The sequence below is a fragment of the Xylanimonas oleitrophica genome (assembly GCF_003244315.1).
Lineage (GTDB): Bacteria > Actinomycetota > Actinomycetes > Actinomycetales > Cellulomonadaceae > Xylanimonas_A > Xylanimonas_A oleitrophica.
The window spans coordinates 1-115,343 of record NZ_QKWH01000006.1 but is presented as its reverse complement, the minus strand read 5'-3'; the positions used below and the strand labels follow the sequence as shown (position 1 = coordinate 115,343).

Below are 115,343 nucleotides of genomic sequence, written 5' to 3'. Positions count from 1 at the left end.
CGCACCGATCGCGATGAGCGTCAGCTTGGACTCCTCGCCGATCCTGAGCCACAGGATCAGCAGCGGCACCCACGCCAGGGACGGCACCGCGCGGATCGCCGCGAGGGTGGGGCCCAGCAGCACGTCCCCCAGGCGGGAGAGCCCGACGACGGCACCCACCGCCAGGCCCGCGAGCGCACCGATGGCGAAGCCGATCAGCACGCGCTGGGTCGAGATGGCCACGTGGGTGCCGAGCTGGCCGCGCTGCACGAGGTCGACGGCGGCGTCCCACACCGCCAGCGGCCCGGGAAGCTGGTAAGGCGGCACCAGCCCGGAGGCCGTGACCGCCTGCCAGGCGGCGAGCAGCACCACCGGCACCACCAGCCCGAGGGTGACCACCGCGCCGCGGCGGGAGAGCAGGCCGGGGCGGGCGCCGGCCGCCGTCGGGCCGGCCGCGACGTCGGCGGCACTCACCTGGCCGCCACGGCCGGGACCGACGTGCGTGACCTCGCGCGGCGGGTCGACCAGGTCGCTGCGGACGTCGGGGACGGGCGCCGACATCAGGACACCGCCTCCTGCGCGAACCGGGTCTCGAACAGGGACCCGAGGGCGGCGTCCACGGCCTCCTGCGAGGCGACGTCGCCGTTCTCCACGAAGATCGGGCCCACCACCTCGAGCACCTGGCGCTGGGCGTCGCCCGGCACGGGGTCGATGTCCAGGTGGGTGCGCTCCTCGATCACGGTGGTGGCGACCTCCGGCGCGATGCCCGCGACCTCGGCCAGCAGGGCGGACACCTGCTCCGGGTTCTCGATCGCCCAGGCGCGCGCCTCCTCGTAGGCGTCGACCACGACCTGCGCGACGTCGGGGTGGTTCTCCACGAAGTCCTCCGTCGCGTTGAGGAAGCCGTAGGTGTTGAAGTCGACGTTGCGGTAGAGCAGCTCGGCGCCGGACTCGTGCTCAGCGGCGGCCAGGATCGGGTCCAGCCCGGACCAGGCATCCACGGAGCCGTTGTCGAGCGCGGCCCGGCCGTCGGCGTGCTGGAGGTTCTGCACCTCGACGGAGGCGGGGTCCACGCCGGCCTCCTCGAGCGCCTGGAGGAGGAAGAAGTACGGGTCGGTGCCCTTGGTGGCGGCCACGGACCGGCCGGCCAGGTCGGCGACCGACGTGATGCCCGAGTCGGGGCTCACGGCGATGGCGGCCCACTCGGGCTGGCTGTACACGTCGATCGTCTTGATGGGCGAGCCGTTGGCGCGGGCGAGCAGCGCGGCCGACCCGGCGGTGGAGCCGACGTCGAGCGCCCCGGAGCGCAGCGCCTCGTTGGCCTTGTTGGAGCCGGCGGACTGCAGCCAGGTGACCTCGACGGAGTCGCCGAGCCGCTCCTCGATGAGCCCCTGGTCCCGCACCACGAGGCTGAGCGGGTTGTAGGTGGCGAAGTCGATGGTGAGCTCGGTGGTGCTCCACTCGGAGCCCTCGGCGGCACCGGCCGCTGCCGGCCCGCTCTCCCCCGCGACGCAGCCGGCCGACGCCAGCATGGTCGCGGCGGCGAGGCCGACGGCGGTGGCGAGGCGTGCGGTGCGGTTGCGCATGGGGGTTCCTTCGGTGCGTGCGGGGTACGGGTGCGTGCGGGGTACGGGTGCGTGCGGGGTACGGGGCCGTGGGCCGGTGGGGCCGGTCAGCCGTGGTGGGTGTCGACGCCGAGCCCTTCGAGGAGCTCGGCCCGCAGCTCGGCGAGCTGGCGGTCGGCGCGGTCGCGGGGGCGGGCGCCGGGCACGTCGACGACGCGGGCGAGGCTCCCGGCGTCAGAGCCTGCGGGGCCGGGCGCTGGTCCTGGTACGGCGGAGGGGGTGGCGAGCGAGCGCAGCAGCAGCACGCGGTCCGCGAGGTACAGCGCCTCCTCGACGTCGTGCGTCACCAGCAGCACGGTGGTGGGCTGCGCGGCGTGGATCTCCAGCAGGAGGTCCTGCATCCGCAGGCGGGTCAGGGCGTCGAGGGCACCGAACGGCTCGTCGAGCAGCAGCACGCCGGGGTTGCGGGCCAGGGCTCGGGCGAGCGACGCGCGCTGGGCCATGCCGCCGGAGACCTGGCGGGGCCGCAGGTCGGCGGACGCCTCCAGGCCCACCAGGCGCAGCAGCTCGGCCACGCGCTCGTCGCGCTCCTGGCGGGCCTGGCGGCGGGTGCCCACGCCTGCCCCTGCGCGGGGCAGCCCGAGGGCGACGTTCTGGGCGAGCGTGCGCCACGGCAGCAGCCGGGGCTCCTGGAAGGCGACGGCGGTGCGCGGGTCGGTGGCGACGACGGGCGTCCCGTCCAGCAGGATGCGGCCCGACGTCGGGGTGTCGAGGCCGCTGACCTGGCGCAGGAGCGTGGACTTGCCGCAGCCGGAGGGGCCCACGATCGCGACGATCTCCCCGGCGCGCAGGGTGATGTCGAGGCCACGCAGCACCTGCCGCGGACCGGTGGGGGTGGCGAAGGTCCGCTCGACGGCCTCGACGGTGACGGCGTGGGCGGTGCCGGGGGCGGACCGGGCGGCGGTGCCAGGAGCCTCGGTGGAGAGCGGGCTGAGCGTGCTGGTCATGGTGACGTCCTGGGGTCTCGGTCGTGCACGACCACCGGGGGTTCCGGGCGGCCGCGGGGGCGGCGGCGCCGGAGGTCGCGGCCCACGCGGGGCCGTCGCGTCACCTGCCGGCGCGGGGCTGCATTCGACAGCAGGGCAGGGCACGGCCGACGGCGGGGCGCGGGGCGGGCTGGGTGCTGCGCACGGCGTTCCTCCTCGGTCGTCGACACCTGGGCATCTCATTATTTGAGAACGTCCCAACCTTCGGACTGCACGCTAGGCAGCGCGGCCAGAGACCCACAACCGGCGTCTCACGATGCGGTCCCACCATGTGACCGAATCGTGGACGAAGGTTCTTCACCCGCCCACCACCTGGGCGCACACCACGTCCGCCACCCCCCGCGCGCCACACTGTGCCGACCGAAGGAGAGACCGTGTCCGACCCGTACCGCCCCACCCCGTCGCAGCCCGACCGCCCCGAGCCGTACAGCACCGGGCCGCACAGCACCGGGCCGTACAGCCCTGCGACCCCGCCGCAGGGCGCCACCGACCCGTCCGGCAGCACCCAGCAGGCTCCCGGCGCCTCACCGCACGCCACCTCCCCCGGCGCCGCGACCCCCTACGCCGCGTCGCAGACGAGCCCCTACGACTCCCCGCCCGGCGGCTTCTACGGCACCCTGCAGAGCCAGGGCACCGACGGCGTCTCGATCGCCGCGCTCGTCACCGGCGTCCTCGGCCTCGGCGTGGTCCCCGTGGTGCTCGGCATCGTGGGCCTCAACCGGGTCAGGAACACCGGCCGCCAGGGCAAGGGCCTGGCGGTCGCCGGCATCGTGCTCGGCGGGATCAGCATCGTGGTGGGCGCGTTCCTCGTCGTCCTCATGCTCCTGGGCCTGGGGGCCGCAGGTGGGTGGGCGCTGCTGGAGGACGACGGGTTCGAGCAGGGCCAGACGTACGGCGACAACGCGACGCTCGACGCCCTGTGGGACGGCTGCGCCGCCGGGGACATGGCGGCCTGCGACGACCTCTACGAGTCGTCCGAGATCGGCAGCGAGTACGAGCAGTTCGGCGAGACGTGCGGCGGCCGGCAGGAGCCCGCGTGGAGCTGCAGCTGACGACGCCCTGAGCCAGCCGGCCGGGCCGGGCGCGCGGCAGGATCCGCCGGGCAGCAGCATCAGGCCGACGATCCGACGTCTGCGCTGGTCAGGGCCTGCCGCGTCCGTCACACTGGGCGCACGCACCGTCCGAGGAGGCACCGTGACCGACCCCCGCACGCCCAGCCCGCAGCCGGCCACGGTGGAGGCGCCCGCCCCGCACGCGGCGAGCCCCCACACCCCCGGCGCCGCCCTGCCGCCCGCGCAGGGCACCGACGGGTTCTCGATCGCCGCGCTCGTCACCGGCGTCGTCGGGCTCGGCGTGGTGCCGATCGTCCTGGGCGTCGTGGGCCTCAACCGCACACGGAAGACCGGCCGCGCGGGCAAGGGCCTGGCGATCGCCGGCATCGCGCTCGGGGCTGTCGCCGTCCTGGTGTGGGGTCTGCTGATCGGCGTCGCCGTCCGCACGCTGTCGGACGTGCAGGACGGGCAGGCGTACGGCGACAACGCCGTGCTCGACGTCCTGTGGGACGGCTGCGCCGGCGGCGACGACGGCAGCTGCGAGGACCTCTTCGCGAAGTCGCTCCCCGGCACGGAGTACCAGGAGTTCGGCGCCACCTGCGGCGGCCGTTCGGAGTCCATGACCTGCGCCGGGTGACCGGCGCGCGGCGCCCGTAGCGCTCAGCGCAGCACCAGGGCGGGGTGCCGCCGGTCGTCCATCCGGACGACGACGTCGGCCCGCCGCTCCGGCGCCACCTCACGCCGGTACCGGTCGTAGGCAGCGAGCTGCCACGCGTCGTCCAAGGGGGTTCCCCGCGTCTCGGCGGGCGGCCGCAGCGCCAGGTGCACCGCGAGGTCCACGTCCAGGCCCCGCCCCATCGCCAGCGTGCCGTCCAGCACGACGGCGGTGCCGGGCGGGGCCTCGACGTAGGGCGCCCGCGTGGAGCGGTCCGTCACCGGGTCGCGCAGCGTCGGCAGGTAGCGGCCCCGCTCCACCACGGACGTCAGCACCTCGCGGTTCAGCCCGCCGACGTCGATCCACCCGTCCAGGAGCGAGTCCGCGTCCCGGCGCCCGTGCTCCAGCCGGAGCGAGGCCGGGCGCAGGAAGTCGCGCACCCGCACCCGTGCGACGGGACGGCCGGCGGCGCGCAGCGGCTCGACCAGCGCGTCGGCAAGCACCTCGGGCTGCGCGGCGGGGTGCCCGTCCACCAGGACGCGCACCGCCGTCGTGCGCTCGCGGGCCGCGACCAGGCCGACGACGTGCTCCACCACGGCCTCGAACGTCACCGGCTGCACGCGCACCCGGTCATGCTGTCACGCGCGCCAGGCTCCGGCCCCCGACGGCGCCCCCAGGCAGCGAGCGCGGCCGCTCCGTGCCAACGTCTGGGGCCATGACCAGCAGCTCCACCGAACCCGGCGCGGCACCCACGGGTGACGAGACCCGGCTCTCCCGGTCCGTCAGCGGCCGGCTCCTGTACCTGTTCATCCTGGGTGACGTGCTCGGCGCCGGCGTCTACGCCCTCGTCGGCGCCATGGCGGGCGAGGTGGGCGGCGCCGTCTGGCTCCCCCTGCTGGTGGCGCTCGGCCTGGCGCTGCTCACCGCCGGGTCGTACGCCGAGCTCGTCACCAAGTACCCCCGCGCCGGCGGTGCCGCCGTGTTCGCCCAGCGAGCCTTCCGGCAGCCGGCGCTCTCGTTCCTGGTGGGCTTCTCGATGCTGGCGGCCGGTGTCACCAGCGCGGCAGGCCTGTCCCTGGCGTTCGCGGGCGACTACTTCGGCGCGTTCGTCGACGCCCCGCAGCGGCTCGTGGCGCTGCTGTTCCTGGTGGCGGTCGCCGCCCTCAACGCGCGCGGCATCCGCGAGTCGCTCGGGGCCAACGTCGTCATGACGATCGTGGAGGTAAGCGGCCTGGTGCTCGTCGTCGTGCTGGCGGCGGTGGTGCTCGGCCGCGGCCAGGGCGACGTCGGCCGGGTCACGCAGTTCACGGAAGGAACCACCCCGGCCCTCGCCGTGCTGGGTGCCGCCGTGCTCGCGTACTACTCGTTCGTCGGGTTCGAGACGTCCGCCAACGTGGCCGAGGAGGTCCGCGACGTGCGGCGCGTCTACCCGCGCGCGCTGTTCGGGGCCCTGATCACCGCCGGCGTCGTCTACGTGCTGGTCAGCGTGGCCGCCGTCGCCGTCGTCGACCCGCAGACCCTGGCGGGCTCGAGCGGCCCGCTGCTGGAGGTCGTGGCCGCGGCAGGCATCGTGCCCGAACGGCTCTTCTCGCTCGTGGCACTCGTCGCGGTGGCCAACGGCGCCCTCCTGACGATGATCATGGCCAGCCGGCTCGCCTACGGCATGGCCGAGCAGCACCTCCTGCCCCGCGTGCTGGGCCGGGTGCTGCCGGGCCGCCGCACCCCGTGGGTGGCGATCGTGACCACCACGCTCGTCGCCATGGCGCTCGTCTTCACCGGCGATCTCGCCGCCCTGGCCGAGACGGTGGTGCTGCTCCTGCTGCTGGTGTTCCTCAGCACCAACGTGGCCGTGCTGGTGCTGCGCCGGGAGACCGTGGAGCGACCCCACTTCCGGGTGGCGACCGTGGTGCCCGTGCTGGGTGTGGCCAGCTGCGTGCTGCTCCTGACCCAGCAGGACGGCGCCACGTGGCTGCGCGCCGGGGCGCTGCTCGCCCTGGGGGCGGTGCTGTACGCGGTGATGCGGCTGACGCGCCGGGGCCGAGCCACGGCCTGACGCCGTCAGCGCGCCGCCGCGTGCTCCACGCAGCGCGTGGCGCCGGGCCGCACCTCGAGCCGCGCCTCGGGGATCGCCCGCCCGCACACCTCGCACCGCCCGTAGGTGCCGTCCGCGACGCGGGCGAGCGCGGCGAGCAGCACGTCGCGCTCGGCGGCGGCCCCGGCGGCGAGCGCGGAGGCCTGCTGCCGCTCCCAGGCGAGGGTGGACCCCTCGGGGTCGTGCTCGTCGTCGGTGTTGGCGTCCTTGCCGGAGTCGGCGATCTCGGCGGCGAGCGCACGCTGGGCGGCCACGAGCTGCTCGACCTCGGTGAGGCGGGCACGCAGGCGTTCCTCGGCGCGGTGCAGGTCGACGTCGCGCATCCGCTCATCCTGCCTCGAAGGGCCTGTGGCCGCCGACCGCAGGGGTTGGCCGCGGGATGGTGCCCGTCCCCTGGTGCTCGGGTGTGACGTGCGCCGCGGCATCGGCCTGATCGATGAGATTCAATTGCGGAGTCGATGAGTCGTAGGTCAGAGTTCTGCCCCTGGCGCTCGTCGCACCCGCGAGGCGCCCCGGCAACCGCCGGCCCGGTGCCCGCACCGACCCCGTCACGACCCGCAGGAGAACCACCATGCGCCGCAGCCGCGCCCTCGCCGCCCTCGCCACCACCGCCCTCGCCGCGACGCTGGCCGCGTGCGGCTCCGGCTCCGGCTCCGGCAGCGACGCCTCCGCCGACGGCGACGACCTGGGGCTCGTGAACGCCGGCACCCTCACCGTCGCCACCGAGGGCACCTACCGCCCCTTCAGCTACCACGAGGGCGGCGCCGGCGACCTCGTCGGCTACGACGTCGACGTGGCGCGCGCCGTCGCCGAGAAGCTGGACCTGGAGATCCGCTTCCAGGAGACGCAGTGGGACGCCATCTTCGCGGGCCTCGACGCCGGTCGGTTCGACACCATCGCCAACCAGGTGTCGATCACGCCCGAGCGTGAGGAGAAGTACGTCTTCTCCACCCCGTACACCGTCTCGCGCGGCGTCGTCGTGGTGAACGAGGGCGACACGTCGATCTCCAGCTTCGACGACCTCGCCGGCAAGACGACCGCGCAGTCCCTCACCAGCAACTGGTACCAGCTCGCCACGGACTCGGGCGCCAACGTGGAGCCCGTCGAGGGCTGGGCGCAGGCCGTGTCGCTGCTGCAGCAGGGCCGCGTGGACGCCACCATCAACGACTCGCTGACGTACCTCGACTACGTCAAGGAGAACGGCGAGTCGGGTCTGGCGGTGGCCGCGGAGACCGAGGACACCTCGCGCTCGGCGTTCGTGTTCACGCAGCAGCGCGAGGCGCTGGCCGAGGCCATCGACGGCGCTCTCGCCGAGCTGGCCGCCGACGGCACGCTGGCCGAGCTGTCGGAGAAGTACTTCGGCCAGGACGTCTCGCAGTGACGCCGGGCGGGGCGGGCGCGGCCCAGGCCGCGCCCGCCTCCCCCACGCCGTGCCGCGCGACCGACGTCGGGGCGTGGTGAGGTGGCGGACGTGAACTGGGAGCTGTTCGCCTCGTCGTTCTGGCCGATCGTGCTGGGCGGCCTCAAGGGCACCATCCCGCTCGCGCTCGTGTCGTTCGCGATCGGCCTGGTGCTGGCGCTGGGCGTCGCGCTGCTGCGCCTGTCGAAGAACCCGCTGCTGGCGTGGCTGGGCCGCGCGTACGTGTCCGTCATCCGCGGCACCCCGCTGCTGGTGCAGCTGTTCGTCATCTTCTACGGCCTGCCCTCGCTGGGCGTGACCATCGACCCGTGGCCGAGCGCCGTGGTGGCGTTCTCCCTCAACGTGGGCGGCTATGCGGCCGAGGTGATCCGGGCGGCGATCCTGTCGGTGCCGCAGGGGCAGTGGGAGGCCGCGTACACCGTGGGCATGTCCCGTACCCGGGCGCTGCGCCGCATCGTGCTGCCGCAGGCCGCGCGGGTCTCCGTGCCGCCGTTGTCGAACACGTTCATCTCGCTGGTCAAGGACACGTCGCTCGCGTCGCTCATCCTCGTGGCAGAGGCGTTCCGGCAGGCGCAGGTCATCGCGTCGGCCACGTTCGACTACATGCTGCTGTACCTCGAGGCCGCACTCGTCTACTGGCTGTTCTGCACGGTGCTGTCCTTCGCCCAGACCCGCCTCGAGAGGAGGCTGGAGCGGTATGTCTGACACGCTCCTCACCGCCCGCGGCATCCGCAAGGCGTTCGGTGACCACGAGGTGCTGCGCGGCGTCGACCTCGACGTGCGACGCGGGCAGGTGGTCGCGCTCATCGGGCCGTCCGGCTCGGGCAAGACGACGATGCTGCGCTCGCTCAACGGCCTGGAGACGCCGTCGGCCGGCACGCTGGAGGTGTCCGGCGGCCCCGCCCTCGACTTCTCCCGCCCGGTGACGCAGCGCGAGCGCCACGCGCTGCGCGACCGCTCGGCGATGGTGTTCCAGCAGCACAACCTGTTCCCGCACATGACGGTGCTGCAGAACGTCATGGAGGGGCCCGTGCAGGTGCGGCGGGTGCCGCGCGCGCAGGCCCAGCAACGGGCGCTCGAGCTCCTCGACCGCGTCGGGCTGGCCGACAAGCGCGACGCCTACCCGCGCCAGCTCTCCGGCGGCCAGCAGCAGCGCGTCGGCATCGTGCGGGCCCTGGCCCTGAGCCCTGACCTGCTGCTGTTCGACGAGCCGACCTCCGCCCTCGACCCGGAGCTGGTGGGCGAGGTGCTCACCGTGATGAAGGAGCTGGCCGAGGAGGGCTGGACCATGGTGGTGGTCACCCACGAGCTGTCCTTCGCCCGCGCGGTGGCCGACGAGGTGCTGTTCCTCGACGGCGGGGTGGTGCTGGAGCGCGGTGCGCCCGCGCAGATCTTCTCCGCCCCCCGCGAGGAGCGCACCCGGCAGTTCCTGCACCGGCTGCTCAACCCCCTGGACTGATCCGGAGGCGCCGCTGTCGCGTGCGGCGCCCCGCGCCGGCCCGGCCGCGCAGGCGGCCCACCAGCGGCTCGACCGGCCCATCGCGTCGTCGCCGCCGACACGTCTCACCTTGCGGGCGGTGTGACCCCGGTTACTGTCGGTGCCCAGCCGTTGCTCACCGCCGAGGCCGGGGTTGACATGACTGCAGACCCGACAGCAGCACAGCCGCACGAGCTCTCCCGCCGTTCCCTGCTCAAGACGTTGCCGATCGTGGGCGGCGCGGCAGCGCTGGCGGCATGCACCCCCACGGACACGGGCAGGCGAGCCCCGCAGGACGTCTCGGCGCCCGAGCGCTCCCCCGGCCTGCCCCACGAGACCCCCGCCCCGGGCCGGTACCGCTTCCTCACCGAGGAGGAGGCCCGCACCCTGGAGGCGGCGGTGGCCCGTATCGCGCCGGGCGACGAGGCCGACCCGGGCGCCGTGCAGATGGGCGTGGCCACCTACATCGACGGCAAGCTCGCGGACCACGAGGCGTTCGCCGAGCCCACCTACCACCGGGGTCCGTTCGCCGAGGGCTACGACACCGACCCCGGCGAGGTGCCGGCGGACGCCGTGCCCGTCGCCACCGACCAGCTCTACCGGTACGGCCACCAGGACCGCCTGACCCCGCAGGAGACGTACCGCCGCGGCCTGGCCGCCCTGGACCGCTACGCCCAGACCCGCTTCGGCACCCTGTTCGCCGACCTTCCCACCGACCGGCAGGACGAGATCCTCGTGGTGCTGGACGACCACCTGTCGCGCAGCGAGCAGGCGGAGGAGACCTCCGTCGGCGCGTCCGGGGACTCGGGCGGCGCGGTCGAGGAGGCCGGCGGCCAGCAGATCGTCACTCCCCCGGACGTGCTGGACCAGGCGGAGGACGTGTTCGGCGACGTCCACCCCGGCAACTTCTTCGCGACGCTGCGCACCGACACCATCGAGGGCATGTTCGCCGACCCGCTGTACGGCGGGAACGTCGGCATGGCCGGGTGGGCGCTGGTGGGCTGGCCGGCGGCGCAGCGCTCGTACTCCCCGGCGGAGATGCTGCACGGCACCCGCAAGACGCCGCAGCCGATGCACGACCTGCCGGCCATGAACCCCGACCGGCCGGGCGGCGGGCGCCCCGCGATCGAGCAGCACCAGCACGGGGTGACGAGACCGTGAGCGCGCGCCGGCACGAGCCCGTCGAGATCGTCACCATCGGGGGCGGCATGACCGCCTCCGTGCTGGCCTCGCAGATCCTGCCCGACACCTCGGTGCGGATGGTCTCGCTGGAGCAGGGGCCGGCGCAGTGGACCTACCCCGACTTCGCGCACAACCACGACTCGCTGCGGTACAACAACCGGTTCGCGATGATGCAGGACCTCTCGCGCACGTCGTGGACGTGGCGCCCGAACGCGGACGCCCCCACCCTGCCGTTCCGGCAGTACGGCTCGTTCCACCCGGGGCAGGGGCTGGGCGGGTCGATGGTGCACTGGACGGCCCTGACGTGGCGATTCCTGCCGGACCACTTCCGGTTCCGCAGCGTCAACGTGGAGCGGTACGGCGCCGACCGCATCCCGGAGGAGATGGACGCCCGGGACTGGCCGGTGACGTACGAGGAGCTGGAGCCGTACTACGACAAGGTCGAGTACGACATCGGCGTCTCGGGCCTGGCGGGCAACCTGGGCGGGCGGATCGTCGAGGGCGGCAACCCGTTCGAGGGCCCGCGCCGGAGGCCGTACCCGAACCCGCCGCTGGCCCCGATGGCGTTCGGGGAGCTGTTCACCGAGGCGTCCCGCGACCTGGGACTGCACCCGTTCCCCACCCCGGCGGGCATCCTGTCGCGCGGGTGGACCGACCCCTACGGCAACACCCGTGCGGGCTGCCTGTACTGCGGGTTCTGCACCCGGTACGGCTGCGAGGTGGGCGCCAAGGCGAGCCCGCTGACCACGTGGCTGCCCCCGGCGCTGGCCACCGGCCGCTACGAGGTGCGCACACGGTGCCGGGCGCTGGAGATCGAGACGGCCGACGACGGGCGGGCCACCGGCGTGCGGTACGTGGACGCCCGCGGCACCGAGCACTTCCAGCCGGCGGAGATCGTGGTGTGCGCGGCGTTCACCCTGGAGAACGTGCGGATGCTGCTGCTCTCGCGCGGCGGCGCCCACCCGGACGGCATCGGCAACGACCGCGGCATGGTGGGCCGCAACTACACCTACCAGCTCGACCAGGCGCCGGCGAAGGGCCTGTGGGAGGGGCGGAAGTTCAACTTCTACATGGGCAACGGGTGCACCAACGCCCAGGTGTGGGACTTCAACGCCGACAACTTCGACCACTCCGACGTCGACTTCGTCGGCGGCGCGCGGATCCAGTGCGAGGGCGGGCAGCGCGAGCCGATCAGCTCCTCGGACCAGCTGCTCGACGGCCTCCTGAACGACGGTGCCCGCCAGTGGGGCGCGGCGTGGAAGGCCGAGCTCGGCAGGTCGTGGGACAGCGTGGGGCACCTGGAGATCGAGGGCGAGAGCCCCGCGTACCACGGCAACTTCATGGACCTGGACCCCACGTACAAGGACGAGTGGGGCCTGCCGATGCTGCGCATCACGTTCGACTGGCGGGAGAACGAGCGCAACCTCTACCGGTACGTGGCGGCCCGGTGCGGGGAGATCGTCCAGGCGATGGGCGCGGACCGGACGGACGTGACCGAGGAGCTGGCCCCGTACCGGATCGACGAGTACCAGAGCACCCACCCCAACGGCGGAGCGATCATGGGCTTCTCGCCGGGCGACAGCGTGACGAACAGCTACGGCCAGGTGTGGGACACCCCGAACGTGTTCGTGACGGGCGCCGCGCTGTTCCCGCAGAACCCCGGGGCGAACCCGACGGGCACCGTGGGGGCGCTGGCGATGCGCACGGCCGAGGCGATCCGCGACCGCTACCTCGCCGCCCCCGGGGAGCTGCTGTGAGCCGGCGGGCCGGTGCGGCCGCCGTCGTGCTGGCCGCCTCGGCCCTGACGGGCGCCTGCGCTGACCCGGACGCTCCGCCTCCGGTCCAGGTGGAGATCACGTCGAACGGGTTCGACCCGGTGGCCCTGGACGTGCCGCCGGGCACGGAGGTGCGGTTCGTCAACAAGGACCTTCTGCCGCAGACGGTCACCACGGCGCAGGACGCCGACGGCGAGCCGGTGCTGCCGCCGGGGGCGGAGCCGTTCGACTCCGGCCGCCTCTCCGAGGGCGTCACGTACGCGGTGCGCCTGGAGGTGCCGGGCGAGTACCTCTACGAGTCGCTGACGCAGGGGCACGGCACGCAGATGATCGGCAGCCTGCGCGTGTCCGAGGACGCCGCCCCGGGAGGCACCGCGCCGGCAGGGGTGCCGGGCGGCCCGACGCCGGGCGGCCCGGCCCCGGGCGACTCGACGCCCGGTGGCACGACGCCGGGCGGTGCGACGCCCGGGGCCACCCCCGGGGAGGAGGAGCCGTGAGCGGGGCGCGCGCCGCGGCGAGGACGGCGGTGGGGGCGGCGGTGGGGGCGCTGACGGTGACCTCCCTGGCGGCCTGCTCCGGCGCGGACCGGCCGATGTCGATGTTCTCGCCGTCGGGCGCGGACGCCAGCCGGGTGGACAGCCACTGGCAGATGCTCCTGCTGCTCGGCTCTGTGGTGTGGCTGGTGGTCATGGGCTTCACGCTGGGCGCGGTGCTCCGCCGCCGCCGGGCGCACCGGGAGGACGAGCCGCGGGGGCGCGGGCACGTGGTGGTCGCCGTGGGCGGAGCGCTGGTCCCGGCGCTGATCATCACGTGGGTCATGGCCGACTCGGTGCTCGTCATGCGCGACACGGGCGGGCAGGGCGAGGACGCCGGCACGGTCGTGGAGGTGGCGGGCCACCAGTTCTGGTGGGAGGTGCGCTACCCGGAGGACGGGGTGGTCACGGCCAACGAGATCCACGTGCCCGTGGGCGAGGTGGTGCGCCTGGAGATGACGGCGTCCGACGTCATCCACAGCCTGTGGGTGCCGCAGCTCAGCGGCAAGGTCGACCTCAACCCCGGCCGCACCACCGTCATGACGATCAACGCCCAGGAGCCGGGCACCTACTGGGGGCAGTGCGCCGAGTACTGCGGCCTCCAGCACGCGTGGATGCGGTTCGTCGTCGTCGCGCACGAGCCGGAGGAGTTCGACGGCTGGCTCGAGGCACAGTCCCTGCCGGCGGAGGACCCGGGCGCGGGCGGGGAGCCCGGCGACCCGGCCGACCCTGACGCGGGCGACCAGGACCCGCAGGTGGTGCGGGGCCGCGAGGTGTTCATGTCGTCGTCCTGCGTGTACTGCCACGCGGTGGCCGGGACGGAGGCGACCGGAACCATGGGCCCCGACCTCACCCACTTCGCCAGCCGCCAGACCATCGGGGCCGGCGTCCTCCCCAACGACCGCGAGAGCCTCGCCCGCTGGATCGTGGACCCGCAAGCGGTCAAGCCCGGCAACGCGATGCCGGGCACCGACGTCGCCGGCGAGGAGCTCGAGGCGATGCTCGACTACCTGGAGAGCCTGGAGTGAGGGGCGGCTGGGCCTGATGACGACGACGGAGCAGCACCCGCCCCAGCCCCGCGCGGAGGCGCAGTTCGAGGAGACGTGGCACAACCCGCGCGGGCTGCGGGGGTTCTTCACCTCGGTGCAGCACAAGTCCGTGGGTGCGCGCTACATGGTCACGGCGTTCGTGTTCTTCTTCGTCGGGGGCCTGGAGGCTCTTTTTCTGCGGGTGCAGCTCGCCCAGCCGGAGCAGTCGGTGCTGTCTCCCCAGGCGTACAACGAGCTGTTCACCATGCACGGCACCACGATGATGTTCCTGTTCGCGGTGCCGTTCCTGGAGGGCCTGGCCGCCTACCTGCTGCCCCTGCAGATCGGGGCGCGGGACATGCCGTTCGCGCGGTACAACGTCTTCAACTACTGGTGCTACCTGCTGGCCGGGATCATCCTGTACTCCAGCTTCCTGGTGGACCTGGTGCCCGATGCCGGGTGGTTCGCGTACGTGCCGCTCTCGGGGGCCGAGTTCTCCGACAAGGGCATGGACATCTGGCTGTTCGGCCTGGCGCTGGCCGAGCTCGCAGCGATCGGCGCGGCCCTGGAGATCATCGTCGCGGTGCTGAAGATGCGGGCGCCGGGGATGTCGCTCGACCGGATGCCGATCTTCGCGTGGACGATGCTGTGCGTCGCCCTGCTCATCATCGTGGCGTTCGTGCCGCTCCTGGTGGGTTCCCTGCTGCTGGAGCTGGACCGGAACGTGGGTACGGCCTTCTTCGAGCCTGCCCGGGGCGGCGACCCCCTGCTGTGGCAGCACCTGTTCTGGATCTTCGGCCACCCCGAGGTCTACGTGATGTTCCTGCCCGGGGCGGCGATCATCAGCCAGGTCGTGCCGGTGCACTCCCGCCGCCGCCTGGTGGCCTACCCGTTCGTGGTCGCGGCCGTCGTGGTGACGGCGATCATGAGCCTGGGCCTGTGGGTGCACCACATGTACACCACGGGCCTGCCGCCGGTGACGCTGTCGTTCTTCACGGCGGCGAGCATGTCGATCGCGGTGGCCAGCGGCGTCCAGGTGGTGGCGTGGCTGGTGACGATGTGGGAGGGCCGCCCTCGCCTGACGGTGCCCATGCTGTTCTCGCTGGGCTTCCTGTTCACGTTCGTGGCCGGCGGCATCACGGGCGTCATGGTGGCCTCGGCCCCGTTCGACGCCCAGGTGCACGACTCCTACTTCGTGGTGGCCCACTTCCACTACGTGATCATCGGCGGGATGCTCTTCCCGGTGCTGGCGGGGCTGTTCCACTGGTGGCCCAAGATGACGGGCCGCATGCCCTCCCACCGCCTGGGCGTCATCAGCTTCTGGCTCGCGTTCGCCGGGTTCCACCTCACGTTCTTCCCCATGCACCTGACGGGCATGTGGGGCATGCCGCGCCGCGTGTTCACCTACGACGAGTCGATGGGCATCGGGTTCGTGAACCTGCTGTCCACCGTGGGGGCGTTCGTGTTCGCCGCCGGCATGGTGCTGGCAGCCGCCACCCTGGTGCGGGCCGCCCGCCGGGGCGAGAGGGCACCCGCCGACCCGTGGCAGGCCGACACCCTGGAGTGGGCCACCGCCTCCCCTCCGGGGAGCTCGAACTTCCCGCGGATCCCCGTGGTCTCCAGCCGCACGCCCCTGTGGAACCCGGCTGTCCCGGCGGACGACCCCGAGGCGCACCGCATGGCGGCCGCGTTCGACCACGCCCCGACCGGGGTACGGGCCACACCGTTCACCACGGTGCTGGGCGCCCGCCCGGACACCGCCGCCGTGCAGGCCAGCCCCACCGTGCTGCCGCTGGTCCCCGCGCTCGGGCTCGCGGTCATCGCCGCCGGCATCCTCGTCGAGGTGACGGCCGTGGTGGTCGTGGGGGCGGTGCTGGTGGTCGGGGGCCTCGTGGCGTGGGGCGTGGTCAACGAGCGCGAGCTGGGGCAGGCCGAGGCCCGCGAGCCCATCGGCGGCACCTACCTGGTGGAGGCTCCCGGCCCCCGTTCCCCGGGCTGGTGGGGTGCGGTCGGCGCCGGCACGGTGCTGCTCGTCGGGGCCACCACGCTGGCGTTCTGCATGCTGTACCTGCAGGTGCACGCCCCCGTGTGGCCGCCGGGGCGCACCCTCGACCAGCCGTGGCTCACGGCAGCCACCGGCGTCGCGCTGGCCGCTGCCGTCGCGGCCGCCTGGTGGGGGTCCCGCCAGGGCCGGCACGCCCACGACGCCCCGCCCGTGGCACGGGCGGCTCACCTGGCGTCGGCGGGACTCACCCTGCTGGCCGGGGTCGCGGCCCTGGTGCTCCTCGGCGTGACCTGGGCGGTGGGCGACGTCGACCCCACCGGCCACGCGTACGGCTCCGGCGTGCTCACCATGCTCGCCTCCCTCGCCCTGGCGGTGCTCATGGGGCTGGGGCTCACGGTGGCCGCCGTCATGGCCCGGCTGCGCCACGAGCGCGACGTGCGCGTGCGCCTGATGCTGCAGAACTCCGCGCTCCTGTGGGGCTGCGTGGTGCTGGTGTGGGCCATCACCTGGGTCACCACCGACCTGCTCCCGGCGGTGATCAGCTGATGGACGAGACCCACGGCACCACGCCCGCCGAGCTCGCGACCGGCGGGCGGGTCTCCGCCGAGCACACGGGCCGCAGCACGCCGCGCGGCACCCGCGCGGCCGTCACCGCCGTGATCGTGCCGCCCGTCGCCTGGGTCGCGGCGCTCGGCCTCTCCTACGTGGTGCAGGACTTCACCTGCACGGCCTACGCCAGCAACGGCGCCCCCGCCCCCTCCGCCGGGGTGGGCGCCGTCATCCTCGCCACCGACGCGGTGCTGCTGCTCCTGACCGTGGCGGCCGGCCTGGTCGCCCTGCGCACCGTGCGCCACGCCCGCGCCGACGGCGGCCGGCCGCTGCAGGCGTTCTGCGGCCTGCTCGGCGTCATGCTCGCCGTCGCGTTCGGCGCGGGCATCGTGCTCATCGCCGTGAACCCGCTCGTGCTGGAGGTGTGCCCGTGACCCCGGACCCCCACCGCCCCGCCGGGGCCTCAGGCTCCGCTCCGGTCGGACCGCCGGCCGCCAGCACCCGCTCACACCGGCGGCGCGCGGTGCGCGCCCTCGGCGTCCTCGCCGGGTCGACCGCCGCCGTCGCGCTGGCGCTCGCCCTGACCGCACCGCCCGACGCCGTCCAGGGCCAGGCACAGCGCTGGATGTACCTGCACGTGCCCGCCGCCTGGACGGCCTACCTGTGCTTCGCCGTCGTGCTCGCCACCAGCCTCCCCACGGTCCTCGCCGACGTGCGCCGCCCCCTGCTGGTGGCTCGCGCCGCAGCCGAGACGGGCGTCGTCCTCACCGCCCTCACCCTGCTCACCGGCAGCGTCTGGGGTGCTCTCACCTGGGGCACGTGGTGGGTGTGGGACGCCCGCGTCACCTCCACCGTGGCCATGGGGCTCGTGTACGTCGCCTTCCTCGCCGCGCTCGCCGCCGCCACCGGCCGCCGTGGGCGGCGGACCGCGAGCGCCGTCGGCGTCGGCGGGTTCGCCGTCGTGCCCGTGGTGCACCTGTCCGTGGTGTGGTGGCGCACCCTGCACCAGCCGCCCACCGTGCTGGCGCCGGGCGCCGGGGCGCCCCTCGACCCCGCCATGGCCGCCGCTCTCGTGGTGTCCGTGGCCGCCGCCACCCTGGCGGCGACGCTCGCCGTGACGGTGCGGGTGCGGCGCCTGCGGGGGGCGGGCGGGGTGCCCGACGGCGGGCCGGGCCGCGCCGCGGGCGGTGCGCCCGCCGAGGCACGGGCCGCCACCGCTGCCGCCACGACCGGCAGGGACGCCGGTTCGGCCCTGGGGCGGCCGTGAGCACGGCGCGGCGCCGCACCGTCGCGTGGGGCGTGCTGGCGGCGGCCGTGGCCGGCGTCGTCGCGATCGTGGCGTCCGCGTCGCGCGACGGCCTCACCTACTACGGCACGCCCAGCGAGCTCGTCGACCACAGCGCGGTGCAGCGCGACGTGCGGCTGGGCGGCATGGTGGTGCCCGGCACCGTCGAGCAGGCGGACCGTGCCGCCTCGTTCGTGCTCACCGACGGCGCCACCGACGTCACCGTCCGCTACACCGGCTCCCTGCCGAGCACCGTGCGCGAGGGCGAGGGGGCCGTGGTCGAGGGGACGCTCGCGGGCCGTGAGCTCGAGGCCCGCACCGTGCTGCTGCGCCACTCCAACGAGTACCGGGCCCCGGAGGCCGCACCGTGACCGCAGGCATGGTGGCCGGCACGGTGCTGCTCGCCCTCGCCCTCGGCGCCGCGCTGGTGGCCGCCGCGGCCTGGGCCCTGGCGGCACGCGCCGCCGGCCGCGGTGGCACCGGGCAGGAGACCGGGACCGGGACCCACCCGCCTCCCGGCCGGCGTCGCGGCGCAGGTGCGGGCGCCGCGCGGGCCGGGACCGTGGCGCTGGTGGCCTGCGGCGCGCTCGTGGCCGCCGCCGTGACGCTCCTGCAGGTCGCGCTCGTGCGGCAGGACGTCGCGTGGCCGTACGTCGAGCGGGTGGCCGGGTCCGACATGCCGCTCTACTACCGCGTCACCGCCATGTGGTCGGCGCTGGAAGGGTCGCTGCTGCTGTGGCTGCTCGCGCTCACCGGGGTGGCCCTGCTCGTGCTCGCCCGCTCGCAGGTGCCCGGACGGGGCACGGACGCGGCGGCGCTCGGCGTGCTCGGCGCCCTGGTCGCGGTCTTCGCCGTCGTGACCCTGGTGGGGTCCCCGTTCACGGCCGGCTCCGGTGGCGGGCGGCCCAGCCCCCTGCTGCGCGACCACGTCGCCATGGGGCTGCACCCGCCGCTCCTGTACGCGGGGTTCGCGGCCCTCGCCGTGCCGTACGCGCTCTCGGTGGCGGCGCTCGTGGGCCGGCGCACGAACCGGCCCCCCGCCGCGTCACCACCGGCGCCCGGTCCTCCACGAGCGGGTTCTGGCACGGCGCTGTACGCACAGGTGCGCGCCTGGACGCTCGGCGCATGGTGCGCCCTCACGGCCGGCATCGGGCTCGGCGCGTGGTGGTCGTACGCCGTGCTCGGCTGGGGCGGCTACTGGGCGTGGGACCCCGTGGAGAACGCCTCCCTGCTCCCCTGGCTCGCGGCGACGGCGCTGCTGCACGCCGTCGGGCCCCGCACCCGTGCCGGGCGGTGGCAGGCGTGGACCGTGGCGCTCGCGGGCACCGGGTTCGTGCTGGTGGTGCTGGCACAGCTCGTCACACGCTCCGGCACGGTCGAGTCCGTCCACGCGTTCACCGCCTCGACGCTCGGCCCGCTGCTGGCCGGCGTGCTCGCCGCCGTGCTGCTGCCCTGGCTGGTGCTGCTCCTGCGCCGGCGGCCGACGGCGAGCGCGACCCGGTCCCCTGGCCCGTCCCGCTGGGCCGGCCTGCGCGCCGGCGCCCTGGAAGCGCAGCGTGCGCTGCTCGTCGTCGTGCTCGCGATCGTCGCCGTCGGCACGCTGCTGCCCACCGCGCTGCTCCTGCTCACCGGGGAGCGCGTCTCGGTGGGGCCGCCCTGGTACCAGCGCACCCTGGCACCGTTCGCGCTGCTGCTCCTGGTGCTCATGACGGCGGCACCCTGGCTCGCCCGACGGCGCACCGCTCCCCCCGTGCTCCCCGCCGCGCTCGCCGCGGCGGCCGTGTGCTGCGCCGTCGGGCTGCTGGTGCGTGACCCGTGGCTGGCCGTCGTCGCCGGGCTCGCCGCCGCGGTGGCCGTGGGCGGGCTCCCCGCCGGCCGCGGCCGGAACGACCTGCGCACCTGCGGGTCGTGGCTGGCCCACGTGGGCGTCGCGCTCGCCGCGGTGGCCGTGCTCGCCGGCAGCCACGGGGCCGTGCGCGAGGCCGTGCTCCCGCCCGGCGGCACGGTGGCCGCCCAGGGCACCACCGTGACCCTCGTCGAGATCACCCGGCGCCAGGCGCACGGTCACGAGGTGGCCGAGGCAGAGCTGCTGCTCGGGCGGGACGGCGAGCTGGCGGGCACCGTGCGCCCCCAGCTGCGCTGGTACCCCGACGACGCCGCCATGCTCGCCGGCCCCGCGATCCGCACCGGGCCTGTGGACGACGTCTACGTGACCCTCCTCGACGCCGACCCCGAGGCCGGCACCGCCACCGTGCGCCTCGCCGTCACCCCGCTCACCGGGTGGCTGTGGACGGGCGGGGTGCTCGCCGTCGTCGGGGGCCTGCTCGCCGTGGTGCCGCTGCGCAGGCTCCCCCCGGGGCGACGCCGTCGACGGCCTGCCGAGCAGCGCGGCCGGGAGGGGCGGCCGAGCACCCCCGCCCACCCCGCCAGCGTCACCGCGGGCGCCGGGCGGACGGCGTCGCACGCCCCGTCGCCCTCCCCCGCACACCCCGGACGGCGCCCCCGGACGCCCGCACCCCGGGCCCTCGGCCCCCTGCTCGCCACCACCCTCGCCGGCACGGCGCTCGCCGGGTGCGCAGCCCCGCAGGACGAACCGCGCCCCGCCCCTCCCCTCGCCGGCACCGACCTCGACGGCACGCCCCGGGACGTCGCCGACCTGCGCGGCTCCGTCGTGCTCGTCTCCGCCTGGGCCTCCTGGTGCGCACCCTGCCGCGACGAGATGCCCGTCATCGCGCAGGCCCGCGACGACCTCGGCCCCCACGGCCTGGAGGTGCTCGGCATCAACGTGCGCGACCTGCCCGGCTCCGCCCGCGACTTCGCCGCCGAGACCGGCATGGACTGGCCCAGCGTGGTGGACCTCGAAGGCACGAAGGCGGTGGGCTGGGGCATGCGCGGCCTGCCCGTCACCTACCTCGTCGACCGCGACGGCCGGGTCGTGGACCAGCACCCCGGGCCCGTCACCGAGGAGTGGGTCGAGGCCGTCGTCGAGCCGGAGGTGCACCGGTGAGCGCACCCCGTCTCCCCACGCCGCCTCCCGGGCCTGAAGGTCCCGCGCCCACCAGCACCCCCGGACGGCGGCGCACCGTGCTCGTCGGCCGCCGGCGCACCGTGCTCGCAGCGCTCGTGGTGGCGATGCTGGCCGCGGTCGGCGTGGTGGGCGCGCTGGTGCTGCCCAGCCCCGGTGACGCGCACGCCGACCAGGTGCGCGCCGTGGCGGGGAGCCTGCGCTGCCCGTCCTGCATGGGCGAGGACGTGGCCGACTCGGCGTCGCCGCTCGCGGAGTCGATGCGGCTCGTGGTGGCCGAGCAGCTGGCCGCCGGCCGCACCCCGGGGGAGGTGCGCGAGTGGTTCGCCCGGGCGTACGGCGACGAGGTGCTGCTCGACCCACCACGGCGGGGGCTCGGCTGGCTGCTGTGGGCGGCGCCGCTGGCGGTGGTCGCCCTGGCGGTCCCCCTGCTCTGGCGGCGGCCGGGGCGGCGGGCGGCACCGGCCGCCGCGCTGGCAGGGGTGGCCGTGCTCGCCGGCTGGTGGCTCGTCACGGACGTGCGCGGCTCCGTCGGCCCTGCGGGCGGCACCGCGGCGGCAGCCTCGGCCGAGGCGGGCAGCGGCGCCGCGGCCGCGTCGGACGGTGCGGGGCCCGGCGAGCTCGGAGCACTCACCGTGCTCCAGGCCGCCGTCCAGGAGCAGCCGGGCCGCACCGAGCTGCGCGAGGCGCTGGCCTCTCGCCTGGAGGAGGCCGGACGCACGGCCGAGGCGGCCGAGCAGCGCGCCGCCGTCGTCCGCCTGCGCCCCCTCGACGCCGACGCCCGCTACCGCTACGCCGCCGCCCTGGTGCGCGACGGCTCCGCGGACCAGGCGACCGAGGTGCTCGAGCAGACCCTCGAGGTCCGCACCCGGCACGCCCCCACCCTCGCCCTGCTCGGCACCCTGCTGCGCGACACCGACCCAGGGCGGTCCGCCGAGCTCATGGGGCAGTACGCGCAGGTGCGGGAGGAGGGCTCGTGAACCGCCGCCGCACCGCCGTCGCCCTGCTCGTGCTCGCCCTCACGGCCGGCGCCGGCTGCGCCCCGTCACCGCAGACGACGCCGCACCCCGCCTCCGGCGCGGCGCACGCCGACGGGCCGCACCCCCACGGATCGCACCGCGGGTCGACCGGCACCCCTGCCGGTGAGCCCGCCAGCGCCCTCCGCGTCGGGCTCACGGAGTGGAGCATCGAGACCGGTGGTGCCGTCGCGGCAGCAGGCGACGTCACCGTCGTCGTCACCAACACGGGCGCCACCGGCCACGACGTCGTGGTGCGCGGCCGGCTCGGCGACTGGGGCACCCCCGTGCTCGCCCCCGGCGAGGAGCACGAGCTGCGCATCCAGACCGAGGCGGGCGAGACGCTCGAGCTCGTCTGCACGGTGACCGGGCACCACGCCGCCGGCATGACGGCCGAGCTCCGGGTGGCGCCCTCGTGAGCGCCGCCGACGCGCCCACCCGCTCCACGCCGGGGACAGGGCCGACGCCGGAGGGGGCCGGTGCTGCGCCTCCCGGCGGAGGCGAGCCACGGCCGGCGGACGGCACCGGGCACACCCTCGCGGACGGCGTCGGACCGGGCCGGGCAGACGGAGACGCGCCCGACCGCGCGAGCAGCGCCGCGCCTGGCCCTGCGGAGGAGGGCCGGCCCGGCCCGGCGGACAGCGCGCCCGGCAGGGCTCGCCGCCACGCCGTCGCCCTCGCCGCGGCGGTGCTGGCCGCGGTCGCCGCCCTGGCGCTGGCCGTCGCCACCGCCACGGGCGGCGCCCCGGGCCCGACCGCCCTCGACGCGGGCCCGCTCGTGCGTCACGGCCTGCCGGCGGCGGAGCTGCTCTCGCGCCTCGCCGCCACCGTCACGATCGGCGCTCTCGCTCTCACGGTCGCGGTGCTGCCCCCGGCCTTCGTCGCCCCCGCGCGGCGCACCGCCACCTGGTCGGCATGGGCCTGGGCCGCCGCCCAGACGGCCTGCCTGCCCCTGACAGCCCTCGACGTGCTGGGCGCGACGGCCGGGGCCGGGCGGCTCGACGGCGTGCTCGCCTTCACGGGCACCGCACCCGGCAGCGCCCTGGTGTGGTCGGTCGTGCTCACCTGCGTCACTGCGGCGGTGGTCACCGGGCCGTGGCGCGGCCGGGCGGTGGCCGGGCTCGTGCTCGCGCTCCTCGCGCTCGTCCCGCTGGCCTCCGGCGGGCACGCCGGCGCCCACACCGGCGGGCACACGGCAGCGTCCGCGCTGTGGCTGCACCTGGGCGCCGTCACGGTGTGGGCCGGCGGCGTGCTGGTGCTCGCCGGTCTCGGGCTGTCCGGGGGCACGCTGCCCGGGAGAGCCCCGTCCCGGGCCCGCGCCGGGCACAGCACGGCCTCGGCCCGCGGGGCCGCACGTCCCGGCGCCGCGTGGACCCGCGACGCCGTCGACACCGCCGTGCGGCGGTTCTCCCCCCTCGCGCTGTGGTGCTTCGTCGTCGTGGCCGGATCCGGCGTGGTGGTCACGCTGGCGTCCGTGGACGACCCGGCAGACCTGCCCGGCACCGGCTGGGGCCGCCTGCTGCTGGCCAAGACGGCCCTGTTCCTGCTGCTCGGCGTGGCAGGCTGGGCGCACCGCCGCCGTCTGGCCGCCCGGGCGGGCCGCGCCGTCTTCCTCCGTCTGGCGCTCGGCGAGGCCGCCGTCATGGCCGCGACGCTGGGCGTCGCCGTCGCGCTGGCCGACTCTCCCCCACCCCCCGCACCGCAGGGCACGCCCCTGCCGCCGCTCACGCCCGAGACGGCCTTCACCGCCTGGTCGGTGCAGCCGGTGGCCGCGCTCGCCGCGCTGGGCGGCGCCGTCCTCTACGTGCGCTGGGCGTGGCGGCTGCGCCGCCGGGGAGACTCCTGGCCGGTGGCGCGCACCGCCGTCTGGCTGACCGCGATGGCCCTGCTGCTCTGGGTCACCAACGGCGGGCCGGCCGCCTACGGGCACACGCTGCTGAGCGTCCACATGATGCAGCACATGATGCTGGCGACGGTGCTGCCCGTGCTGTACGTGCTGGCCTCCCCCGTGACCCTCGCGCTGCGTGCCCTGCCAGCCCGCGCCGACAGCTCCGCGGGGCCGCGCGAACGGCTGCAGGCGCTGCTGGGCAGCCGGTGGGCGCGCGTGCTGCTGCACCCGGCGGTGGCCACCGCCAACGTGGTGGTGAGCATGGCCCTCTTCTACGCCACCCCCCTGTTCAGGCTCAGCCTCACCAGCGAGGTGGTGCACCTGGCGGCCGCGCTGCACTTCTCCGTGGCCGGGTACCTGTTCGTGGTGATCCTCGTCGATACCGACCCCGTGCCGCACCGACCCTCGTACCCGCTGCGGCTGGCCATGCTGGCGCCCGGGATGGTGTTCCACACCGCGCTGGGGCTCACGCTCGTCACCAGCTCGCGCGTGCTGCTCGCGCCGTCGGTGCTGGCCGCCGTCGAACCTGCCTGGCTGGCGGACCGGCTCACCGACCAGCAGGCCGCCGGCGCGCTCGTGTGGGCGCTGGGCGAGGTGCCGGCCCTGGCGCTGGCCCTCGTGATCGCCTCCCGCTGGGCGGCGGCCGACGAGCGCGACGAGCGCCGGGCCGAGCGCCGCGCGGCCCGCGCGGCCGAGGCGCTCGGCCCGCCCGAGCCGGCAGGGGCCGCGCGGACGGCGGGGACGACGACGCCGGACGGCCCCCGCAGGGACCGCCCGGCGTCGTCGTGAGCGCGCTGCCGCGTCGGGTCAGCGCTTGCGGCTGCGCACCGTGTCCTCCATGTCCTCCAGCTCCTTGCCCTTGGTCTCCTCGACCTTGGTGAGCACGAAGAAGAACGACAGCGCCGCGAAGATCGCGTACATCAGGTACGGCACCGACGCGCCGAACGCGTTGAGCAGCGGCGGGAACGTCAGGGTGATCGTGAAGTTCGCGATCCACTGCATCGCGGCGGCCACACCCAGCGCGGCGGCACGGATGCGGTTGGGGAACATCTCGCCCAGCAGCACCCACACCAGCGGGCCCCACGTGGCACCGAAGAACACCACGAACAGGTTGGCCGCCACCAGGGCGACGACGCCCCAGGCACCCGGCAGGGAGACGTTCTCGCCGGTGCCGGTGGACTGCGTGAAGGCCAGCGCCATGAGGCCCAGCGTCACCGCCATGCCGGCCGAGCCCGCGAGCAGCATCGGGCGGCGGCCCACCTTGTCGACGAGCGCGATGGCGATGAACGTCACGGCCACGTTGGTGACGGCGGTGATGGTCGAGACGGTGAACGCCTGCGACTCCTCGAACCCGACGGCCTGCCACAGCGTCGTCGAGTAGTAGAAGATCACGTTGATGCCGACGAACTGCTGGAAGACGGACAGCAGGATGCCGACCCACACGATGCGGCGCAGGCCCAGCACGGGGCCACGGAGGCTGGCGCGCTGCGCGTTCTCCTCGTCCTCGCGGATGGAGCGGTGGATCTGGGCGAGGCGGTCGTCGACGTCCTCGTCCGGGCCGAGCACGGACGCCAGCACGCGGCGGGCCTCGTCGTCACGGCCCAGCGACGCGAGGTAGCGCGGCGACTCGGGCATGCGCAGGGCGAGGAACCCGTAGACGGCCGCGGGGATCACCGCCACGAGGAACATCCACCGCCACGCCTCCCAGCCGAACCAGAGCTGCTCGGCGGCACCCCCGGCGCTCGTGGCCAGCACCTGGTCGGAGAGCAGGGCGGCGAAGATGCCCACGGTGATGGCGAGCTGCTGCAGCGAGCCGAGACGCCCGCGCATGGCGGCGGGCGCGATCTCCGCGATGTACGCGGGCGCGATGACGGACGCGATACCGATGCCGAGGCCGGCCATGAAGCGCCACAGCGCCAGGTCCCAGGCGGCGAACGCGATCGCCGAGAGCACGGACGAGACGAAGAAGAGGACGGCGCCGAGCACCATGACCTTGGTGCGTCCCCACCGGTCTGCGAGCCGGCCGCCGGCCCATGCGCCGAGGGCACAGCCCAGCAGCGCGATGGCGACGACGAAGCCCGTGACCGTCGAGCTGAGCTCGAACTGGCCCTGGACCGCGTCGACGGCGCCGTTGATCACGGACGAGTCGAAGCCGAAAAGGAAACCGCCGACTGCGGCGGCGATGGCGAGAGTGACCGCCTTGCGGTGGGCACTGGATGCCGACGCCACAGGTGTTCCGGGCGCGTGGGACATGGGGTTGGTCCTCCGTCAGATGCGTGGTGCCCCGATCCGGGGCTGCAACCATCGTGAGCCCGGACGGCGCCCTCCGCTCGTTCACCCGGTGTGATCTGGCCGTCTCCGCTCGCCGGCGTGGCGCGTCCGCGCACGTCGGGGGGGGTCAGAGGGCGCGGTGCGTGAACCTGCCTGCCACGAGGGTGGCGCCGACGACGGTGGAGCGCAGCGCGGTGGCGACCTCGCGCGGGTCCGCCGCGCCGCCCCGGCCGCCGTCACCGTCCCGGCCACCTTCGCCGTGCCCGACGGCGAGGGGGTCGGTGTCGAGCACGGCGAGGTCGGCGGGCATGCCGGGGGCCAGGGCGAGCGGCAGCCCGTCCACGGACGCCTCGAGCGCGGCCACGAGGTCGATGCGCTGCTCGGGGTGCCACGGCTCGCGGCCGTCGCGCGAACGGGTGGTGGCCGACGCGACCGCCTGCCACGGGTCGAGCGGGGCGACGGGGGCGTCCGAGCCGAGCTGCAGCGTGACGCCCGCGCGCAGCAGGGAGGCCAGAGGGAAGGTGCGCTCGTCGCGGCCCGGCCACAGGTGCGGGGTCAGGTCGCGGTCGTCCATGGCGTGCTCGGGCTGCACGCTGGCGACGACGCCGAGGGCGGCGAACCGTTCGACGTCCTCCCACCGCAGGAGCTGGGCGTGCTCGACCGACCCGCGGGCCCCGGAGGCGGCGAACGCGTCCAGGGCCAGGGCGTTGGCGTGGTCGCCGATGGCGTGGATGGCGCAGCGCAGACCGCCCTGGTGGGCGCGCGTCATGAGGGGCACCAGGTGGTCGGGCGCCACGTTGAGCACCCCGTGGGCGTCCTGCCCCGTGACTCCCGGGTACGGGTCGAAGCAGAACGCCGTCAGGGTGTTGAGGGATCCGTCGCTGATGACCTTGAGCGGTCCCTGCGCGAGCAGGGCGTCGGAACCGGCGCGCGGCACACCGTGCGCCGCTCCTGGCACGAGGGGGTCGCCGGTGCGCAGCCCCTCGGTCAGCACGGCGTCCAGGTACTGTTCCCACACCCCGGCCCGCACGCGCAGCCCTTCCCAGCCGGCGGTCGCACGGCGGCGCCAGACGGCGAGGTTGTCGGCCACCTCCAGGTCGACGACGCCGACCACGCCGCGCGCAGCGGCTGCGGCCGCGGCGTCGACCACCAGGGCGTCGGTGACGTCGTCGGGCAGCGCGACCAGCCGCGGGCTGGCCGGCATCCACTCCTCCTCCCGCAGCAGCCCCGTGGGGTGCTCGACGCCGAGGTACCGCATGCCGGCCGTGCTCGCCCACGCCGTGTGCAGGTCGCCCGAGAGCAGCACCACCGGCACCTCGCCCGCGACGGCGTCGAGCACCGCCGCCGTCGGCTCCTGCGGCCAGGCCGCCCAGCGGAAGCCGAAGCCCACGAGCGGCAGGCCCGGCGCAGGCGCGTACGCCGGGTCGTCCAGGCCCGCCCGCACCAGGCGGGCGGCGTGCTCGGCCGACGTCGCCGCCGACACGTCCAGACGACGCCGCACCATCGCCCACTGGGTCATGTGGGTGTGCATGTCCCACAGCCCCGGGATCACGCGCCGGCCCGCGACGTCGACCCGCTCGGCGACGCGCGTGCGCACCCCCGTGGCGACCTCGACGTCGCTGCCCGCCGGGACGACGGCGGCCACCCGGCCGGCGTCGAGCAGCACGTCGTACAGGCCTTCGCGGCCGGTCAGCAGGGCGTTCGCGAGCAGGAGCGGAGCGGTCACGGGGTCACGCTAGTGCCGCGCACGGGACAGGGACACGCGGCCGCGACGACACACGGCCCCGGGGCGCACGCACCCGGTGACGTGCGCGGCCTGCGGACGTCACTCGCAGCCGACGCCGTCGCCGTCGCGGTCCAGACCGGCCCGGTAGCCCGGGTCGCCCACGCGGACGGGAGCCGCGCCTGCGGCACGCGCCTCGGTGCAGCTCGCGTAGTACACGTCGGCCGGAGCCGGAGCCCCGGCGGCGGCCTCGGGCGCTGCCGGTGCCGGGGCGGGCGCCTCGGCAGGGGCGGCCGGGGCTGCGGGCGCCGCTGCGACGGCCCCCTCGGCGCTCTCGGTGGCCGGGTCCGGTGCGGGCACCGGGTCCTCGGTGAGCAGTGGCTCGTCCGGGCAGCCCGAGAGCACCTCGGTCATCGCGTCGCGCTCCGCGGCCGTGACCCACAGCGCGTAGGACACCTTCACCGACACCTGCCGTGCCACGTACGCGCAACGGAACGCGCGGTTCGGCGGCAGCCACGTGGCCGTGTCGCCGTCGCCCTTCTGCTGGTTCAGCGACCCCTTCGACGCCAGCAGGTTGAGCGGGTCGTTGGCGAACTCGCGGCGCTTGCCGGCGTCCCACTGCTGGGCGCCCTTCTGCCAGGCGTCCGAGAGCGCCACCACGTGGTCGATCTGCACCAGCGCGCTCGTGTCCTGCCCGCGCTGGAACGCGATCGTCTCGCCCGAGTAGGGGTCGTGGAACGTGCCGGTGAGCACCACGCAGCCCTTGGAGCCGGGCCGGGTGGTGAAGTCCGCCAGGTCGCGGCGCAGCACGTCGTTGCGCTGGTCGCAGCCGTTGCGGTCGGTGTCGGCCCAGGCGGGCCCGAAGTGGTCGCGGCTGTAACCCGTCTTGGGGGCCCGCCCCTTGACCTCCAGGAGCGGGACCGCAGCCAGGGCGGTGCCCTGCGCGGAGGTGGTGCCGGCCGCGGGGGCAGCCGCCGAACCGGGGGCGGCCTCCGCCCCCTGAGCGGGGGCCGACGCCTGGCTCGGCGCGGCAGCGGCCCCCGCGGGCGCTCCCCCGGGCAGCGTCGTCGCGGGAGCCGCGCAGGCGCCCAGGGTCAGGGCCGCGGTCAGGACGAGGGCGGCGATGCCCCCTGGTCGGGCAGGGCGGCGGCGTGCTGCGGGGTGGGACGGCACGGTGGAGGTTCTCCTCAGGCATGAGTGGGTGCGGGCCGGGCAGGGTCAGTGTGCCCGGCGGGAAGACAAACTGGGCAAAGGCCGCGCCGGGAGCCGGGCACCAGAGCCCAGGGCGGAGCGTGGCCCGGCCCTCACGTCGGGGCCGGGCCACGCCGTGCCGCGGCGGTCAGCCGCCGTTCGCCGCCAGGAACCGGTCCAGGCCGGCCAGGTCGTCGGTGTTGATGTGGTCGACGCCCGCGGCGAGCAGCTCCCGCCACACGGCCTCGCGCGCGGCACCCGCCGAGTCCGGCGTGTTCCAGAACCGCACCCGGTAGCCGCTCGCGTGCGCCTGGGCCACGTAGTCGCGCAGGCGGGTGCGCTGCGCCGCCGGCATCGAGCCCGACCCGCGCCAGCTGAACATCGTCGTCCAGCTCTCGCTGACCAGCGGCATCAGCGTGGTCGGGCGCCCCGAGCGGACGTCGCCCGAGCGGCCGTCGTAGAACCCGTACCGCTCCCGTGCCGCCGTCATGGTGGCCAGCGGCCGGTTGCCGCTGATGACCGCCTGGACCGGCCCGCCGTGCACCTGCCCGTCGGCGTACCGCACGAACACCTCCGGGTAGGCGGCCAGGGCGCGCTCCACCGCGGCGTAGGTGCGCTCGCCGTCGGACTTGATGTCCACCAGGAGCTGGAAGGTGCCGTCCCAGCCGGGGTACACCCGCCCGCCGCCCGCCCGCACGACGTCGCGCAGCGGCGCCAGGTAGAGGCTCTCGAGAGTGCGGCCCGGGCGGGTCTGGCGCGACTCGTGCGCCACGCGCAGCTCGCCGTCGATGAGCCACACGTCGGCCTCGACGCTGGTGAAGCCGTGCTGCAGCGCGTCCAGCAGGGGGCGCTGGTGCTCGTAGTCGTTGTGGGCGTGCGCCCGAGCGTGCGGCGTGCCGAGCACGACATCGGCCGACGACGCCGTCGCGGCGGTGGCGGGGACGAGCGCGGCCGTGGCCGCGAGCGCCGCGGCGACGACGCCGCGGACGAGCCTGGTGGTACCGGTGGTGCGCATTCCTGACTCCTCACGCAAAGGGGGGACTGCGGACGTCCTGATCCCAGCGGGGTGAGGTGTCGGGCGGGCGAACGAGGGGCGAGCGGTGGGCGTCGGCCGCCCGAACGGTGTCGGGCCCGGTCGGTGTCAGGCCCGGTCGGTGTCAGGCCCGGTCGCGCCAGCCGGGCAGCAGGCGCTCGAGGGCGTCGGCCAGGTCGATGGAGTCGCCGTCCTTGCCGCCCGCACCGAGGGTCAGGGGCGGGCGCGCCGGGGCGGGTCGCACGCCGCGGAGCCTGTCGAGGAGGCCGAGCGGGGCGGTGAGCACGTAGAAGTGGCCGTCGACGCACAGGCCGGCGGTGCGGTCGTGGCGCAGGTACCAGCCGCGCAGCGCGGTGCGTGCGGTGCCGCGGCCGCCGTAGCCGCGCACCTGCAGCGGCTCGGGAGCCGGGCCGTGGCGCAGCGCCACGGGGACGAAGGCGCGCAGCAGCGCCTCGGCGCGCTCGTGCTCGGCGTCCTGCCGCGCCTGGAGGAGCCGCGCCTGCACGCGGGCGGCCTCGGTGCGCTGTGCGGCCCAGTCGTCCATGCGTGGAGCCTAGGCCGTGTCGATCACGAGGGTTCGAGGCCTTCTCGGCGGGCGTTGAACGGTGACACGTCGCGAGGTGCTGTGAGTATGGGCGGATGATCCTGCCCGAACCGATCGACCTCGAGACGTGGACGCGCCGCGAGACGTTCGAGTACTACCGCGATCAGGTGCCGTGCACCTACGCCATCACCGTCGAGATCGACGTGACCCCGCTCCTCGCAGCGCTGCGACGCACGGGGCGCAAGACGTACCTCGCGCAGATCTGGGCGATCGCGAACGCCGTCAATCGTCGCCGTGAGTTCCGGATGGCGCTCACCGAAGCTGGCGCGCCCGCGACGTGGCCCGTCGTGCATCCAGCGTTCACCGTGTTCAACGCGGCGCGCGAGACGTTCGCCGCAGTCTGGTCGCAGTACGACACGGACTTCGCCACCTTCCATGAGCGCACTGCCGAGGTGCTCGCGGATGCGGCGTCCGCGACCACGATGTTCCCGCAGGGCGAGCTACCGCCCGACGTGTTCGACGTCTCGAGCGTGCCGTGGACGCACTTCACCGGGTTCTCGCTCCAGATCGACGACGGCACCCGGCACCTGCTGCCCATCTTCACGATCGGCCGGCACGTCGAACGGGATGGGCGCACGTTCATGCCGCTGGCCGTCCAGGTGCACCATGCCTCCGCCGACGGGTTCCATACGGCGCGACTCGTCGACGACATCCGGGAGCTGACGGCGGCGCCGGGATGGGTGGGATGAGCGCTCAGCCCGACCGTTCAAGACTCACCCACCAGCGGGGAACCACGTGATCCACATGCCCTAGGGCCGGTGGGCGCGGGGCCGGTGCGGTGCGAGCTCGGCTCCCCGCGCGGACGGCGGATCCGGCCGCCCGGCGCGGGCCGCCGTGAGGCGAGGTCCCGCGCCGGGTGGTGTGCGGCGCGGCTCAGGCGCGGCGCTCGACGTGGACGCGCAGGGCGTCGCGCACGAGGCGTGCGCCGTCAGTGCCGCCGTAGGCGGCGGCGAACCGCTCGTCGGCCACGTACATCTCTCCGAGGCCGAGCAGGTACTCGTCCGGAGCGCGCCCCTGCTCGTGCCCGGGGGTGCCGGGCACGGTGGCGAGCCACCGGGCGTGGCGGGCGGCGAGCGCCTGCGCCTCGTCGGAGGCGGGGTCGACGCCGGCGCGGGCGGCGGCGGCCCAGTCCTCGCCGAGCTGCTGGGCGTCCTGCTTCCACCGTTCCCGGTCCTCGTCGCCGAGGCCCCGCCACCAGGCGTCGGAGCGGGCGTAGGCGTCCCGTCCCCAGCGGCGCTCCACCTCCTCGCGGTGCTGGGTGTGGTCGAACCCGTCGAGCATGTCGGCAGCCATGAGCCGTTCTCCTCCCTCCAGCGCGGCGAGCGTGCGCTCCACCGACGCGACCTGCCGGTCCAGCCGTGCGCGTTCGGTGCGCAGGGCGTCCAGGTGGTCGCGCAGCGCGCGGGCCTCGTCGGTCTGCTCGGCGAGCACGCGGCCGACGGCCTCGAGGCCGAGCCCGAGCTCGCGCAGCAGCAGGATGCGCTGAAGGCGTGCCACGGCAGCCCGGTCGTAGCGGCGCACTCCCCCGGCCGCGACGCGGGACGGGTGGAGCAGGCCGACGGCGTCGTAGTGCCGCAGGGTGCGGCTGCTGACGCCGGCGAGGCGGGCGATCTCCTGGATGGACCAGTCCATGCCGACGACGCTAGAGGTTGACGCAGCGTCAACCGCAAGCGCGGCGGCCGGCGCGCCGGCTCTCAGCCCTTGAAGGCACGCAGGGCCTCGACCACCAGGGCGTGGTCGTCGCCCTGCGCCAGCCCGGAGACGGTGACCACACCGACGATGCCGACGCCCTCGACCCGCACCGGGAACGCCCCGCCGTGGGCGGCGTACTCCTGCAGCGGCAGCTGGTGCTTGGCGTTGAAGTCGTCGCCCTTCGCCGCGGCACGCCGGCCCACGAGGTACGACGACGCCCCGAACCGGTAGACGACACGCACCTTGCGCTCCACCCACGTGTCGTTGTCCGGCGTCGTGCCCTCGCGCGCGGCGTGGAACACCTGCTGGGTCCCCTTGCGCACGTCGATGGTGACGGCCAGGTCGCGCTCGGTGGCGAGCTCGACGAGCAGGCACCCCAGGCGCCATGCGTCGTCGTGGGTGAAGGCGGGGAGCACGAGCTCGCGCTCCTCGGCCTCGATGCGGGCGATCAGGGCGGTGAGGTCGCCGTCGTCGTGCGGGCTCACGGGGGCACCGGTGCTGCTCATGGCACCAGGCTCCCACCTGCGGCCGGGCCCGGCACCGCCGGCACCCGGGTCAGTGCTCGGCCTCGTAGAGCTCGGGCTCGGGCAGCCCGTTCTCGGCGCGCACGCGGCGCGAGATGCCCTCCACGGCCACGAGGGCCTGCACCACCATGTCCGGCGTCACGGGGAACGGCATGTTGTGGATGGTCTCGCCCTCGACGGTGGCCAGCTCGGCCACGGCGCGCAGCTCGTCGGTGTGCTCCGGGGACAGGCCCACCTCGGTGAGGGAGTTCGGCAGCCCCACCTCGGTGGTGAACACGACGAAGTCCTCGATCTCCTGCGCCGGCGCGCCCTCGAGCACGAGCTGGGCGACGGACCCGATGTTCACCTTCTGCCCGTGCGAGAGGCCGTGGGTCTGCGGGGCGGCGGTCAGGCCGTTGTGGATGGCGTGCGCGGCGGCCAGACCCCCGGACTCGAACCCCAGCCCGGACAGCAGCGTGTTGGCCTCCACGACCGCCTCCAGCGCCGGGGTGACCACCTTGGCGCGCACGGCGTCGAGCGCCAGCAGGGCGTTCTCGTGCAGCAGCCGCCACGACAGCTCGGCCAGCGCCGCACCCGCGTGGGTCGGGCGGCCGCCCGCCATGGTGGAGCCCTGCCCGCGCACGGTGGCCCGCGCCTCGATCCACGTGGCCAGCGCGTCACCGATGCCCGCGACGAGGAACTGCACCGGGGCGTTGGCCACGAGCCGCGTGTCGATGAGCACCAGGTCCGGGTTGCGGGGGAAGAACCGGTACTCCTCGAACTCCCCCTCCTCCGTGTAGATCACGCTGAGCGCGCTGGTGGGGGCGTCGCTCGATGCGGCCGTGGGCACGCTGGCCCACCGGATGCCGGCCAGGTGCCCGGCAGCCTTGGCGGCGTCGATCGCGGAACCGCCGCCGAGGCCCACGACGACGTCGTGCCCCGCCTCCTGGATGGTGGCCACGAGCTCGTCGACGGCCTTGGCGGTGGCGTACTGCTGGAACCCGACGCGGACCACCGGCAGGCCCGCGTCGTCGAAGCTCGCCGAGAGCCCTTCCTCGACGATGCCCCACACCACGTCGTCGGAGACGAGGAGGGGCGAGCTGCCGAGCTTGCCGACGTGCTCACCGAGCTCGGCGAGCACACCGGAGCCCTGGACGTAGCGGGACGGGGACGCGAGGACGTACGAGCTGGCCATCGTGGTCACTCCAGGGTCGGCGGGAGGGGCGCGCTCGGGTCTGCGCGACCCACTTCCACCGTAGGCACGGCCGCCGCGCGCTCGCCCGGGGGCGCGGGCACCGGTGGCTCGCTAGCGTGGCGGCATGGCGATCCTCCACAAGGCCACGCTGACGCCCACCAAGCTGGAGCTGCTGGAGTCGTGGCTGCCGAGCCAGCCGTGGTTCCCCGGCTCGTCGGCGGCGGGGTTGGAGCGGGTGGCCGCCTACCGGTTCGACGACCCGGACGGCCAGGTGGGGATCGAGACGTTCCTGGTCCGCACGCCCGGCGGCCCCGTGGTGCAGGTGCCGCTCACCTATCGCGGCGCCCCGCTGGAAGGGGCCGAGGCGTCCCTGGTGGGCACCCTGGAGCACTCGGTGCTGGGCCGGCGCTGGGTGTACGACGCCGAGAGCGACCCCGTGTACGTCACCGAGCTGACGCGCGTGATCCGCGAGGGCGGCACCGAGGTGGCCCAGTACTACGAGACGCCCGAGGGGCCGCAGCGCAAGGAGGACGCCACGCATGTGCGCGGCAGCGGGCTGCCCGGGGCCGCCGCGGCGAGCGAGGTCGACGACGCCGGCCCCGTCGTCGTGCGCGTGCTCGACGGCGGGGCGACCCCGCCGCCTTCGGCCCTCACGCTCACCGGCACGTGGGAGGGCCAGCCCGGACCGGTGCTCCTGGCGCACCTGGGCTGAGCCGGCCGCGCCGCCGTCGTCGGGACGTGCGCGAGCCCTCCGGCACGGGATCCCGTGCCGGAGGGCTCGCGTGGCGTGGCGGCACGAGCCGCCACGTCCCGGCTACAGCGCCCCGAGATCCTGCCAGGGGCCGAACTGGCCGCCGGTGCCCGGGGCCTGGTCACGGGTCCACCACTTGGCCTTCCACAGGTGGCCGCCGTGGGCGGCCACCTCGCCGCCGGTGTACACCCAGGACCGGGTCCACGTCAGCGCCACCCCGCCGGGCGCGGCGGCGTTCGACGTCGCCACCTCGGTGCCGACCTCGGCCCACGCCCCGTACGACGACGAGCCCGGCCTCTCGTTCTGGGTCCACCACTGCGCCTGGAAGACGCGGCCGTCGTGCGAGACGAGCTCGCCGCCGGTGTAGATCGCCTTGGCCGCCCAGGCGGGCGCCCCGCCGTCGTTCCCCTCGGGGAGCGCGACACCGGCCGCTGCGGCGAGGAGCCGCACCGCCGTGCCGGGCTGCCCGCTCAGGAGAGCGTGCTCGGCGTCGGAGGTGAGCTTCGCGTGGTCGGCCGCACCCCTGCCGGCGGCGACGGCGGCCTGGGCCACGTCCCGGGCCACGCTCACGACGGCGTCCGCCGCGGCGAGGCGTGCGGTGGCCGCCTCGTCGGCGGTGCCGGCCTCGAAGCGCAGCGTGGCCGCGGCGGTCTGGAGCAGCGGCAGGGCGGCCTTGGCGTCCTTCACCGTGCCGTCCTCGGCCCAGACCTTGGCGTCGAGCACCCGGCGCACGGCCAGCTCGGCGGCCGACCGGTCGGTGAGCCCGTCGAGCAGCCCGGTCAGGCGGTCGCGGGGGCTGTCGGTGCGCAGGCCCCAGCCGTACGCGAACTGCGGGTCGTAGTCGGCGTCGCCCACGTTGGTCGTGGTGCGGTCGTCGACGCGCGGCCAGCTCACGGGCAGACGACCGGTGAACGGCGTCTCCCCGAACAGCACGTCGGCCACGCCGGTGCCCTCGGTGCCCGGCAGCCACGACGCCACGAGCGCGTCGATGTCACCGAGCTGGTCGGCCACGAGCTGCGGGCGGCCGCTGACCACCAGCACCACGCAGGTGAGCTCGCCGCACACCTTGTCGATCGTGGAGCGGTCGGCGGCCGAGAGCGACAGCGAGAACTGCGAGCCCGCCCCGTACCGGACGTCACCGATGCCCTCGGCGTACGGGCGCTCGCCCACCACGACGACGCCGACGTCGGCCCCGTCCATCGGCGCGGACGCGTCCGGGCTGATGGTGACGTCACCGGTCGAGGCGGCCTGGATGGCCTCCCCGATGGTGGTGCCCTCGGTGGTGCGGCCCGACGAGCCCTGCCACGAGATGGACCAGCCGCCGAGCTGGCGGCCCAGGTCGTCCGCCGTCGAGCCCGCCACGTACACGCTGGCGTCCCCGGCGAGCGGCAGCACCGGCTCTTCGTCGCCGTTCTTCAGCAGCACCTGCGACTTCGCGGCGGCCTGGCGGGCCACCTCGCGGTGCTCCGCGGACCCGACGCCGTCGAGGCCCGAGCGGTCCGCGAACGGCTGCTCGAACAGCCCCACCGCGAACTTCTGGGTCAGGATGCGCGCCACGGCGTCGTCGACGCGCTCCTGGCTGACCGTGCCCGCCTCGACGGCGGCGGTGATCGCCGCGATGAAGTCGCCGTAGTTGTACGGCGCCATCGCCATGTCCACGCCCGCGTTGACCGCACGGACCGCCTTCTGGGCGTAGGTGCCGCCGGGCAGCTTGTCGATGCCCTCCCAGTCGCTGACCACGAACCCGTCGAAGCCCAGCTCGCCCTTGAGGACGTCGTTGTTGAGCTCGGCGTGCTCGTGCATGCGGATCTCGGGGCCGTCACCGACCTGCACCGCCGAGTAGGACGGCATCACCGAGCCGGCGCCGGCGTCGATGGCCGGCACGTACGGGTCGATGTGCAGGCGGCGCAGCTCGTCGTCGTCGGCCACGCGCGTGACGCCCTGGTCGATCGGGTACCCCGAGCCGGTGACGGACTCGTCGTAGACCGTGCCGCCGTCACCCGTCCAGTGCTTGATGGTGGACAGCACCTCGTCGCTGCCGGTGATCTCGCCCGGGTCCGCACCCTGGAAGCCGCGCACCACCGGGGCGGCGAACGCCGACACCAGCGCCGGGTCCTCGCCGAACGCCTCGTAGGAGCGACCCCAGCGCTCGTCACGCGTGACGCACAGGCACGGCGAGAACGTCCACGGGATGCCCGTGGCCCGCGTCTCCGCCGCGGTCACCCGGGCGGCCTCGCGCGCCAGGTCCGGGTCACGCGTGGCACCCAGGCCGATGTTGTGCGGGAAGAGGGTCGCGCCGATCACGTTGTTGTGCCCGTGGACGGCGTCCACGCCGTAGATGAGCGGCACCTGCCAACGCGTGGTCAGCGCCTCGCGCTGGTACCCGTCCACCATGTCGGCCCAGCCCGACGGCGTGTTGTCCGTGGGCACCGACCCGCCGCCACTGAGCAGCGAGCCCAGGCCACGAGCCGCGATGTCCGACTGCGAGGCCAGGCCCAGGCGCTCCGCCTGCGCCATCTGGCCCACCTTCTCCTCCAGGGACATGCGGCCCACCAGATCGGCGACGCGCTCCTGCGTGGGCAGCGACGCGTCCAGGTACGGCAGGCCGTGCGCGTTGATGACCACGCGGGCGTCGCTCACCGCGGCACCCTCCGCCGTCAGCGCCACGGGGATGGTGCGCGCCTCGGACGCCTCGTCGTCGGGCAGCGTGGCCACCTCGACCGAGCGGACCGCACCGGACTCGGTGCCCTCCTCGAACGTGACCGTGCCCTCGAACGGCGCGAAGTCCTCACCGGCGACGGCGGTGCCGCCCTCCCCCAGTCCGTACGCGACCGTGACCGGCTCCGCCAGCGGCTCGCCGTCCGACGTCCGCAGCGTGAGGTCCACGCTCGCCGTCTCGCCCGCGTCCACCAGGACGACGTCCGGCGAGGCCGCGACCGTGGCAGCCACCGGGGCCGCCGGGGAGCCGTAGACCTGCACGTCGTCGATCCGCACACCCGTGCGGTCCGTGTCCGTGGGCATCGTCAGCGCGTAGCCCCACGCACGCGTCAGGTCCAGGGTGCCGTTCTGGATCTCCGCCGGCCCCGGCTGGTGGTCGCCACGCAGCGTGAACTGGCTGAACGGCAGCTCCACGAGCTTCCAGCGCGAGCCGTCCTCCGACCAGTTGTCCTTGAACGTGGTCAGCCACAGCTCCGAGTGCTCGCCGTCCGGGCCGTCGTCCTTGAGCTCGACCCGGATGTCCGCACCCGCCGTGGGCGAGGCCGGGCGCGAGTCCTGGGAGGCGTACCACCAGAAGCGGATGCCGCCGTAGCCCGACCAGTCCTGCGGGGTGGCCAGGTTGTGGGAGAAGCCGCCCCACTTGCCCGACTCCACCTGGTACTCGCCCGAGAGCACGTGGTTGCCCTCGTTCGGGGCGGTGCCGTCACGGTCGTCCTCCGTGATGGCGAGGGTCGGCTTGGAGGCCTCGTCCGCGCCCCACGCGAAGACGCCGACAGGATCCGCGTCGGTGGACAGCTCGACGTCGCCCTCAAAGCTGGCGATGCTGATCGCGCGCTCCACCAGGGCGACGTCGTCGAACGTCCACGTGCCGGCGCCCAGATCCGTGAGCGTGACGGCGTAGCCCCAGGCGGTGGTGGGGTCGAAGCGGTCGGGCGCGTCGGGGTCGCCCTTCTTGCGCAGGTCCTGGAAGTCGACGGTGACCTGGCGCCAGCCTTCGGCATCGTCGACGACGGAGGTCTCGAAGAGCGTGGCGGCGCTGGCCGAGGAGCCGCCCGACTTGAGCTCGTAGCGCAGGGTGTTCCCGCTGCCGGTGCCCAGGAACCAGAAGCTGAACGTGCCGGCGGCCGACCAGTCCTGAGCGGTGGCGAAGTCGTGGCTGAAACCGGCCCAGCCGCCGTCACCGAGCGCAGCGACCTCGGCCTGGAGGGCGTGGGAGCCTGCGGCGTCGGGGCGGGTGGCCTCGACGCGGGTGAGCGCGGGCGTCGCGGCGTCGTCCGATCCCCACGCGAAGACCGGGAGGGTCTCGCCCTCGAAGTCGTCCAACGGGATCGCGGCACCCACGTTCGGTGGGTTGCCCGATCCGGGATCGTCAGGCGCGGCTTGGGCCGGAGGCGCGGCAGCGGTTGCTGCTGTCGCGGTGGCCGTGAAGCCGAGGGGCAGGGCGGCGCCGAGCACGAGCGCGAGCGCGGCGGCAGCAGAGGTAGAGCGCAGGGGCAGCATGTTCACTCCATCGTGGTTACTGACCTGTCAGCGTTGGAGTGAACCTAGCGCAGTTTGCGCCGATACGGGAGGTGAGCAGCCCCGCCCTTCACAGACGCACTACTGCCGACCGGTTCCTACACCGACACCGGGGGACGAGCCTCGGTGCTCGTCCCAGTGCTTGCCCAACCAGTCGATCTGCTGGTGTCTGAGCCGGATTGCCAACACGGAGCCATGAAGTCGCCCGTACTGCGGGTATGCCGCCAGATCGGGAGCGACGTCGATACGGAGCTTTGAGGGCTCGACGGCCAACATGCCGTCATCGAACAGGCGGTGAATGTCCCGCCGCACCATCAGACCACCATGCTCGAAATGCGTTCCCAGCTCGGCATAGCTGTAGAGGTGCCCAGCCTCCAGCACACGCTCTGGAGCGCCCCCCGTGAAGGCGCACACGCTGCCCTGGCTGTTCAGAAGATGCTCGCGAAACTGGCGTTGACCCCGACGGACCCGAACCAGCGAATGGCGGAATCCCTGAGGAGGCTCTACCCGGAGGCCAGGCAAGGGCCGCCAATCAACTCCGAGCGCTCGGCCCGACACTCGGTCCACGGCGCGCCCGCCGCCTCTCGCCGCGAGCACGTCACTGAAACGCGCCCAATCGAGCGGGCGCATTGCGTTGAAATCTCCGGAGTTCGCAGAGAGTGACCGGACTTCATCACCACTCAGCACGCCCTCCAGTGACGCCCACGCCGCGTCATACCTCGCTCGGTAGAGCACGACATCCACCTCATCCAGGAGCGGAGCAGCGAACTCGTGCCGGCACTTCATGCACCGATACCGCGGCACCATGCGCCGACGCTCCCTGATCCGGGTGGTCCGGCACTTGGGGCAGCGGTGCAGGGCCTTCCGACCCTGTGTCGTCTCGATCTCTTCGATCACCGACACACCAAGGAGACGCTCCTTGTCCCACAGGGCGATCGGATCGCCAACGGTGATGTTCCGGTGATTGGGCACATTGCTGTCCCAGGAGTAGTACGCGTCGACTTGATCGTCATACCCGGCGTTGCCACCGTGTCCACGGTCGTCGCCCGCCGCCATGAGCAGCCATGCGCGCTGCGGGGCACCACTGTCCATGAGGTCACCTTGGCACGCGCATCAGCCCCAACACCGGAGGCACGCGCCGTCATCTGGACTACGTCCATCGCCCTTCTCGCCATGGTCTTATCTACGTCCAGCCGTCGCGAAGGCAGCCTTCCCCGAGGCTCGTGAACTGAGTAGCAACGGCGGTCGCCACTTCGGATCGCAGCACTTCACGTACTCCGACCTCGTAGTCCCGGGCGTCCGTAATGACGCCGATGACGCCCGCCTGGGTGGCGTACCCCTCGGGCCCCAGCTCACACAACGAGATGCCTGAAGTCGTCAGGTTGGACAGGACTCGGTCAGGCACATTGGTGAGCACGACGAGGTGAAGGGTCCAGTCGTCGTTCCCCGCCGTTCCGACTGGCTCTCCCCAGATCCGCCAGCCATCGCCGTCAACGAAGGGCTGGTCTGTCCAGGAACTCGCAACGTCCACCGCCTCTTGGATTCGATCTGCGCCGACTCCCACATGGACGGCAAATCTCCGATTCGCAGGGTTCATGAGGCATGAGGGTTGCAAGCTGTATGGGCCGTGTCAGCTCCACTGCTGCCGTTCAACGCTGGAGCCGCTGCGGCGGCCAGGGCTCACGACGAACCCCGGCCACCGCCATCGGGCATCACCTCGGCGCTACCCCTTCACGCAGAGCACCGTCTCCAGCTTCGCCACCACCTCGACCAGGTCGCTCTGCGCGGCGATCACGGAGTCGAGGTCCTTGTAGGCGCCGGGGATCTCGTCGAGCACCCCGGCGTCCTTGCGGCACTCGATCCCGGCGGTCTGCTCGGCCAGGTCCGCGACCGTGAACTCCTTGCGGGCCCGCGTCCGGGACATGCGTCGCCCGGCCCCGTGGGACGCCGACCAGTACGAGTCCGGGTTGCCGAGGCCGCGCACGATGTACGAGCCGGTACCCATCGACCCAGGGATGAGCCCGAGGTCGCCGCGACCCGCACGGATCGCCCCCTTGCGGGTCACGATCAGCTCGGCACCGTCCACCTGCTCCACGGCCACGTAGTTGTGGTGCACGTTGACGGCCTCGTCGAACGTGGGCTCGAGCCCCCGCGCGGCGAAGTACTGCCGCACGACGTCGACCACCAGCGCCATCATCACCGCACGCGAGCGGGCGGCGTACTCCTGCGCCCAGCGGAGGTCGTCGAGGTAGGCGTCCATCTCGGGGGTGCCGGCGAGGAACACGGCGAGGTCGCGGTCCACCAGGCCCTGGTTGTGGTCGAGCTTCTTGGCCACGGCCACGTGGATCTCCGCGAGCGTCTTGCCGATGTTGCGCGAGCCGGAGTGGAGCTGGAGCCACACCTGCCCGGTCGTGTCGACGCAGATCTCACAAAAATGGTTGCCTCCGCCAAGCGTCCCGAGCTGCTTGCGGACCTTGGACTCGATCTTCGACACGTCGCCGTGCAGCCGGTCGAACCGCTCCCAGAACGCGTCGGCGCCGCGCAAGGTCTCCGACGTCTTCGCGCCCTCGGCGATCGGCCGGAGCCTGCGCAGGTCCACGGGCTCCTTGTGCGCGTTGAAGCCCACGGGCACGGCTCGCTCGATCCGCGAGCGCAGCCCGCCCAGGTCGTCGGGCAGGTCGGAGGCCCGCAGAGAGGTGCGGACGCCGATCATGCCGCAGCCGATGTCGACGCCGACGGCGTTGGGAGAGACGGCGTCGCGCATGGCGATGACGGAGCCGACGGTGGCGCCCTTGCCGAGGTGGACGTCGGGCATGACGCGCACGCCTTCGACCCAGGGCAGCGCCGCGATGTTGCGCAGCTGCTGCAGCGCGGCGGGCTCGACGTCGTGCTCGTGCGCCCACATGAGGGTGGGCGCCTTGGCCCCGCTGAGCGGGACCGGGAAACGGTTCATCGTTCTGCACCTCCTGGGGTGCGGGGTCAGGTCGACCATCGTGGTCGACGCGGTGGGGACACGCAGAAGGCCGCCCCGGGACGTGTCCCGGGGCGGCCTTCGCGCGTCGTCGCCCAGCAGGTGCTGGGCGGGTCTTGGTCAGACGACGGGGCCTCCCGGGCGGGCAGGCTTGCGCTGCTGCCGGTACGACGTGAGGGACTCGGGGCGCGACAGCTCGACGCTGCCGGCGGCGTCGCAGCACGGGCGCGCAGGCACCACGAGCCGCAGGCCGAGGGCCTGGGCTTCAGCGGTCGCTGCGCGGGTCACGGGTCGTTCTCCTCAGGTCGCGGCGGGCGGGCGCCCGTCGTCTGCGTCGGCCACCGTAGGGCACGGTCCCCCGCGTGGCCCAGGCATTTCTCCCTCAGTCGCCGCCGAGGGGCTGGCCCGGCGAGGCCGGCACCCGCTCCACGAACGGGTCGAGCAGCCCGGGAGCCGCCTCGACGGCGAACGCCAGGGCGTCCTCCCGGCCGATGTCGGGCGCCTGGTAGGCGCCCCAGCCGGCGGCGGTCATGGCGGTGACGGATCTGAGGCCGAGGCGGCGCTGGAGGATCGACTCCCGGAGCGCGATCGTGCTGACGGAGTCGCGGCGCAGCACCACGGTGGCGCGGCTGGTCGCGCCCGAGCGCACCACGAGGTAGTCGTCGACGACGGCGTGCCCGAGCGCTCGGTAGGCGGCGACGGCGAGCACCAGCCCCACCAGCCACACGCCCGCCCCGCACCAGATCAGCGTTGCGGGCAGGATGTCGTTGAAGGACAGCCACCCCAGGGTCACGGTGACGACGGCGGCGACCCAGGTGGCCCACCAGAGGCGGCGCCGCAGTGCCCCGCGGGGGTGGCGGGCGAGGGGTGCGCCGAGCGGGTCGGGGTCGGCGCCGAGGACGGCGGCGGCGACGGGCCGGGCGACCGAGACGGGCCCGCGCGGCAGGATCGCGGCCGGCTGGGACGGGGAGAACGCGGACAGGCCGGTGGTGATCACCTGGGTGTCGGCCATGCCCATCCACCGCCACAGCAGCGGCTCGCTCAGGTAGACGCCGCGCAGCCTGCGTTCGTCCCGGTTGACCTCGCGGGTGGTGAACAGCCCGTGACGGGTGCGGAGCTGGGTGGTCTTCTGGCCGGGCACGCGGGCGAGCTCGTACCCCCAGTTCACGGTGAAGAAGTTGACCGCCATGACGACGGCGCCGATCGCTCCGGTGAGCAGGACGGCGATCGCGACGCTCGCGGGCAGGCCCCGCACGTCCGGGTCGAGCAGGTCTCCGACCCACGGCATGGGGTCGTAGCCGAAGGTGCGCACGAGCCAGTACGCGCCCCACAGCAGGCCGGCGGCGGAGAAGAACATCCACACGCTGACGACGTTGTAGACCACCCACCAGGGCCGGAACCGTGCGAGCACCTCGGTGTGCCCGGTGCCGGCAGCACCGGCTGCGGCGCCGCCGTCGGCCGCACCGTCTGCGGCGGCGCCGTCGCCGTCGTCGGCGACCTCCTCGGCCGAGACCGCAGCGACCTCCGACGTCGCGAGCAGCTCGCGGCGCAGCGCCTCGGCGTCCGCCTTGACGACGGCGTCCAGCCGCAGCGCTGACTCTCCCGAGACGAGCTGCTGGCCCGCCCCCACGAGCACCACGCGCAGCCCGGCCACCCGGTGGCGCAGGCGCGCGGTGATGTCCACGCTGCGGATCCGGTCCCGGCGCACGGACCGGTATCGGCGCACGAACACCCCGGAGCGCCGCTCCACGTACTCGGGCGTGATCCGGTAGCGCGTGAAGATCCAGCGCAGCACGTTGGACACCGCCCCGAGCACCCCCACCACGGCCACGCCGAGCAGCGGCCACAGCGCGTCCAGGGTGGGGTCCACGCCGAACACGCCGACCGCGAGCGCCGTGGGGCTCAGGGCCAGGAGCGTTTGGGCGAGGTCGACCCAGATGGTGCGGTGGCTGAGCCGGGACCAGGGGACGTCGGCGGTGCCGGCGTCGGGCGGGCTGGTGCTCTCGGTCACGGCGTCGGTCATGTGGCGTCGCCGGGGATCTGCTCGGTGATGACGGTGAGTCGTTCGGCGAGCTCGGCGGCGAGGTCCTTGTCGAGGCCGACGATGTTGACGGCGCCGCTGGAGGAGGCGGTGGTGACGCGGAGGGTGGCGAGCCCGAGGGCTTGTTCGAGGGGACCGCGGACGGCGTCGACGGTCTGGACGCGGGACAGGGGTGCGGCACGCCACTCACGGACGACCCAGCCGCTGAGGCCGTAGATGCCCTGGTCGGTGGTCTCCCACCGGTGGACGGCGTAACGGATCCGGGGCTCGAAGGTCACTCGTGCGACGGTCCAGAGTGCGGCGGCGACCAGCGGTACGGCGAGCCAGGGCCGTCCCGGCTCCCAGAGCCAGGTGGTGACGCCGAGGACGGCGGTGACCAGCCCGGCGCTGCACAGGGCTCGCAGGCGCCACCAGCGCAGGGCCCGCGGGTCGACCGGGTTGGTCGGTGGGCGCAGGCGCAGCAGGGTGGGTGCGTCGCCGGAGCTGTCGGTGAGGTCGTCGTCCGGGTCCACGGGTCCCCCTGGGCGGTGGCGTCGGTGTGTTCAGCAGGTCAACTGTCGGGCAGGGGCGCGAGTTCCGGCGAGCGCTTTTCCACCGCACCCGATCCGGACATTTCACACTTTCTCACCTATAAACTTGGTTGGTGTTCACCCACGCGCCGCGTGGTTCCAGCAGGCTTCCTCGTGCGTCGTGAGCGGTGGTCGCGCAGGTCAGCACGTATCCATCCGCGTGCCTCCGGTATGGCCGGCACGATCACCGCTCACGACGTCCAGGGGGTCTCACCACGCAGGTGCTCGCCTTCGACACGTCACCTCGAGAGGGCACCGAAGGGCGCGGGGGCTCGAGGCGTGCGCGTCGGAGCACCAGCGTCCCGGCGGTGGCGGCCGGTCTGGCCCGGCTGCCACCGCTCCGGCGGCGCCCGCGGACTTCTCCCCGCGGGCGCCGCCGCACTCCCTTCCCCACCCGCCCGGGGTGGGGAGGACGAGGTAGGGACGACGCCGCTCAGCCGGCGCGGCGGCGTCGCACCACGAGCAGCATGGTGCCGGCGCCCACGAGCAGCAGGGCGAGCAGGACGGCGCCGCCCGCCGCGCCGGTGCGAGGCAGCCAGCCGACCACGGCGGCCACGGCGCCCGCAGCACCCGGGGCGCTGTCGACGTCGGCCCGGTCCCCGGCGGACCGAGCACCGTCGGCGTCCGGACCACCGGCGCCGTCACCGCCCGTGCCGCTGCCAGGACGGCCTCCGGGGCTCTGCCCGCCGTCCTGCGCACCGCCTGCCGGAGCGGCGAAGGTGTTCGTCACCACCACCTCGACCGCCTCGGGCCCACCGGGCAGACCACCGAGCGTGACACCGGCGGAGGTGCCGTCGGTGGCCCCGACCTGGCGGCCGTCGGCGCGCACCACCATGACGGTGCCGGCAGCACCGGCGGTGCCGGTCTCGGTGACGGTGCAGTCGGCCCCGGCGGGCAGGTCGGCGAACGTGACGGTCTGGTCCGGGCGCAGGTCGCGCACGCTGCCGCCCGGCACGGCGAGGGGCACGGCGGTGCCGTCCACGTCCCACGTGCAGGCCAGCAGGAGCCGGAACGGCGCGTCCGGCACCGCCGCGAGGTGCCCGTCCACCCGCTTGGTCACCTGGAGGGAAGCGAGCTCGACCGTGCCGTCGAAGGTCGCCTCGGCCGGCGGTCCGTCACCGATGATGACGCGGGCGGGGTCGCCGGAGCCGGGCACTCCGCCGGTGCGCGTCTCGGTGACGGTGCACTCGGCGCCCAGGGGCAGGCCGGGCAGCAGGGCACGGTACCCGGTGGCGGCGGCGAGGGTGACGCGCCCGTCGGCCGGCAGAGCGACGGGCACGGTGCGGCCGTCCACCTGCCAGGTGCAGGCCACCTGGGCCTCGAACGGTCCGGCCCCGTAGAGGGGGACGCCGGTGCCGCGCAGGGTCTTGACGATCTCCAGGTCTCCCACGTCGAAGGTGTTGGTCACGGTGACCACGGCCTCGCTCACGCTCTGCCCGGCGTCGGGGGCGTCGACGACGACGGTGCCGTCCGTGGGCGACAGCGCCGTGCGGGTGGCCCCGCCCGTAGCCGTCTCCGTGACGGCGCAGCGGGTGCCGGTGACGAACGGCCCGAAGCTGCGGTGGGCACCGGCGTCGAGCGTGAACCGCTGCTCGAGCACGCTGTCACCGCGGCGCGTGCAGGCGATCTCGAACCCGAACGGCCCGGTGCCGTACGCGGTGGCGCCGGCGCCGTCCGCCTCCTTGACCACCCGCACCACCCCGGCGTCGTACCCGTTGGTGAAGGTGACCTCGGCGGGCGCGGAGCCCACGGCGACCAGCGCGCTGCCGTCACCGTGGTCGGTGACGCCGTCCCCGGTCACGACGACGTCGCGGGGCGCGTCGTCGGTGGTCTCGGTGACGAGGCACGTGGCACGAGCGGGCACCGTCCCGGCGGGGGCGGCGAAGGTCTCACCGTCGCGCAGGGTGAACTCGAGCCGGGTGGTGCCGTCGTCGTCGAACGTGACGGCGGTGCCGAGGGCCGACGTGCAGGTGAGCGCGAACGGGAAGGCGTCGAGTCCGGCGGGGCCGGCCGCGGTGTCCACCCGCTTGGTCACCGAGAGGCCGGAGAACGCGTAGTCGTTGCCGAGCGTGACCACCTGGGTGGCAGGCACCTCGCCGTCGGCCGGAGTCTCGGTGGCCACGGTCACCGTGGCGGGCGATCCGGTGCGGGTCGTCTCCCCGTGCTCGCCCACCCCGCCGTGCTCCGTGACGGTGCAGACGGCGCCGAGCGGGATGCCGTCCACGCGGGCGGACAGGCCGTCGGCCGCGCCCAGCACCACCGTCGCAGCGGGGCCCAGGTCGAGCTCCACCCCGTCGACCGTGCAGGCGACGTCGGCCCGGAACGTGTCCGGGGCGTAGCCGGCGGCGGCGCCCGTGACCTGCTTGTCCACGCGCACCGCCCCCGTGGGCAGCTGCACGCCCACCTGGCTCGGGGCGAACCGCTCGTACCCGCTCTCGCCGGTGTAGCGCCACTTCGCGCCGAACTGGTTCCACGCGACGTCACCGGTCCGGGGCACCACCGGGGACACCCCGCCGGCGGCGGCGGGCGACTCCATCCGGTTGACCGTCGAGTAGGTGACGCTCACGGCCCCGCCGCTGGCGAGCTGGCGGGCGGCCGTGGTGCGGAAGTCCAGCGAGACCCGCAGACCGGTCACGGCGGCCCAGTCGGTGCCACCGCTGGCCACCGTCCAGGTCTCACCGTTCTGCTCGCACACCGCCTGCGTCGTCAGGGTGCGCCACGTGCCCACGCACACGTCGGGGCTCGTGGTCACCTCGAGGGTCACGGTGGTGCCCGGCGGCGCGTCGACCTGGGGCGCGGCGGTCAGCAGCGGCCGGTAGGTCGACGCGCGGGAGGCGCCGGTCAGCAGCAGGCGGTCACCACCGGTCGGCAGCTGCTCGAACAGCACCAGCTCGTCCACCGGGACGGTGCCGGCGTTGACCACGTGCAGCACCCAGTCGTCGGTGCCGCCCACGGTGCTGCCGGCCACGCACGGCGCGCGGTAGTAGCTGCCGCCGGCCACCTGGAGCGTGGGGCTGCAGGCCGCGTCCGGGTGGGCGGGGTTGACGGCCCCGGGGACGGAGCCGCGCACCCCCTTGACGCTGTACAGGTTCGGCCCCGAGACCGGGGAGACGTAGTCGGTCGTGCCGCACGTCGTCCGGTCGGTGGTCCACGCGGTGGTGGTGGCTGCACCGCTGATGCCCGTGCACGCCGCGAGCTGCTCCGCCGTGCGGACCGTCATCGTGTTCGTGGCGCGCTCACCGGTGCGCAGCCCCGGCTGCAGCTCGAGGAACAGGCGCACCGTGAACGTCTCGCCCGGGGACATCGTGCGGCCGTCCTGGGGCCAGGTGAGCACCAGGTCGCGACCGTCCACCCCCAGGGTCACGTCGGTGGACAGCGAGCCGCCTGCCGACGTCGAGTACACCGGCGCCGGGTCCCCGGTGTGCACCAGCGTGGCCGGCAGGGTGTCGCGCAGCTCGGTAACCGTGAGATAGCCGGTGCCCCGGTTGGTGAAGGTCAGGTCCCACGGCACGGCGGAGCCCACCGACACCGTCCTGGTGCCCTCGTTCGCCACCTTGCGGACGGCGACCTGCCGGGTGCCCTCGGTCAGCGAGAGCGACGCGGTGGCGGTGCGCTCGGGCGAGGCCTCACCGGTGCGGCGGTCGCTGCGCACCGTGACGGTGTTCTCGACGGTGCCCGTCATGAGCACGGGGTCGCCGGAGGTGCGGTGCGTCTCGCGCAGCGTCGCGGTGAACGCGGCGCTCGCCGACCAGGCGGGGCTGGGCACCACGGACGAGAAGAACGCGCCGTCGGCCCGCGAGAACGTCACGCGCACACCCTGGACGTCGCCGTAGCGCTCGGCGGGGACGGGCACCGCCGCCGCCGCGACCGGCACCGGTGCTGACGCGGTCCAGCCGGCCTCACCGTCCGGCCCCCACGGCCCGTACACGTCGACCGTGACCCGGTCCGCACCGGCTGGGGCGGTCAGGGTGCCCAGCCCGGTGAAGGTGAAGGCGTCCCAGAACTGAGGCGAAGAGGTCACGTCGTCACGCAGCCACACCTCTGCGGGTGCCAGCGTGGCGAGGGGGTCCACGGACGACTGCGCGCCGAGCGTGACGGTGACGGGCGCGGTGCGTGCCGGGGCCGTGAGCACGTCCGGGCTGACCTGCTTGCGCGGGAGCACGTCGATGGTGCCACCCGTCAGCACCAGGCTGGCCCCCGCGACGTCACCCGTGCGGGTGGTGGGAGCCAGGACCGGGTCGTAGGACTGCGCGAAGGCGCGGTTCACCGTGTCCACGGTCTGGCCGGCCCGCATCTCGACCGGCTCGCCGGTGGAGCGCACGTGGGTGCGCACCGTCGTCTGGAGCGTGAGCTGCAGGTCGTTGGCCGCCGAGATCGTCCCGCCGTGCTCCTCGGGGTGCGGTCCCTGGAACGTCACGCTGACGCCGACGACGTCCGCCAGGCGCTGCGGCGTCCACGTCACCAGGTCGGCGATCGTGGTGCGCTCGGTGACGTACCGCTGCGCCGCCGGGGCGCCGGCGGCGTATCGCACCACCCAGGCGGTGCTGGCGGCCAGGTCCACCTCGCCCGGGCGCGACGCCGCAGCCTGGACCGCGGTGACGTCGAGCCGCTCGAACGGGCTCTCCACCCCGCCGGGGCGCAGCCAGTCGACGTCGGCGGCGAAGGGGTCACCGAGGGCGCCCCCGTGGTCGCCGCCGCTCTGGCAGCGGTTCTCGGTGACCTCCGCGCAGGGCGCCGGGTCCGTGATCCGCACGTAGGACGCCCGGGAGACGGACGTGCTGCTCGCCGTCGCGCCGTAGGTGATCACGGGCTGCGGGGCGCCCGAGCCCTCGCGGGGCACGTGCACCGGTCCGCCGGGTGTGGCGGACTTGGTCACCCGCACACCCGGGGGCTGGTCGTCGAGCACGATCGTCGCGCTGTCGGCAGCCGTGGCCGCTGCTCCACCACCGGCCGGCACGGCCGTGATCCGTGCGGTGGTCGCCGCGGTGCCCGGGTCGCCACCACCCAGGTCGCTCGCCGGGGTGACGAACTCCCCGTCCGAGCGCCGCGTGTTGCGCACCTCCCACATCAGGCTGAATCGGCGGTCGGTGGCACCGGCGGCCACCCCGGTCCCCGGCAGCGGGGCGTACGGGTCCAGGGCGGGGCCGTCCACGAGCGCGGCCTCGCGCGCCGCGCGGTTCTCGGCGAGCACGAGACGCACCCCCGTGGCCCCCGCGCGCTCCTGCGGCGTCAGGACGTGGCCGACGAACCGGCCGCCCTGCACCCACCCGCCCTGCGGCGGGGTCACCTCGTGCCAGGCGCCGTCCACGAACAGCTCGACGGCGGTCACGGTGTCGTAGCGCAGGTACCAGCCGTTGCTGTACGGCGTCGTGTCGGCCCCCACGGGCTCGATCCGCACCAGGTCGAAGGCGTCGAACACGGTCTGCGCCACGGGCGTCCCGGCCGGGTCGGCCGCCGGGTGGGAGAGGGTGACCTCGCCGTAGCCCTCGCCCACGCGCCAGTCGACGTCGGTGGCACGCAGCTGCCCCGACTGCGCGGTGACCGTGACGTCCCGCCACGACGTCTCGATACCGACGCCGCCCTCGCCCTCGTGCCGCACGACACGGGCGTGGGCCGTGCTCTCGGCCTCGGCGGTGAGCGCCGTACCCGCGGGCGTGACACCCGTGGCGTGCAGGGTCGCGGTGCCGGTGAGCACCGTGACGGCACCCGGCTGCGCGGTCACGGGGCCGCCGCTGCGCAGCGTGCCGCGCGCCTGCGCCACCAGGTAGGGGGTGAACGTCTGGTCGACGGCGAAGCCGCCCGCGTTCGTCAGCGTGAACCGGATCCCCGTGAGGTCGCGGCGGTCCGTGCCCGGCGGCAGCGCCTGGGCCACCTGGTCCGCCGTCAGCGAGACGAGGAACGGCTGCGGCTCGGGGCCCCACGTGCCCAGCGACAGCGGGGTGCCGTCGGGACCGAACGCCTCGACCAGGAGCGACGCCCCGGAGGGCACCTGGGTGGAGGAGACGCCTGCGACGTCGAACCCGTCCCAGAAGGAGCCCTCACGGGTGTCCCACCGGTCCTCGACCACCATGGTGCGGGCGCGGGCGTACTCGGAGGTGCCCTCGACGCTGCTCTCGAGCTCGACGACCACGCGCGTGCCGGGCTCGACGGCGCTGCTGGGCCGCACCGTCCTGGTGAGGGTCGCGGCCAGGGCGGGCCGGCGCAGCACGAGCGTGTCGCTGGCGTCCGCGCTCGCGTCCTGGCCGTTGGGGGCCACCACCGTGGCGGTCACGGTGTGGCGTGCCTCGCGCTCGGCGGTGGCGCCCGTGGCGCTCTCGTCGGTGGCGACGTCGAGCTCGAACGTCGTACCGGCACCGGCCGGGATGCTGCCGGTGAAGGTCAGCACGAACCCGGTGGCGCCCGCGGGGACCTCGGCCGGCGCCTGTCCCGGGGCGAGCGTCTGGGTGTGCCGGCCGCCGTCCGCGAGCTCGTAGACCACCTCGGCGCTCGTGGCGCCGTCGGGCCAGGCCAGCGAGCGGAAGGCCGCGAGGTGGATGCCGTCGACGAACCAGCCCTGGTCCGTGACGGTCAGGTGGCGCACGGGCACGTCGGACGTGTTGGTCGCGCTCACCCGTGCCCGCACGGCCTCACCCGCCGAGACGAGGGCCGGCGCCAGGTCGCCGACCACGTCCACGGCCACCTTGGCGGGCACGACGACGTGCGTGGCCCGGGCCGTGCCGGTGGCGGTCGCGCCGGCGTGCTCGCCCACGGCCTCGGCGACGTTCTCGACCTCGTGGCGGTCGCGGGAGAGGTCGTCTCCCGCCCGGTCGGCGGCACGCTGGACGAGACCGAGCCGCGCCGTGGCGGTGGCGCCCGGAGCCACGGCACCCGCGTACGTCAGGCGCAGGCCTCCGACGTCAGCGGGGCGGACCCCCGCCGGCAGCGTCGCCTGGCCGGCGGGCACGCCCTCGACCCAGGCCCAGGACGTGCCGTCGTGGACGTACGCGTCGAGCCTCACGGAGTCGGCACCGGCGGGCAGGTCCGTGCTCACGGACGCGAGGTCGGTCAGGGCGAACGGGTTGGCGGGCTCCAGCGTCGCCGCACCGGCGCGCAGGCCGCGCGGCTCGGTGACCACGAGCGTGTCGAGGGCCGTGTTCGAGGCGTTGGTCGCGGTGAGCGTCACCGTCGACGGCGCACCTTCCTCGAAGGACCGCTGCGCGGGCTCCCACACCTTGGCCAGGTCGACGTCGAGCGAGACGGGCACCCGCAGGCGCACGTCGACGCTCTTCTCGTCCGGCGCCGAGTTCGTGGCGGTGGTGCGGGCGGTGTTGGTGATCACCTCGTCGCGGGGCCCGAGGTCCTCGGGCACCTGCAGCGTGATGGTGAGCGTGAACGTCGCGCCTGCCGGCATCGGCTCGGTGAAGGTCACGCGGACCGCGGTCCTGGCCCCGACGACCGACGGCTGGCCGACCGGGCGCCCGTCCTCGGTCCACGTCACCTGCCGCGGCACGGCCGTGGTGGCGTTGACCGCGTTGACGGCGAAGCCCTGGAGACCTTCCGGGAGCTCGTCCGTGAGCACGGCGTCGACGCACGCCTGCTCGGAGCACGTGACCCCGATCGTGTACGTGAACACGCTGCCCGCCTCCACCACGGAGGCGTCGACCCGCTTGGAGACCTCCAGGTACTGCGCGGCGTCGGCCGCCCACGCCGGGGCGACCCCGGCGGCGAGCGGTGCCGCCAGCACGGCCGCGGTGACCGCCGCGACGGCGGCCGTCCACCGTCGGCGCCACCGCCTCCATCGTGCTGCCCCTGCGCCCGCACGTGCCCTGCGCTGCATCGACGTCCTTCGTCTCGAACCTGGTGCTGCTCCTGCGGCCTCCGCGCGTCCGTGCGCGGTCGACCGCCCGAGGACCAGGACGGCACGTGGCGGACGTCGATGACGAAACATGGAGGTGACGCGCGTCACTCGCCGTGCAGCGCACTCCTCCCATCGGCGGTCTCACCTCCGGCGCTCGCTGCGCCGGCCGCCTCGAAGGGGTGAAAAGCAGGAGGCCGTTTCGGATCGTCGGCCGCGGTGGTTACGCTCACGGACCTGACGGCGAGCGCGCCCGAGAGCCCGGACCAGCACGGTGGGCCCGGCGCACGCCGACGACGCGCGGACCCCGGCGGCCACGAGCCCGGGTCCGAGGGAAGGCGATCCACGGTGGGACCAGAGCAGGGCGACGGCGCGCTCCTCGCGAGCCTGCGCGACGGCGACGACGCCGCGTACGCGGAGCTCTGGCGACGCCACCACGACGCCGGGCTGCGCGCCGCACGTGCGATCACCGGCAAGCTCGACCCCGAGGACGTCGTCCAGGAGGCGTTCGCCCGCGTGCTGGCGGCCGTGCGTCGCGGCAACGGCCCCCAGGGCGCGTTCCGGCCGTACCTCTACGCCGTCGTGCGGAACGTCACTGCCGACTGGGGGCGCGCCCAGGACCACGTGGTGCCCACCGACGACGTCCCCGGGGACGACCAGCCGGCCGATCCCTTCGACGACGCCGTGCTGGAGCGGACGGTGGTCGGGACGGCGTTCCGCTCCCTGCGCCCCGAGTGGCAGGAGGTGCTCTGGTACCTCGAGGTCGAGGGCCTGAGCACCCGCGAGACGGCGGCGCACCTCGGCCTGAGCCCCAACGCCGTCGCCGCGCTCGCCTACCGCGCCCGCGACGGCCTGCGCACCGCCTGGCTCCAGGCCCACCTCAACCACCTGGCCGCGGACGACGGGTGCCGCTGGACCGTCGAGCACCTGGGCTCCTACCAGCGCCGTGCGCTCCGGCGACGCGACACCGCCCGCGTGGAGGAGCACCTGAAGACGTGCCCCACGTGCCCGGTGCTGGTCGGCGAGCTGGAGCGCGTCGCCGGCGGCCTGCGCGCCGTCCTGCTGCCCCTGGTGCTCGGGGCCGCGACCGCCGGTGACCTCCTGCCCGCAGCCGGGGCCGCCGGGGCTGTCGGTGGGACAGGAACCGCTGCTACGACGACCGCTGGCACGGGGAGCGCGGGCACAGGGAGTGCGGAGGGCTCGACCGCGGGAGCTGGTGCGAGCGCCGGGGCGCCGGGGCGCAGCGGTGCCGCACGCACGGTGCCTCCCGTCGTCGCGGTGGTGCTCGCCCTGGCGCTCGTCGGGGGCATCGCCGCCGCAGCCACCCTGACGGCACGCGGGCTGTTCGACGCACCCGGCAGCGCCGAGACCGTCACCGCCGGCGAGGACGCGTCGGGCGACGCGACTCCCCCGGCGCCCGCCGGCACGGGTGGCCACGCCGCCGGACCGGCGGCCGGGCACGCGGGAAGCGGCACCGAGCCGGGCAGCACCGACGGCGCCCTCCCGGACGACCCCCCGCACGGCCTGGCCGCGCCGAGACGCGCCGCGCCAGGCAAGGTCGCGGCAAGCACGGTCGCACCCGGCACGGTCGCGCAGCCCGGGCAGGCGAGCGAGCCCGCCACCTCGACGACGCCCGCCGCGCCGAGCCCCGCCACGCCGCAGAACCCCGCCGTGCCGCAGAACCCCGGGACGCCCGACCCTGCCGACCTCCCCGCTGACCCGGCAGCCGACGACAAGCCCACCGCCCCGCCGGTGCCACCCCCTGCCGGGCCCGCGGTGCCCGACACGGGCCCCGGGTCCGGCCCGGACGACGGCCCGGACGAGGACGGCACTCCCCCCGGTCCGCAGGAACCTCAGCAGCCGCAAGAGCCTCAGGACCCCGAGGCGCCCGTCGTCGCGACTCCGGTCGTGCTCGCGGCCGACACCTCCGACGGCCTGTACATGCCCCTGCTCAGCGGCGAGGGCACCCCCGGCGCGGAGGTGCTGGTCCGGGACGCCTCGGGCGCCGTCGTCGCCTGCACCACGGTCGCCGTCGACGGCACCTGGGCGGTCTCGGCCGACGTCGAGCCGGGCGTCACCGTGCTGACGGCGTCCCAGGTGCTCGACGGCGTCGAGTCGGCGCTCACCGGCCCGGTCGGGCCGTTCGACCTCGAGGTGCCGCAGATCCTCCACATGGCGGACGGGGGCACGACAGCTCCCGTGGTGACGTTCCACGGCCCTGCGGGCAGGTCCGTCCAGGCGCTCGTGGACGGGAGGCCCACCAGCACGGTCCACCGTCTGGGGGCAGAGCCGCTGGTCCGCGTGATCCAGGGCCAGGCGCCGGGCGAGCACGTGTTCGGCGTGCGGTTCTTCGACCCCGTGACGGGCCGCTACGGCGCGCAGGCGACCCGCTCCTTCGTGGTGCGCTGACCCCGCTGCGTGGTGCGGGCGCGCCACCGTGGTCGTGGGCCGACGCGAGCCCTCGCCGTCGCACCCTCGCCGTCGCACCGTCGCCGTCGCACCGTCGCCGTCGCACCGTCGCCGTCTCACGCTGGCCGGCACCCGGGGACGCCCGTGATGCGCGGCACACCCTGATGGCGTCATCGGTCGGCCGCAGGGCGGTCCTGGTGGTCGTGAGCGCGCCACCCTGGCGCGCCCGACGGAGGACGATCGTGAGCACACTGGCACTGCGGCACCGCGGGGCCGACTGCCCGGAGGACGCCCCGGGGAACCCGGCCGCGGCGAGGAGGCCCAAGTCGGAGCGGTGCCCGCGCGCAGCGGGTGCCCGCCGACGGCAGGCGGTGGCCGATGACGCGCTGGCAGCCCTGGCGGCGGCGCTGGAGGCCGCGCCGGTGGGCGTGCTGGTCACCGACGCGGACGGGCACGTGCTGCACGCGAACGGTGCGGCTGCCGACGTCCTCGCCCTGCCCCTGGACGACGTGATCGGCGCGGACGCCGCGCTGCTGCTCGCCGGCGGGGAGCCCGCGGCGGGCGACGAGCACGACGACGGCGACGGCTGGGGCGCGCCTCGCTGGCTGGTGCGCCACGACGGTGCCTCGGTGTGCGTGCAGACGTCGGTGACCGACGCTCCGCGAGGGCCTTCCGGCGCCCGCCACCTGGTGTGGGTGCAGGACGTGACGCGGCAGCGGCGGCGTGAGGAACGGTGGCGCCGCGAGGCCCTGAGCGACCCGGCCACGGGTCTGGCGAACCGGCGCCGGCTGGAGCGCCGTCTGGCCCGGGAGCTGCAGCGGGCGCGGGCCGGCGGACGCCCTCTCGCCGTGCTGCTCGCGGACCTCGACCACTTCAAGGAGGTCAACGACTCCCTCGGGCACCAGGCCGGCGATCACGTGCTGGCGGCCGTCGCCGCTCGGCTGGAGCAGGCCGTGCGACCGGGCGACCTGGTGGCCCGGCTGGGTGGTGACGAGTTCGTGCTGCTGTGCCCGGGGGCGGACGTGGCGACCGCGCAGGGCATCGCCGACCGGGTGGCCGCGCTGACGGCGACCGAGATCGACGTGGACGGGCGCCGGGTGCGGCCGGAGGTGAGCGTGGGCGTGGCTGTCACGACAGGCGCCGAGACGGCGGACGCCGTGCTGGCCCGCGCCGACGCGTCCATGTACGGCCGCAAGCGGGCGCGCCCGGCCCGGCCGTAGCCACCACGCGGGCGAGGACGTGGACGTGGACGGCGCATCCTGCGCCCGCCGGGACGCATCGCGCGCCAGGCGCCGTCCGCGGCCGCCCGAGCCCTCCATCCTCGTGGTGGGGCCCCGCCGGGGTCCCACCACCTCCAAGTCCTCCGCACGATCGGAATCTCGCCATGACCGTCTCCGCCCCCGTGGACACCGCGATCACCTACGAGCGCACCCGCGCGGGGCTGCTGGTGACGATGCGCGGCGAGATCGACGCGGCGGTGCGCCTGCGCGCCTCGTCCGTGCTGGCACGCCTCGTCCGCGAGGCGCCCAGCCCCGTGGTGGTGGACACCAGCGGCGTGACGTTCATGGACTCGACCGGCCTGGCGTTCCTCTGCGGGCTCGAGCGGCACGCGGTGGAGGCCGGTCGCTCCGTGGCGCTGCGGGCGCCGTCGGGCGCGGTGACGGCGGTGCTGGAGCTGGGTGACCTGGCCCCGCGGCTGGCCGTGGAGCGGGCGGCGGCGTGAGGGTGCCTGGGGCACGACACCGCCCCGCCGCCCGGGAGGGGCGACGGGGCGCTGTGCGAGGGCCGACGGCGTGGGCCGTCGTCGTCGGTGCCGCCCGGCGTCAGGAGACGCGCAGGTAGGTCGGGTTCGACTGCCAGATCTTGCGGATGTTGACGTTCCAGCCGTCGGGGCGGGAGGCGTCCACCTGCAGGCCGTTGCCGATGTAGATGGAGATGTGGCCCGGCGACCAGATGAGGTCACCCGGCTGCGCCTCGGAGGCCGAGATCACCGAGGTGCGACCCGAGTCGCGGATGGCGGTGGACTGGTGCGGCAGCTCGATGCCCACCTGGCGGTAGACGTAGCTGACCAGGCCCGAGCAGTCGAAGCCGGACGGGCTGGCGCCACCGACCACGTAGGGCACGCCCACGTAGCGCTGGGCGATCTCGGCGACGGTGGCACCGACGCCCGAGGCGGCGACGGCGACGGGCGCGGCGGCCTCCTCGGCAGGGGCCTCGGCAGCCGGGGCCTCAGCGGCGGGAGCCTCGGCACGCTCCGCGGAACGGCTGGCCGTCTGGGCCGAGCGGGTCTCCGTGGCCTTGGGCTTCGGCTCCGGCTTCGGCTCGGGCTTGGGGGCCGGGGTGACCTCGATCGAGGCGATGCCCTCGGCGGAGATGTTCTCGACGCTGACCTGGGCGTCCGGGGCCACGGTGACGGCGGGGGCCGCCTGCAGGGCCTGGCGGGCCTGCTCGGACAGCTTGCCGAGGTCGGCACCGGCCGACTTGGCCTGCTCGGCACCGAGGGGCTGCGCCTGGGCGCTGGTGGCGCCGGCGAGCGTGGACACCAGGATGCCGCCGGCAGCGGCGACGACGGCGGCACGACGGCCGGCGTTGGCGGTGACCGCCTTGGTGATCCCGGTCAGCGGGGTGATGGGCATGTGCGCGGCGCGGTGCCGCGCACGGGTGGTACGTGCGCTCACGATTTTCCTCTCCGGCCGCCTGCGAGGTGAGCTGTCGGGTTCGGGTGGGAGATAGTCACCCGGCCGTCGGGGCCGCTGGAGCGTCCCGTCGGGCTTCACCCCGAGGACACCGTTCCCGGTGCCCGAAGGTGGTTCCCCCGTCCCTGCCGTGCGGTTCTTCGGATCTCCACGGGCGGCGGCAGGGCTCGGCGTCCGCACGCGGACCCGGCGGGCTGATGACCACCGGGCGAATCGAAGGTAACCGGCAGGAGCGCGGATGTCACGCTTCGATAACAGCGTGGGTGATGGAGATTTGATGAAGGCCCAGCGCTCGGCGTCTCGGACGGCGGTGTCCGTGGCGGACGTCACCGGGCCGCCACCAGCACGGTCACGCCCGCTCGAGGGGTCCGCGAACCCGTGCTGCCGTTACCAACCTGTGACATTGAAGGGGTTTCTGCGCTAACCTCCCCGACGTGCCCGCGCCCACGCTCCGACGTCGCCGTCCCAAGGGCCGCCACGCGGGCCCCCCGCGGCGGCCCCGCCTGCTCCCCCCTGCGCTCACCACCCTGACCGTGACCGCCGCCGCCGCGATCACCCTCACCGCCACGAGCAACGGCCTGCCCACCGCCGGCCCGCAGATCGCTCCCAGCGGCGAGCGGCCCGACGACGCCACCAGCGCCCTGCCCCTCCTCGCCGGAGGCGCCGGCGCCCACCGCGGCGCGGCCGCGTCTCGCTCCCAGGAGCGGCCCGAGCTGCCCGCACGCACGACGCCGCCCCCGCCCGCCGAGCGCACCCAGCCCGCGCCCGAGGAGACCGGCGACGCCCAGGTGCTCGACGCCGAGGTGCTCGCGGCGCAGGAGGCCGCGGCCCCTGTGCCGGCACCCGAGCCCGCTCCTGAAGAGGCTCCTGCCGAGGAACCCGGGTTCCCGGCGCTCCCCGGCTGCGACGGCGAGATCACCGGCACCGGCAGCAACGGCCGCATCGCCGCCGGCGACCTGTGCGACATCTGGCAGCGCCCCTTCAAGGTGCGGGCCGACGCCGCCGCCTCGCTCTCCGCGCTCAACGACGCCTACACCGCCGAGTTCGGCGAGCCGCTGTGCCTCACCGGCGGGTACCGGTCCTACGAGCAGCAGGTGGCGCTCAAGAAGGAGAAGCCGTCCCTGGCGGCCACGCCCGGGCGCTCCAACCACGGCTGGGGCCTCGCCGTCGACATCTGCGACTACTCCTACGCGGGCAAGCGGTGGGACTGGCTCAAGCTGCACGGCCCCGAGTACGGCTGGGACAACCCGGCGTGGGCACGCCGCGGCGGCGACGGTCCCTACGAGCCGTGGCACTGGGAGTACACCGAAGGCGTCGCGGCGCTGTCGGCCGCGGGCCGCGGCTGAACCGGCACGCCCCCTCTCCTTCGCGCCGGTGGCTACGGCTTGTCACGCGACCCGCGGGGGTCGCGTGACAAGCCGTAGCCACCGGCGCGAGGCGGGGGGTCAGTCGTCGCGGTCCGAGCTGATGATGTCGCCCGTCGCGGCGTCGATCTCGTAGTCGTACTCGACGCCACCCTGCGAGAACTCGATCTCGTAGTGCACGCGCCCGTCGTCCTGGTCGCGCTCCTGACGCTGGATCGTGGCGTCGGCCTCCGCGACACCGGCGTCCTCCAGGGCGATGCGCGTGGCCTCGTCCAGGCCGATGTCGTCGCTGCTCGTCCCGCCCGTCGCCGAGTCGTCGCCGGTGCCGCCGGTGGCCGTGCCGCCGTCGTCCGTGCCGCCCGTGCCGGGCGACTGCGGCCCGGACGTGACGATGTCGTCACCCGCCTGCGGCTGGTCGCCCTCGTCGTTGCCGCAGCCGGCGAGCACCAGGGCTGCCGTCAGCGCCGTCGTCGCGGCGAGCGCACGGGCAGGTCGTGCGGAAGTGGTCGAGCGCATGGATCGGCTCCCTCCGTTGACCGCCGCGACCGGCGCTGTCCGCCGGTCCCTGGCAGCGGTCTCACCGGCAGTCTCGACAGGTCACGTGTCACCCGCACGGCGGCCGGACGGCGCCGGACGTGGCACCAGGCACGGACGACGGCCCGGGGTCAGCTCTGTCGTGAGGCCCGTGCCGGACGACGCCGGCGCGGGCGGTGGTGGGTACCGTCGAGGAGGGCTGCGGCCTGGGCCCAGGTCTCGGCGCGCCCGACGGGCCGCGTGTAGCGGTCGCTGGTCTCGAAGCCGCCGTCGGACGACGTGACGATGCCGTGGTACTCGCCCTCGAGCGTGGCCACCCAGACGCCGTCGTCGGCCTGGAGCCAGGTCAGCGGGCGCGGCGCGCTGGGCGCGCCGGGGGCGCGGGTCGGTGCGGAGGGCCTTGCGGTGATGCTGGAAAGGATGACTTCTTCTCTCACTCCCGGCTGAGGCGGGAGGTGCTGTGTCGCGGCGGCAGTGGTGCCGGGCTCACGGTCGGGCTGCGATGCCGTCGGGCCGAAGAGCGGCGCGGGTCAGGGCCCACGCGGTGCGAGCTGTCCTTCGAGGGTACAGGGTCGGCGCGCGGGCGGCGCGGTGAGGGCGGTCCACGGCCTGTGGACAACCCCGGTGGCCGGGATCCCGTCATGGCTAGCGTCAGCGCGTGCCCCGTCTCGCCCTCGACCCCGGATCGTTCGACGCCGCCGCCGGCGCGGTCCGTGACGCGGCGTCCCTCCTGCACGCCGGTGGGCCGCTCGACCTGCCGGCGCACGCGGCGGGAGACCCGGCCCTCGCCGCGGCGCTCGAGGACCTGCGGCACGCCTGGGCGGGGGCGCTCACCCTGCTGGTGGCACAGCTCGACGGGCTCGCGCCCGCGCTCGCCGCCGCCGGCGCGCGGTTCGCCGACGCCGAGGGAGCGGCGGTGCGTCACGTCACCGGGACCGGGGCGGGCGCGGGCTCCCCGGGGAGCAGCGGTGGCACGGGTGGTGCGCCGTGATCCCGTCACGGGTGCTGGACCCGATGCCCGGGGAGCCGGGCGTCCTGGGCGAGGCCGCCGGCCGCACGGAGCAGCGGGCGTGGGCGCTCGACGACGTGCGCCACCGCCTGCTCGCCGTCCACGGCTGGCTCGACGGCGAGGTGAGCTCCGCCGTCGACGGCGCCCGGGCGCGGATCGCGGAGACTGCCGAGGGTGCGGCGACGGCGGCCCGGGTGCTGGGAGCGGTGGCGGGGCTGCTGCGCCGGCACGGGGACACGCTGGCGTCCCTCCAGGTCGCGGCGGCGCAGGCGGCGCGGCGGCACGAGGAGGCCGTGGCCCGCGCCCGGCGGTGGGACGCCGAGGTCCGGTCGCTGGAGGCGCGGCGGCGCTTCCTGTGCACGGCGGTGGGGCCGGCGGCGGTCACCGTGGAACCTGATGTCGAGCTGGCACGGCAGCTGGGTGTCGCGCAGCACCAGCGGCGGGAGGCGCTCGACGACGCGGCCCGCGCCGAGGCGCAGTGGCGTGCCGCGCACGACGAGCTGCGCGGGGCGGCGTCGCGGGCTGCGGCCGAGGCGGTGGCGCTCGGCGACACGGGAGCGGTGCGTGCGTGGGTGCTGGCCGCCCCGCACCTGTCGCCGGGCGCCGGTGGGCTGGGGCGCGGTGCCGCGGCAGGGGCCGACGCCGCGGGCCTGGCCGCGTTCGCCGCCGCGCAGGCAGCCGGCCGGTCGGCGGCACGGGCGCTGGCGGGGGCCGCACCGTCGGCAGCCGACGTCGAGCAGGCGCACGACCTGTTGCAGCCGCTGGTGCGGGCGCACGGCGACGCCGTCTTCTGGGCGGCGTTCTGGGCGCAGGCTGCCCCGGCCGACGTCTACCGCTCCCTGGCCGCCGCGTTCCCGCTGCCCGAGCTGCGCGGGGAGGGCATGGGCACGGTTCCTCCCGCGTGGGCGGCGGTGACGGCGGCGCTGGCTGCGGGGGCGCGTGCGTGGGGTGCGGCGCAGGGCCGGGCGGAGCACGAGGCGTTCGGCCGCCGGCTGGTGGCCGACCTCGGTGCCGCCGGCCCGCCCGGGGCCCCGGGCAGGGGCGCCGCGGTGCTGGCCGCCGCGACCGTGCTGCGCGGCCTGTCGGTGCCCGACGACGGGACGACGGCGGGTGGTCACGGCGGCGGCGCCCCGCCCCGGCACGGGGCAGCCGCCGCGACGGGCGCGCTCCTGGCCCTGGAGGAGCTCGTCCTCCCGGAGCTGGAGCACCGGAGCGTGCACGACCGGCCCACCGCGGTCCTCGCCACGGCTGCGTTCGAGGGCCTCGCCACCGACCCGGCGGCGGTGTTCGCCTACCTGGCTCCGGCGGACGACGACGCTCTCGCCCGCCGCACCCGGCTGTGGCTCGGCACGGCGCCAGGGTTCCCGCAGGGCGGCTGGCCCGACGGAGGGGTGGCGGTGGCGACGGTGCTGGGCACGGCGGTGGCTGTGGGGGCGGGCTCCCCGGCCCGCGCCGACCAGGCGCGTGCAGCCGCGCTGGTCACGCGCGCGACCGCCGCGATGCCGCACGGCCTGCTCTCGGGGCCGCCGCTGGCACCGGACGCCGAGCGGCGCGTGGCCCAGGTGTACCGCCCGTACGTGGGCGTGTTCGGCGACGCGGCGCGCGACGGCGTCGGGGGGCCGCACGCTCCGGCCGGCGCCGGGCTGGCGGAGGTCCCGGGCGGGCCGGTGCAGCCCACGCTCGGCGCGTTCGACCTGCGGGAGGTCGTGGCGGCGACGTCGCGCACGTCCCTGGGCGGGGCGGCATGGCTGGCTGCCGCCGAGGACCACCAGGAGGCGGTGCTCGGGTGGGCGTTCCCGGTGGTGCCGCTGGGTCCGCCGACGCCCGGCGCGCCCGATGTGCCCGAGCGCGCCGACCCGGGCCTCGACCGCGCCGACCGGGAGGCCGTGGCGCGCGAGCTCCTGGCCGACGTCGGCACCGTGGCGGGCGCGATCAGCGTGGACACGGTGCGGGCGGCCGAGCTCGCGGACGCGCGGAACCAGGCCCTGGTGGACGCGGCGGCCGTGGGCGTGGGCGTGGCAGCCAGTGCGGTGACGGTGGGATCCTCAGCGGTCACGGGCCTCGCCCTCTCTGCCGCAGCAGGCGCGGGCACGGCCGGTGCGAGCGCCGTCGTCAAGGAGATGCTGCCGGACCACGCTGCGGCAGCGCGCGCCGACGTCTCCGTCGAGGGCGGGGCGCTGCACGACCGGTTCGCGACCACCACCCACTCCCGCGCGCTCGCGTGGTCGCAGCAGCAGGGCGCCACCGCTGCCGAGGCGCGGGCCGAGTGGGCGCGGCTGCCCGACGACGGCTGCGCGAGCTTCGAGCAGACCTTCCGCCCGATGTCGGAGGTGGGGCACGAGCTGGGGGGTCCGGTCTGCGAGGAGGACCGTGGGCAGGAGGACGGCCGCGACCGGAAGCGGCGCTGAGACGCCGAGGCGCGGCCCAGGGTGGCACGCGCACCCTAAGATCGTTTCGATCCCTCGCCCCGTCGGCCACCGCGCGTGCCGGCCGAGGCGCCGCCCGCGGTCACGCGGACGCCACCCGCTTCCCGGAGGCACCCTCATGAGCGTGAGCACCACGCGCGCGCCGTCCACCCCCGTCGTCGACCAGCGGCGCGCCACGGTGATCCTCGTCGCGATGGCCGTCTCGACGTTCCTGTTCGTGCTGGTGGAGAGCCTGCCCAGCGGCCTGCTCACCCTCATGGCACCCGACCTCGGCCGCTCGACGTCGGACATCGGCCTGCTGGTGACCGGGTACGCGCTCGTGGTGCTGATCGCCTCGGTGCCGCTGGCCCACTGGACGCGGCGGGTGCCACGGCGCTGGGTGCTGTCGGCCACCGTGGGGCTCGCCGCCGTCTCGACCCTGTGGAGCGGCCTGGCCGGCGACTACACGTGGGTCATGACGGCCCGGCTCGTCACCGCGCTCGCGCAGGCCCTGTTCTGGGTGGCCGTCATCCCTGCCACCACCGGGCTGTTCCCGCCCCGGGTGCGCGGGCGGGTCATGGCGCGTCTGGCGATCGGCAACTCGCTCGCTCCCGTGCTCGGCGTGCCCGCCGGCACCTGGCTCGGAGAGCAGACCACCTGGCGCGCCGCCTTCTGGGCGGTCGCGGCGCTCTCGGCGGTCATCTTCGTGATCGTCATCCTGCTGTTCCCCACCGTGCGGCCCCAGGACGGCGGGGCGGCCAGCGCCCCGTTCCCGGACCGCCGCCGGTTCGTGTTCCAGATGGTCACCACCGCGCTGGTGGTCACGGGATCGTTCGGCCTGATCACCTTCGTCACCCAGGTGCTGCAGGACGTCTCCGGGTACCCGCGCGAGTCGATGGCCGCGCTGCTGCTGGTGCAGGGCACCGCCGGCGTGCTGGGGGCGGTGCTGGTGGGCAGGTTCATCGACCGGTTCTCCTGGGGCACGCTCGTGGTGTCCCTGAGCGTGCTGGTGGTGGCGCAGACGGCGCTGTGGGCGCTCGGCGAGCACAGGGTGGCCGCGGTGGTGTGCCTGGCGATGTTCGGGTTCGCGTTCTCCACGGTGCCGCCCACGTTGTCGCACCGCGTCATGCTGGTGGCGCCCGGCTCCACCGACATGGGCGTGGCGATCAGCTCGTCGGTGTTCAACCTGGGCATCGCCGGCGGCTCCGCCCTGGGTGCCCTCCTCACCGCCGAGGTGGGCGTGCGAGCCGTGCCGCTCGTGGGTGCCGGCCTCGTGCTGCTCGCGCTGGTGTGCACCCTGGCCGAGCACCGCTTCAACGCACCGTTGCCTGCGTCACGGCACGACGCCGAGGAGATCCTGGAGTCCTGACGTCCCGCTCCTGCCGCCCTGGCGGGAGGATGGTGGCGTGAGCACCCCTGAGCCCGGTGGCCCTTCGCGGCCGCTGCCCGACGACGCCCGCTGCCCCTGCCTCTCCGGCGACGCGTACGGCGCGTGCTGCGGCCCCGTCCACAGCGGCGACCGGCCCGCCGTCACCGCCGAGGCGCTGATGCGCTCGCGCTACAGCGCGTACGCCGTCGGGCACGAGGCGTGGCTGCGCGCGTCGTGGCACCCGCGCACCCGGCCGGCGTCCCTGGACCTGGACGACGACGTCACCTGGCGCCGCCTCGACATCGTCGGCACCCGGGCGGGCGGGCCGTTCGACGAACAGGGCGAGGTCGAGTTCGCCGCCTGGTGGCGCAGCGCCACGACGGGCGAGCGGGGCCGCCTGCACGAGGTGAGCCGGTTCGTGCGCGGGCCGGCGCCCCGGCCGGGCGAGCGGGGGCCGTGGCTCTACGTGGACGGCGACGTCCAGCCCTGACCGCCGCCCCTCCGTCATGGGCGGAAGACGCTGTTGTGGGCGGAAGACTCGCCGCAATCCCTCGCGTTCTGCGGCGTGTCTTCCGCCCACAACCGAGGGAGCGGAGCGGGGCGGGGCGGAGCGGGGCAGGACGGGGCGGGGGGTCAGGGAGCGACGAGGCGCACGAACGCGCTGAGCTGAGCCAGGCCCGCCGGCGTGGAGGGCAGGTGCTCCAGCAGCCCCGGCGAGTGCACCACGTACGCCGCCCACTGCGCCCGCGAGATCGCCACGTTGAGCCGGTTCTTCAGCAGCAGGAACTCCATGCCGCGCGGCACCTCGGCGGCGTCGGACGCGCACATGCTCACGATCGCGACCACGGCTTCCTGTCCCTGGAACTTGTCCACGGTGCCCACGCGTACGCCACCGCCGTCCACGCCGGGCCCGGCGAGCCCGGCCCGTGCCAGCACCTCGCGCACGCGCTGCACCTGCGCGTTGTACGGGGTCACCACGATCACGTCGCGCGGCTCGAACGGCCGGGGCGGGGCGTCGGCGGCGTCCGACCACGCCCGGCCCAGCAGGCCGCGCACGATCTCGACCACCTCCGCGGCCTCCTCCGGCGAGTCGGTGGACCGGCCCGTGTGCCGCACGGGCCGCACGTGCAGGCCGGGGTCGACACCGTCGAGCGACCGCTGCGACGCGCACGGGTGCGAGCGCAGCTGTCCCTCGTACGAGAGCACGGACACCGGCCCGGACACGGCAGGGTGCATCCGCCGGCTGGCGGCGAGGAAGTACCCGAGCTCGGGCGGCAGCACGTCGTGCCCGTCGGTCACCCACCCGAGGGCGGAGGTGTCGATGGGCTCGGGATGTGTGCCCTGCGAGACCTGCGGGAGCTGCTGCGGGTCGCCCAGGAGCAGCAGGTTGTGGGCGGCCACCGACGCCGCCACCGTCGAGCCGAGCGAGTACTGGCCGGCCTCGTCCACCACGAGCAGGTCGAGGGAGCGGCGCGGCACCCGCTCGGGGTTCGAGAAGTCCCACGCGGTGCCGCCCAGCACGAACCCGGTGGACTGCCGCTCCTGCGCGAACGCCGCGTACCCCGACTTCTTGAGCGCCGTGAACGCGACGTCCGCCTCAGGGTCCTGCGGCTCCTTGCCCACCAGGTCCGGGTCCAGCCCGCACCCCACCACGCCCTCCAGCAGGTGCTCGACGACGGCGTGGGACTGCGCCACCACGCCGATCCGCCAGCGGTGCCGCTCCACCAGGCGGCGCACCACGCGCGCGGCGAGGTACGTCTTGCCCGTGCCGGGCGGCCCCTGGACGGCCAGGTAGGAGCCGTCCAGGTCGAGGAGGCTGCGCACGACGGCGGTGATGTGGTCGGGCTCGCCGGTGGCGGCGTCGGGCAGCACCGGGGCGAGGCTGCCCGAGCGAGTGCGGGGCCGGGTGCGGCGCAGGATGTCGACGACGGCGTCACGCGGCCAGGCGACCCCGGCATCGGCCCGGGCCGTGTCGAGCACGTCACCGGCGTCCACGATCGCCTGCGCCCACTCCTCGATGGCCGGCACCTGCGTGCCGGGCCGCGGCGGGGCGGCGGGCGTCAGGGCGGACGGCACGGCCTGGTGCGGTTCGGCGCCGGGCGGCAGCGACTCCTCCACCACCACGGTGGCGTCGTCGAGCACCTCGACCACGCGCACGGTGCGGGCCGAGCGGGCGCCCGGGTCCGCCGTCGGGCTCTCGTAGGGGCCGGGCGGTTCGTACAAGAGGTACGGCCCCGCTTGTCCACCGACTGACGGCCGGCTGCCGGGCCCCCACTCGCCGCGCAGCTCCAGCAGGCGGCGGTCGGAGCGCTGCTTGCCCTCGCGGTACCAGTCGCGCAGCACCCGCACCCCGTCGACCCGCAGCACGTCGCGGGTCTCGGCCCAGTCGGCGAGGGGTTCCACGAGCCGGGAGAAGTGCCCCCACCAGAACGACTTCTGCTCACGCCGGTGGTAGTCGATGGCGCTGGCGGCCATGCCCGCGGCGCGCTCGTCGTCCGTACGGTCTGGGTCCAGGGGGTCACCGGCCCGTGCCAGGAGGGCGCGGGCGAGCGGGGACGGCTCGACGTCGGGCCCGGGGGCGGTCTCGGCGTCGCCCTCGGGGGCGATGCCGTGCTCGGCCGCGAGGCCCAGCAGCCAGTCGCGCAGCGCGAGGGTGGAGCGGCAGTCGTACTCGTTGTAGTCCGCGATGGCGTCGAGCAGGCGCTGCCCCCGCTCGGTGTCGCCGCGCAGCACCGCCTGCCGGGCGCGCGCGTACTCCTCGATGGACGCGCCCGCGGTCTGCACGTCGCCCGAGCGCAGGTCGTCGCCCATGTACAGCGGCTCGAGCTTCTTGATCGAGTAGGAGCGGCTGCCCACCCGCAGCCCCCGCCGCACCACCGGGTAGAGGTCCACCAGCACGTGCTCGCGCAGGATCTGGTCCACCTCGTCCTCGCCGACGCCGTGGCGTGCCGCGATGGACAGCAGATGCGTACGTTCGTAGGCGGCGTAGTGGTACACGTGCATCCGCGGGTGGGCCCGACGGCGTTCGCGCAGGTAGTCGAGGAACCCGAGCAGCGCCTGCTTCTCCTCCGCGAAGGTGTGCGCCCACCAGGCACGGAACGTGCCGTCGGCCTCGACCAGACCGAACAGGTAGTCCAGCCCCCACCGGGTGCCGTCCCCCTCGGTGTAGAGCGGGTCGCCCTCGAAGTCGAAGAACACGTCACCGGGGTCCGGGGGCGGGATCACGGCGAGCGCCGCGGCGTCCACCACGCGCACGGGCGGCACGGCGTGGGCGTCAGGGCCGGTGCCCGCGCCGCCGTCCACGCCGCCGTGCGCACCGCCGTCGCTCGCCACGTCCGGTGCCACCCCGCCCCCGGCCCCGCGGTCGGCCTCGAGCTGGAGCCGTGCCTGTTCCCGCAGGCCCTCGATCGTCTCGGTCCCGATGCCCTCGACCCGGCCCGTCGACGCCGCGAGGTCGTCGATGGTGACGATGCCGGCGGCGGCGAGCCGGGCCCGCTGGGAGGCTCGCAGGCCGGCGACGAGCAGCACGTCGCGGTGGGCCTGCACCTCGGCGTCGCAGACGGCGCAGCGCCCGCAGGCGGTGTAGCGGGGGTCTCCCCAGACGACACGGCCCGGGTCGGCCAGGTGCTCGCCCACGATCCGCTCCAGGTGGGCGCGTCGCAGCCGGTAGACGGGCTCGACGTCGGCGAGCCGGTGGGTGCTCACGTGGCCGTCGCCGAGCACGAGCTCCACATGGTCGTCCACGGGCACACCCAGCGCCTCCAGGCGGCTGGCGTACGCCGCGAGCTGCAGCAGCGCGGTGACGCGCGCCTGCCGGGCCAGCTTGGTGTCCTGCACGCGGTAGCGACCGTCCGGCCGACGCACCACGAAGTCCGCGAAGCCCACGAACCCGGGCCGCCCCTCGGCACCCGGCTCGGCGAACATCGCCTGGTAGACGACGTCGGCACCGGACGCGAAGGCGTCCCGGGTGGCCGCGAGCGCCGCGGCCACGGCGTCGGGGTCGCGCAGGGAGGGCCGGTCGACGACGGCGACCCCGCCGCCGTCGCGGGCAGGCCCGAACCGGTCCTCGTAGGTGCCCAGCACGCGCAGCTCGTGCTCGGCGCCGAGGGCGGAGGTGCGGGCGAGCATCGGGTCCTCGGGGGCGTCGTCCGCGGCGAGGCGGCCGAGGCGCGCGTCGAGGGTGCGCAGGAACGCGAGCTCGCAGGCGGAGGCGGCGGTGAGGTCGCTGGCGGACAGCACGAGGTCGTCACCCAGCAGGTACACGCCGTGCCTCCCGTCCGTGGTCCGCGGAGCCGTGGGCGGTGCCTGCCCGCAGCCGTCGTGAGAATTCGCGCCCTGGCCACCGTGCGGCCGCCGTCGCGTCACCTTGCCATGCGTACGGTCGCCCTGTCAGTCGAACCACGAAGGGACCACGATGACCCTCACCCTCACGCTCGTGCGGCACGGGCAGACCCACTTCAACGCTCGCGGGATCCTGCAGGGATCCTCCAACTCGCCGCTGACACGCACCGGCCAGGAGGGCGTGCGCACCACGGCCCGGCACCTGGCCGCCTCCACGTTCACCGCGGCCTACTCCTCGCCGTCGGGCCGGGCGGTGACCACCGCGGTCGAGATCCTGCGCCACCACGAGGACCTGCGGCTGCGGGTCGACGCCGATCTGCGCGAGTACGACTTCGGCATGTTCGAGCGCCGCCCGGAGCGCGAGCTGGAGGCGCGCGAACCGTGGGCGGAGCTGGTGCCGGCCGTGCTGGCCGGCACGCACCCGGGGCTGCCGCACGGCGAGACCGGCGAGGCGTTCATGACCCGCACGCGCGAGGTGTTCGCGCGCATCGCAGAGCGGCACCCTGAGGGCGAGGTTCTGGTGGTGGGGCACGGCCTGACCCTGGGGGCTTACCTGTGGACGCTGCAGGGCGGGCCGCTGGTGCCGCTGCCGAACGCCTCGGTGTCGACCGTGCGGGTCGCCGACGACGGCACGGCCGAGGTGGTCGAGGTCGGGCTGGACGTGGCGGGCCACGGTCTGCGGGCGGCGCGTACGGCGCCGGCTCCGGCGACCGAGGTCCCGGTGTCGACGGCGGAGGCCGGCGTCGGCGTCGGCGCAGATGCCGGCCTCAGCGGCGACGCGGCCGCTGCGACAGCCGGGGTGCCCGCCGCGCAGCACGCCTGACCACCCTTCGCCGTCGGTGGCCAGGGGATGTCACGGAACCTGGGGTGGTTCCGTGACATCCCCTAGCCGTCGGCGGCACGGCGGGCTGCGGCACGGCGGGCCGTGGTGAGGACGACGACGGCGAGCGCCGCGCCCAGCAGCGCGCCCGCCCCGTTGAGCAGCACGTCCAGGAGCGTCGAGACGCGTCCCGGGATCACCAGCTGTGCCGCCTCGATCGCGGCGGAGAACACGAAGCCGACCCCGGCGACGGCCAGCGCGACCCCCCGGGCGGGCCACCGCCGTCGGGCCGCGACCCCCTGAGCCCCAACGGCCCCGGCAGGCCACGCCACCAGCACCGTGCCGAGCAGACCGAACGGGCCGAACATCACCACGTTCGCGGCCATCTCGAGCACCTCGACCGACGTCCGGATCCCGACGCCGGCCAGGAACGTCACCGTGGCGGCCGCCCACCCCGGCACCGAGGTGTCCTCCAGCGCGGGCCAGAGCGTCAGCGACAGCACGGCCGCGAGGTACAGGACGAAGATCCACCGCAGCACGCGCACGCGGCACACCCTACGGTCGGCCTGGCGCGAGCCCGTGCCGGCTCGGCGTCACCAGCCGGGCGCGACATCCGCGCCGTGCGCCTCGCCACACCCACCAGCACCAGCACCAGCACCAGCACCTACCGCAGCGGATCTACGCTGAGGCCGTGACCAGCCCCGCCGCTCTGCCGCCGTTCGCGTCCGACAACTACGCCCCTGCCCACCCGGAGGTGCTCGCCGCGATGGCGGCCGCCAACGACGGCTACGCGGTGGCGTACGGGGAGGACCCGTGGACGGCCCGGCTGGCGGAGCGCACCCGCGAGCTGTTCGGCGCCGGGGCCACGGTGTTCCCCCTGCTCAACGGCACCGGCGCAAACGTCGTGTCCCTGATGGCGACGACGCCGCGCTGGGCCGGGGTGGTGGCGTCCGACGTCGCGCACGTCAACACGGACGAGAACGGTGCTCCCGAGCGGGTGGGCGGGCTCAAGCTGTTGACGCGTCCCACGGTGGACGGGCGCCTCACGGTCGCCGACGTCGAGTCCTGGGCCGGGGAGCTCGGGGACGTGCACCGCGCCCAGCCGGCCGTGCTGACCCTCACGCAGTCCACCGAGCTCGGCACGGTGTACACGGTCGAGGAGCTCAGGGCGCTGGTGGACGCGGCGCACCGCCTGGGCCTGGCCGTGCACGTGGACGGCTCTCGGCTGGCGAACGCCGCCGCGGCGCTGGGCGTCGACCTGCGGGCGCTGACCACCGACGTCGGCGTCGACGTCGTCTCCCTGGGCGCTGCGAAGAACGGCGGCATGATCGGCGAGGCCGTGGTGGTGCTGGGGCCCGACGACGCTCCCACCCCCGCTGCTGCCGACGCCCGCCGTGCGGCGGCCGAGGCCGTGCCGTACCTGCGCAAGTCCACGATGCAGCTCGCGTCCAAGGCCCGGTTCGTCTCCGCCCAGCTCCTGGCGCTGCTGGGCGAGCCGGGCACCGCCACGGCACCGGGCGGGGCGGCCGACGGCGCTCCGCTGTGGCTGCGCAACGCCGCGAACGCCAACGCGACGGCAGCCCGCCTGCGCGCCGGTGTCGAGTCGCTGGGTACGGACGCGGTGCGCGTCACCCGGCCCACCGAGGCCAACGCGGTGTTCGCCACCCTCCCTCGCGCTGCGGCCGACCGTCTGCGCGAGCGCACCCGGTTCTACGACTGGGCCGACGGCGAGACGCCCGAGCGGGTCGAGGTGCGGTGGATGAGCTCGTGGGCCACCACGCCGGCCGAGGTGGACGCGTTCGTCGCGGCGCTGACCGAGGCCCTGACCGAGACCGAGGCGCCGGCGGGCGCGGCCGCGGGCGCCGCGGAGGGTGTGCCGGCCGAGGTGCTCTGAGCTGGCGCCCGGCGATACGGTCGAGCCATGAGCACCGAGCCCACCAGCACCGCACCGGAGCCCGCTGCTCCTGCCTCCAGCACGCCGCCCAGCGCACCTGCCGGCACACCTGCTCCGGGTGGCGTCGGTGCGGGGGTCGCCGGAGGGCGGCACACCGCGAGCGCCAGCACGTTCGTGGCGCAGCCGCCGGAGCGCGTGTGGGCGGAGCTGCTGCACCCGGGCGCCCGGTGGATGCTGGGTGCGAACGTGGAGACGGACTTCCAGCCGGGCAGCACCATCACGTTCGAGGGGCACTTCTTCGGCCGGCAGTTCGCCGACCACGGCACGCTGCTCGCGTTCGAGCGGCCGCGGCTCATGCACTTCACGCACTTCTCGCCGCTGAGCGGGCTGGAGGACGTGCCGGAGAACTACCACGACATCCGGATCACGCTCGAGCCGGTGGACGGCGGCACCCGTGTGCTGGTGGTGCAGCAGAACATCGACACGGCGGAGCACGCGCAGCACAGCGCGCAGCAGTGGGAGCAGGCGCTGGGCACGCTCGCGCACAGCGACGGAGCTCACCGGCGCTGATGCGTGCCGTCCGGCGTTCGTCCGGCGTCCGCCCGCTGCGGGTGGGCGGCGTGGCCGGGCTGCTGCTGGCCGTCGTGCTGCTGGCGGCCTGCACGGGCGGGTCGCCCGCCCCGTCCCCGGTGCCGCCGCCGGAGCCGTCGGAGCAGGGGTCGGCGCCCGAGCCTCCGGGGGCGGGCGCCGGGACGAGCGGGCCGGGCGAGGCGGGGCCACCCTCCCCCACCGCGTCGTCGGACCCTCTGGCGGGCTGGACGCTGGAGCAGAAGGTGGGCCAGCTGCTCATGGTGGGTGCCGACGTCGGCGAGCCGGCGGACGTGACCACCCACCTGCTGACCGACCGTCACGTGGGCGGGCTGTTCCTGCACGGCCGCACCTCCGCGGGGGCGGACGCGGTGCGCGCTCTGGTGGACGGGTACCGGCAGAGCGCGGAGCAGGGGTCTGCGGTGCCGCTGCTGGTGTCCACGGACCAGGAGGGCGGGCTGGTGCAGGTGCTGCGCGGTCCGGGGTTCTCGGAGCTGCCGCGCGCCACGGAGCAGCTCGGCCTGCCTGACCTGCCGGGGGCGGCGACGGTGTGGGGCTCCGAGCTGGCGGCGACGGGGGTGGACGTGAACCTGGCCCCGGTGGCCGACCTGGTGCCGCCGGACGTCGGGGAGGCGAACGCTCCCGTGGGTGCCTTCGGGCGCGAGTACGGCCACGACGCGCGGCAGGCGGCGGACGGCGCCACGGCCTTCGCCGAGGGCATGCTCGCGGCCGGGGTGGTCCCCACGGTCAAGCACTTCCCCGGTCTGGGCCGGGTCACGCAGAACACGGACACCACGGCGGGGGTGGTGGACGAGGTGACGACGGCGGACGACCCGTCCGTGGGCGTCTTCCGCGAGGTGCTGGACCGGCTGGAGCCCGACGGCGCCGGCCCGGGCGGGGAGCGGGTGCAGCCGTGGGTGATGATGTCGACGGCGGTCTACGCCCGCATCGACCCGCAGCTCCCCGCGGCGTTCTCCCCCGCCGTCGTGGGCCTGCTGCGCGACAGTCTCGGTTTCGACGGCGTGGTGGTCACCGACGACGTGTCGGCCGCGGCGCAGACGCAGGCGTGGTCGCCGGGCGAGCGAGCCGTGCTGGCGGTCGAGGCGGGGTGCGACGTCGTGCTGGCGTCGGCCGACCCGGGTGTGGCGCCCGAGATGGCCGACGCCCTGGTGGCTCGCGCCCAGGCCGACCCGGTGTTCGCCGCGAGGGTGGACGAGGCGGCCCGCCGCGTGCTGGCTGCCAAGACCACGCTCCCGTGACGCCGTTGTGGGCGGGAGACTCGCCGCAATCCCGACCGGATTGCGGCGAGTCTCCCGCCCACAACCGTCAGGCGACGTCGAGCACGTCGAGCAGCCACGCGCTCTCGAACGCGATCTGCTCCCACCGCGAGTACCGCCCGGACACGCCGCCGTGGCCGGCGGCCATCTCGATCTTGAGCAGCGCCGGCGCCCCGGCCGCCCGCAGCCGCTGCACCCACTTGGCGGGCTCCACGTACAGCACGCGGGTGTCGTTGAGCGACGTCGTGGCCAGGATGCGCGGGTAGCGCGCGGCGCCGTCAGGCTCCTGCGGCACGTTCTCGTACGGCGAGTACGACTTGATGTACGCGTACACCTCGGGGTCGTGCAGCGGGTCGCCCCACTCCTCCCACTCGGTCACGGTCAGCGGCAGGGACGGGTCGAGGATGGACGTCAGGGGGTCCACGAACGGCACGGCGGCGTGGATGCCGGCGAACAGGTCGGGGGCCAGGTTGGCCACGGCGCCCATGAGCAGGCCGCCCGCGCTGCCGCCCTCGGCCACCATGCGCCCGGGCGTGGTCCACCCGGCGCCGACCAGGTGGCGGCCCACGGCCACGAAGTCGGTGAAGGTGTTGCGCTTGGCGAGCATCTTGCCCTCGTCGTACCAGCGCCGGCCCATCTCGCCGCCGCCGCGCACGTGGGCGACGGCGTAGACGACGCCGCGGTCGAGGAGGGACAGGCGGGGCACGGAGAACCACGGGTCGAGGGAGTGCTCGTAGGAGCCGTACCCGTACAGCAGCACGGGGGCGGGCTCGGCGCGGGTGCCGGCGCCGTCGAGGGTCACGGCGTCGCGCCGCCACACGAGCGAGACGGGCACCTGGGTGCCGTCGTCGGCGGTGGCCCACTCGCGCAGCTGCACGTAGTCGCCGGGGTCGTACCCGCCGAGCACGGGCTGGCGCTTGCGCCGCAGGCGCTCGCCGGTGGCGAGCACGTAGTCGTACACGGTGGGCGGGGTCACGAACGACTCGTGGTGCACGCGGACCACGGGCTGGTCGAACACGACGCTGGGTCCGAGGGCGGTGGTGTCGAGCGCCTCGCCGAAGTCGAGCTCGCGCACCTCCCACCGGGCGGCAGAACCACCGCGCGCCGTGCCCGACGCCGCGTCTGACAGGTCGACGACGCCGAGGCGCGGCGTCGCCTCGCGCCGGTAGCCGATCACGACGTGGGTGGCGAAGGCGTCGACGCCGTCCAGGCGGACGTCCGGGTCGTGCGGCACGACGACGGCGGCCGAGGCCGGGTCGAGCGGCCCGCCGTCGGCGGCGGGCGGGGGCGAGACCACGAGCTCGAAGTTCTCGGCGCCGTCGTTGTGCAGGATCAGGAGCACCTCGCCGGTGCCGGGCAGCACAGCCGGCTCGACGGTGTACTCGACTCCCTCGCGCCGCGGCCACACCACCGTGGGGGCCGACTCCGGGGCGTCGGCCCGGACCAGGTGCACCTCGCTGGTGAGCTTGGACGCCATCTCGATCACCACGTACCGCTGCGTGCGGTCGAGGCCCACACCCACCCAGAACCGCTCGTCGGGCTCTTCGAGCACCAGGGTGTCGTCGGTGGCGGGGGTGCCCACGCGGTGCCGCCACACCCGGTACGGGCGCCACGCGTCGTCCACGGTGGTGTAGAAGACGTGGTCGCCGTGCGGGGTGAAGGTCGCGCCGGCGGCGGTGTCGTCGACGACGTCGGGCAGGTCCTGGCCGGTGGCCAGGTCGCGCACGCGCAGGACGTAGCGCTCGTCGCCCTCGGTGTCGACCTGGTAGAGCAGCCACCGGCCGTCCGCGGTGATGTCCGTGGAGCCCAGCGCGAAGAACTCGTGCCCGTCGGCGAGCACGTTCTCGTCGAGCAGGATCTCTTCGCCCTCGGGGGCGCTGCCCGGCTCGATCTGCGGCGGCACCCACCCCTCCGGCCCGGTGCCGGCACCGGCGGCGCCCGTCGCTCGCGCCGCTTCCGCCACGGTGACGGGCACGCGCGCGTGGATGGCGTACTGCTGACCCTCGACCGTGCGGGAGTAGTACCAGTAGCCGCCCTGGCGCACGGGCACCGACAGGTCGGTCTCGAGCGTGCGTTCCTTGATCTCGCTGAAGAGCCGATCGCTCAGCGGAGCCAGGTGGGCCGTCTGGGCGCGCGTCCACGCGTCCTCCGCCTCGAGGTGCGCGACGACGGCGGGGTCCTCCTTGTCTCGCAGCCACTCGTAGTCGTCGGTGACGGTGTCGCCGTGGTGCGTGCGGGTCACCGGCCGGCGCTCGGCCACCGGCGGGGCCGGCGGGACCGCAGGGCTCGCCGGGGTCGCAGGGGCGCCGTCGGGCGCACCGCCGTCGGGGTCGGCAGGCCGCTGGAGGGGCTGGTCGGTGGGCTGGTCGGTGGGCTCCGGAGCAGGCACGCGGCCAGGCTACGCGAGCCGTGCGGGGCGCCGACGCCTCGGGGCCGGGTGCCTGCCGTGCACGCCGGCCCGCCCCTCCCCAGCCTCCGTCGGGCGGGGTTCGTCACGCTTCCGCATCGATTTCACCCCGCCGAGACCGGCGGAGATCCGCGGTTTCTCGCGGTGCGACCCCCCTGGCGGCACCCATGACCCAGCCGTGTGACGCATTCGTGTCATGGCGGTCACATCACGCCAGTACACTCACGGCCACGCTCGCACCTCGATCGTTACATGCCCCGTTCAGCATCACTGCACGGGGTGGCGGCCGAGGAGCTGAGCCGGCCGCGGGACGCCCCCGTGGTGGCACGACGACCTGGACAACGGAGGACCCCGCCGATGACAGCGGACCGACCGCACCGACGCCTCGCGTGGCGGCGCCTGCTCACGGCCCTGGCCGTGGCAGCCGTGCCCGCGATGCTGACGGCCCCGCCCGCGACGGCCGACACCGCACCACCGGGCACGGACTGCACTCCCGACGGCGTCGCCTGCGTCGCCGTGCTCGTGCTCGACGCCGACAACGGCCGCGTGCCCGGCGCGCAGGCCACCATCACGGACGGCGCGGACTTCTCGGTCGAGGTCACCACCTCGGCCGACGCCGTCACGTCCGTCGAGGTGCCGACGTCGGGCGGGTACACCGTCGAGCTCGACCCCGCCTCGCTCCCGGCCGACGCCCCCCTCCCGGAGGGTGCACCCACGTCGATCGACGTGACCGCCCAGACCGGCTCGACGGCGCGCGCGGCGTTCCGCGTCGGCGCGGGCGTCCAGGCCCCGCCCGCGACGTCGGCACCGCCGTCGGGCACCACGACGCCCGGCACCGAGACCGGGGCCGGCGGCGAGGCCGGCTCGGGCACCACCGCGGGCGGCGAGCCCGGCACCGACGGCGGCGTCGTCGACGCCCCGCCGGAGGGCGACGCCTCCCAGCGGGCCTTCTCCCTCGCCCAGGTGTGGCAGCAGATCGGCTCCGGACTGCGGTTCGGCCTCCTCCTGGCCCTCGCCTCCATCGGCCTCAACCTCGTGTTCGGCACCACCGGCCTGTCGAACTTTGCGCACGGCGAGCAGGTCACCCTCGGCGCCGCGCTCGCGTTCATCTCCGTCCACGTGTGGGGGCTGCCGCTGTGGCTCGGCATCCTCGCCTCGCTCGCCCTGTGCGCCGCCACCGGGTTCGCGCAGGACGCCGGCATCTGGCGCCCGCTACGACGGCGCGGCACCCCGGTGATGCAGCTGATGATCGTGACCATCGGCCTGTCCATCGCGCTGCAGTTCCTCATCCAGATGTTCATCGGCGGCCGGTCCCTGCGGATCGTCTCCAGCAACCCGGTGCCCCTGCGGATCGCGGGCATCACCCTGAGCGAGGCCTCCTGGGTGGCGATGGGCATCGCCGTCGTCTGCATCCTCGGCATCGCCTGGTGGCTGACCCGCACCCGCATCGGCCGGGCCACCCGCGCCGTCTCGGACAACCCGGCGCTGGCCGCCGCCACCGGCATCGACCCCGACAAGATCGTCCGCATCGTGTGGATCATGTCCACCACCTTCGCGGCCCTCTCCGGGATCCTCGTGGGCATCTCGTTCGGCTCGTTCAACTGGTCGCTCGGCATGCAGCTCCTGCTGCTGATGTTCGCCGCCGTCACGCTCGGTGGCCTGGGCACCGCCTACGGGGCGCTCGTCGGGTCGATCCTCATCGGCCTCGTCGTCGAGCTGTCCAACCTCGTCATCCCGAGCGACCTGCGCTACGCGTCCGCTCTCGTGATCCTCATCCTCGTGCTGCTCGTCAGGCCCCAGGGCCTGCTGGGCCGCCGCGAGCGGATCGGCTGAAAGGAGCAAGGACATGGAAGAGTTCCTCCGCATCCTCACGCAGGCGCTGGCCGAGCTCGTCGCTCCGTCGACCGCCGCGTACGCCCTGGCCGCCATCGGCCTCAACCTGCACTTCGGGTACACCGGCCTGCTGAACATGGGCCAGGCCGGGTTCATGCTGCTGGGTGCCTACGGGTTCGGCATCGCCACGATCGCCGGCGCACCGTTCCTGGTGGCGCTGCTCGTGGCCATCGCGGCCGGCACGGTCTTCGCGCTGCTGCTCGGCATCCCCACGCTCAAGCTGCGCGGCGACTACCTGGCGATCGTCACCATCTCGGCCGCGGAGATCATCCGCTGGCTGGGCCGCTCCACGGTGTTCCAGGAGTGGACCGGCGGCGCCTCGGGGCTGCTCGGCAACTCGTTCAAGCACACGTTCCACGAGCTGTCGTTCCTCCCGGACGGACGCACCGCCGTCGGGCCGCTGGAGTACATCAACACCGGGTCCGACTCCTGGTGGACGCGACTGTTCGCCTGGGGCCTCGTGCTGCTCGCCCTGCTGTTCGTGTGGCTGCTGACGCGCAGCCCGTGGGGCCGCGTGCTCAAGGGCATCCGCGAGGACGAGGACGCCGTGCGCGCGCTCGGCAAGAACGTCTTCGCCTACAAGCTGCAGGCGCTGGTGATCGGCGGCGCCCTGGGTTCGTTGGCCGGCGTGCTGTACGTGCTGCCACGAGCCATCACCCCCGACTCCATGGGTCGCACCATGACGTTCTTCGTGTGGACGGTGCTGCTGCTCGGCGGGGCCGCCACCCTGTTCGGCCCCGTGCTGGGCTCGATGCTGTTCTTCAGCCTCTACATGCTGATGCGCACCGGGATGCGTGCCGGCCTGGGTGACGTCATCGGCGGCACCCAGGTGGAGCAGCTGGGCGGGATGCTCGTCGGCGTCACGCTCATGCTGCTCGTGATCTTCCGGCCACAGGGGATCTTGGGAAACAAGAGGGAGCTGGCCTTCAATGTCCGCTGACGAGACCACCACCGTGACCGGGGCACCCACGCCCGCCGACGGCACGCCGTCGGGCACCACCGTCCAGGAGACACCGACGACGGCGGCCGAGGCCGTCGAGGCGGCCGCCGCCCAGGCGGCACCCGAGTCCGCCGAGGCCAAGCAGGTCGCCCGCGACCTGTCGTTCGTCGAGGGCCGGGTCGGCGTGCCCAAGCCCGACGCGATCCTCACCGTCGACGGCGTCCAGCGGCGCTTCGGCGGCATGACCGCCGTCGACGTCGACCACCTCGAGGTCCAGCGCGGCGCCATCACCGCGCTCATCGGGCCCAACGGTGCCGGCAAGACGACGCTGTTCAACCTGCTCACCGGGTTCGACCAGCCCAACCAGGGCCAGTGGCAGTTCGACGGCAGGTCGATCGCCGGCAAGTCCGGGGCCGCCGTGGCCCGCGCCGGCATGGTCCGCACGTTCCAGCTCACCAAGGCGCTCAACCGCCTCACCGTGCTGCAGAACATGCTGCTCGCCCAGCCCAAGCACCCGGGCGAGCGGTTCTGGCTGTCCTGGCTGCCGTTCACCTGGGCCGCCCAGGAGAGGGCCGCCACCGAGAAGGCCCTGGAGATCCTGGCGCGCTTCAAGCTCGACACCAAGAAGGACGACTTCGCCGGGTCGCTCTCCGGCGGCCAGCGCAAGCTGCTCGAGATGGCGCGGGCCCTGATGACCGACCCCACCATGATCATGCTCGACGAGCCCATGGCCGGCGTGAACCCGGCCCTGGTGCAGTCCCTGCTCGGCCACGTGCAGGCCCTGCGCGACGAAGGCATGACGGTGCTGTTCGTGGAGCACGACATGCACGCCGTGCGCCACATCAGCGACTGGGTGGTGGTCATGGCCGAGGGCCGCGTGGTGGCCGAGGGGCCGCCCGAGACGGTCATGCAGGACCAGGCCGTGGTGGACGCCTACCTCGGCGCCCACCACGACACCGACCTCGGCGACGACTCGCTGCTGGACCCCGCGGTCCTCGCCCGGCTCGAGGCGGAGGACAAGGGCCAGACCGAACGCGAGGAGAGGAAGCGATGAGCGAGACCGCCGTGGCGCCCACGAGCGCCGCACCGAAGACGGACGTGCTGCTGCACGCCGACAACCTCGTGGCGGGCTACCTGCCGGGGGTGAACATCCTCAACGGGTGCTCGATCGAGGTGGCCAAGGGGGAGCTGGTGGGCATCATCGGCCCCAACGGTGCCGGGAAGTCCACGCTGCTCAAGGCGCTGTTCGGGCTGGTGAAGATCCACTCCGGCACCGTCACGATGGGCGGCGAGGACATCACGGGCATGAAGGCCAACCAGCTCGTGGCCCGCGGCGTCGGGTTCGTGCCGCAGACGAACAACGTGTTCCCCTCCCTCTCGGTGGAGGAGAACATGCGGATGGGCGTGTTCCTGCGCCCCAAGGTGTTCGAGGAGCGCTGGAAGTTCATCTGCGACCTGTTCCCCACCCTGTGGGAGCGGCGCACGCAGCGAGCGGGCGCGATGTCCGGTGGTGAGCGGCAGATGGTGGCGATGGCGCGGGCCCTGATGATGAACCCGTCGGTGCTGCTGCTGGACGAGCCGTCCGCGGGCCTGTCGCCGGTGCGCCAGGACGAGACGTTCCTGCGCACCCGCATGATCAACAAGGCCGGCGTCTCGGTGATCATGGTGGAGCAGAACGCGCGCCGCTGCCTGCAGATCTGCGACCGCGGGTACGTGCTGGACCAGGGCAAGGACGCGTACACGGGCACGGGGCGGGAGCTGCAGGCCGACCCCAAGGTGATCTCGCTGTACCTGGGCACCCTGGCCGAGGACGTGGAGGGCGCCGCGAAGTCGGCCTGACGTCGCCGGGCGGCCTCACCGGCTGCCCGGCGGCGGGTCGCCCTCGGGCGGCTCCCGCGTCACGAAGGGCCCCGCACCGCTCCGGCGGTGCGGGGCCCTTCGCCGTCCGCGCTCGCCGTCCGCGGTCCGCCTCGGAGCCGGGAGCTCGGCGGCGACAGGTGGTCCGCGGACCCCCGTCCAGCCGTGGTGCCAGGCCCTGGCGACCCCGGGACAGCACGCCTGGCAGGCCTGCCTGAAGCGCCTGCGTGAGGTGCCTGCGTCGCGTCCGGGCAGCCTCGGCAGGGCTCCCGCACGACACCGGCGCCCTGGCACGCCTGCGGCACGCGGACGCCGCAGCCGGGACGTTCCACGAGCCCAGCAGCATCGGCGTCCTTCCGTACGGCGCCGGGTGGGCGTGCGCCCGAAGGCATGCGAACGGCCCGGCCACCTGTGCAGGTGACCGGGCCGCCGCGTGCTGGCGGTGAGGAGGCGGATCAGGCCTTGCCCTCCACCGAGCGGGAGTAGGTGTAGGTGTTGTCGTCGCCGTACTCGTAGATGCCGATGAAGGCGGACGACGGGTCGTTGGACTCGTTGAGCGGGCCGATGCCGGCCTTACCGACGTAGTGGATCTCGTCACCGTTCTCGAGCGCCTCGACGCCCTCGGCGAACGTGGTCACCTCGGTGCCACCCTCGGCGCCGGAGACCGCCTTGATGTTGTCGGCGATCGTCTGGCCGTCGGTGGCGCCACCGCGCACGGCGGCGAGGGCCGCGAGGATCGTGGCGTCGTAAGACTCGGCGGCGTACGAGTAGTCGTTGAGCGTGCCGCTCTCGTTCTCGGAGTACCAGTCGTTGAGGCGCTGCTGGAACTCCTCGTCGGCCTGCGCGCCGGGCAGGGTGCCCTTGACGCCCGCGAGGGTACCGGCGTCGAACTGGTCGCCGTAGTTGGAGAGGTTGCCGTCGCAGAAGTAGGTGGTGCCGCTGAACGACCAGCCCTGGGCGACGAGCTCGTTGATGATCGCGACGGTCTCCTCGAACGCGATGATCGCGATGGCGTCGGGCTGGGTGGCGAGCAGGGCGGTCACCTGTGCGCCGAAGTTGGTCTCGCCCGGGGCGAACTCCTGGCCGGCTCCGGTGGCGCCGTAGACGGCCTCGCCGCCGCCGCTCTCGATGGCCTTCTGCACGTTGTCGCGCAGGCCGTTGCCGTACGCCTCGTTCTGGACGAGGAAGCCGACGCGCAGGTGGCCGTCGTCGAGGATCTGCGAGCCGAGCGCGGCGCCCTGGACCGTGTCCGGCGGGGCGGTGCGGGCGAAGAAGTCGCCGTAGCCGGAGAGGTCGGTGGCGGTGTTGGCCGGGGAGATCTGCATGACGCCGGCCTCCTCGAACTGGTCGACGACGGCGAGCGAGACACCGGAGGACGCGGCGCCGACGACGGCGGACACGCCCTTGCCGATGAGGTCGGTGGCCGTGCCGCCCGCGACGGACAGGTCGGTGGTGTCGCCCGAGTCGCCCCACTCGACGGAGACGTCGTTGCCGAGCACGCCGCCGGCCTCGTTGATGTCGTCGACGGCGAGGCCGACGCCGGCCACCTCGGGCGGGCCGAGGAACGCGAGGGTGCCGGTGATGGGAAGGATGGTGCCGATGACCAGCGGCTCGGCGCTGTCGCTGCCTTCACCGCCGGAGCCCTCCGCCGAGGTGGAGCAGGCGGCGAGGCCGAGGCCGAGGGCCGCGGCGAGGGCGAGGCCCTTCGCCGCAGAGTGACGTCGAATCATGCTGTTCCCCTTCGGGCGGGACGTGATGTCCATACGGCGAATGCCGCATGTAGTGGCGCTGAACGTAGTCACCAGATGTGACGGGTATGTGTCATCGCTGTCACATGAGCGACATCGTGACAAGACCGTGACCTGGCTCTCGCATGATGGTCCACGCCCCCCTGCACGCCCGACGGCGGCACCCCCTGGCCGCCGTCGGGCGTCACGTCCCTCGCGCTCCTCCCCCTGCGGAGCGCGGGGGACGGTCGGCTCAGCGGTACTGCGTGAACGCCGCGGTGCGCGGGTCCGCACCGATGCGCCCCTCCTCGCCCCGCTCCAGCGCGTCCACCTGCGCCACCTGCTCCTCGGTCAGCTCGAACGAGAACAGGTCGATGTTGGTGGCCTGCCGCTCCGCCGAGCTCGACTTCGGGATCACCACACGCCCCTGCTGCAGGTGCCAGCGCAGCACCACCTGCGCCGGCGTCACGCCCAGCTCGGCAGCGATCGCCGTCACCGCGGGAGCGTCCAGGTCCGCACCCTGCCCCAGCGGCGAGTACGCCTCGACGACGATGCCCAGCTCACGGCAACGCTCCTGCGTCTGCGGCTGCTGGAACGTGGGGTGCACCTCGATCTGGTTCACCGCCGGCACGATGCCGGTCTCCTCCACGAGCCGCTCCAGGTGCTCGGGGAGGAAGTTGCTCACGCCGATCGCCCGCACCTTGCCCGCCTGCCGCAGGTCCTCGAAGGCGTGCCACGTCTCCACGTAGCGGTCCTGGGAGGGCACCGGCCAGTGGACGAGGTACAGGTCCACGACGTCCAGACCCAGCGCGGCACGCGACGCCTCGAACGCCTCGAGCGCCGACTGGCGGCCCTGGTCGCCGTTGCGCAGCTTCGTCGTCACGAAGTACTGCTCCCGCGCGAGCCCGCTCTTCGCGAGAGCCGCGCCCACACCGGCCTCGTTGTAGTACCCGGCAGCGGTGTCCACGTGCCGATAGCCCAGATCGAGCGCCGAGGCCACGTTGGCCTCCGTCTCGACGTCGGGCACCTGGAACACGCCGAGCCCGACCTGGGGGATCTCGACGCCGTCGGCGATGGTCAGGGTGGGGACGGTGCTGGGATCGGTCATGGCACCAGACTTCCGGCCCACGGCACCGTTCGCCAGCCCGGAGAGCAGGCCGGAGAGGGCCTGGCCCGGCGCACGACCACCTCGGCGGACCCCTCGACCGGCCACCGGGAGGCGAGGACGTGACGCACGAGGGGTAGCGCCGCGCTCGCAGGTCGCGTAGCGTTGTGCACCGTTGCAGTGCCTCGCTTGTCCCGGACGGTTCCCGTCCTGCGTCAACGGTCGCGCAGAAGATGTGCGCAACCGACGACGAACCTTGTTCTACCAAGAGTTGACGACGAACACAGTAATAGGTCGACCTCGGAAGTCGGGGTCGTCACTCTTGAAGGAGAGCAAGACATGGCTACTGGAACCGTGAAGTGGTTCAACGCGGAGAAGGGCTACGGCTTCATCGCCCCCGAGGACGGCTCGCAGGACGTCTTCGCCCACTACTCCGCCATCCAGTCGAGCGGCTACCGCTCGCTCGAGGAGGGCCAGCGCGTCGAGTTCGACACCGCGCAGGGCCCCAAGGGCCTGCAGGCGGAGAACATCCGCCCCCTCTGATCCTCGCCTGACCGTGGGCTGACGCCCGCGGGTCGCGTGATCTCGCGAAGGCCGGTCTCCCCTCGGGGTGGCCGGCCTTCGTCGTCCGACGACGCCCGCCGCGCGACCGCACGGCCCGCCCCGCGCCGACGGCGCGCGACCGCCGACCACACCCGGCGGCTGGTGACACACGATGGCTATGGCGCCGACGGAAGGGCGGGCGCGGGAAGACGGGCGGGAACCGCACCTCGCGGTACCTCGTTGGACGGTCATGGGATTCCTCGACCGACTGCTCGGCCGTGAGCCGCGCGACCGCGACTACGGCAACGCCCCCTACCAGTCCGGCGGCTACCCGTCGCAGGGCTACTCGCCGGGCAAGCCCGGCTACGGCACCACCCCGGGGCAGCAGCCCGCCGGGGCACCTGCCTCCGCCCCGTCCGCGAGCACGGCCGCCGGTCGCAGCGCCGACGACGTCGCGATCGAGCGCTACCGGTACCTGCTGCGCACGGCACCGCCGGACGCCGTCGAGCAGGCCCACGCGGAGGCGTTCGCCCGGTTGACGCCGGACCAGCGCCGCCAGGTGCTCGCCGAGCTGGGCTCCACCCTCCCCCCTCAGGAGCGCGGGGGCTCCGACGACCCCCAGTCGCTCGCCCGGATGGCCACACGCGCCGAGATGCGCAACCCGGGCACCCTGGAGCAGACGTTCCGCGGGCGGCCGGGCGCCGGCAGCGCGCCAGGGTTCGGCTCGATGGTGGGCTCCAGCCTGCTGGGCACGGTCGCCGGTGTGGTGATCGGCTCGGCGGTGGCCAACATGCTGTTCGGTCCTGCGTTCGGCGACCCGGGCCAGGACTTCGCCGGCGACGCCGGTGCCGAGGACCCCGGTGCGGACGCCGGTGGTGCTGAGGCTGCCGGTGCCGACGGTGCGGACGCCGCCGGAGACTCGGGCGGCGGCTTCTTCGGGGACCTCTTCGGTGGGGGCGGCGACGGCGGTGGGTTCGGCGGCGACTTCGGGGGTGGCGACTTCTGAGCCGCACCACCACGACCTGCGGAGACGGGGACGAATCCGGACGTATCTGGACCTGACCCGTACGACTCGGCCATAGTGGGCGCCGCCCCGATCGAAGGAGTACGGATGGCCGCCCGCTTCAACCCTCCGCCCGGCTGGCAGGTTCCTGCCGGGTTCCGGCCCGAGCCCGGATGGTCCCCTGACCCGTCCTGGCCCCCGGCGCCGGCCGGCTGGGAGTACTGGGTGGACGACCCGGCGCCGGTGAGCGCCGAGGCGACGACGGTCGCGACGGTCGCTGCCCCGCGCCCCGAGGACCCGTCCGAGCGTACGAGCGTGCTCGCACCGGTGCCGCCCTCCACGGGGAGCACCGCGGCGCCCGGGGCGACCTCCGTGCTGCCACCGGCGCAGGACCCGGGCGCCACGGTGGTGGGGTACGGGTACGGCGACCCGGGTGCCACCACCGTCGGTCACGCGTACGGGTACGGCGACCCGGGCGCCACCACGCACCTTCCGCCGGCACCTCCGCAGGCCCCGACGGTGGTGGGCGGCCCACCTGTGATGCCCGCTCCTGCGGCCGCTCCCCCGGCGGAGCCGCACCGCACCCAGAGCATGGCCCGACAGGGCGCTGCCGTGCCGCTGGGCCCTGCGGTGCCGACCGGCCCCGCGCACACGCCTCGGGGTGCAGCGCACACCCCGGGTGCAGCCCATGCGCCTGCGGGCGCGGCCGGCACCCCGGTGGCAGGCACCCCAGCCGTGCGGGCGGGTGCGGCACGTGCGGAGGCGGCTCCCCGGCGGCCTGGCAGGGCCCCGGCGCAGCCGCTCGTGATCGGCGTCGCGGCGGCCTGCCTGGCTCTCGGGATCATCCTGGGCGTCGTGGTGTCGGTGGGTCGCACGGCCGATGCGAGCCAGGCAGCGGTGGACGCCCGGAACGCACAGGAAGAGGTGGCACAGGAGCGCACGGAGCTGACCCGGCTGCAGGAACAGCTCCAGGAGGAACGGGAGGCGCTCCAGGCGAAGGAGGCCGAGATCGCGGCGCGCGAGTCGGAGGCGGCCGCGCAGGAGGCGGCGCTGGCGACCCAGCGTCAGGAGCTGGAGTCGGCCAAGAAGCAGGCGGAGGAGAGCCGCAGGCGCGAGCAGCAGAACAGCGGCAACGACTGGCCGGGTGGCAGCCAGGGCGGCAACCAGGGAAGCAACCAGGGCAACGGGCAGGGCAACGGGCAGGGCGGCCCGTACCTCTCGTGCCGGCAGGTGCGTGACGCCGGGATCCCCACCCCGGTGCGTGAGGGCGACCCGGCGTACTCCCGCTGGCTCGACCGGGACGGTGACGGGGTGGCCTGCGACTGACCGCCTCGCTGGGGAGCACCCGGCCTCCGGGCGGCCAGAGACCACCAAGGACCGTCAGGTGTGGGCGAGCACGGCTCGCCCACACCTGACGGTCCGGACGGGGACGCAGGTCAGGGGAACCGGACGGACCCCATGACGCCCCGCAGGATCTCGAGCCCCTCCTCGTCGGCCGGGACCGAGATGTACACCGAGGCGTTGCGCCCCTTCGGCCCCGCCTGGTGCAGCTCGATCGTGGTCCAGTAGGACCGGACCGACCTGTCCGCGTAGAACGGGCCGAGGGTGGTGTCGGCCTCGGCGAAGTCGGCGCCCGGCACCTGCAGCGTCTGGGGCTGGGGCCCGAGCCACACCGGCACTCCGGGCACGTCGTTGCTCGGTCCGCGCGTCGCGAGGGATACGAGCACGCTCCACCGCACGTCCTCCGTGGTGCCGTCAGAGAGGCGGAACCCGGACGTGGCGACGTCCCCCTCCCAGAGGGAGTGCCGCTGGTACTCGTCCGTCCGGTCGCTGTAGGTCCAGCCTGCGGGCACGGCGAGGGTCACCTCGCCGAGGGAGACCTCCTGCCACCCCTCGGGCACGCCGTGCACGATGCCGTCGACGACCGGGAACTCGTGCGTGGGCACGAACCACTCCGGCGGTCCGTCGTCCTGGAACCACAGGTTGCCGAGGAACTCGGCGGCGACCCGGTCGCCGACCTCGTCGTCGGTGAAGTCCATCCGGATGGTCCAGCCGGAGTCGCCGCGCCGCACCTGGGCGTCCCACCGGGCGAGCCCGGGCTCCTCGGCAGGGCCGCGGGTCACGACCACGAGGTCGGCACCGGGCACGTCCACGGTCCAGGCACCGGAGTCGCGGTCGGGCACCTGCCAGGATGCGGCGTCGGCAGCGACGTCGAGCCTGATGGTCGCCTTGCTGCCGGCCATCGGGGTGGCCTCGAACTCTTCCTCCGGGTAGGCGGCCCCCTGGGCCCACTCCGTCTGCGTGGAGACGTCCCAGACCATCGACGGCGGGGTGCTCGATGCGTCCACCGTGTCGACGTCGCGCAGCACCCAACGGCCTCCGCGCGGCATGGTGTAGACGAGGCCGCCCTCGATCCGGTACTCGGAGTGCTCCAGGTCGACGGCGCCGTGCTCGACACCGGGCAGGAGCGGCAGCTCTCCGTCGCCGACCGGGAGGTAGGTCGGCTCGGGGGCCGGCTCCTCCTGCGCCGGTGCGGCGGAGGCCGCAGGAGCCGAGGCCGCCGGGGCCGCCGGGGTCGCCGGGGCCGAGGCGACCGGTCCGGGCGGTGCGTCCCACGGCCCCGTGAGCGCCGTGGTGACGACGACGGCGGTGGCGGCAGCGGTCCCGACGCCTGCGGTGAGGAGCGCGCGTCGCGCCCGCACCCGGCGCACCGCGCTGTGGGCGAGCGCCGCGCCGTCGGGGGCGGGCGGGTGCTCCACGCCGTCGACGGCGGACCGCAGGAGCACCACCACGGTGCTCTCCTCCTCCGCCGTGGTCGTCAGGTCGAGGTCCTCATGGTCACGGGTCATCGGTTCTCCCCCTGGGAGCTCGCGGCGGCGCCGCCGTCGGGCACGAGCAGCGTGCGCAGCCGCGCGAGCGCGCGGGCACTGGTGGACTTGACCGACCCGAGGGCCATGCCGAGCTCTTCGGCGGTCTCGGCCTCCGACCTGTCGAGCAGGTAGCGCAGCAGCACCACGCGCCGCTGCTTGACGGGCAGGGCGAGCAGCGCCCGCACGACCCGGTCGCGCTCGGCGAGCGCGGTGCCGGCGTCGGGCGTGCGCGGCCCCGCTCCTTCGCCGTCGGGCAGCGTGCCTGGCTCGGCGAGCACCTCGCGGCGGGTGCGCCGCCAGGTGTCGACGCGCGCCGTGGCGATGACGCGGCGCGCGTAGGCGAAGGGGTCGCCGTGCTCGACCCGGCCCCACGCCCGGTACGTGCGCTCGAGGGCGAGCTGCACCAGGTCGTGGGCCCGGTGCTCGTCCCCGCACAGCAGGTACGCGATGCGGAAGAGGGCGGGTGTGCTGGTGGTGGCGAAGGCGGTGAAGCGTTCGACGGCGGTGGTCTGCGCGACGACGACGCGCACGTCGTCCGCAGGCACCGCGACGCCGCTCACGCGTCCCGCCGGTGCGGCGGTGAGGTCCTGGAGTCGGTCACGCCCCTCAGACGCAGCGGACGGCCCGGGAGGTTCCACCTTTCTCGGGGCGGTTGCCAGGTGGTCACCGCAAGTGCAGGCTGCCGAGGACCTGGTTCAGCATCCGGTGTCCGCGCAGCGTCCCGTCCGGGGCGGGCTGGGCGGGCACGTCGATCCACACGACGTACACGGCGCCACCCTCGGTGCGTTCTGCCATCATCCGCGCGCTGAGCACACGCCCGCGCGGGGTGTCTGCCTCGGCCCACGCGAGGGAGGCTGTCGCCGCACCGGGCATCTCGAACGGCCGGTGCTCCGCCCCGGCGAGCCGTTGCTCTGCCTGGCGCCCTGGCCAGACCTGGACCCGCACGCGGGCGGCGTCGGCGGCGGGCCCGGCGACGGCGGCGGGGTTGCGTGCGAGGACGTCGTCACCACCGTGGACGCGGGCCGGGCCCACGACCCAGTCGGACGGCACGGCGAAGCGCAGGTCGAGCAGGTCGTGCACGGTCCACCCGGCGGGCACGGCGTGCTGGACGCGCACGACCTGCGTGGTCGGCGTCGCCGACGGCAGCCGCACGATCAGGTCGGACCGCTCCGGACGAACGATCGTCACGTGCCCGAACGCCTCGCCGTGCGCGTGGTCGTCCCTCTCGATACGACCCTCGTACCGGACCTCGCCACCGTCATCCCCGGCGACAGCGGCCGCCACCGCTCGGACGGTGGTGTCCGGGGGCCGGGCGGGCGTGAACGCGATCACGGCCCAGAGGACCAGGAGCAGAGCGGTCACGCCGCCCCACCATGCCGTCCACCGCCTCACAGGCCCTCCCGGTCACCGTCTGGCAGCCAGGCTAGGGCGACGGCGTCGCACGGTCCACGCCTCGCGCTGCACGCACCGACGAAGAGCCGTGCGCCCCACCTCCGGCGGAGGTGGGGCGCACGGCTCGAGCGCCGAACACGGCAGCGGCTACAGCACGTGCGCCAGGAACTCCTGGGTGCGCTGCTCGCGGGGGGAGTCGATCACCTGGGCCGGTGCACCCTCCTCGACGATGACGCCCTGGTCCATGAAGACGACGTGGTCGGCCACCTCGCGGGCGAACCCGATCTCGTGGGTCACCACGATCATGGTCATGCCGTCGGCGGCGAGGTCCTTCATGACAGCGAGCACCTCCCCCACGAGCTCGGGGTCGAGCGCGGAGGTCGGCTCGTCGAACAGCATGAGCTCGGGGTCCATGGCCAGCGCCCGGGCGATGGCGACGCGCTGCTGCTGGCCACCGGAGAGCTGGGCGGGGTAGTGGTCGGTGCGGTCGCCGAGGCCCACGCGCTCGAGCAGCTGCAGCGCCCGGGTCCGTGCGTCGCGCTTCGACATGCCGCGCACCTGCACGGGTGCCTCCATGACGTTCTCGAGCGCCGTCATGTGCGGGAACAGGTGGAACCGCTGGAACACCATGCCGATGCGCTGGCGCTGGCGGGCGATCACCTTGGGGTGGAGCCGGTGCAGCACGCCCTTGGCGTCCTCGCGGTAGCCCATGCGCTCGCCGTCGACGACGATCGAGCCGGCGGTGATCTCCTCGAGCTCGTTGACGCACCGCAGCAGCGTGGACTTGCCCGAGCCGGAGGGGCCGAGCACCACGGTGACGGAGCCTCGGGCGACGGTCAGGTCGACGCCCCGCAGCACGTGCACGGCGTCGGCGCCGCGGCCGAACTCCTTGTGGACGCCGCGGACCTCGACCATGGGGGTGGCGGTCGTGCCGGCGTCGGTGGACGACGTGGTCGTCACGGGGTCACCTCCAGGAACGGGTCGTCCTTGGTCGTGCCGGACTGGCGGATGAGGTCCTGCTTGCGGGCCTTGCGCTCCTTGCGGGAGCCGCTCGGGCCGGTGCCGCCCCCTGCGCGGCGCCGACCGGTCTCGGTGCCGAACCCTCGGCCGTAGTACCGCTCGAGGTAGTGCTGGCCCACCATGAGCACGGACGTGATCAGCAGGTACCAGATGGCGGCGATGACCAGCAGCGGGATGGTCTGGTAGAGCCGGTTGCCGATGGCGTTGGTGGCGTAGAACAGGTCGTGCGTGAACGGCACCGCGATGACCAGCGACGTCGTCTTCAGCATGGAGATGGTCTCGTTGCCGGTGGGCGGCACGATGACGCGCATGGCCTGGGGCAGCACCACGCGACGCAGGATCTTGGAGTCCTTCATGCCCAGCGCCTTGGCGGCCTCCGTCTGCCCGGGGTCCACCGAGCTCAGGCCGGCCCGCACGATCTCGGCGAGGTAGGCGGCCTCGTTGAGCGCGAGCCCGATGAGCGCCGCCCAGAAGGCGGTGATGACGTCACGGGTGGAGAACGAGAAGAACTCGGGCCCGAAGGGGATGCCGAGGCTCAGGCGCGGGTAGAGCACCGCGAGCAGGCCCCAGAACACGAGCTGGGTGTAGATGGGGGTGCCGCGGAAGAACCAGATGTACGCCCACGCCACCCAGCGCATCACCGGGTTGTCGCTGCGGCGCATCACGGCCAGCAGCACGGCCAGCACGACGGCGATGGCCATCGAGCCGAAGGTCAGCACGAGCGTCCACATGACACCGCGGATCACGACGACGTCGCGCAGGTACAGCCAGACGGTGTCCCAGCGGTAGTTCGGGTTGGTGACCAGGCCGTTGACCACCATCGCGGCGAGCACCAGCACCACCGCGGCAGCCAGGAAGCGCCCGGGGCGCGGCACCGGGCGCGCGTGGATGCGGTGCGGGATCGGGTCGCTCATGCGGCCCTCCTTCTCCGTCGGCGGCCGTGCCCGCCAGGGTCGGCAGGCACGGCTCGCGGGGTTCGGTCAGGCGGTGGGGTCGATCTGCGCCTGGGTCAGCGCGCCGTCCTCGTTGCCCCACGCACCGGCGATGTCCTTCAGGGTGCCGTCGTCCATGAGCTTCTGCAGCGCGGCCTGGACGGCCTGCGCGAGCTCCGGCTGGTCCTTGGCGACGACGATGCCGTAGGGCGCGGCGTCGACGATCTCCCCGATGGCCTCGACGGCCCCGTCGGTCTGCTCGACGGCGTAGCCGACGATGGGCGAGTCGGCGTACATGGCCTCGAGGTTGCCGCCGGCCAGGTTGGTGGTCACGTCGGCCTGCGAGGCGTAGGGACGCACGTCGATGGCGGGCTTGCCGGCCTCGGTGCACTCGGTGGTCATGGTGGCGAGCTCGTCCTGCTGGATGGTGCCCGTCTGCACGCCCACGACGACGCCGCACAGGTCGGCGGGGTCGACGTCGGAGGGGTTGCCCTGGGCGACGGCGAGCTGCGAGCCGGCGCTGAAGTAGCTGATCATCGTGACCGTCTCGAGGCGCTCGGGCGTGATGGTGAACGCCGAGATGCCGACGTCGTACAGGCTGCCGATCGCCGGGATGATCGAGTCGAACCCGGCGGACTGCACCTGGGCCTCGAGACCCATGGTCTGCGCGACGGCGTGGATGATGTCGATGTCGAACCCGACGGGCGTGCGGCCGTCGGCGGCGACGAACTCTGCGGGCGCGTACTCGAGGTTGGAGCCCACCGCGAGGGTGCCGGTCTCGGCGACCTCGGCCGGGACCAGGGCGGCGACCGTCTCGTCGGCGGTGATGCCGGAGACGTCGTAGCCCTGGGTGGGCGCGGGGCTGCCGGAGGCGGCACCGCCCGAGCCGGCGTCCTGGGACGCCGTCGTGCAGGCACCGAGGACGAGGGTCGCGGCCGCGAGCGCGGCGACGGGCAGGGCGGACAGCGTGCGCATGGGGTGCTCCGGATCGCTAGGGGTGGACCTCCGGCGCGGACCCCCGCCACATCCCTGTCGTCATGGGGAGCAGGAGACCCGACGGCGCGGCCGCGCCATGCATAAGTATGCACGCGGAGGTGAATATCCCAAACTCGGGCGTGGTGCGACCCTCGTCACCCGCCTCCCCCCGTCAGGTGTCGCGAGGGCTGACGCCGCCGTCCTCGCGGTCGTCCTCCAGCCCCCCGGCCGGGTAGTCCGACCTCTCGGGGCGGCGCGCCACCGCGACGATGCTCAGCACGAGCCCGCCCCAGACGACGAGGATCGCGCACACCAGCAGGGCGATCGCCGCACCGCTCATCGGGACACCTCCGAGTTCTTGGAGCCGGCAGAGCCGCCAGCAGGTCCGGGCGGGAAGGGCGGCCAGGCGTCGTAGCGGTCCGGGTCGACACGCCACCGGGTAGCCGTCAGCACCGCCGCACCCACCACGAGGAACACGATGGTGCCCCAGCCGAAGACGCCCAGGTACCAGCTCGCGTACCCCTCGTACCCGTCGACCGCCAACGTGACGATCCGGGAGATCAGCATGTAGCCCAGCACCGCCGGCACCACGACACCCACGGCCGCGTACCACCAGCGGCCCACCTGCACCGTGGAGACGGTGTTGAGGTGGTAGCGCAGCGCCGGCGCCTCGCGCCGCACCCACACGACCAGCACGCAGGTCAGCACGGCAGAGGCGACGATGCCCACGTTGTTGGCCCAGTTGTCGATCGTGTCGAGGGCGATCAGGCCCGTCGTCGTCGAGAAGCCCAGCACCGAGACGACCGCGGCCACCACGCCCACGCGCAGCGACGCCTGACGGCGGTCGATGCCGAACTTCTCCTGGAACGCCGCCGAGACCACCTGGAGGATCGACAGCAGCGACGTGAACCCGGCGATCACCAGCGACCCGAAGAACAGCGCACCGAACAGCGGGCCGGCCGGCATCTGCGACACGATCGCCGGGAACGTCACGAACGACAGGATCGGGCCGGTCAGGCCCTCGAGCTCCCCGACCCCGATGCCCTGCTGGTGGGCCAGGAAGCCCAGCGCGGCGAACACGCCGATGCCCGCGAGGATCTCGAAGCTCGAGTTGGCGAACGCCACGACCAGACCGGGCGAGGTCAGGTTCGAGCGGCGCCGCCGGTACGAGGAGTACGTGATCATGATGCCGAACGCGACCGAGAGCGAGAAGAAGATCTGCGCGTACGCGGCGATCCACACGTTGGGGTCACCCAGCGCCGACCAGTTCGGCGTGAACAGCGCGTTCAGGCCGTCAGCGGCGCCGTCGAGCGTCAGCGAGCGCACCACCAGGATGCTGAAGGCCACGACCAGCAGCGGGATGAACACCACGTTGGCCCGCTCCACGCCCTTGGCGACACCGGCGCCCAGCACCACGAGCGTCACGACCCACACCAGGACCAGCGGCACCAGCACGGCGGGCACGAAGTCGAGCGTGACCCACGAGTCCGCGCCGCCGACGTCGGCGAGCTGCAGGTAGGTGCCCGTGAAGAACCCGGCCGGGTCGTCGCCCCAGCGCAGGTCGAACGAGTACACGAAGAAGCTGAGCGCCCACGCCACGACCGCCGCGTAGTACACGGCGATCACGAACGAGATCATCACCTGGAACCAGCCGAGCGCCTCCAGGCGGCGCCACAGGCGCCGGAACGCCGCCGGGGCCGAACCACGGAACCGGTGCCCGACGGCGTAGTCGAGCAGCAGGATGGGGATGCCCGCGGTCAGCAGCGCCACGAGGTACGGCACGAGGAACGCGCCACCACCGTTGTCGTAGGCGACGCCGGGGAAGCGCCAGATGTTCCCCAGGCCCACGGCCGACCCGATGGCCGAGAGGATGAAGCCGGTCTGGCCGGTCCACTGCTCGCGCGGGCGGTGCCGGGTGGCCGCTCCGTCGGTGCTCACGAGGTGCCCCTTTCCTGGGATCACGCAGATGTTCGCCTGCGATGATGCGCGACCGCGCCGCACGCGGCATCCCGGACCACATCGCGGACACCCGCGCACAGGGCGAGCGCCCTGGTCAGCCGCCGATCCGCAGGCGTGACAGCGCGACCTGCTCGCCCTCGACGTGCAGCCGCACCCCGCCGGGCTCCACGGCCACCGACCGCAGCCCCACCCCGTCCGGCAGGTCCACGGGCACCGTCACGTCGCCCAGGGCCGCCCCGAGCCCGGCCGGCAGCGAGTCCGCGTCGACCGCGGCACCGGCGAGGGAGAAGGAGAGCACGTCGACGCCGATCGCCCCGCCGTCCAGCACCGTGGGCACCACCTGAGCCTCGACGCCGACCTCGACGCCCAGCACGGGCACCGTCGTGCTGACGGCCAGCGCCTCCGGGGACTCCCCCGGCTCGACGGCGACCTCCCGGTCGAGCCGCGCCGACAGCAGGCGGGCGAGCGAGTCCCGCGACAGCAGGCCGTCCACCCGCACCTCGTCGACCCGGTACGGCACGCGCGGCTCCACACCGCGGGCGTCCATGCGCACGTCCGAGACGGTGTACCCGCCGAACGTGCCGGCGCCCAGCGCAGCGGTCACGTGGCCGAGCTCTCCCGCGGCGAGCTGGGTGAGGAACGGGAACCCGTGGATGTCCACCTCGGCTCCCGAGACGTCGCTGCCGCCCAGGGCCACCGCGCCCGCCAGGCCGCGCTCGGCAGACCACGCCACGCCCCTGTCGACCACGACGGCCACCCCGGCGAGCAGCACCAGGGCGACGAGCAGCGCGGCGAGCGTCCGCACGCCGTCCTTGCGCTCCGGGGTCACTGGGGGACGTCGGCCGCGGTGCGCACCACGGGCAGCCGGCCACCGATGCCCACCATCTCGAGGACCTCGGTCACCGCCTCCGACGGGTCGCGGAGCGTCACCGGGGCACCGGTCTCCTGGCCGAGCACGTACACCTGGAGGATGAACGCGACCCCCGAGGAGTCGATGAACGTGACGTCCTTCGCGTCCACGACGACGGGGTTGCCGGCGTTGTGCGCGGCGAGCGAGGCCATCGTCTCGCTCGCCGACTCCCGCAGGGCAGCATCGACCTCACCCCACAGGGTCACCACCGTGCCGTCCGGCGTCGAGTGGCACGTGATCCCCGATCCGGTGCCGTTGCGCTGGTCGGTGTCGTCCAGATCCATGTCATCCGCTCGTTCTGCTGGTCGGTGAGGCGCCCCTTCGCGGAAACCCCTGCGACCCGCCCGAGTGTTCCCTCTCGTGTGCTTCGACGTCCAGCGAGACTACCGCCGGTGTCGTGTACTCGCCGGACGTGGCGCGATCCGTCATCCGCCGGCGGGGTCGGTGACGTCGGCAGCGCGGGCACCGAGCACGGCGACCAGCTCGTCGCCGTCGAGCGTGGCGCCGACGCCGTGGCCGCCCGCGCCGATCGACACCGGCCCCGCGCCCACCACCCGCTCGTCGGCCACGACGGGCCAGGGCCGCAGCGACCCGAACGGCGTGATGGTGCCCCGCTCGTAGCCCGTGACCTGCCGGGCCACGTCCTTGTCCGGCAGCGACAACCGCGAGACGCCCAGGAGGGCGCGCAGCCGCGGCCACGAGATCTGCCGGTCTCCGGGGACGAGCACGAACAGGTAGTCGTCGTCACCGCGGCGCACCACGATCGTCTTGACCAGCCGTCCGGGGGCGACGCCGCGCGCCGCGGCCGCCTCCTCCAGCGAGCGCACCGGTCCGTGCCGGGTGATCTCGAAGGCCGCCCCCGACTCCTGCAGAGCACGCAGGGCGCGCTCCTCGGGACCGGGCGTGCCGCTCGGCTGCTCACTCACCGCCGACCTCCCGCACCGTCTCCGCCAGCACGAGCTCCTCGTACTCGGTCACCTCGGTGCGCCAGTACTCGGCCCCGTCACGGGTGCGCTGCACGAGGCCGAGGTCGACCATCGCCCGCCGCACGCCCACCGGGTCGTCCGCGAGCGCCGCCAGCCGCAGGGTCAGCTCCCGCTCCCCCACTGTCTCCAGCAGCACGGGAAGCGCCACGGTGGCGAGGTAGCGGGTCACGGCACGCTTGTCCCGCCAGCGCCGGGGCATCGACTCGAGCCGACCGCCGCGCAGGAACCGGCGCGGGTCGCCGGCGGCGGGAGCGCCTGCAGGGCGCTGCGCCGCGGGGTGGTTCGTCACCGGCAGGTCACTCCTCGTCCCGGGCAGGCAGCAGCACCGTCACCGTCGAGCCCGCGGGGACCTTCTCGCCAGGAGCACGGGTCTTCAGGCGCGGCTCCTCGACCTCGCCCGACCGCTCGATCACCAGCACCAGGCCGGCGGCCTCGAACGCGGCGCGGACGTCGGCCTCGCTCCGCCCGGCCACGCCGGGCACCTCGACCGTGGGCGCGGGGGCCGGCTCGTCACCGGGCTCGTCGCTCGGCTCGTCGGACGGGGTGGGTGTCGGCGACGGGCTGGAGGTCGGCTCGTCCGACGGCGTGGCAGTCGGCTCGTCCGAGGGCTCTGGGGTCGGCTCGTCCGACGGCGTGGGCGTCGGGCTCGGCGACGGGCTCGGCGACGGTGCGGGGGCGGACGGCGACGGGCTCGGCGTCGGGGACGTCGGGCTCGGGCTGGGGCTCGGCGTCGGCCGCGGGGCGGGCGTCGGGGTCCCGCTCGGCGTCGGCGTCGGGGTGCCCGACGGCGCGGGCCGCGGCGCGCCCGGGGTCGGCGTCGTGGTCGGCGGCACCGACGGGGGGCCCACGGGCGGCGCGGCGGGAACCGGCGGGCCTGCGGGCTCCCCGGCCGGGGCGGCGGCGTCCGGCGCCGCGGCGGGCGGCGGGAACGCCGGCTCGGCCGTCACCAGGGGCGAGCGGGCAGGATCCTTGGAGCCCCACGCGATGTCGGACGGCGAGAGCGCCCGGTGCGGCACGGGACCCGAGGCGAAGAACTCGAAGTGCCACGGTTCCGGCTTGCTCCCGTCGAGCCGTGCCCACGCCGGGTTGTCCCACCCGTAGTCAGGCCCGTGGAGGCGCAGCCAGCGGTACTCGGGGGACAGCCCCGTGCTGATCGGCGCCCCGAGGTCGACGGCGAGTCCCCACCCGTGGTTCGAGTAGCCGGGGGTCGCGGCCAGCACCGGCTTGGCGGCCTTGAGGCGGATCTGCGACTCGAGCGTCCGGTAGGAGTCGGTGATCGGGATCGACCTGCCGAACTCGGCACGGAACGCCTCGTTGAGCGCGATCAGCCGCTCGGCCGCGTCGCAGCGCAGCTTGTGCCCGGCGGCGAACGGCAGCGCGCACAGCACGTCGTCGGGGATCATGCCGTTGCTGTAGCCCGCGGTGGACTGCCCGTACCGGGCGACGACGTCGCGCAGCGCCCGGGTCAGCGGGGTGTCGGCCACCAGCGCACCGCCAGGGACGGTGACCGAGACGCCGAAGGCGTTGGCCGGGTCGAGCAGCTCGGCGAGGCGCATCGCGGCGACGACGACGTCCTCGAACGTCACCTCGTCGCGCTCGTGGTCATGGGCGTGGTCGTGCCCGTCCTCGGCCGCGCCCTCCTCGGGGGCGGGGGCATCGGTGCCGTCGGCCGGCTCGGCTCCCTCCGGGGCGACGCCGTCGGGGACCGGGCCGTCAGCGGCCACGCCGTCGGGGGCTGCCCCGGGTCCGGTGGGCGCACCGTCGGCCGGCTCGCCGGCCGCAGGAGGCACAGCGGGCTCGGCTGCCGCAGCCGGCTCGGCGGGCTGGGCCGCCCCTGCGGCGCCGTCGTCGGCGCCCGCCTGCTCCCCGTCCGCGCCGTCGACCACCGGTTCCACCGCTGCCGCGTCCAGGCCGTCCGGCTCTGCCAGGTCGCCGAGGTAGTCCAGGTCGTCCTCGTGAGCGACGTCCTGCGGCACGCTCACGGCGTCGCTCACCGGCGGCACCGGTGCTGCCCCCTCCGGCAGCGCCTCGGGGTGCTGTGCCAGGTAGGCGGTGAGCAGCATGCCGAGCTCCGCCGCCGCCTGCCTGATCTCCGGGGTGAGGGGCCGGCCGGACTCCTGGGCGTCCCGCTCCGCGCGCTCCAGCAGCGCGAAGATCTGCTCCAGGGTGGCCGGGTCCGCGTCCGTGACGGCGCCGACCCGCGCGATCGTGACCTCCTGGCCGACGACCCCGGGCACCTGCACCGCCGCCGGCTGGGCCGGACCGGGCAACAGGTGGGGCGACCCGCTCGCCGCCGCCGTCGAGAGCACGCCGGCACCGAGCACGCACACGGCTGACGCCGCACCGGCTCGTCGCAGCGCACGGCGGGCTCGGCTCGCCGGGCGAGCCGTCTGCGTCTCCTCGCTGGGCACTGTGCTCACGAATCAGACCTTCCGGACAGGGACCGGGGGACCCGCGCATCCTTGCACGCAACGGTGGCCGAGGAGTGAACCGGCACCGGCTTCCACTGTGCGGTGATCCGCGGACCTTCGCCACTCCCGGGCGCAGAGGTTCATCGGCCCGCCACCCGCGGTCCACACGGGTGGCCGCCGCACCACGGCGGCATGACGGGGGCCACCAGGCCGGACGCTCGGTGCCCGGCCTGGTGGCCCTCGTCGTGCGGGTCAGCGGGCCGTCGCGGGCTCCGGCTCCGCAGGGGCCTGCGACGCACCCCGCTCACCGGCTGCGTCGGCTGCGTCGGTGCCGGCCGGCACCGCCTGCTCCGCCGACTCGTCGTCACCGAACAGGTCCTCCGCCGAGGCGCTGCGGTACTTGGCGACGTCGAGGATGCCCTCCCGCTTGGCGACGATGGTGGGGACCAGCACCTGCCCCGCCACGTTCACCGCGGTGCGGCCCATGTCCAGGATCGGGTCGATCGCCAGCAGCAGGCCCACGCCGGCGAGCGGCAGGCCCACCGTGGACAGCGTGAGGGTCAGCATGACCACGGCGCCCGTGAGCCCGGCGGTCGCCGCGGAACCCACCACGGACACGAACGCGATGAGCAGGTAGTCGGTCACCGACAGGTCGATGCCGAAGATCTGCGCCACGAAGATCGCGGAGACGGCGGGGTAGATGGAGGCGCAGCCGTCCATCTTGGTGGTCGCGCCCAGCGGCACGGCGAACGACGCGTACTCGCGGGGCACGCCGAGGTTCCGCTCGGTCACGCGCTGGGTGACGGGCAGGGTGCCGATCGAGGACCGGGACACGAAGGCGAGCTGGATCGCTGGCCACGCCCCGCGGAAGTACGACAGCACCGACAGGCCGTGGGCACGCAGCAGCACCGGGTAGACGACGAACAGCACGATGGCCAGGCCCACGTAGACCGCCACGGCGAACCAGGCGAGCGAGCCGAGCGACGACCAGCCGTAGTCCACGATGGCGGTGCCGACGAGGCCGAGGGTGCCCAGCGGGGCCAGGCGGATGATCCACCACAGCACCTTCTGCACGATCGCCAGCGCGGAGCGGTTGAACGCCAGGAAGGCGTCGGCCTTGTCGCCCGACTTCAGCGCGGCGATGCCGATCACGAGCGCGACGACGAGGATCTGCAGCACGTTGAAGCTGATGCTCGTGCTGGCCACCGGGAGCGCGCCCTCGGCGCCGTCCTCGAGACGGGTCGAGGCGCCCAGGCCGAGCACGTTGGCGGGGATGAGGCCCTGGAGGAAGTCGAGCCACGTGCCGGTGCGGCTGGGCTCGTAGGCGTCGTCGAGGGAGACGCCCGTGTTGGTGCCGGGGCGGAACAGCAGGCCCAGGCCGATGCCGATCACCACGGTGATCGCTGCCGTGACGGCGAACCACAGGAGGGTCTGGCCGGCCAGGCGGGCGGCGTTGGTGACGGACCGCAGGTTCGCGATGGACGCGACGATCGCCGTGAAGATCAGCGGCGGGACGACGGCGCGCAGCAGCGTCACGAACGAGGAGCCGATCGTGGCCAGGGTGGTGGTCAGCCCGTTGGGCGTCTCACCGTCGGCCTGCGGGCCGATGGCGAGGGCGGCCCAGCCGAGCAGCACGCCGAGCACCAGGCCCAGCACGACCTGCACGGAGAACGACGGCAGGCGCAGGCGGCGCGGAGGCCGGGCGGGATCGGTGCCGGGGATCCCGGCGGGGGACGTAGGAGATGACGCAGAGGACACGGTTCTTCCTTTCGAGGGCGCCGGAGGGCGCGTGAGGGCGACGAGCCAGGGGCGAGGGTCGGGGTGGGCACCCGTCCTGCACGACGCACCGGCGCCGTCCGACCGCGCCGTCCGACCGCACCGTCCGACCGGCCCGTGCGCGGACCCGGCCCAGAGGAGGGCCGAGGTCCGGACGCGCGGGTGGACGACGCGGTGGACGACGCGGGGAGCGGCGCGGACGCGGCCGGAGGGCCGCACGCGGCTCACCGCCGGCGGCGGTGGGTGCGGCAGCCGGCGCTCAGCGCGACAGGAGGGGTTGCCTCAGGGCGCCCGTCGACGGCGACGGGGCGGAGGAAGGGTCAGCGACACAGCGCGCTGGCGACCCGGCGAAGGTCGACGTCGCGGCGCGCGGTGAGCAGGCACGTGAAGCTGACGGACATGGTGAGCCGGAGGTTACTACCTCCGTACCCAGCGAGTACAGGCCAGCCCTAGCCGTCTCACAGAAAGCCACGTAGGCTCGAGGTTCGCTCTAGTACCGGGCGTCGTCCCACCAGCCTTGGGGACCCCCTTTGATGAGCGCTCTCTCCCACCCTCTCCCTCCGCACCCGCGCGCCTACGGCGTCGTCGCGAACACCGACAGCTTGACGTTCACCGGCGAGCTCGACGCCGCCGCCCTGCACCACTGCGACGAGCACGTGGACGGCATGGTCCCGGCCCACGAGCCCGTGGTGGACCTGGCCGGGGTGACCTTCTTCGACGTGGCCGGGCTGCGGCTGCTGCTCCGGCTCGACGGGGCGGCGCGGGGCGGGATCCGGCTGCGGCTGCCACCGCCGTGCGTCCGCCTCGTGCTGGAGCTGTGCGACCTCGGAGGCCGATTCCGCACCGCGAGCGCCGCGTAGCCCGGTCACGCAGCCCAGTCACGCAGCCCGGTCAGTCCGGGTCGCTCGGGTCGAGCGGCAGGTGGTGGTCCAGGTTGACGACGCCGCGGCGCCAGTAGCCCGAGACGGTGAGCTGCTCGGCCGGGGTGCCGAGCTCCCGGCGCAGGTAGCGGCGCACGGGCACGAGCGCCCCGGCCTCCCCCAGCGCGACGAGGTGCTCGCCGTCCTCGAGGCCACCGAGAGATCGCACGGCCTCCTCGATCTGCCCCGGCCCGTCGGTCCGGTAGAGGATCTCGACCGAGGCGTGGCCGAGCTCGGCCTCCACGAACGCCTCGTCGACGTCGTCGCCGATCTCCACGATCGCGGTGACGGGCACGCCCGGGCCGACGGCGGCCACCCAGCGCGCGGCGGCGGGCAGGCCGGTCTCGTCGACGGCGAGGGTGAGACGGGACAGTCCATCGGGCAGCCCGACGCTGCCGCGCGGTCCGGCGAGCACCACCTCGTCCCCCGCCTGCGCCCGAGCGGCCCACGCGGAGGCGGGGCCCTCGTCGCCGTGCAGCACCCAGTCGACGTCCACCTCGGCGACGCCGCCGGAGGTGCGGGTGGCGCGCACGGTGTAGTCCCGGGAGACGGAGACGCCGTCCGCGGGGCGCTGGAGGCCGCCGTCGGGGGCGACCCACGGCGCGTGCAGCTCGCCCGTGGCCGGGTCCGGGAGGAACACCTTGACGTGGTCCTCGGGGCCGGGCGCCCGGAGCGCGGCGAGCGACGTCGGCGCTGCCGGGTCCGCGCCGTCGACGTCACGGAACGTGATGCGGCGCAGGGAACCGGAGAGCTCCTGGACGGCGTGCACGCGCACGCGGCGGGGGACCAGGTCGAGGCGGGTGCGGGGGCGGGGCTGCACCCCTCGATTCCACCACGCCCCGCGGGGACCCGGGGCGTGCCCGCCGGCACCCCCGGCGCGGACCTGGGGACGGACGCAGGCACGGACCGGACCGCCAGGCGCAGGCCGAGCGCGAACAGCGAGGAATCCCCTTGCGTCTCTTGCGAGAATGGACGGTCGTGAGCACCTCCCCCTCCTCCTCCACGCCCGCCGCCGACGGCGGTGCCTCGCGCGAGCGCGGCACCCGGCCCGCCGCGGCACCCGGCGGGGAGGCACGGCTGGGCGGCGAGGCGGTGCGCGAGGGCGGCCAGCGCCGTCGTCGGGGGAACCGCGGCCGGGGGCGGCGCGACGACGCCCGCCCGGACGCTCCGCGCGAGCAGCGCGGCGACCAGCGGGGCCAGGACCGGCAGCGTGGCCCCCGGCGGGTCTCCCGCGAGCACCTGGAGCGGCTGGCGGCGGCGCGGGCCGCCGTCGTCGTGCCCCCGATCACCTACCCGGAGCAGCTGCCGGTCAGCGCCCGGCGCGAGGACATCGCGCGGGCGATCGCGGAGAACCAGGTCGTGGTCGTCGCGGGCGAGACGGGCTCGGGCAAGACGACACAGCTGCCGAAGATCTTGCTCGACCTGGGGCGGGGCCGTGCCGGGCAGATCGGGCACACGCAGCCGCGGCGCATCGCGGCCCGCTCGGTGGCCGAGCGCATCGCGGAGGAGCTCCAGAGCCCGCTCGGCGAGATCGTGGGCTACCAGGTGCGGTTCACCGACCAGTCGAGCGAGCAGACGCTCGTCAAGGTCATGACCGACGGCATCCTGCTGGCGCAGATCCAGCGCGACCCGGACCTGCTGGCGTACGACACCATCGTGATCGACGAGGCGCACGAGCGGTCCCTCAACATCGACTTCCTGCTCGGCTACCTGTCACGGCTGCTGCCGCGCCGCCCGGACCTCAAGGTGATCATCACCTCCGCGACGATCGACTCGGAGCGGTTCGCGGCGCACTTCTCGCCCTCCTCCTTGGAGCGTTGGGCCGGAGCACAGCGGACGGTGGGGGCCGAGCGCAGCGAGGCAGCCGCCGGGAGCGCAGCGCAGGACCAGAGCGACCCCAGGGACCGTGCGCGTTGGGCCGGAGCACAGCGGACGGTGGGGGCCGAGCGCAGCGAGGCAGCCGCCGGGAGCGCAGCGCAGGACCAGAGCGACCCCAGGGACCGTGCGCCCGTGGTGGAGGTCTCGGGGCGCACCTACCCGGTCGAGATCCGGTACCGGCCCCTCTCCCCCGACGTGGACCCCGACTCGGGGCTCCGCAAGGGCAAGGGCGAGGAGAAGGACCTCGTCACGGGCATCGTCGAGGCGTGCGACGAGCTGATGGCCGTGGGCCCCGGGGACATCCTCGTGTTCCTCTCCGGCGAGCGCGAGATCCACGACGCCATGGACGCGCTCGAGGGCCACCTCGGCGAGCGCACGCGGGACGCGAGGCGCCCGGACCACGTGGAGATCCTGCCGCTGTACTCGCGTCTCTCGGCGGCCGAGCAGCACCGGGTGTTCTCCGCGCACCCGGGCCGGCGCATCGTGCTGTCCACCAACGTGGCCGAGACGTCGCTGACCGTGCCCGGCATCCACTACGTGGTGGACACGGGTCTGGCGCGCATCTCGCGCTACTCCAAGGCCACCAAGGTGCAGCGGCTGCCCATCGAGCCGATCTCCCAGGCGAGCGCCAACCAGCGCTCGGGGCGCTCGGGGCGCGTGGCGAACGGCGTCGCGATCCGCCTGTACTCGCAGGAGGACTTCGAGAACCGGCCCGAGTACACCGAGCCGGAGATCCTGCGGACCTCGCTGGCGTCGGTGCTGCTGCAGATGATCTCCGTGGGCGTGGTGGAGACGCCCGACGACGTGGCGCGGTTCCCGTTCGTGGAGCCGCCGGACACGCGGGCGGTGCGCGACGGCGTGACGCTGCTGCGCGAGCTCGGTGCCCTCGAGACCGTCCCCGAACCGGCGCAGGGCGCTGCGGGCGCCGCTTCTGGCACCACGGCTTCTGGCACCACGGCGGGCGCGACGACGACGCGGCTCACCGCCGTCGGGCGCACCCTCGCCCAGCTCCCCATGGACCCCCGCCTGGCCCGGATGATCATCGAGGGCTCCCGGCTGGGGGTGGCCCGTGAGGTGGCGATCATCGCGGCAGCGCTCTCGGTGCAGGACCCGCGCGAGCGCCCGGCCGAGGTGCGCGAGCGGGCCGACCAGCTCCACGCGCGGTTCGTGGACCCGACGTCGGACTTCCTCTCCTACCTGAACCTGTGGGAGTACGTGCGCGAGCAGCAGCACGAGCTGAGCAGCTCGGCGTTCCGCCGCCTGTGCAAGGCCGAGCACCTGAACTTCCTGCGCGTGCGCGAGTGGCAGGACGTCGTGGCGCAGCTGCGGCAGATGTCCGGCGAGCTGGGCATCGACATGTCGTACAAGGCCCGCGCCCCGCGCACCCTCGTGTCAGAGGCGGCGCAGGGTTCTGCGGGCGCTGGTCCTGACACGGGCACGGGCACGAGCACCGCTGGTGACCAGCCGGTGCGTGGCGAGCTGCGCCGCGAGTGGGACGGCGAGACGGTGCACCGCGCCCTGCTCGCGGGCCTGCTCTCGCAGATCGGCATGCAGGACACGGGCGAGATCAAGGCGTCCTCGGTGGCCCACCTCAAGGGCGAGGCCCGTGCCCGCGCGCTGCGCCAGGCCGCCAAGCGGGCCCGCAACGAGTACCTGGGTGCCCGTGGGGCCCGGTTCGCGATCTTCCCCGGGTCGCCGCTGAGCAAGAAGCCGCCGGCCTGGATCATGGCGGGCGAGCTGGTGGAGACCTCCCGCCTGTGGGCCCGGGACGTGGCGCGCATCCAGCCGGAGTGGGCCGAGGAGCTGGCCGGCGACCTGGCCCGGCGCACCTACTCCGACCCGCACTGGTCCACCAAGCAGGGCGCCGCGATGGCCACCGAGAAGGTGCTGCTGTACGGCGTGCCCATCGTCAGCGACCGGCCGGTGCTGTTCGCCAAGGTGGACCCGGAGGCCGCGCGGGAGATGTTCATCCGCCACGCCCTGGTGCAGGGCGAGTGGACCACCCACCACCCGTTCTTCGCGGAGAACCGGCGGCTGCTGGAGGAGGCCGAGCAGGTCGAGGCGCGCTCGCGCCAGCGCGGCCTGGTGGCCTCGGAGGACGACCTGTTCGCCTTCTACGACGAGCGCATCCCCTCGTCCGTGGTCAGCGCCCGGCACTTCGACCGCTGGTGGTCCAAGGCCCGGCACGACCAGCCGGACCTGCTCACCTTCCGCCTCGAGGACCTCGTGGACGTCGAGGCCGTGGACCCCTCCGAGTTCCCCGAGGCGTGGACGCAGGGCGAGGTCACGCTGCCCCTGACGTACCAGTTCCGGCCAGGGCAGGACGCCGACGGCGTCACCGTGCACGTGCCGCTCTCGGTGCTGCCCCGCCTCTCCCCCGCGGGCTTCGACTGGATGGTCCCCGGGCTCCTGGAGGAGCTGTGCGTGGCCACGATCCGCTCGCTGCCCAAGGCGGTGCGCGTGCAGCTCGTCCCGGCGCCCGACGTCGGCCGCGAGGTCGCCGCGTGGCTGCGGGAGAACACTCCGACGTGGGAGGACATGACGCGGGCCGGGGACATGGCGGAGCCGTTCCACGCCGCGTTCTCGCGTGCGGTGCGACGCCTGCGCGACGTCGTGGTGCCCGACGACGTGTGGGACGCCGAGCGCGTGGAGCGGCTGCCCGCCCACCTGCGCGTGACGTTCCGGGTGGAGGACGTGGCAGGCACGACGACGTCGGGTGGCCGCGGCAGGGGCCGCGCGCGGGGTGGTCGTGCTGCGGGGCCGGTGGTGCTCGACGAGTCCAAGGACCTGCTGTCGCTGCAGCGCCGCCTGGCCCCGCAGGCCGAGGCCGCCGTGCGCGCGGCGGTCAAGGGCGCCGTCGGCGTCGCGCTGGAGGAGGCGCGTGCTGCGGCTGCGCGACCGGGCGCGGACGCCGACGGTGCACCAGGTCGCGGTGGCGGCAAGGGGCCCGGCGTGGGCACGGCCCCGCCGGGTGCGCAAGCGCCGGTCGGGCCCGCTGTCGCCGAGCGCACCGGGCTGACCACCTGGCCCGAGGACCTGCCCGACGGCACCCTGCCCCATGCCGTCTCCACCGACCTCGGTGGCGGCGTCGTCGTGCGCGGCTACCCGGCGCTGGTCGAGGAGCCGGGTCCGCGCCACGAGCCCACGGTGGCGCTGCGCATCCTGGCGGACGCCGCCGAGCAGCCCCCGACGCACGCGCGAGGGGTGCGGCGGCTGCTGCTGTCGGAGACGGCGCTGGCGGCCGGCCGGGTCACCTCCCGGTGGACGGGCAAGCAGGCGCTGACGCTCGCGGCCAGCCCGTACCGGAGCACCGACGCGCTGGCGGGAGACCTGCAGCTCGCCGCTGTCGTGGCGCTGACCAGCGGGGACACCGACCTCGCGCCGGGCACGCCCGCCGGCCCAGATGCTGTACAGATCCGCAGCGCTGAGACGTACAAGGCGGCGAAGGAGCACGTGCGCCGGCACCTGGAGGACGAGACGTACCGTGTCGCCGGGCACGTCGTCGCCGCCCTCGCCGCCTGGCGCACGCTGGAGGGCGAGGTCCGCGCCACCTCGTCGCTCGCCCTGCTCAACACGCTCCAGGACGTCCGCGACCACGCCGCCACGCTCGTCCACGACGGCTTCGTCACCGCCACACCACCGCGGCGCCTGCCCCACCTGGTGCGCTACCTGCGCGCGGCGTCGTACCGGCTCGAGAAGGCGCAGAGCAACCCGCACCGCGACGCCGAGCTCGCCTGGCGCGTGCACGACGTCGAGGAGGCGTACGCCAAGGCGCGAGCCACCTACGCCGCCGGCCCCGCCGACCCGGCACGGGCCGCCGAGCTCGCCGAGGTGCGGTGGATGATCGAGGAGCTGCGGGTCTCCCTGTTCGCGCAGCAGCTCGGCACCGACGGGCCCGTCAGCGAGAAGCGGATCCGCAAGATCCTCTCCCCCAGCGGCTGGTAGCGGGGTGTCGGCGTCCCGCGCGACGCCGGCACCCCCACGCTCCGGGACCAGCTCACAGGGACGAGACTCGGGGAACCACCGCTCGCGATCAGGGGCGGATCAGGGCGCCACCGGATATCGCCCGCCGGGGCGCGACGGCGAGCCTGGAGAGCATGAGCACCGAGAACCCGATCCCCCAGTCCTCCGGCCCGCACCCGGGCTACGGCCAGCCGCACCCCCAGTACGCACCCCCGGCCGCCAAGCCGCGCAGGCCGTTCTTCCGCCCGGCCGACGGGCGCATGATCGGCGGCGTGTGCGCCGCCGTCGCCGACTACTTCGGCTGGGACCGCACCGCGGTGCGGCTGCTGACCGTGGCCTCGGTGTTCCTTCCCGGCCCCCAGGTGATCGCCTACCTGGTGCTGTGGGCCGCGGTGCCGGACGAGCACAAGTTCTGGTCCCGCAACCCCGTGGTCCCGCCCGCCCCGCCGGCCTGAGGCCGCGCTACCGTCGAGCGGTGCGGATCTCCACAGAGCTCGGCGACATCACCCGGGTGGACGCGGACGCGATCGTCAACGCCTCGAACTCCTCCCTGCTGGGCGGGGGCGGGGTGGACGGGGCGATCCACGCCGCCGCCGGGCCACGCCTGCTCGAGGCGTGCAGGGAGCTGCGGCGCACCTCCCTGCCGGGCGGCCTGCCCGTGGGGGACGCCGTCGCCACGCCGGGCTTCGACCTGCCGGCACGCTGGGTGATCCACACCGTGGGCCCGAACCGCCACGCCGGCGAGACGGACCCGGCCCTGCTGGCGTCGTGCTTCGCGCGCTCGCTCGACGTCGCGGCCGAGCTCGGCGCGCGCAGCGTCGCCTTCCCCGCGGTGAGTGCGGGGGTGTACGGCTGGGCACCCGACGACGTCGCCTCTGTGGCGGTGCGGGCGGTACGCGCATGGTCCGCGGCTCCGGGGGCGGACGACGTCGAGGACGTCCGGTTCGTCCTGTTCGGCGAGCCGCTGCTCGCGGCGTTCACCCGGGCTCTCGCCGAGGGCTGACCCCGGCCTCGGGCTCGGTGGCCCCCCTGCGGCCACCGAGGCAGCGCCGCAGCGCTGGGGACAAGAGTGCAGGTCAGCGCGTCGCTCGGGGAGAGGTAGGTGTGGCGAGAGTCCGACATGGCGAATAATCGTCACCATGCTGAGCGCGCTCGGGCTCCCCGTCGGGGACGACGACGAGGCGGTGCTGCGCGCCGTCGTGATGCTCGACCCCGCGACCGCCGACGACGTCGCGGCCCGCCTCTCCCAGGACGTCGACCTCGTCCGTGCAGCCCTCGGGCGGCTGGAGGCCGCCGGGCTCGTCCAGCCCGCACGCGACCGCCTCACCTGGAGCCCCGCACCGCCCGAGCTGGTGCTCTCCCCGCTCCTCGAGCATTCCCGCGACCGGCTCCGCCAGGCCGAGACGCACGTGGCCGACCTCGTGGACCTCTACCACCGCGAGCGCGCCTCTCGGGCCGGCGTCGAGCGCGTCGAGCTGGTGGAAGGGCTGGAGGCACAGGCTCACCGGCTGGTGGAGCTCGAGGCGAGCGCCCGGCGCACGGTGCGGGCGTTCCAGTCCGGAGCGAACCGGGCGGTGCCCGTGAGCACCACGTTCGACCCGGCAGACGCGGCGGAGCAGCCCCGCGTGGCCGGCACCCCGTCGCAGGAGAGGACCGGCACCGGGCCGCGGACAGCACCCGCCGGAGCCACCGACGCGCCCGGCTCCCGTGAGGTCCCCGTCGCGTCCGTGCGCACCCGCACGCGGCCCGGCGTCGCCTACCGGATCGTGGTGGACAGCGCGTTCCTCGCCGAGCCCGCCGCGGTGACGGCCCTGGAGCGGCGGATGGCCGAGGGGGCGGAGATCCGCGTGGTGGACGAGCGCCTGGTCAAGCTCGCGATCGCCGACGACGAGGTGGCGCTCGTGCAGCTCTCCCCGCACCTCGCGGTGCTGCTGCGCCGACCGTTGCTGCTCCTGGCGGACGAGCTGTTCGAGAGCGTGTGGCGCACCGCCCGCCCGTACCTGGCCGCCACCTCGACGCTCGCCGCGCAGGACCGCCTGATCCTCCAGCTCATGCTCTCGGGCCTGACCGACGCCGCGATGGCCGCGCAGGTGGGCACCTCCGCGCGCACGGTGCAGCGGCGGCTGCGTGCCCTGATGGACCGCGCGGGCGTCTCGACCCGCACCCAGCTCGGATCCCACGCCGCCCGGCACGGCTGGGTCTGACGCCGCCCGGCACTGCTCCGCCGTGCCCCTGGCCCCGGACCCTGCCCCCGCCACGGGCCGGGCGCTCGAGTCCCCAGGGTGGGGGGCCGCGGCAGCACGATGTCGGCCGTTGCGGGCAGGCTGGACCCATGACGGAGACGACCACCCCCGCCGCGGTGCCCGACGACGCCGCACCGGCACCAGAGCCGGGTCGCCGCTGCTTCGGTGACGGCGACCCCCTCTACGAGGCGTACCACGACACCGAGTGGGGGATACCCGTCCACGGGGAGGCTCCGCTGCTGGAGCGGATCGCCCTCGAGGGGTTCCAGTCGGGGCTCGCCTGGATCACCGTGCTGCGCAAGCGTGACGCGTTCCGGGAGGTCTTCGAGGGGTTCGAGCCGGAGCGGGTCGCTGCGTTCGGCGAGGGCGACGTCGCCCGGCTCATGGGTGACGCCCGGATCATCCGCAACCGCATGAAGATCGAGGCCACGATCTCCAACGCCCGTGCCGTGCTGGCGCTGCACGCCGACGGCCGCACGCTCGACGAGCTGGTCTGGTCGTTCGCCCCCGACCCTCGGCCGGGCGGCAACCCGTCCACGTGGGAGCAGGTGCCGGCCACGTCCCCCGAGTCGGTCGCGATGGCCAAGACGTTGAAGAAGCTGGGTTTCCGGTTCTTCGGCCCGACGACGGCGTACGCGGCCATGCAGGCGTGCGGGCTGGTGGACGATCACCTGAGCACCTGCCCGGTCACTCTCGGGAGGTCTTCGAGCAACCTGGCCTGAGCACCGGTCGCGGGGGTGCGAGTCACCCGGCGGCGAGCGACGGTGAAGCATGCGAGTCGTCGTCGTGGGAGCCACCGGGAACGCGGGAACGGCGCTGCTGCGCGCTCTCGTCGCCGAGCCGAAGGTCACGTCGGTGGTCGGGGTGGCGAGGCGGCTGCCCGACCGCACGGCCGAGCCGTACAAGGACGCCGAGTGGGTGGTCGCGGACGTCGCGTCGTACCAGCCGGACGGGCCCGCCACCGCTCGGCTGGCCGAGGCCTTCGAGGGCGCGGACGCCGTGGTGCACCTGGCCTGGCTCATCCAGCCCAACCGCGAGCGCGAGCTGTTGCGGCGCACCAACGTGGACGGCACCCGGCGGGTGGCGGAGGCGGTGCTGCGGGCCGGGGTGCCGCACCTGGTCGTGGCCTCGTCGATCGGTGCGTACTCCCGTGTGGAGGACGACGAGCCGCGCACGGAGGACTGGCCCACGGACGGCATCCCCACGTCCCACTACGCGGTGGACAAGGCGGCGCAGGAGCGCGTCCTGGACGAGGTGGAGCGTGCTCACCCCGGTCTGACGGTCACGCGTGTGCGGCCGGGGCTCGTGTTCCAGGGCGACGCCGCGCAGGAGATCGTCCGTTACTTCCTCGGCCCCGCCGTGCCCGTCCGGCTGCTCACCCAGGGACGGCCACCGTTCCTGCCGCTGCCCCGAGGGCTGCGCGTGCAGGCCGTGCACGCCGACGACCTGGCCGACGCCTACCGGCGCATCGTCCTGGAACGCGCGGGCGGTGCGTTCAACGTGGCCGCCGACGACCTGCTGCGCGGCCAGGACCTGGCCCACATCGTCGACCACGGGCGGCTCGTGGAGCTGCCGCCGCCCGCCGTCCGCGCGGCCCTGGCCCTCGCGTACCAGGCGCGGGCGGTGCGCCCGGACCCCGGGTGGGTCGACATGGCCATGTCGGTGCCGGTCATGGACACCCGCCGCATCCGCGACGAGCTGGGCTGGCGGCCGGCGCACACCGCGGCCGCCGCGGTCCAGGAGCTGCTGGCCGCGATGGGCAGGGGCAGCGGTCAGCGCACCGCCCCGTTGCGCCCCGCGCTGCCACGGCCGGCGGGCGACGCCGTCATGCAGGTACGACGGCTGCGCGACACCCCGGGCATCCCGCCGGACATCGACCGCGATCTTCTCGGCCTCTACCTCTCCGACCACCTCACGGGCGCGACCGCCGGCCTGCAACGGCTGGAGCGCATGTCGCAGACGTACGAGGAGGTGCCGTTCCAGGCGGAGCTCGCCGAGCTGGTGGAGCAGCTGCGCGCCGAGCGCGAGATGTACCGCGACATGCTGGGGCTGCTGGGCGTCCGCCGGCGGCCGTACCGCCAGGCGGCGGCCTGGGTGGGTGAGCGGGTGGGCCGCCTCAAGCTCAACGGACGGGCGCTCGAGGGGTCTCCCATGACCGCGGTGCTCGAGACGGAGCTGATGCGGGCCGCCGTCCTGGGCAAGATCGGCGGCTGGCAGACGCTCGAGGAGCACGCCGAGCAGCTGGGACTCGATCCCGCACAGTTCCGGGAGCTGATCGACCTCGCCCGGTCCCAGATCGAGGTGCTCGATCGCGTGCACGCGCACGTGCGCGCGGCCGCGTTCCGGGCGGACGCCGAGCACGGCGGAGGCGAGGGTAGGTCGGAGCAGCTGTCGCAGGACGCCGGGGCGAGCGGCACGGACGCCTGACGGCAGACGGTCGCGAGACGATCGCGGGGGTGCCCCGGCACCAGCCGGGGCACCCCCGCGTTCCGCAGCTCCGGCACCGGTCGCGGCGCCGTCGGCGTGCGTCAGCCGTGGTTGGTGGCGGAGCCCTCACGGCGCGGCCAGAGCGCGATGACGAGACCCACGACGGCGCTCAGCACGTGCAGCACGTTGTCGGCACCGTTGATGTTGAGGATGTTGGCGTCGGGGTTGTTGACCACGATCAGGCCGTAGATGAACGCCGCACCGTAGCCGATGGCGAGGATCCAGCCGTAGGTGCGGGCCCCGCTGGGCGTGCGCCAGAGCGTCACGCCGAGCACGCCGATGAGGATGTGCACGATGTTGTGCAGCGGGTTGATCGCGAAGCCCATCAGCGTCTGCGAGTGGTCGTGCTCGGTGAAGCCGTCGAACCCGGTGACGGCGAACCCGGCGAGGCCCACCAGCAGGTAGACGACGCCGACGACGAGGGCGATCCACTGGTGCGGCCACCGACGGGTCGTGTTCGTCGTGGCGTGGCTGGGGCTGGTCGGGACGGTCATGAGGTTCCTCCTGGGTGCACGGCAGGAGGGCGTAGCGCCTGGTCCTGCCGCCGACGCGCCGCTTCTGGACACCCGCTCACCCTCGGTCCGGCCGGGTCCACCCGCACGTCAGGGCGCCACCCGGCGCCCCGGAGCGGCTGCTCTGGCGCGTGCCGGAGCGGGGAGCGCGCCCGGTCTGCGGAGTATTCCCGGTTCCGCGCCCAGGGGAACCGACCACCAGTTCTCCCCGGACCGTTGCGCGAGGCACCCCCTGCGGGCGGATGATCCGATCATGAAGCTCGGTGCCCACCTGATGCGTTTCGACTCCGTCGAGCCCGCCGCCCTGCGCCAGGAGCTGGCCGACACCGCGTCCTACGCCGAGGAGGCCGGCCTCGGCTGGATCTCGGTCATGGACCACTACTGGCAGATGATGCGCGCCGGCTTCCCGGCGTCGGACCCGATGCTCGAGGCGTACACGACCCTCGGGTTCCTCGCGGGCCATACCGAGACGGTGCAGCTCGGCACCCTCGTGACCGGGGTGACGTACCGCTACCCCGGCCTGCTGGCCAAGATCGTGGCCACGCTGGACGTGCTCTCGGGCGGCCGCGCCACCTACGGCATCGGTGCGGCCTGGTATGAGGAGGAGCACGCCGGCCTGGGCGTCCCGTTCCCGCCGCTGCGCGACCGGTTCGAGATGCTCGAGGAGGCCGTGCTGATCGCCCGGCAGATGTACGACCCGGAGAACGACGGACCGTTCGAGGGCAAGCACTACCGGCTGGCCGAGACCCTCAACCGGCCGCAGCCGCTGAGCAGGCCGGAGATCATGATCGGCGGCTCGGGCGAGAAGAAGACCCTGCGCCTGGTCGCCCAGCACGCCGACGCCTGCAACCTGTTCGCCTCCGACCCGGACACCCTGCGCCACAAGCTCGACGTGCTCAGGGCGCACTGCGACGACGTGGGCCGCGACTTCTCCGAGATCCGTGTGACCACCCTGAGCGACGGCGCGCGGCTGCTGCAGGGCGACGTCGACGGGTTCGTCGAGCAGGTGCGCCCGCTGGCGGAGCTCGGCGTCGACACCGTGATCCTGGCTCCGCCGGAGACGTCGCCGGCCGCGTGGGTGCGTGACGCCGTCGCACCGGCCGTGGAGCGCGTGCGCGAGCTCTGAGCGACGTCGTGGTGCAGCGACGCGCGAGGCTCCGGCCTTGATGCCAGGGTGGGGCCGTGCCCGAACCCACCGCTCCCCCACGTCAGGAGACCCAGCGACCGCACCTGGCCGCCGTCGTCGAGGACCGCGTGCTCGACGTGGCCGGCCGCACGCTGCGACGGTGGGCGGGCTGGCTGCCCCGTGTCGAGGCCTACACCGGGTACGGCAGCCCGCACCGCGTGCGCGTGCTCGCCCGCGTGCTGCTGTCACCGCACCGCCGGGGCGGCGGGCCGCGCGAGCCCGCACGGCGCGGGTTCCGCAGCTACCTGACCGTGCCGGCGCCGGGCGAGCGGGTCGTGGTCACCGTGGGCGGCACGAGCGTCGAGACGGTCGCCGACCGGGCCGGCTACGTCGACGTCGAGGTGGACCTGCCCGACGACGCCGCGCTGCCGCCCGGCTGGCAGCGGGCCGCGCTGCGGGCCGTCGGCCCCGACGACGCCGCGCGGGGCGAGCTCCCGAGGCGCGGCGAGGCGCCCGCCGGCGCCCCGGGCGGTGTACGGGACGGCGTCCAGGCTGCGGGGACCCAGACCGCGACGGTCGCCGGCAAGGACGCCTCCGACGCCACTGCGCCCGTGCTCGTGGTCGGTGACGACGTGCGTCTCGGCGTGGTGAGCGACATCGACGACACCGCGATGATCACCGCGGTGCCGCGGCTGCTGGTGGCGGCGTGGAACACGCTCGTGGTGCCGACGGCGACGCGCCGCCCCGTGCACGGCATGCCCCGGCTCTACCGGCGCCTCGCCGAGGCCCACCAGGACGCGCCGTTCGTCTACCTGTCCTCCGGCGCGTGGAACACGGCCCGCACCCTGCGCCGCTTCCTCGCCCGCCACGCGTTCCCGCCCGGGCCGCTGCTCCTCACGGACTTCGGCCCCACCAAGACGGGCTGGTTCCGCAGCGGGCCGGAGCACAAGACGACGTCGCTGGCGCGGCTCATGGACACGTTCCCGCACGTGCGGTGGGTGCTGGTGGGCGACGACGGCCAGCACGACCCGGAGGTCTACTCCGCCGCGGTGGACGAGCGGCCGGGCCAGGTGGCCGCGGTCGCCATCCGCACGCTCACACCCGCAGAGCGGGTGCTGAGCTCGGGAACCGCGAACCCGGCCCGGCGGCCGGACGGCGGCACGGTGAACGGTGTGCCCGTCGTCGTCGGCCCGGACGGGGACGCCCTGGCGGCACGGCTGGAAGGGGTGCCCGGACTGCTCGGCCCCGGGTGAGCGGGGACCGCGGCGGACTCTCGGCAGGCGGGGCCGGGCGCCGGCTCAGCGGGAGGCGAGCTCCTGACCGCTCATGCGGTGGATCGAGGCCATGACCTGGTCGGTCAGCTCACGGCGCGCCTGCGCGGGGCGCACCCCGGCGGTCAGCTGGCGCGTCGGGTTGATGGGGGCGCCGAAGTGCACCTGGACGCCGCGGTAGATGCGGGGCAGGCGGCGGCCCACGGGCTGCACCTTGTCCGTGCCGCGCAGGGCCACGGGCACCACGGGTGCGTGACCGGCGAGGGCCAGCCAGGCGACGCCGGTGTGCCCGGGGTGGAGCTTGCCGTCGCGCGAGCGGGTGCCCTCGGGGTAGATGCCGAACGCACCGCCGTTCTTGAGCACCACGAGCGCGTCCTCGAGCGAGCGCTGCCCGGCGCGCGGGTCGCCGCGGTCCACGGGGATGTGGCCCATGGTGGTGAAGAACCAGCGGGAGATGCGGCCCTTGATCCCGTGGCCGGTGAAGTACTCGGCCTTGGCGATGAACGTGACCTGGCGGGGCACCACCAGCGGGATGATCACCGAGTCGATGAACGACAGGTGGTTGCTGGCGAGGATCACCGGCCCGCGGCGCGGCACGTTGTGCAGCCCGGTCACCTGCGGCCGCAGCAGGACGTACGCCACGAGCGACAGGATCAGGCGGAGCAGGCGGTAGGTCACCGGGACATTGTGCCCCGTCCCACGAGCGGGGTGACACCCCCTGCGAGCCGGCCCGGCGCGCGTACCGGGTCCAGGAAGCGGCAGGCCCCGCCCGGCGGTCCGCCGGGCGGGGCCCCTGCTCGCCGTGCTGGCGTCAGGCCACGGTGACCAGGTAGTCGTCGGCGTCGTCGTCCCACGTGAGCACGACGGCGCCCGCGGCCTCCGCGGCCCGGCAGAACTGCAGGAACCCGCGGAAGCCGAGCGCCTTCTCCGAGAAGTCGGGGCGGCGCTTGCGCAGGCGGTTCTTGAGCCCGGAGAGCGCCACGGGCCCGTCGGCCTCGGTGACGACGTCGCGCACGAGGGCGAACGTCTGGTCGGAGTCGCCCTGCGCGGGCAGGGACACCTCGGGGTCGCCGGCAGCGGGGCCCTGGGCCAGCTCGACGAACCCACGGTCGGCGAGGAAGCGGAGGAACTCGCCGAACGTGCGGAAACCGTAGTCCGCCTCGGAGAAGGTGGGGTCCTTGCGCACCAGGGTCCGCTTGAGCATGGACGCGGTGACGGCCCCGCTGGTGGAGGACTGGAGGTTGGCGAGGGTCTGGGCCACCTGCACCTCCAGGGGCGGCTGCTCGCCGTCGCCGTCGGTGTCGCCGACGGCGAGGTCGAGCTCGCCGACGGCCTCGGCCGCGGC

General features: G+C 74.6%; 94 protein-coding genes and 1 riboswitch (1 of these 95 running past the window's edge). Of the genes, 48 read left to right on the top strand and 46 right to left on the bottom strand.

Features of this window, described 5'->3' with window-relative positions; translation table 11 throughout:
- The 3 genes from DNL40_RS09975 to DNL40_RS09965 form a co-directional block, all read right to left on the bottom strand.
- Positions 1 to 540 carry the 5' portion of an ABC transporter permease gene (locus tag DNL40_RS09975; protein ID WP_111251103.1) on the bottom strand. The gene continues 360 nt to the left of window position 1, outside the view, so 540 of the gene's 900 nt are visible here — the first part of the coding sequence; its start codon is at positions 538 to 540; the stop codon falls past the left edge of the window.
- Entirely contained in the window at positions 540 to 1,565 is a 1,026-nt protein-coding gene (locus DNL40_RS09970; RefSeq protein WP_111251102.1) for an aliphatic sulfonate ABC transporter substrate-binding protein, read from the bottom strand. Before DNL40_RS09970 ends, DNL40_RS09975 begins: the two co-directional genes overlap by 1 nt.
- Positions 1,566 to 1,651: 86 nt before the next feature.
- On the bottom strand, positions 1,652 to 2,551 hold the full coding sequence (locus DNL40_RS09965; protein WP_111251101.1) for an ABC transporter ATP-binding protein: 900 nt from the start codon (positions 2,549 to 2,551) through the stop codon (positions 1,652 to 1,654).
- A gap of 413 nt (positions 2,552 to 2,964) precedes the next feature.
- Between DNL40_RS09965 and DNL40_RS09960 the strand changes: the two genes are divergently transcribed.
- Positions 2,965 to 3,642, top strand: coding sequence for a DUF4190 domain-containing protein (locus DNL40_RS09960; RefSeq protein WP_179951029.1), 678 nt, complete (start codon positions 2,965 to 2,967; stop codon positions 3,640 to 3,642).
- A 142-nt stretch (positions 3,643 to 3,784) separates the two neighbouring features.
- A complete protein-coding gene (locus DNL40_RS16435) occupies positions 3,785 to 4,279 on the top strand; it encodes a DUF4190 domain-containing protein (protein WP_179951028.1) in 495 nt (164 codons plus the stop codon).
- A gap of 23 nt (positions 4,280 to 4,302) precedes the next feature.
- Here the strand turns inward: DNL40_RS16435 and DNL40_RS09950 are convergent, their stop codons facing one another.
- Positions 4,303 to 4,923 (bottom strand): nucleoside/nucleotide kinase family protein, encoded by a 621-nt coding sequence (locus tag DNL40_RS09950; RefSeq protein ID WP_111251098.1) that lies wholly within the window; start codon positions 4,921 to 4,923, stop codon positions 4,303 to 4,305.
- A gap of 89 nt (positions 4,924 to 5,012) precedes the next feature.
- On the opposite strand from DNL40_RS09950, the gene DNL40_RS09945 reads away from it, so the two are divergent.
- Positions 5,013 to 6,350 carry an APC family permease gene (locus DNL40_RS09945; RefSeq protein ID WP_111251097.1) on the top strand — a complete coding sequence of 446 codons (1,338 nt, stop codon included), beginning with the start codon at positions 5,013 to 5,015 and terminating at the stop codon, positions 6,348 to 6,350.
- Positions 6,351 to 6,355: 5 nt separating this feature from the next.
- Here the strand turns inward: DNL40_RS09945 and DNL40_RS09940 are convergent, their stop codons facing one another.
- Complete coding sequence (locus DNL40_RS09940; RefSeq protein ID WP_111251096.1) at positions 6,356 to 6,712, bottom strand: TraR/DksA family transcriptional regulator; 357 nt, start codon at positions 6,710 to 6,712, stop codon at positions 6,356 to 6,358.
- Between the two features lie 248 nt (positions 6,713 to 6,960).
- On the opposite strand from DNL40_RS09940, the gene DNL40_RS09930 reads away from it, so the two are divergent.
- The 15 genes from DNL40_RS09930 (at position 6,961) to DNL40_RS09870 (ending at position 24,361) form a co-directional block, all read left to right on the top strand.
- Positions 6,961 to 7,770, top strand: coding sequence for an amino acid ABC transporter substrate-binding protein (locus DNL40_RS09930; RefSeq protein WP_111251094.1), 810 nt, complete (start codon positions 6,961 to 6,963; stop codon positions 7,768 to 7,770).
- Between the two features lie 90 nt (positions 7,771 to 7,860).
- A complete protein-coding gene (locus tag DNL40_RS09925) occupies positions 7,861 to 8,514 on the top strand; it encodes an amino acid ABC transporter permease (protein ID WP_111251093.1) in 654 nt (217 codons plus the stop codon).
- Positions 8,507 to 9,268: an amino acid ABC transporter ATP-binding protein gene (locus tag DNL40_RS09920; RefSeq protein ID WP_111251092.1), complete on the top strand. Its 762-nt coding sequence runs from the start codon at positions 8,507 to 8,509 to the stop codon at positions 9,266 to 9,268. Before DNL40_RS09925 ends, DNL40_RS09920 begins: the two co-directional genes overlap by 8 nt.
- A 177-nt stretch (positions 9,269 to 9,445) precedes the next feature.
- Positions 9,446 to 10,447, top strand: coding sequence for a gluconate 2-dehydrogenase subunit 3 family protein (locus DNL40_RS09915; protein WP_111251091.1), 1,002 nt, complete (start codon positions 9,446 to 9,448; stop codon positions 10,445 to 10,447).
- On the top strand, positions 10,444 to 12,225 hold the full coding sequence (locus tag DNL40_RS09910; RefSeq protein WP_111251090.1) for a GMC family oxidoreductase: 1,782 nt from the start codon (positions 10,444 to 10,446) through the stop codon (positions 12,223 to 12,225). Before DNL40_RS09915 ends, DNL40_RS09910 begins: the two co-directional genes overlap by 4 nt.
- Positions 12,222 to 12,740, top strand: a complete 519-nt coding sequence (locus DNL40_RS09905) for a cupredoxin domain-containing protein (protein WP_111251089.1) — start codon at positions 12,222 to 12,224, stop codon at positions 12,738 to 12,740. The genes DNL40_RS09910 and DNL40_RS09905 overlap by 4 nt, the downstream gene beginning before the upstream one ends.
- Entirely contained in the window at positions 12,737 to 13,804 is a 1,068-nt protein-coding gene (coxB, locus tag DNL40_RS09900; RefSeq protein ID WP_111251088.1) for a cytochrome c oxidase subunit II, read from the top strand. Before DNL40_RS09905 ends, coxB begins: the two co-directional genes overlap by 4 nt.
- A 16-nt stretch (positions 13,805 to 13,820) precedes the next feature.
- A complete protein-coding gene (gene ctaD / locus DNL40_RS09895; RefSeq protein WP_111251087.1) occupies positions 13,821 to 16,355 on the top strand; it encodes a cytochrome c oxidase subunit I in 2,535 nt (844 codons plus the stop codon).
- Complete coding sequence (locus DNL40_RS16430; RefSeq protein ID WP_179951027.1) at positions 16,355 to 16,792, top strand: hypothetical protein; 438 nt, start codon at positions 16,355 to 16,357, stop codon at positions 16,790 to 16,792. Before ctaD ends, DNL40_RS16430 begins: the two co-directional genes overlap by 1 nt.
- A complete protein-coding gene (gene ccsA / locus DNL40_RS09890; RefSeq protein WP_179951026.1) occupies positions 16,789 to 17,625 on the top strand; it encodes a cytochrome c biogenesis protein CcsA in 837 nt (278 codons plus the stop codon). Before DNL40_RS16430 ends, ccsA begins: the two co-directional genes overlap by 4 nt.
- On the top strand, positions 17,622 to 18,014 hold the full coding sequence (locus DNL40_RS09885; RefSeq protein ID WP_111251085.1) for a cytochrome c maturation protein CcmE: 393 nt from the start codon (positions 17,622 to 17,624) through the stop codon (positions 18,012 to 18,014). Before ccsA ends, DNL40_RS09885 begins: the two co-directional genes overlap by 4 nt.
- Entirely contained in the window at positions 18,011 to 20,650 is a 2,640-nt protein-coding gene (locus tag DNL40_RS09880) for a cytochrome c-type biogenesis CcmF C-terminal domain-containing protein (protein WP_111251084.1), read from the top strand. Before DNL40_RS09885 ends, DNL40_RS09880 begins: the two co-directional genes overlap by 4 nt.
- A complete protein-coding gene (locus DNL40_RS09875) occupies positions 20,647 to 21,648 on the top strand; it encodes a cytochrome c-type biogenesis protein (RefSeq protein WP_146252069.1) in 1,002 nt (333 codons plus the stop codon). Before DNL40_RS09880 ends, DNL40_RS09875 begins: the two co-directional genes overlap by 4 nt.
- Positions 21,645 to 22,103, top strand: coding sequence for a cupredoxin domain-containing protein (locus tag DNL40_RS16200; protein ID WP_146252068.1), 459 nt, complete (start codon positions 21,645 to 21,647; stop codon positions 22,101 to 22,103). The genes DNL40_RS09875 and DNL40_RS16200 overlap by 4 nt, the downstream gene beginning before the upstream one ends.
- Entirely contained in the window at positions 22,100 to 24,361 is a 2,262-nt protein-coding gene (locus DNL40_RS09870) for a cytochrome c oxidase assembly protein (RefSeq protein ID WP_146252067.1), read from the top strand. Before DNL40_RS16200 ends, DNL40_RS09870 begins: the two co-directional genes overlap by 4 nt.
- A gap of 18 nt (positions 24,362 to 24,379) precedes the next feature.
- On the opposite strand, the gene DNL40_RS09865 is transcribed toward DNL40_RS09870, so the two are convergent.
- The 5 genes from DNL40_RS09865 to DNL40_RS09845 all read right to left on the bottom strand — a co-directional run bounded on the left by DNL40_RS09865 (position 24,380) and on the right by DNL40_RS09845 (position 30,334).
- On the bottom strand, positions 24,380 to 25,825 hold the full coding sequence (locus DNL40_RS09865) for a sugar porter family MFS transporter (RefSeq protein ID WP_111251081.1): 1,446 nt from the start codon (positions 25,823 to 25,825) through the stop codon (positions 24,380 to 24,382).
- A 145-nt stretch (positions 25,826 to 25,970) separates the two neighbouring features.
- Positions 25,971 to 27,569, bottom strand: a complete 1,599-nt coding sequence (locus tag DNL40_RS09860; protein WP_111251080.1) for an amidohydrolase — start codon at positions 27,567 to 27,569, stop codon at positions 25,971 to 25,973.
- A 99-nt stretch (positions 27,570 to 27,668) separates the two neighbouring features.
- Entirely contained in the window at positions 27,669 to 28,739 is a 1,071-nt protein-coding gene (locus DNL40_RS09855; RefSeq protein WP_111251079.1) for a GmrSD restriction endonuclease domain-containing protein, read from the bottom strand.
- 166 nt (positions 28,740 to 28,905) lie between these two features.
- The gene (locus DNL40_RS09850; RefSeq protein ID WP_111251078.1) at positions 28,906 to 29,772 is read right to left on the bottom strand and encodes a phosphatidylinositol-specific phospholipase C/glycerophosphodiester phosphodiesterase family protein; all 867 of its coding nucleotides are present in this window, start codon (positions 29,770 to 29,772) and stop codon (positions 28,906 to 28,908) included.
- Between the two features lie 142 nt (positions 29,773 to 29,914).
- Positions 29,915 to 30,334, bottom strand: coding sequence for a hypothetical protein (locus DNL40_RS09845; RefSeq protein WP_111251077.1), 420 nt, complete (start codon positions 30,332 to 30,334; stop codon positions 29,915 to 29,917).
- A gap of 95 nt (positions 30,335 to 30,429) precedes the next feature.
- On the opposite strand from DNL40_RS09845, the gene DNL40_RS09840 reads away from it, so the two are divergent.
- Positions 30,430 to 31,083, top strand: coding sequence for a CatA-like O-acetyltransferase (locus DNL40_RS09840; RefSeq protein WP_111251076.1), 654 nt, complete (start codon positions 30,430 to 30,432; stop codon positions 31,081 to 31,083).
- A gap of 184 nt (positions 31,084 to 31,267) precedes the next feature.
- Here the strand turns inward: DNL40_RS09840 and DNL40_RS09835 are convergent, their stop codons facing one another.
- From DNL40_RS09835 to DNL40_RS09825, 3 genes are all read right to left on the bottom strand, one after another.
- Positions 31,268 to 32,026, bottom strand: coding sequence for a MerR family transcriptional regulator (locus DNL40_RS09835; protein WP_111251075.1), 759 nt, complete (start codon positions 32,024 to 32,026; stop codon positions 31,268 to 31,270).
- 62 nt (positions 32,027 to 32,088) lie between these two features.
- Positions 32,089 to 32,592 (bottom strand): heme-degrading domain-containing protein, encoded by a 504-nt coding sequence (locus DNL40_RS09830; protein WP_111251074.1) that lies wholly within the window; start codon positions 32,590 to 32,592, stop codon positions 32,089 to 32,091.
- A gap of 49 nt (positions 32,593 to 32,641) precedes the next feature.
- Positions 32,642 to 33,784 (bottom strand): glycerol dehydrogenase, encoded by a 1,143-nt coding sequence (locus tag DNL40_RS09825; RefSeq protein WP_111251135.1) that lies wholly within the window; start codon positions 33,782 to 33,784, stop codon positions 32,642 to 32,644.
- A 124-nt stretch (positions 33,785 to 33,908) separates the two neighbouring features.
- On the opposite strand from DNL40_RS09825, the gene DNL40_RS09820 reads away from it, so the two are divergent.
- Positions 33,909 to 34,496, top strand: coding sequence for a CG0192-related protein (locus tag DNL40_RS09820; RefSeq protein WP_111251073.1), 588 nt, complete (start codon positions 33,909 to 33,911; stop codon positions 34,494 to 34,496).
- 102 nt (positions 34,497 to 34,598) lie between these two features.
- Here the strand turns inward: DNL40_RS09820 and DNL40_RS09815 are convergent, their stop codons facing one another.
- From DNL40_RS09815 to DNL40_RS09785, 7 genes are all read right to left on the bottom strand, one after another.
- Positions 34,599 to 38,753, bottom strand: a complete 4,155-nt coding sequence (locus DNL40_RS09815; protein ID WP_179951032.1) for a glycoside hydrolase family 3 N-terminal domain-containing protein — start codon at positions 38,751 to 38,753, stop codon at positions 34,599 to 34,601.
- Positions 38,754 to 38,852: 99 nt separating this feature from the next.
- On the bottom strand, positions 38,853 to 39,863 hold the full coding sequence (locus DNL40_RS09810; protein WP_111251071.1) for an HNH endonuclease signature motif containing protein: 1,011 nt from the start codon (positions 39,861 to 39,863) through the stop codon (positions 38,853 to 38,855).
- Positions 39,864 to 40,494: 631 nt separating this feature from the next.
- Positions 40,495 to 41,724 carry an RtcB family protein gene (locus DNL40_RS09800; RefSeq protein WP_111251069.1) on the bottom strand — a complete coding sequence of 410 codons (1,230 nt, stop codon included), beginning with the start codon at positions 41,722 to 41,724 and terminating at the stop codon, positions 40,495 to 40,497.
- A 138-nt stretch (positions 41,725 to 41,862) separates the two neighbouring features.
- Positions 41,863 to 42,030: a hypothetical protein gene (locus DNL40_RS16425; protein WP_179951025.1), complete on the bottom strand. Its 168-nt coding sequence runs from the start codon at positions 42,028 to 42,030 to the stop codon at positions 41,863 to 41,865.
- Positions 42,031 to 42,124: 94 nt separating this feature from the next.
- Positions 42,125 to 43,765 carry a PH domain-containing protein gene (locus tag DNL40_RS09795; protein WP_111251068.1) on the bottom strand — a complete coding sequence of 547 codons (1,641 nt, stop codon included), beginning with the start codon at positions 43,763 to 43,765 and terminating at the stop codon, positions 42,125 to 42,127.
- A complete protein-coding gene (locus DNL40_RS09790) occupies positions 43,762 to 44,295 on the bottom strand; it encodes a PH domain-containing protein (RefSeq protein ID WP_218926033.1) in 534 nt (177 codons plus the stop codon). Before DNL40_RS09790 ends, DNL40_RS09795 begins: the two co-directional genes overlap by 4 nt.
- A gap of 490 nt (positions 44,296 to 44,785) precedes the next feature.
- Complete coding sequence (locus tag DNL40_RS09785; RefSeq protein ID WP_179951024.1) at positions 44,786 to 52,168, bottom strand: DUF5979 domain-containing protein; 7,383 nt, start codon at positions 52,166 to 52,168, stop codon at positions 44,786 to 44,788.
- 366 nt (positions 52,169 to 52,534) lie between these two features.
- On the opposite strand from DNL40_RS09785, the gene DNL40_RS09780 reads away from it, so the two are divergent.
- The 3 genes from DNL40_RS09780 (at position 52,535) to DNL40_RS09770 (ending at position 56,318) form a co-directional block, all read left to right on the top strand.
- Entirely contained in the window at positions 52,535 to 54,595 is a 2,061-nt protein-coding gene (locus tag DNL40_RS09780) for a sigma-70 family RNA polymerase sigma factor (RefSeq protein WP_179951023.1), read from the top strand.
- 242 nt (positions 54,596 to 54,837) lie between these two features.
- The gene (locus DNL40_RS09775) at positions 54,838 to 55,815 is read left to right on the top strand and encodes a GGDEF domain-containing protein (protein WP_179951022.1); all 978 of its coding nucleotides are present in this window, start codon (positions 54,838 to 54,840) and stop codon (positions 55,813 to 55,815) included.
- Positions 55,816 to 55,979: 164 nt separating this feature from the next.
- Positions 55,980 to 56,318, top strand: a complete 339-nt coding sequence (locus DNL40_RS09770) for an STAS domain-containing protein (protein ID WP_111251064.1) — start codon at positions 55,980 to 55,982, stop codon at positions 56,316 to 56,318.
- A 100-nt stretch (positions 56,319 to 56,418) separates the two neighbouring features.
- Here the strand turns inward: DNL40_RS09770 and DNL40_RS09765 are convergent, their stop codons facing one another.
- A complete protein-coding gene (locus tag DNL40_RS09765) occupies positions 56,419 to 57,273 on the bottom strand; it encodes a C40 family peptidase (protein WP_111251063.1) in 855 nt (284 codons plus the stop codon).
- 2 nt (positions 57,274 to 57,275) lie between these two features.
- Positions 57,276 to 57,439, bottom strand: a riboswitch (cyclic di-AMP (ydaO/yuaA leader).
- Positions 57,440 to 57,824: 385 nt separating this feature from the next.
- Between DNL40_RS09765 and DNL40_RS09760 the strand changes: the two genes are divergently transcribed.
- Positions 57,825 to 58,637 carry a M15 family metallopeptidase gene (locus DNL40_RS09760; protein ID WP_146252065.1) on the top strand — a complete coding sequence of 271 codons (813 nt, stop codon included), beginning with the start codon at positions 57,825 to 57,827 and terminating at the stop codon, positions 58,635 to 58,637.
- 99 nt (positions 58,638 to 58,736) lie between these two features.
- On the opposite strand, the gene DNL40_RS09755 is transcribed toward DNL40_RS09760, so the two are convergent.
- Positions 58,737 to 59,171 (bottom strand): PepSY domain-containing protein, encoded by a 435-nt coding sequence (locus tag DNL40_RS09755; protein WP_111251061.1) that lies wholly within the window; start codon positions 59,169 to 59,171, stop codon positions 58,737 to 58,739.
- A 149-nt stretch (positions 59,172 to 59,320) separates the two neighbouring features.
- Entirely contained in the window at positions 59,321 to 59,626 is a 306-nt protein-coding gene (locus tag DNL40_RS16195) for a hypothetical protein (protein ID WP_146252064.1), read from the bottom strand.
- A gap of 221 nt (positions 59,627 to 59,847) precedes the next feature.
- Here DNL40_RS16195 and DNL40_RS09745 point away from each other — a divergent pair, with 221 nt between their 5' ends.
- From DNL40_RS09745 to DNL40_RS09730, 4 genes are all read left to right on the top strand, one after another.
- Positions 59,848 to 60,180 (top strand): hypothetical protein, encoded by a 333-nt coding sequence (locus DNL40_RS09745; protein WP_111251059.1) that lies wholly within the window; start codon positions 59,848 to 59,850, stop codon positions 60,178 to 60,180.
- Positions 60,177 to 62,606: a hypothetical protein gene (locus DNL40_RS16420; protein WP_179951021.1), complete on the top strand. Its 2,430-nt coding sequence runs from the start codon at positions 60,177 to 60,179 to the stop codon at positions 62,604 to 62,606. The genes DNL40_RS09745 and DNL40_RS16420 overlap by 4 nt, the downstream gene beginning before the upstream one ends.
- Before the next feature lie 136 nt (positions 62,607 to 62,742).
- Positions 62,743 to 63,972, top strand: a complete 1,230-nt coding sequence (locus tag DNL40_RS09735; RefSeq protein WP_111251058.1) for an MFS transporter — start codon at positions 62,743 to 62,745, stop codon at positions 63,970 to 63,972.
- A gap of 37 nt (positions 63,973 to 64,009) precedes the next feature.
- The gene (locus DNL40_RS09730) at positions 64,010 to 64,462 is read left to right on the top strand and encodes a YchJ family protein (RefSeq protein WP_245885824.1); all 453 of its coding nucleotides are present in this window, start codon (positions 64,010 to 64,012) and stop codon (positions 64,460 to 64,462) included.
- A 143-nt stretch (positions 64,463 to 64,605) separates the two neighbouring features.
- Here the strand turns inward: DNL40_RS09730 and DNL40_RS09725 are convergent, their stop codons facing one another.
- Complete coding sequence (locus DNL40_RS09725) at positions 64,606 to 68,235, bottom strand: TM0106 family RecB-like putative nuclease (RefSeq protein WP_111251057.1); 3,630 nt, start codon at positions 68,233 to 68,235, stop codon at positions 64,606 to 64,608.
- 151 nt (positions 68,236 to 68,386) lie between these two features.
- Here DNL40_RS09725 and DNL40_RS09720 point away from each other — a divergent pair, with 151 nt between their 5' ends.
- The gene (locus tag DNL40_RS09720) at positions 68,387 to 69,136 is read left to right on the top strand and encodes a histidine phosphatase family protein (RefSeq protein WP_111251056.1); all 750 of its coding nucleotides are present in this window, start codon (positions 68,387 to 68,389) and stop codon (positions 69,134 to 69,136) included.
- Positions 69,137 to 69,198: 62 nt separating this feature from the next.
- Here the strand turns inward: DNL40_RS09720 and DNL40_RS09715 are convergent, their stop codons facing one another.
- Entirely contained in the window at positions 69,199 to 69,678 is a 480-nt protein-coding gene (locus tag DNL40_RS09715; RefSeq protein WP_179951020.1) for a VanZ family protein, read from the bottom strand.
- 146 nt (positions 69,679 to 69,824) lie between these two features.
- On the opposite strand from DNL40_RS09715, the gene DNL40_RS09710 reads away from it, so the two are divergent.
- From DNL40_RS09710 to DNL40_RS09700, 3 genes are read left to right on the top strand one after another with little or no spacing between them, the layout of a single operon-like run.
- The gene (locus DNL40_RS09710; protein WP_245885823.1) at positions 69,825 to 71,027 is read left to right on the top strand and encodes a threonine aldolase family protein; all 1,203 of its coding nucleotides are present in this window, start codon (positions 69,825 to 69,827) and stop codon (positions 71,025 to 71,027) included.
- 27 nt (positions 71,028 to 71,054) lie between these two features.
- Positions 71,055 to 71,597, top strand: coding sequence for an SRPBCC family protein (locus DNL40_RS09705; protein WP_111251054.1), 543 nt, complete (start codon positions 71,055 to 71,057; stop codon positions 71,595 to 71,597).
- Positions 71,597 to 72,874, top strand: coding sequence for a glycoside hydrolase family 3 N-terminal domain-containing protein (locus DNL40_RS09700; RefSeq protein WP_111251053.1), 1,278 nt, complete (start codon positions 71,597 to 71,599; stop codon positions 72,872 to 72,874). Before DNL40_RS09705 ends, DNL40_RS09700 begins: the two co-directional genes overlap by 1 nt.
- 67 nt (positions 72,875 to 72,941) lie before the next feature.
- Here DNL40_RS09700 and DNL40_RS09695 read toward each other — a convergent pair whose 3' ends face one another.
- On the bottom strand, positions 72,942 to 75,152 hold the full coding sequence (locus tag DNL40_RS09695; protein WP_245885828.1) for a S9 family peptidase: 2,211 nt from the start codon (positions 75,150 to 75,152) through the stop codon (positions 72,942 to 72,944).
- A gap of 504 nt (positions 75,153 to 75,656) precedes the next feature.
- Here DNL40_RS09695 and DNL40_RS09690 point away from each other — a divergent pair.
- Genes DNL40_RS09690 through DNL40_RS09675 form a run of 4 tightly spaced genes read left to right on the top strand, consistent with a single transcriptional unit; the run spans position 75,657 to position 79,971 of the window.
- On the top strand, positions 75,657 to 77,132 hold the full coding sequence (locus tag DNL40_RS09690) for a branched-chain amino acid ABC transporter permease (protein WP_111251051.1): 1,476 nt from the start codon (positions 75,657 to 75,659) through the stop codon (positions 77,130 to 77,132).
- A 13-nt stretch (positions 77,133 to 77,145) separates the two neighbouring features.
- Positions 77,146 to 78,132, top strand: a complete 987-nt coding sequence (locus DNL40_RS09685) for a branched-chain amino acid ABC transporter permease (protein ID WP_111251050.1) — start codon at positions 77,146 to 77,148, stop codon at positions 78,130 to 78,132.
- Positions 78,122 to 79,186, top strand: a complete 1,065-nt coding sequence (locus tag DNL40_RS09680) for an ABC transporter ATP-binding protein (RefSeq protein WP_111251049.1) — start codon at positions 78,122 to 78,124, stop codon at positions 79,184 to 79,186. Before DNL40_RS09685 ends, DNL40_RS09680 begins: the two co-directional genes overlap by 11 nt.
- Positions 79,183 to 79,971, top strand: a complete 789-nt coding sequence (locus DNL40_RS09675; RefSeq protein ID WP_111251048.1) for an ABC transporter ATP-binding protein — start codon at positions 79,183 to 79,185, stop codon at positions 79,969 to 79,971. The genes DNL40_RS09680 and DNL40_RS09675 overlap by 4 nt, the downstream gene beginning before the upstream one ends.
- A gap of 473 nt (positions 79,972 to 80,444) precedes the next feature.
- Here the strand turns inward: DNL40_RS09675 and DNL40_RS09670 are convergent, their stop codons facing one another.
- On the bottom strand, positions 80,445 to 81,719 hold the full coding sequence (locus DNL40_RS09670; protein ID WP_111251131.1) for an ABC transporter substrate-binding protein: 1,275 nt from the start codon (positions 81,717 to 81,719) through the stop codon (positions 80,445 to 80,447).
- 250 nt (positions 81,720 to 81,969) lie between these two features.
- Positions 81,970 to 82,824, bottom strand: a complete 855-nt coding sequence (locus DNL40_RS09665) for an aldo/keto reductase (RefSeq protein ID WP_111251047.1) — start codon at positions 82,822 to 82,824, stop codon at positions 81,970 to 81,972.
- A 336-nt stretch (positions 82,825 to 83,160) separates the two neighbouring features.
- Between DNL40_RS09665 and DNL40_RS09660 the strand changes: the two genes are divergently transcribed.
- The 3 genes from DNL40_RS09660 (at position 83,161) to DNL40_RS09650 (ending at position 85,693) form a co-directional block, all read left to right on the top strand.
- Complete coding sequence (locus DNL40_RS09660; RefSeq protein ID WP_111251046.1) at positions 83,161 to 83,364, top strand: cold-shock protein; 204 nt, start codon at positions 83,161 to 83,163, stop codon at positions 83,362 to 83,364.
- A gap of 250 nt (positions 83,365 to 83,614) precedes the next feature.
- The gene (locus DNL40_RS09655) at positions 83,615 to 84,370 is read left to right on the top strand and encodes a hypothetical protein (RefSeq protein WP_111251045.1); all 756 of its coding nucleotides are present in this window, start codon (positions 83,615 to 83,617) and stop codon (positions 84,368 to 84,370) included.
- Positions 84,371 to 84,475: 105 nt separating this feature from the next.
- Positions 84,476 to 85,693 carry an excalibur calcium-binding domain-containing protein gene (locus DNL40_RS09650; protein ID WP_111251044.1) on the top strand — a complete coding sequence of 406 codons (1,218 nt, stop codon included), beginning with the start codon at positions 84,476 to 84,478 and terminating at the stop codon, positions 85,691 to 85,693.
- 110 nt (positions 85,694 to 85,803) lie between these two features.
- Here the strand turns inward: DNL40_RS09650 and DNL40_RS09645 are convergent, their stop codons facing one another.
- The 14 genes from DNL40_RS09645 to DNL40_RS09580 form a co-directional block, all read right to left on the bottom strand.
- Positions 85,804 to 87,216, bottom strand: coding sequence for a hypothetical protein (locus DNL40_RS09645; RefSeq protein WP_111251043.1), 1,413 nt, complete (start codon positions 87,214 to 87,216; stop codon positions 85,804 to 85,806).
- Complete coding sequence (locus DNL40_RS09640) at positions 87,213 to 87,797, bottom strand: SigE family RNA polymerase sigma factor (protein ID WP_111251042.1); 585 nt, start codon at positions 87,795 to 87,797, stop codon at positions 87,213 to 87,215. Before DNL40_RS09640 ends, DNL40_RS09645 begins: the two co-directional genes overlap by 4 nt.
- A 103-nt stretch (positions 87,798 to 87,900) precedes the next feature.
- Positions 87,901 to 88,599 (bottom strand): hypothetical protein, encoded by a 699-nt coding sequence (locus DNL40_RS09635; protein WP_111251041.1) that lies wholly within the window; start codon positions 88,597 to 88,599, stop codon positions 87,901 to 87,903.
- 177 nt (positions 88,600 to 88,776) lie between these two features.
- Positions 88,777 to 89,544, bottom strand: a complete 768-nt coding sequence (locus DNL40_RS09630) for an amino acid ABC transporter ATP-binding protein (protein ID WP_111251130.1) — start codon at positions 89,542 to 89,544, stop codon at positions 88,777 to 88,779.
- 41 nt (positions 89,545 to 89,585) lie between these two features.
- Positions 89,586 to 90,563, bottom strand: coding sequence for an amino acid ABC transporter permease (locus DNL40_RS09625; RefSeq protein WP_111251040.1), 978 nt, complete (start codon positions 90,561 to 90,563; stop codon positions 89,586 to 89,588).
- Between the two features lie 66 nt (positions 90,564 to 90,629).
- Positions 90,630 to 91,556: an ABC transporter substrate-binding protein gene (locus tag DNL40_RS09620; protein WP_111251039.1), complete on the bottom strand. Its 927-nt coding sequence runs from the start codon at positions 91,554 to 91,556 to the stop codon at positions 90,630 to 90,632.
- 172 nt (positions 91,557 to 91,728) lie between these two features.
- Positions 91,729 to 91,896 carry a methionine/alanine import family NSS transporter small subunit gene (locus tag DNL40_RS09615; RefSeq protein WP_111251038.1) on the bottom strand — a complete coding sequence of 56 codons (168 nt, stop codon included), beginning with the start codon at positions 91,894 to 91,896 and terminating at the stop codon, positions 91,729 to 91,731.
- Positions 91,893 to 93,494, bottom strand: coding sequence for a sodium-dependent transporter (locus tag DNL40_RS09610; RefSeq protein WP_111251037.1), 1,602 nt, complete (start codon positions 93,492 to 93,494; stop codon positions 91,893 to 91,895). The genes DNL40_RS09615 and DNL40_RS09610 overlap by 4 nt, the downstream gene beginning before the upstream one ends.
- A 115-nt stretch (positions 93,495 to 93,609) precedes the next feature.
- A complete protein-coding gene (locus DNL40_RS09605) occupies positions 93,610 to 94,344 on the bottom strand; it encodes an LmeA family phospholipid-binding protein (protein WP_111251036.1) in 735 nt (244 codons plus the stop codon).
- Entirely contained in the window at positions 94,341 to 94,709 is a 369-nt protein-coding gene (locus DNL40_RS09600) for an STAS domain-containing protein (protein ID WP_111251035.1), read from the bottom strand. The genes DNL40_RS09605 and DNL40_RS09600 overlap by 4 nt, the downstream gene beginning before the upstream one ends.
- Positions 94,710 to 94,850: 141 nt before the next feature.
- Positions 94,851 to 95,351, bottom strand: a complete 501-nt coding sequence (locus DNL40_RS09595) for an aminoacyl-tRNA deacylase (protein WP_111251034.1) — start codon at positions 95,349 to 95,351, stop codon at positions 94,851 to 94,853.
- Positions 95,344 to 95,700, bottom strand: coding sequence for a DUF2087 domain-containing protein (locus DNL40_RS09590; protein WP_245885821.1), 357 nt, complete (start codon positions 95,698 to 95,700; stop codon positions 95,344 to 95,346). The genes DNL40_RS09595 and DNL40_RS09590 overlap by 8 nt, the downstream gene beginning before the upstream one ends.
- Before the next feature lie 7 nt (positions 95,701 to 95,707).
- The gene (locus DNL40_RS09585; RefSeq protein ID WP_146252063.1) at positions 95,708 to 97,831 is read right to left on the bottom strand and encodes a D-alanyl-D-alanine carboxypeptidase family protein; all 2,124 of its coding nucleotides are present in this window, start codon (positions 97,829 to 97,831) and stop codon (positions 95,708 to 95,710) included.
- 243 nt (positions 97,832 to 98,074) lie between these two features.
- Positions 98,075 to 99,580 carry a dicarboxylate/amino acid:cation symporter gene (locus DNL40_RS09580; RefSeq protein ID WP_425450772.1) on the bottom strand — a complete coding sequence of 502 codons (1,506 nt, stop codon included), beginning with the start codon at positions 99,578 to 99,580 and terminating at the stop codon, positions 98,075 to 98,077.
- A gap of 551 nt (positions 99,581 to 100,131) precedes the next feature.
- Between DNL40_RS09580 and DNL40_RS09570 the strand changes: the two genes are divergently transcribed.
- Positions 100,132 to 100,458, top strand: a complete 327-nt coding sequence (locus DNL40_RS09570; RefSeq protein WP_111251031.1) for an STAS domain-containing protein — start codon at positions 100,132 to 100,134, stop codon at positions 100,456 to 100,458.
- 31 nt (positions 100,459 to 100,489) lie between these two features.
- Here DNL40_RS09570 and DNL40_RS09565 read toward each other — a convergent pair whose 3' ends face one another.
- Positions 100,490 to 101,338: a siderophore-interacting protein gene (locus DNL40_RS09565; protein ID WP_111251030.1), complete on the bottom strand. Its 849-nt coding sequence runs from the start codon at positions 101,336 to 101,338 to the stop codon at positions 100,490 to 100,492.
- Between the two features lie 158 nt (positions 101,339 to 101,496).
- Between DNL40_RS09565 and DNL40_RS09560 the strand changes: the two genes are divergently transcribed.
- The 6 genes from DNL40_RS09560 (at position 101,497) to DNL40_RS09535 (ending at position 111,029) form a co-directional block, all read left to right on the top strand.
- On the top strand, positions 101,497 to 106,341 hold the full coding sequence (locus DNL40_RS09560; protein ID WP_425450771.1) for a DUF3418 domain-containing protein: 4,845 nt from the start codon (positions 101,497 to 101,499) through the stop codon (positions 106,339 to 106,341).
- A 152-nt stretch (positions 106,342 to 106,493) separates the two neighbouring features.
- Positions 106,494 to 106,814 (top strand): PspC domain-containing protein, encoded by a 321-nt coding sequence (locus DNL40_RS16755; protein WP_111251029.1) that lies wholly within the window; start codon positions 106,494 to 106,496, stop codon positions 106,812 to 106,814.
- Between the two features lie 20 nt (positions 106,815 to 106,834).
- Complete coding sequence (locus tag DNL40_RS09550) at positions 106,835 to 107,362, top strand: O-acetyl-ADP-ribose deacetylase (protein ID WP_111251028.1); 528 nt, start codon at positions 106,835 to 106,837, stop codon at positions 107,360 to 107,362.
- 136 nt (positions 107,363 to 107,498) lie between these two features.
- Entirely contained in the window at positions 107,499 to 108,563 is a 1,065-nt protein-coding gene (locus DNL40_RS09545) for a helix-turn-helix domain-containing protein (protein WP_218926032.1), read from the top strand.
- A gap of 128 nt (positions 108,564 to 108,691) precedes the next feature.
- The gene (locus tag DNL40_RS09540) at positions 108,692 to 109,324 is read left to right on the top strand and encodes a DNA-3-methyladenine glycosylase I (protein WP_111251027.1); all 633 of its coding nucleotides are present in this window, start codon (positions 108,692 to 108,694) and stop codon (positions 109,322 to 109,324) included.
- A gap of 49 nt (positions 109,325 to 109,373) precedes the next feature.
- Positions 109,374 to 111,029: an NAD-dependent epimerase/dehydratase family protein gene (locus DNL40_RS09535; RefSeq protein WP_111251026.1), complete on the top strand. Its 1,656-nt coding sequence runs from the start codon at positions 109,374 to 109,376 to the stop codon at positions 111,027 to 111,029.
- Between the two features lie 101 nt (positions 111,030 to 111,130).
- Here the strand turns inward: DNL40_RS09535 and DNL40_RS09530 are convergent, their stop codons facing one another.
- Complete coding sequence (locus DNL40_RS09530) at positions 111,131 to 111,583, bottom strand: DUF4383 domain-containing protein (protein ID WP_111251025.1); 453 nt, start codon at positions 111,581 to 111,583, stop codon at positions 111,131 to 111,133.
- Between the two features lie 271 nt (positions 111,584 to 111,854).
- On the opposite strand from DNL40_RS09530, the gene DNL40_RS09525 reads away from it, so the two are divergent.
- Together DNL40_RS09525 and DNL40_RS16750 are read left to right on the top strand one after the other, a co-directional pair.
- Complete coding sequence (locus tag DNL40_RS09525; RefSeq protein ID WP_111251024.1) at positions 111,855 to 112,727, top strand: LLM class F420-dependent oxidoreductase; 873 nt, start codon at positions 111,855 to 111,857, stop codon at positions 112,725 to 112,727.
- A 56-nt stretch (positions 112,728 to 112,783) separates the two neighbouring features.
- Complete coding sequence (locus DNL40_RS16750) at positions 112,784 to 113,980, top strand: App1 family protein phosphatidate phosphatase (RefSeq protein ID WP_245885820.1); 1,197 nt, start codon at positions 112,784 to 112,786, stop codon at positions 113,978 to 113,980.
- 45 nt (positions 113,981 to 114,025) lie between these two features.
- On the opposite strand, the gene DNL40_RS09515 is transcribed toward DNL40_RS16750, so the two are convergent.
- Together DNL40_RS09515 and DNL40_RS09510 are read right to left on the bottom strand one after the other, a co-directional pair.
- Positions 114,026 to 114,676, bottom strand: coding sequence for a lysophospholipid acyltransferase family protein (locus DNL40_RS09515; protein WP_111251023.1), 651 nt, complete (start codon positions 114,674 to 114,676; stop codon positions 114,026 to 114,028).
- 133 nt (positions 114,677 to 114,809) lie between these two features.
- Positions 114,810 to 115,343 (bottom strand): OST-HTH/LOTUS domain-containing protein (locus DNL40_RS09510; RefSeq protein ID WP_281268454.1); only part of this gene is annotated, 534 nt, incomplete at its 5' end.

Excerpts from the sequence above, each read along its gene's own strand:
- DNL40_RS09615 (WP_111251038.1), bottom strand. The coding sequence starts at position 91,896 with ATGAGCGGTGCGGCGATCGCCCTGCTGGTGTGCGCGATCCTCGTCGTC.
- DNL40_RS09650 (WP_111251044.1), top strand. The coding sequence starts at position 84,476 with ATGGCCGCCCGCTTCAACCCTCCGCCCGGCTGGCAGGTTCCTGCCGGG.
- DNL40_RS09720 (WP_111251056.1), top strand. The coding sequence starts at position 68,387 with ATGACCCTCACCCTCACGCTCGTGCGGCACGGGCAGACCCACTTCAAC.
- DNL40_RS09665 (WP_111251047.1), bottom strand. The coding sequence starts at position 82,824 with ATGACCGATCCCAGCACCGTCCCCACCCTGACCATCGCCGACGGCGTC.
- DNL40_RS09675 (WP_111251048.1), top strand. The coding sequence starts at position 79,183 with ATGAGCGAGACCGCCGTGGCGCCCACGAGCGCCGCACCGAAGACGGAC.
- DNL40_RS09600 (WP_111251035.1), bottom strand. The coding sequence starts at position 94,709 with ATGGATCTGGACGACACCGACCAGCGCAACGGCACCGGATCGGGGATC.
- DNL40_RS09845 (WP_111251077.1), bottom strand. The coding sequence starts at position 30,334 with ATGGACGACTGGGCCGCACAGCGCACCGAGGCCGCCCGCGTGCAGGCG.
- DNL40_RS09840 (WP_111251076.1), top strand. The coding sequence starts at position 30,430 with ATGATCCTGCCCGAACCGATCGACCTCGAGACGTGGACGCGCCGCGAG.
- DNL40_RS09915 (WP_111251091.1), top strand. The coding sequence starts at position 9,446 with ATGACTGCAGACCCGACAGCAGCACAGCCGCACGAGCTCTCCCGCCGT.
- DNL40_RS09800 (WP_111251069.1), bottom strand. The coding sequence starts at position 41,724 with ATGAACCGTTTCCCGGTCCCGCTCAGCGGGGCCAAGGCGCCCACCCTC.
- DNL40_RS09700 (WP_111251053.1), top strand. The coding sequence starts at position 71,597 with ATGCGTGCCGTCCGGCGTTCGTCCGGCGTCCGCCCGCTGCGGGTGGGC.
- DNL40_RS09620 (WP_111251039.1), bottom strand. The coding sequence starts at position 91,556 with ATGCGCACGCTGTCCGCCCTGCCCGTCGCCGCGCTCGCGGCCGCGACC.
- DNL40_RS09545 (WP_218926032.1), top strand. The coding sequence starts at position 107,499 with ATGCTGAGCGCGCTCGGGCTCCCCGTCGGGGACGACGACGAGGCGGTG.
- DNL40_RS09525 (WP_111251024.1), top strand. The coding sequence starts at position 111,855 with ATGAAGCTCGGTGCCCACCTGATGCGTTTCGACTCCGTCGAGCCCGCC.
- DNL40_RS09850 (WP_111251078.1), bottom strand. The coding sequence starts at position 29,772 with ATGCGCACCACCGGTACCACCAGGCTCGTCCGCGGCGTCGTCGCCGCG.
- DNL40_RS09820 (WP_111251073.1), top strand. The coding sequence starts at position 33,909 with ATGGCGATCCTCCACAAGGCCACGCTGACGCCCACCAAGCTGGAGCTG.
- DNL40_RS16430 (WP_179951027.1), top strand. The coding sequence starts at position 16,355 with ATGGACGAGACCCACGGCACCACGCCCGCCGAGCTCGCGACCGGCGGG.
- DNL40_RS09810 (WP_111251071.1), bottom strand. The coding sequence starts at position 39,863 with ATGGACAGTGGTGCCCCGCAGCGCGCATGGCTGCTCATGGCGGCGGGC.
- DNL40_RS09645 (WP_111251043.1), bottom strand. The coding sequence starts at position 87,216 with ATGACCCGTGACCATGAGGACCTCGACCTGACGACCACGGCGGAGGAG.
- DNL40_RS09965 (WP_111251101.1), bottom strand. The coding sequence starts at position 2,551 with ATGACCAGCACGCTCAGCCCGCTCTCCACCGAGGCTCCTGGCACCGCC.
- DNL40_RS09825 (WP_111251135.1), bottom strand. The coding sequence starts at position 33,784 with ATGGCCAGCTCGTACGTCCTCGCGTCCCCGTCCCGCTACGTCCAGGGC.
- DNL40_RS09920 (WP_111251092.1), top strand. The coding sequence starts at position 8,507 with ATGTCTGACACGCTCCTCACCGCCCGCGGCATCCGCAAGGCGTTCGGT.
- DNL40_RS09660 (WP_111251046.1), top strand. The coding sequence starts at position 83,161 with ATGGCTACTGGAACCGTGAAGTGGTTCAACGCGGAGAAGGGCTACGGC.
- DNL40_RS09930 (WP_111251094.1), top strand. The coding sequence starts at position 6,961 with ATGCGCCGCAGCCGCGCCCTCGCCGCCCTCGCCACCACCGCCCTCGCC.
- DNL40_RS09835 (WP_111251075.1), bottom strand. The coding sequence starts at position 32,026 with ATGGACTGGTCCATCCAGGAGATCGCCCGCCTCGCCGGCGTCAGCAGC.
- DNL40_RS09540 (WP_111251027.1), top strand. The coding sequence starts at position 108,692 with ATGACGGAGACGACCACCCCCGCCGCGGTGCCCGACGACGCCGCACCG.
- DNL40_RS09705 (WP_111251054.1), top strand. The coding sequence starts at position 71,055 with ATGAGCACCGAGCCCACCAGCACCGCACCGGAGCCCGCTGCTCCTGCC.
- DNL40_RS09770 (WP_111251064.1), top strand. The coding sequence starts at position 55,980 with ATGACCGTCTCCGCCCCCGTGGACACCGCGATCACCTACGAGCGCACC.
- DNL40_RS16755 (WP_111251029.1), top strand. The coding sequence starts at position 106,494 with ATGAGCACCGAGAACCCGATCCCCCAGTCCTCCGGCCCGCACCCGGGC.
- DNL40_RS09945 (WP_111251097.1), top strand. The coding sequence starts at position 5,013 with ATGACCAGCAGCTCCACCGAACCCGGCGCGGCACCCACGGGTGACGAG.
- DNL40_RS09690 (WP_111251051.1), top strand. The coding sequence starts at position 75,657 with ATGACAGCGGACCGACCGCACCGACGCCTCGCGTGGCGGCGCCTGCTC.
- DNL40_RS09630 (WP_111251130.1), bottom strand. The coding sequence starts at position 89,544 with ATGGTCGAGGTCCGCGGCGTCCACAAGGAGTTCGGCCGCGGCGCCGAC.
- DNL40_RS09755 (WP_111251061.1), bottom strand. The coding sequence starts at position 59,171 with ATGCGCTCGACCACTTCCGCACGACCTGCCCGTGCGCTCGCCGCGACG.
- DNL40_RS09670 (WP_111251131.1), bottom strand. The coding sequence starts at position 81,719 with ATGATTCGACGTCACTCTGCGGCGAAGGGCCTCGCCCTCGCCGCGGCC.
- DNL40_RS09570 (WP_111251031.1), top strand. The coding sequence starts at position 100,132 with ATGAGCGCTCTCTCCCACCCTCTCCCTCCGCACCCGCGCGCCTACGGC.
- DNL40_RS09865 (WP_111251081.1), bottom strand. The coding sequence starts at position 25,825 with ATGTCCCACGCGCCCGGAACACCTGTGGCGTCGGCATCCAGTGCCCAC.
- DNL40_RS09685 (WP_111251050.1), top strand. The coding sequence starts at position 77,146 with ATGGAAGAGTTCCTCCGCATCCTCACGCAGGCGCTGGCCGAGCTCGTC.
- DNL40_RS09530 (WP_111251025.1), bottom strand. The coding sequence starts at position 111,583 with ATGACCGTCCCGACCAGCCCCAGCCACGCCACGACGAACACGACCCGT.
- DNL40_RS09535 (WP_111251026.1), top strand. The coding sequence starts at position 109,374 with ATGCGAGTCGTCGTCGTGGGAGCCACCGGGAACGCGGGAACGGCGCTG.
- DNL40_RS09830 (WP_111251074.1), bottom strand. The coding sequence starts at position 32,592 with ATGAGCAGCACCGGTGCCCCCGTGAGCCCGCACGACGACGGCGACCTC.
- DNL40_RS09815 (WP_179951032.1), bottom strand. The coding sequence starts at position 38,753 with ATGCTGCCCCTGCGCTCTACCTCTGCTGCCGCCGCGCTCGCGCTCGTG.
- DNL40_RS09970 (WP_111251102.1), bottom strand. The coding sequence starts at position 1,565 with ATGCGCAACCGCACCGCACGCCTCGCCACCGCCGTCGGCCTCGCCGCC.
- DNL40_RS09625 (WP_111251040.1), bottom strand. The coding sequence starts at position 90,563 with ATGAGCGACCCGATCCCGCACCGCATCCACGCGCGCCCGGTGCCGCGC.
- DNL40_RS09735 (WP_111251058.1), top strand. The coding sequence starts at position 62,743 with ATGAGCGTGAGCACCACGCGCGCGCCGTCCACCCCCGTCGTCGACCAG.
- DNL40_RS09655 (WP_111251045.1), top strand. The coding sequence starts at position 83,615 with ATGGGATTCCTCGACCGACTGCTCGGCCGTGAGCCGCGCGACCGCGAC.
- DNL40_RS09680 (WP_111251049.1), top strand. The coding sequence starts at position 78,122 with ATGTCCGCTGACGAGACCACCACCGTGACCGGGGCACCCACGCCCGCC.
- DNL40_RS09795 (WP_111251068.1), bottom strand. The coding sequence starts at position 43,765 with ATGACCGACGCCGTGACCGAGAGCACCAGCCCGCCCGACGCCGGCACC.
- DNL40_RS09940 (WP_111251096.1), bottom strand. The coding sequence starts at position 6,712 with ATGCGCGACGTCGACCTGCACCGCGCCGAGGAACGCCTGCGTGCCCGC.
- DNL40_RS09785 (WP_179951024.1), bottom strand. The coding sequence starts at position 52,168 with ATGCAGCGCAGGGCACGTGCGGGCGCAGGGGCAGCACGATGGAGGCGG.
- ctaD (WP_111251087.1), top strand. The coding sequence starts at position 13,821 with ATGACGACGACGGAGCAGCACCCGCCCCAGCCCCGCGCGGAGGCGCAG.